This is a genomic window from Achromobacter sp. 46006, from assembly GCF_059761975.1.
Genome location: NZ_JCBANN010000015.1, coordinates 1 through 87,490 on the forward strand (window position 1 = coordinate 1; position 87,490 = coordinate 87,490).

The window sequence follows — 87,490 nt, forward strand, 5'->3', positions numbered from 1 at the left end:
TTGCTGGGCGGCGGGCGCCGCGGCGGCAGCGGCGGGCGCCGCGACCGCCGGAGCCGCTGCCGGGCTGGTGGCCGCCTGCGCCACCAGGGTGGCGCTGTGCATTGCGTTGGACATCTCAGTTCCTCATTACGAAATCGAACGGAATCTTTGCTTTGGCGGGATAGGCCACGCCATTGCGGCTATAGGGTTTCATGCGGGCCTTGCGCGCGGCGGTCAGTGCCGATTCGTCCAGCCTGGGAAAGCCCGACGACGAATCGATCGTGGCCCGCTCGACCAGCCCTTGCGTATTGATTTCCACCAGCACCACCACCCGGCCCTCTTCCCGCATGCGCCGCGAAGCCATCGGATAATTGGGCATCGGCCGCGCGCCCAGGTATTCGATCTGGGTTTCCTGCAGGATCTGGTCGGGTGGCGGCCCCTGGCGCGGCGCCTGCGTGGCCTGCGCGCCATCCGGTGCGCCGGTGGGCGGCGTGTCGACGGGCGGCTCGGGCTTGGGCTCGGGCTTGATCTCCTGCTTGGGCTGGGGCTTGGGCTTCGGCTTGGGCTTTGGTTTCGGCTTGGGCGCCGGCATCGGCGGCTTTTCGACCACCTCGGGTTCGGGTTCCGGCTCGGGCTCCGGTTCCACCGTGGGTTCCGGCTCGGGTTCGACCTCGGGCTGCGGTTCAGGTGGCGGCTCGACCACCGGCTGCGGCGCTTCGGGCGTCGGCTCGGCTTTGGCAACCTGGGGAATGGGCGCTTCGACCACACTCACCATGATGGCCTCGGGTTCCTCCAGTTCGGGACGGTTCTCGGGAGCCAGGTAGATGGCATACACCACCGCGGCGTGTAGCGCGACGACCGCCAGGCCCGCGCCTATGCGTATGCCAAGGGAAGATGGCGGTGAAGGGTTCAGACCACGTTGAAAGCTAGGCATGAATCAGCCAGGGTGCATTAACTTATCTGGCCAGCCAGGAAAACACGCGTCACGAAGGCGCGCCGGCTGACCGGTACAAGCCAGACATCATATCTTAAATGCGAATGATTCGCACGTCATATTTCGTCTGCAACAGCATAACATTCAGCCAGACGGCAAGGTCCGCGCCGGCGAGCGGCAGGTCCATCGCACACCTCCCCACGGAAGACGCGCAAACAAAAAACCCGCCACGGTAACGTGTGCGGGTTTCTGATACGGCTTGCTGATGGTGGGTGCTACAGGGGTCGAACCTGTGACCTACGCCTTGTAAGGGCGCCGCTCTACCAACTGAGCTAAGCACCCGTCTGATTGTGGTCTCGCCGCGAACGCGATGCGGAAAAACACTGCCGGGTTACTCAAAAGCAATACGCGGGCCGGAGTATACCGGACCGCGTATCCGTCGGCAAATCAAGGGGTGCCGTGCACGCCCGATCCGCCTTGCCCGTCGATTCAGTTGACGGCATCCTTCAGGGCCTTGCCCGGACGGAACTTCGGCACCTTGGCCTTCTTGATCTTGATGGTTTCACCCGTGCGCGGGTTGCGGCCGGTGCGAGCGGCGCGAGCAGACACGGCAAACGTGCCGAAGCCCACCAGGGTGACCGTACCGCCCTTCTTCAGGGTGGTCTTGACGGCGCCGATCAGGGCGTCAAGCGAACGACCGGCGGCAGCCTTGGAGATGTCGGCCTTGCTGGCAATGTGATCGATGAGTTCGGTTTTGTTCATTCAGGTGTACCCCTCACAAGGTATGGAGTCTGCCGGGAGTGCAGTTCATCATGGCTGTCATGCTGGACATCACGACTAGGCGCGTAGACCCGACAAACGACGAACAGACTAGTGGATAAACTTTTTCTTGCGCTGCAAAGCACAACTTTTAAACTGCTGCGCCGCCTAGGTTTCAAGGGTTTCAAGGCCCTCGAACCGTCAGCGACGCAGACATGTATTAGGCCTTGGCGTAGAGCGGCTGTCAAGCGAAAACCTCACGTCAAGCCGCACCAATACTAGCTTTTAGGCCTTTCCGCAATAAACATAAACGCGCATTTCGGGGTTTGCGCGACAGCGCCTTGCAAACCCTGGGGCGCGCTTCAGACATCGGCCCAGCGGCGCAGCAAATTGTGATAAATGCCTGTGAGCTGAACGATCGATGGATGCCCCTGGGCATCCTGATTCAGGCGCTGGATCGCCACGTCCATGTCGAGCAGCAGGGCGCGCTGGCTGTCCTCGCGAACCAGGCTCTGCATCCAGAAGAACGAACTGATCCTGGCACCCCGCGTGACGGGATTGACCTTGTGCAGGCTGGTGCCGGGATACAGCACCATGTGCCCGGCCGGCAGCTTCACGCTGCGCGGCCCGTAGGTGTCGTCGATGACCAACTCGCCGCCGTCGTACGAGTCGGGCTCGGAAAAGAACAGCGTGGCCGACAGGTCCGTGCGCACGCGCTCGGCGGTGCCGACGATGCCGCGCACCGCGTTGTCGACGTGATAGCCGAAGGTCTCGCCACCCTCGTAGCGATTGAACAGCGGCGGAAAGATCTTGCGTGGCAGCGCCGCCGACATGAACAGGTTGTTGCCGGACAGGCGCTGCAGGATCAGGTTGCCGAGTTCCTGCGCCAGCGGATGCTGTTCGGACAACTGGCGGTTGTGCTTGACCGCGGCGGACTGGTGGCCGGCCGTGACCTTGCCATCCACCCAGTCGGCGGCCTCGAGGCGTTGGCGCAGCGTGGCCGCCTCGTCGGTGGAGAATACTTCGGCGATCTGTATCAGCATGGCTTCCTGTCCGGGTTGTGGCCGGCGCAGCACCACGCCGGGGACCCGTGGGATTATCCCTGCAGGCTGCCGTTGAGCGCCTGATCGAAGTCAAATAGCAGATCAGTCTCATCCTCGATGCCGACCGACACCCGGATCAGGCTGTCGGCGATGCCCATCTGCTTGCGCCGCTCGGCGCCCATCTCATAATAGATGGTATGCGCCGCCGGCAGCGCCAGGCTGCGCGTGTCGCCCAGGTGAGTCGCCATCAGCACGATGCGCAGGCGGTTCAGGAAATCGAAGCAATCCACGCCTTCGGCCAGCTCAACACCCAGCAAGCCGCCAAAGCGCGAGCCGAACAGCGCCGCGGCGCGCGCATGCTGCGGATGGCTGGCCAGACCGGGGTAATGCACCTTCGCCACGCCGCGATGCTCTTGCAGGAAACGTGCCAGCGCCAGCGCATTGGAGCAATGCTTGGCCATGCGCAGGGCCAGCGTCTCGGCCCCCACGGCGATGCGGTGCGCGGGCTCGGCCGCGAGCGTGCCGCCCATGTCGCGCAGGCCTTTCTTCTTGATCTGGGTCAGCCCCCAACTGGTGGAAGGGCCCTTGCGATAGGCGTCGTAGATGTTTGAATAATCGGCCCAGTCGTACAGGCCGGTGTCGGTAACGGCGCCGCCCAGCGCATTGCCGTGCCCGCCGATGTACTTGGACAGCGAATTCATCACCAACGAGGCGCCCACCGTCGACGGCCGGAACATCCAGGGCGACGTCAGCGTGTTGTCGACCACATAGACCAACCCCTTCTCGCGGCAGATCTCGCCGATGACCGCCAGGTCGGCCACCTGGGTGCCGGGATTGGCGATGGTTTCGGTGAACACCATGCGGGTATTGGGCAGGATCGCGGCGCGCACCTGCGCCGAATCGGTCGCGTCCACGAAGGTGATCTCCACCCCCAACTCCAGCAGCGTGCCAAGCAGGCTATTGGTGTTGCCGAACACGTACTGGCTCGACACCAGGTGGTCGCCGCGGCGCAGCAGCGTGGTGAAAATGGCCGCCAGCGCGGCCATGCCGGTGGCGAAGCTCACCGTGCCCTTGCCGCCTTCCATGAGATTGACCTTGGCCTCCAGCGCCGTGGTGGTCGGCGTGCCCTGGCGCGCGTAGGTGAAGCCCGGCTTGCCCTGGAACACCGCCGCCAGCTCGCGCGCATCGGCGTAGGCGAACTCCGATGAGGGATGCATCGGCTTGTGCACCGCTCCGTGCTCGACGGATTGCTGGCGGTCGGAATGGAGGATCGTGGTGGTAAAGCCGTTCTGGTGCATGATGGACTACGCGGGAAGGAAAGGGTCTACGGAAGTACGGGTTCAGGCTTGACGCTGGCGCACGGATTCATAGAGGCAGACGGCGCTGGCCACGCTGACGTTCAGGCTCTCGACCGAGCCCAGCATGGGGATATTGACCAGTTGATCGCAGGTCTCGCGCGTCAGGCGGCGCATGCCCTCGCCTTCGGCGCCCATGACCCACGCCATGGGCTGGCGCGCATCGACCTGATGCATGCTCTGCGTGGCCTGGTCGTCGGTCCCCACCAGCCAGACACCGCGATCCTTCAGGCCGCGCATGGTGCGCGCCAGATTGGTGACCATCAGGTACGGCACGGTATCGGCAGCGCCGCACGCCACGCGCTGCACCGTGCTGTTAAGCCCCACCGCACGATCGCGCGGCGCGATCACGGCGTGCACACCGGCGGCATCGGCCGTGCGCAGGCAGGCGCCAAGGTTGTGCGGATCCGTCACGCCATCCAGGATCAACAGCAACGGCGGTCCCTCGATCACGTCGAGCACTTCGTCCACGTCCACCGCCAACTGGCGCTCCTCCGCCAGCGCCACCACGCCCTGGTGGCGGGTCCCGCGCGCCAGCCCGTCCAGGCGCTCCATCGGAACCGGGTGCAGGCGGCAACCGGCCCGCTCGACCTGCTCGATGAACGTCTGCATGCGCTTGTCGCGACGCGACGCTTCTACGTAGATTTCCTTGATCGACTCGGGCGCGTGGCGCAGCCGCGCGACAACCGCGTGAAACCCGGCAAGGACTTGGGTCGACGCCATAAATGCAAATACCTTTAGAGAAACGAACGCCCGCCCCAGAGCGGGACGGGCCACCGGACACGGCCGGCCATAGGTGCAATGTTACCCCTTATGGGGCGCGCACCGGGCCCGTGCGCGCCGGACGCGGCGCTTTCAATGACGCTCGCGGCAACGCGGCGCCGGCCCGCCCTGGCGGCCACGAGCCGCCAAGTCAGTGGCGCTTGCGTGCCGTCTTCTTGGCTGGTGCGGTGCGCGGCGCGGTCTTGGCGGGCTTGCCAGCCTTCTTGGCCTCGGCGCGCCGTTCCTTGGCGGTCTGGCCCTTGAGCGCGGCCGGCTTGGGCGCGGCCGCCTTCTTCACGCGGCGCGGACCTTCGTCCGGCCCTCGCGCGGCGGCCTTGCGCAAGGCGTCGAAGCTGGTGCCCTGCACCAGGCGAAACTCGATCCGGCGGGCTTCCAGATCGACCCGCGATACCTGCACCTGCACCTTGTCGGTCAGGCGGTAGCGCATGCCGGTGCGTTCGCCGCGCAACTCGTGCAGCGCGTCGTTGAACTGGAAGTACTCGCCGCCCAGTTCGGAGACGTGCACGAGGCCTTCCACGTGCAGCGTGTCGAGCGTGACGAAGATACCGAAGCTGGCCACGCCGGTGACGGTGCCGCTGAAGTCCTCGCCCACGCGCTCCTTGACGAACCAGCACTTGAGCCAGGCCTCGACGTCGCGCGAGGCCTCGTCGGCGCGGCGTTCGCTGGCCGACAGCACCAGGCCCAGCTTTTCCCAGATGGCGTGCTCGTGCTCGCGCTGGGTGCGGCCGATCACCACCGGCTGGTCGTCCAGGCTGGGCACGTAGCGCTGGCCGGCCAGCAACGCCTTGATGACACGGTGAGTGAGCAGGTCCGGGTAGCGCCGGATCGGCGAAGTGAAGTGGCTGTAGCCGGGATACGACAGGCCGAAGTGGCCCAGGTTGTCCGGGCTGTAGATGGCCTGTTGCATCGAGCGCAGGCACATGGTCTGCAGCAACTGGTAGTCGGGACGCCCGCGCACCGAGTCGAGGAAATCACCGTAGTCCTTGGCGGTGGGCGTTTCGCCCCCGCCCAGCGACAAGCCCATGGTGCGCAGGAATTCGCGCAACGATTGCAGGCGCTCGGGGGTCGGGCCCTCGTGGATGCGATACAGGCCAGGGTGCTTGCTGCGCGCCATGAAATCGGCCGCGCAGGTATTGGCCGCCAGCATGCACTCTTCGATCAGCTTGTGGGCATCGTTGCGCACCGCAGGCACGATCTGCTCGATGCGGCCCAATTCATTGCAGACGATCTTGGTCTCGACCGTGTCGAAATCAATGGCGCCACGTTTTTTCCGGCTTTGCGACAGCAACTGGAAAAGCTCGTACAGATTCTGCACCTGCGGCATGACGGCGCGCATGGCATGGGCCGCGGGCCCGCCGGGCTGCTGCAGCGCGGCCCAGATATTGGTGTAGGTGGTACGGGCGTGCGAGTGCATCACCGCGTTATAGAACTGATAGGCCGTCACGGTCCCGGCCTTGGCGCCCGAGGCCGGGATCACCATGTCACACACCAGCACCAGGCGATCGACGTCCGGATTCAGCGAGCACAGGCCGTTGGACAGCGACTCGGGCAGCATCGGGATGACCCGGCGCGGAAAATACACGCTGGTGCCGCGCTCGAGCGCATCGTCGTCCAGCGCATCGCCGGGCCGCACGTAATGGCTGACGTCGGCGATGGCCACCAGCAGGCGCCAGCCCGGGCGCTTGCGTTGGCCCGTGCCCAACTCCACCGCCTCGCAGTAGACGGCGTCGTCGAAATCGCGCGCATCCTCGCCATCGATGGTGATCAACGGCACATCGCGCAGGTCTACGCGGTCTTTCAGGTCGGTCCTGCGCACCACATCCGGCAGCCGGGCGGCCTGCTTGCGCGCCGCCTCGGAAAATTCGACCGGCACGTCGAACTTGCGCACCGCGATCTCGATTTCCATGCCGGGATCGTCGATCTCGCCCAGCACCTCGGCCACGCGCCCCAGCGGTTGCGTGTGGCGGGTGGGCTGCTCCATGATCTCGACCGACACCACCTGCCCGTGCTGGGCACCATTGGTATCGCTGGGCGGAATCAGGATGTCGTGCTTGATGCGCTGGTCTTCCGGCACCACGATGGACAGGCCATGCTCGTGCAGGAAGCGGCCCACCAGTTTGTTGGTGCGGCGCTCGATGACTTCGACAATGGTGCCTTCCGGCTTGCCGCGGTATTCGCCCGACGGCTTGACCAGCACGCGGTCGCCGTGCAGCACCTTGAGCATTTCGCGCGGCGACAGGAACAGGTCCGGCCCGCCGTCGTCGCGCAACAGGAAGCCGAAGCCATCACGGTGGCCCAGCACCTTGCCGGCGACGAAATCCAGCTTGGTGGCCAGCAGCAGCACACCCTTGCGGTTCGGCATCAGCTGGCCGTCGCGCTCCATCGCGCCGAGGCGGCGTTCGAATCCCACCATCGTCGCCGGACGCTCCACGCCCATGCGCTCGGCCAGCTCCACCGGAGACAACGGCGCCCCCGCGGATCGCAGCGCTTTCAGGATGGCTTCACGGGACGGGACATCGGGATCGAAGTCTGGCGGCGCTTCCGGCAACGGAGTGGATCTGTTGTTGTTCGATTCGTTATTCGATCGTTTTGCCAAAGCTAATTTTTCCGTATATAATGCGCAGCTTCTGTGGTTCGCCCAAGGCTGAACACTGAAGCAGAAATGGTCAGACGGATTGTAGAGTGATTTTGCAATTGCGCTTTGAATACATGGGAATAAAAACCTCATGCAATCGAAGTGGCAGCGTATCACAAAGTTCTGACTGCAATGTCTCAGTGCCCAGGTGGCGGAATTGGTAGACGCGCATGGTTCAGGTCCATGTGCCGCAAGGTGTGGAGGTTCGAGTCCTCTCCTGGGCACCACGGAATTTCAGCCGAGGCTGTTTGGGTTTGCGATGACATCACGTCGCAATAAAAACAGGCAGTGTTGGCAAAAAATTGAAAGCCCCGAAAATCTCGCGATTTTCGGGGCTTTTGCTTTGCGCTTTGTGCGGCGGTCCCGCCCCCCCTTCCCCGCCGCCCACACCAAGACATCCTTCAGCGCCACGGCACCTTGCGGTTCAGGTGATGGCGCGCATACAGGTCCGCCCCCATCCCCGCGATCTGGCCATCGATCAAGGCCTCGAACGGTCGCAGCAGTTCATCGAAATTGCGTGGCGCCTCCAGCGCATTGAGCGCATGCGTCACCGCCTCAATGGTGGACAGTGCGCCCGGGATGTCCGCGTGCCGCACCCGGTAACGCGTTGCCAGGCCGGGCGGCAACATCACGCGCGGCAACGCGGCCAGTTGGGGATTGATGTGCAGCAGCTTGCGCGCATGAGTCCAGGTGCCGTCCGGCACGATCAATTGCACCGGCGCGCCCGTCGCGATGTCGCACCCCGGCATCAATACCTCCGCGCCCTCGCCGGGAAACAACACACAGGGCGCATAGCCGGGTTCGGCCCACTGCTCATGCTGAAAGTATTCGCCCACCAGGCGCCGCGCCCCATCCAGCCCCAACACCGCCAGCCGCGCTGTATTCAGCGCATGGCGCGCCTCGCTCGGATGCTGCAACACCACCACGCGGGTTCGCGGGCTCAGCGCCGGGATCAGGGCGCACAGGCAATGGGATCGGGGGCGCTTGCAGCGCAGGCAGAGGGAGCGTGACATGGGGCGACACTATAGCGAAGCCGGCCGCATCGAAAAAAAAGTGAAAAAAATGCTGCATGACTTGCACACTTCCCAAAAAGTATGCATAATCTCGTTCCTCTGCTGTTGAACACGAAACGAAACGCAGCCGGTAGCAAGAAGTCGAAAGACAGAACGTAAACTGGAAAGCGACGCGGAAGGTAAAACATCAGCGCCCAGGTGGCGGAATTGGTAGACGCGCATGGTTCAGGTCCATGTGCCGCAAGGTGTGGAGGTTCGAGTCCTCTCCTGGGCACCAATTATTACATCACGAGGTACCTGTCGTGATGCGCCGATAAAAACCCCGTTCGCGAAAGCGTGCGGGGTTTTTGTTTTGCGGCGCGCCAGGGCTTTTTTTGAAACGCGCCAGCGCGTGAAGGTGACGCGCCGGGTTCTGTTTTATTGCGCCCCTTCGCTAGCCCCCCTACGCCAGCGTCCGCGTCATGACGACGTGCGCGATGCCGGCCTCCATGAACTCCTCGCCTTCGACCCGGAACCCGTGGGCCTCGTAGAAGCCCTTGGCATGGGTCTGGGCATGCAACACCAGCATGCGATGGCCGTCGCCATGCCCCTGGCCGATCAAGGCATCGAGCAGTTGGCCGCCGACACCCAGCCCGCGCGCCCGCTTGAGCACCGCCATGCGGCCGATGTGGCCATCGGGCAACAGGCGGCCGGTACCCAGCGGCGTTCCGTCGGCGGCATAGGCCACCGCATGCACCGACACCGCATCATCATCGTCCATTTCGACCTCGGGCGGCACGCTCTGCTCGCGCACGAAGACGTCGTAACGGACCGACCCGGCGTCGTCGCGCAGGCGGTCCCAGGTTCCGAGAGTGATACGTACCACTGGTTTGTCGCTAGCCATTTGTGTTTCCTTGCGCAGCAGCTTGCCGATAAGGCAGTTGCGACATTTTCGCAGGGATGGCGCATCCGCGAAACAGGCGTACCATCGCGGCTGGCCCATTCCCGCAGCAGACCTCCGAGATGCCGCAAGCCGCAACGCCCACCTGGTTGAAATTCGCGCCTGTGCTTTTCCTGCTGCTCTGGGCCAGCGGTTTCGTGGTGCTCAAGGTGGGACTGGCCTACGCCGATCCACTGACGTTCCTGGCGCTGCGCTATGCCTGCGTGGTGGCGCTGCTGGCGCCGTTCCTGCTGGCGTTGCGTCCGCCATGGCCCCGGGACGCCAACGCCTGGGTCCATCTGGCCATGGTCGGCCTGCTGCTGCAGGCCGGCTACTTCTGCTGTACCTACCTGTCACTCAAACACGGCATGTCGGCCGGTGGCTTGGCGCTGATCACCTCGCTGCAACCTATCCTGATCGGGCTGCTGGCACCAATGATCGCCCACGAACGCGTCGACGCGCGACGCTGGGCGGGGCTGGGACTGGGGGTATCCGGCGCCGCGCTGGTCATTGTCGCCAAAGCGTCGGTCGATCTGGCTTCGACGCTCGGCCTGGTGTTCGCGGCCGCGGCCCTGCTCTGCATCACCAGCGGCACGCTGTACGAAAAGCGCTTCGGCGTGCAGACCCATCCCGTTACCGCCAACACGGTGCAATACACCGTGGGCCTGGCGGTCACGGCGCCGCTGGCCTACTGGCTCGAGCCGATGCGCATCGAATGGAACGCGCCACTGCTGGGTTCGCTGGCCTACCTGGTGGTGGGCAATTCGCTGGTCGCGATAACACTGCTGCTGGCCATGCTGCGCCACGGCGAGGCATCGCGCGTGTCGGCCTTGTTTTTCCTGGTGCCACCGTCCACGGCCGTCATTGCCTTGCTGGTGCTGGACGAACCCATCCCGTCACTGGCGTGGCCCGGCATGGCGCTGGCTGCGCTGGGCATCCTGCTGGTGACGCGTTCGGCGCGCCGCCGCGGCCTGCCGCGGCAAGTAGAATGAGCGCCTTTTCGCGCCCTTCCCTGTCACCGCCATGAATGCCGTCATCACCGCCGCCCTGCCGGTTTTCGCGCTGATCCTGACCGGATGGCTGGCGGCGCGTTGGCGCATCCTGGGCGCGGGCGCCACCGACGCGCTGAACCGCTACGTGGTCTACCTGTCGCTGCCGGCACTGCTGTTCCGCGCCATGACCCAGGTCGATCTGGCGCACATGGCGCACTGGGGGTTCGCCGGCGCCTTCGCCGGCGGCATCGCCGTTACCTTCCTGCTGGCGTTCCTGCCGCGCAAGCACGGCCCGCGCGGACTGACCGATCGTGGCATCGAAGGCCTGGCAGCGGCCTACGCCAACGCCGGCTACATGGGCATTCCGCTGTGCCTGGCGTTGTTCGGCGCCGACAGCCTGGCGCCCGCGGCTTTCAGCACGCTGCTGACGGCAAGCGTCCTGTTCGGCTGCACTATCGCCCTGATCGAGTTCGACCGCCAGCAGGCCCCGGGTCTGGCCGCCACGCTGGCCAAGGTCGGCCGCGCACTGATGCGCAATCCCCTGCTGGCCGCGCCGGTGCTGGGCCTGGCATGGGCCGGCACGGGCCTGGCGCTGCCCGAGGGGGTCGATCGCTATGTCTCGCTGCTGGGCGCCTCGGCCAGCCCCTGCGCCCTGGTGACCATCGGCCTGTTTCTGGCCCAGACCGAAACCGCCAGTCCCGGGCCGGGCGTGCTGCGACTGGTGGCCGGCAAACTGTTGCTGCAGCCGGCCGTGACCGCGCTGCTGGCATTCCAGGTGTTTTCCATGCCGCCGCTGTGGGCCTGGACGGCGGTACTGATGAGCGCCCTGCCGATCGGCACGGGCCCCTTCATGCTTGCGCAGATGTATGGCCGTGATGCACGCGTCACCTCCCGCGCGATCCTGGTATCCACCGTGCTCTCGGTACTGACGGTCAGCCTGCTGGTGGCCTGGATCAGCGCCCACCCGATCGCCTGAACACCATTCCAGGCCTGCCGGAGCCCGCTGTTCGGCCCGGCGGTCGGAAGCCTCAGCCCCAGCGTCCAATTACTGAAAAACACTGTTCCAGCAAAGCCCGCTGCGACGGGCTTTTTCGCATCCGCCTCCCCGCAACGCCAGCGTTGGCGCCGCTTTCGGAATGGCAGACCAATCCTGGATGATTGCCGCATCACGCCGCGCGTTTACCGGTTTTACAGTTGGCCTGGTGTATGGTTGCTGCATCCCGCAATACGGAGATGGACATGCAATGGATCGCCGGCCGCTATACGGCCTTTATCTTGACCGTGGTGGCCGCCGTCGCGAGCACCGCGCTGGTGTTCACGCACTCGTACTGGTGGCTTTGGGCCGCCGTGCCCCTGGTGCTGCTCGGACTGCTGGGCGTCTACGACCTGATCCAGACGCGCCACGCCATCCGCCGCAACTACCCGGTGCTGGGCAATCTGCGCTTCCTGTTCGAATTCATCCGCCCCGAGATCCGCCAGTACTTCCTGGAGGACGACACACAGGCTTCGCCGTTCTCGCGGGCGCAGCGCTCGATCGTGTACCAGCGCGCCAAGCGCGAAATCGACAAGCGCCCCTTCGGCACCCAGGAAGACGTATACGGCGACCGCTATGAATGGATCAACCATTCCATGTCGCCGACCCATATCGGCGACACCGATTTCCGCGTGACCGTCGGCGGCCCGGATTGCACCCAGCCGTATTCGATGTCGGCATTCAACGTCTCGGCGATGAGCTTTGGCGCGCTGTCGGCCAACGCCATCCTGGCGCTGAACGAAGGCGCGCGCCAGGGCGACTTCGCGCACGACACCGGCGAAGGCGGCATCAGCCGCTACCATCGCCAACCGGGCGGCAGCCTGGTGTGGAACATCGGATCAGGCTACTTCGGCTGCCGTGACGAGCACGGCGCCTTTTCCGAGGAAGCATTTGCCCGGAATGCCTGTACGCCGCAGGTCAAGATGATCGAGATCAAGTTGTCGCAGGGCGCCAAGCCGGGCCACGGCGGCATCCTGCCGGCGGGCAAGGTCACCCCGGAGATCGCCGAGGCGCGCGGCGTGGCCCCGTGGCAGGACTGCAACTCACCCGCCAGCCACTCGGCCTTCGATACGCCCATCGGCCTGATGAAATTCGTGGCGCGCCTGCGCGAGCTGTCCGGCGGCAAGCCGGTTGGGTTCAAATTCTGCGTCGGCCATCCCTGGGAGTGGTTCGCCATCGTCAAGGCCATGCTCGAAACCGGCATCACGCCCGACTTCATCGTGGTGGACGGCGCCGAAGGCGGCACCGGCGCCGCGCCGGTCGAGTTCGTCGACCACGTCGGCACGCCCCTGCGCGAGGCGCTGCGCCTGGTGCACAACACCCTGATCGGCGTGAACCTGCGCGACCGCATCAAGCTGGGCGCTTCAGGCAAGATCATCACCGCATTCGACATGGCCCGCGTCATGGCGATGGGCGCCGACTGGTGTAACGCCGCGCGCGGCTTCATGTTCGCCATCGGCTGCATCCAGGCCCAGGCTTGCCACACCGGCAAGTGCCCCACCGGCGTCACCACCCAGGATCCGCTGCGCCAGCGCGCCCTGGTTGTGCCGGACAAGGCCGAACGCGTGGCCAATTTCCACAAGAACACGCTGCACGCGCTAGCCGAACTGCTGGCCGCGGCCGGCCTGACCCATCCGGGCCAACTGCGCCCCCACCACATCGCCCGCCGCATTTCCCCGAGCGAAATCCGGCTGCTGTCGGCCCTGTTCCCCGAACTGGCGCCGGGAGAACTGCTGCGGGGGGAATTCCGCCACCAGGTGTTCCGCACCGGCTGGTCGATGGCACGCGCCGACTCGTTCCAGCCGACCCACGACATCAGCACCGCGCTGGCCCAGGAACATGCCATGGCGCATCCGCCGCGGCCCGCGCCAGCCTGAGCGCCCGCGCGCCCAAGCGCTACAGCCAGCGCTCGAACAGCCGCGAAAAGAATTCCATGAAGCGGTCATCCACGCCCCGGGCCCGCCAGGCCTCGGGGCTGATCCGCACCGAGGCGGCCACATCGCGCTGGAACAGCGCCTCCATCTCGGCGCCGAAGTCCGCCCCCAGCACAACCGCGTTGACCTCGTAGTTCAACGCGAAGCTGCGCCAGTCCATGTTGCTCGATCCGACCGTGGACCAAACGCCGTCCACCACCGCCGTCTTGGCATGCAACAGCGCATCGCGCCTTTCGTAGAGCTTCACGCCGGCCTGCAACAGCCGGCTGTAGTGCGAACGGCCTGCGTGCAATACCAGCGACGAATCGCTGAAACCGGGCAACACCAGCACCACGTCCACACCGCGCCGCGCCGCGGCCGCCAAGGCATCGACGAAGGCCGGATCCGGCACGAAATAAGCCATGGTGATGTGGATCGAACGCTGCGCGCTTTCGAACGCGGACATGAGCGTGAGATAGACCGTATAGCCATCGCCGCGGTCGGGCTGGTTGGCCAGGATCCGCACCCGCGTCGGCCCCGTGGCCGGCGCGATGACCACCCCGCCGCCCCGCAAAGGTTCCTCCGCCTGGGATCGCCACCCGGCCTCGATCACGGCTTCAAGTTGCGCCACGGCCGGTCCGTCGATGCGCAGATGCGTGTCGCGCCAGGGCGCGCTGGCGGCATCGGTGCGTTCGCCATCCGCGCCACTCGGAGCCGAGCCTCCTCCGGATGGCGATGATGCATACACGGCGCTGACGTTGATGCCTCCCAGGTAGCCGACCTTGCCGTCCACCACCAGGATCTTGCGATGATTGCGCTGATTGGGCGACCAGCCGGCGCGGCCGCCGCCGACCGGACTGACCGGGTTGAAAACGGCAACCTGCACGCCGGCATCGCGCAGGCGCTGGAAGAGCGCATCCGGTGTATTGATGGTACCCACCGCATCCACCATCAAGGCCACATCGGCGCCGCGGCGCCGGGCCGCGATCAAGGCCTGGGCAAAGCGCGCGCCTTCCTCATCGTCATCGAAGATGTAGGTTTCCATGTGGACATAGCGCCGCGCCTGGGCAATCGAACGCAGCATGGCCTGATAGGTGCCAGGGCCATCGGCCAGCAGGCGCACGCGATTGCCGGCCACCAGCGGCGCGCCGCTGACCGCCTCTTCCACCGCCAGGTGGCGCGCCAGGAAATCATCCCGCGAATTGCGTGGATCCGCCGCGATAGCCTGGCCGCGGCGGTAGCTGTCGCGGGCCGAATCGGCCGACAACCCGACCTGGGCCTGGCGCGCGGCGCGCTCTTGCGCATCCGGCACACTGGCACAGGCGGCAAGCAGCGCGATGCCACCGGCCAGTACCGCGGCGCGCCATGCGAGCCGCCAGCCGGCGCCCGCCGCGCGGACCGCCGCGCGCGATAGACCCGGCGGAGCCGGCGGCGACCTCATGGCGCGCGCTCAGCGCCGGTTGGCCAACAGGCAGCAGCCCAGCAACACCCCCACCAGCGTGGCCACGCCGACCGATTTCCAGGCGTGTTCATGGACGTATTCATCGGCATAGGCCCTGGCGCGGCGAGCCCGCTCCCGTGCCAACCCTTCCCAATCGCCCGCGGACTCGCGCGCATCGGCCAATTGCTGCTTCAGGCGCGCGCGCGCCGCCTCGATTTCGGACCCCGTATACGAGGCCGTCGAGCGCAGCAGATCCTCGGTACCGGCCAGCAACTCGTGGAAGCTGTCGTTGACGCGTTCACGATGCAGGGCCATTTCAGCGCGTTGATGCTTTCGATTCATGGTCGCTCCTTTTGCTTGGGGTTGCACGGGACCTGCCGGCACGGCCCATCGCCGCTGCCGGCGCGGGCCAGACGGCGCGCCGGATTCTCGCCGAACGGCTGCCGTCCAGGCCATGACCCATTGTGGCCATTCCCGGCGTTTCGCGCCCGAGCTTTGGCAACCAGCCGTTAACCGATATTTCTGTGGCGCGGCACTTGCTGAGCAGCCCACGCCGACAGGCCCACGCCCGTGGCGACGCCCACAGGTTCGACCGACCGATTTGGTAAAAGTCCATTGCATTTCAGCGGCTTAGACTTGACACCGGAACCCCTCTGGCCGCCACAATAAGCCTTTGCAATGCGCTTCACCCGCCTCACAAAGGAACTGAACGCATGGTTTCTACCTCCGCCCTGCCTGCTGGTGCCGATCCGCATTTCCTGGCGCCCCCGCTCGCACCCCCCCGTCCCGAACAGCAAGAGCTGCGCGACGGTTTGCTGGACAATCCCGCCCATATCGACCCCAAATTCCTGTACGACGCGCTCGGCTCATCCCTATTCACCGCCATCACCCAGTTGCCCGAGTATTACCCGACCCGTTGCGAGGCCGAGATCTTCGAGCGCCACGGCCAGGATATTGCGCGGTGTGTCGGGCCGGTGCAGACCATGATCGACCTGGGCGCGGGCGACTGTGCCAAAGCCGAGCGGCTGTTCGCCAGCCTGCGGCCACGCCACTATGTGCCTATCGACATCTCCGTCGACTACCTCCAGTCAGCCGTGCGCAGATTGCGCCTGTCCTATCCGGACCTGCGCATCAGCCCGATCGGGTTGGACTTCTCCCAGGCGCTGGCATTGCCGCCGGAGATCGCTCCCGAGCAACGCCTGTTCTTCTACCCAGGTTCCAGCATCGGCAATCTGGATCCGGCGGCGGCGCTCGCCATGCTGCGTCGCATCCGGCGCCAGTGCGCCGGCGGCGGGCTGCTGGTAGGCGTTGACCGCGTCAAGCCCAGACAGGTGCTGGAGCCGGCCTACGACGACGCCCTGCACCTGACGGCCGCCTTCAATCTGAACCTGCTGCGCCACGTCAATGGCGTACTCGGCAGCGATTTCGACGTCGACGACTGGCGCCATGTGGCGCTGTTCAACAGCGACCACTCGCGCATCGAAATGCACCTGCAAGCGCGCCATGCCGTTACCGTCACCTGGCCCGGCGATGCCCGCCACTTCGCCCCGGGCGAACGCATCCACACTGAAAACTCGTACAAGTTCGCGCCCCAGGCCTTTGCCGAATTGCTGCGTCGCGCGGGCTTCGACGGCATCGAACACTGGTCGGATGCGCGCGGCTGGTTTTCGGTTTTCAGTGCCCGCGCCTGACGCGTCCGCCCGCAACCCGCCAATGGAGGATCGCCATGGAACCTGCCTGCCTGCTGACCCACCCCGCCAGCGGCCCCTACGCGGCCGGACAAGCGGGCCAGCATGATCGCTACGATGCCGTGCGCGCCACCACCACGGCGCTCGCGGCGCCGCTGAGCCCCGAGGACTGCCAGGCGCAGTCCATGCCGGACTGCAGCCCGGTCAAATGGCATCTGGCGCACACCACCTGGTTCTTCGAGACCTTTCTGCTGTCCCATTTCGCGCCACAGGTCGCAGTGTTCCATCCGCAGTACCGCATGCTGTTCAATTCGTACTACAACGCGGTCGGCGCCAAGCACCCGCGACCGCAACGCGGTCTGCTGACCCGCCCGCCACTGGCCGACGTGATGCGCTACCGCCAGCATGTGGACCAGGCCATGCATGCGCTGATCGCGCGGCTGGGCGGCAACGACCCGGCCTTCGACGCATTGCTCGAATTGGGCTTGAACCACGAGCAACAGCACCAGGAGCTGATCCTGACGGACCTCAAGCACCTGTTGTATGCCAATCCATTGCGACCCGCCTATGTGGCGTCGGGCTCGCCGGCCCTGCCGCCGGGCACGCCTGCCGGATGGACGCATTACGCCGGCGGCATAACCCGCGTCGGCCATGATGGCGGCGGCTTCGCCTTCGACAACGAAGGCCCCGCGCATGACGTGCTGCTGCGCCCTTTCCATCTGGCCAACCGCCTGGTGACGCAGCATGAGTACCTGGCGTTCATCCGCGACGGCGGCTACAAGCGGCCCGAGCTGTGGCTGTCGCTGGGCTGGGAACGCGTCTGTGCCGAAGGCTGGCGCGCTCCCTTGTACTGGGAAGGCCAGCGCGATGACTGGCGCGTCTTCACGCTGCACGGCATGCAGGAACTGGAGCTGCAGGCGCCGGTGACCCACATCAGCTATTACGAGGCGGATGCGTACGCGCGCTGGGCCCGGGTACGCCTGCCACGCGAAGCGGAATGGGAGCACGCGGCCCGGCAGTTGCCCGACACCGCCTGGTCGAGCCGGGCCAACTTGCTGGAAAATGGCCATCTCGATCCGCGCCCCGCGCCCGCCCGCCTGGGCGCCCATGGGCCCGCGCAGTTGTATGGCGATACCTGGGAATGGACCGCCAGTGCCTATGACGCCTATCCCGGCTTCAAGCCGGATGCGGGAGCCGTGGGTGAGTACAACGGCAAATTCATGTGCAATCAGTTCGTGCTGCGCGGCGGCTCCTGCGCCACCCCTCGCGGCCATCTTCGGCCCAGCTATCGCAACTTCTTCCCGCCGGAAGCCCGCTGGCAATTCTCCGGCATTCGTCTGGCCCGGGACGACTGAGGCGAAGGCATAAGAAAAAACACGGGGGCAGTTGCATTGCAAAAATGTTCCGTGCTAGAATTTCTTTCTTCGTTGCTTTTCTTACTTAGCAGGTCAGCAGACGTGGCTTGGTAGGAATGTTCCCAGGGTAATACCCGAGGATGATGCAAATCACGCAGCGACGATAGGATGGCGCATTAGCTCAGCCGGTTAGAGCGACGGAATCATAATCCGCAGGTCCCCTGTTCGAATCAGGGATGCGCCACCAGAGAATTCAAAGGCCTTCACTTCGGTGAAGGCCTTTTTCATTTTCCCGGCCTGTCGCCCCACGGCGCGGCGGTGCCAGACCGGCAGGAGCGTTGCCGTGAGCCATGCTACGGCTTGAACGGTAAATCGCGACGCCGTCCACCCCAGGTAGCACACAGGCTGGCCACGAAAGCGCCGATCAACATGGACGCGAAGCCCCATAGCGCCAGGGTCGCGGCCGCCTTGCGTGCCTGGTCGGCCGCGGCGCGCGCCTCGCGCTTGGCATCCTCGAGAGCCTGGCGGGCCTTTTGCAACGTCTGGTTGACGCGCTGCTGCGCCGCGGCCGGATCAATGCCTGCCTGGGCCGCGACCACCTTGGCGACATAGTCGCGGTCCGCCGGCGCCATCTCGCCGCGCGCCAGGCTCATCGCAACGATGCGCCCCACTTCGGCTCGCGCCGCGGCGCGGTCGCCGCCAGCCTCGGGACGATCGGAACGCAAGAGCAGGTCAGTGAAGTAATCGCCGGCATGATCCATGTCACCGGCCGCACCGGCAGCCGCGGTCGCGGTCACCGCCGCCCCGGCTCCGGCCGCCACCGAGGCCCCGGCCTTGGCCGCGCCCGACGCCAGGGTGGCCAACGCCGAGCCCAGCAGCGCCGCGCTGACAACGGCGCTCAACGCCCACACCAGGAAGCCGTGCGCGGTATCGCGAAAGTACACCTCGTCAATGTGCGCATCGACCCATTTGGTCCGCAAGCGGCCGGCGACATAGCCGCCAATCCCGTAGGCCACGACTTGCGTGAACAGCATCCAGGCAATGATCCCGATGCCTACCGCCGGAGCCGACAGCCCCTCGTCGCCCCAAGGCGAGACCGACAGCAGACCCAGGCCAGAGCCGCCCGCCAAGAGGGCCAGCGACAGCGCCGCGGCGATCACCGCGCCGGCCAGCACCGCCGCCCAGGAGACCGCGGACACGGTCGATTCGCGCACCGGAATTGCGCCATCATGGGCGCGGCTTGCCGATATTGCATTTTCCATGGTCGTTTCCTTGTTCAGGTCGCGCGGCCATTGCCGCGCGGCGTCAAACCGACTATCAATGCCAGAACAGCGCCAGCAGGATGATGATTGGGATGGGCACGCCGAGCAGCCATAGCAAAATGGAACGCATGCGGACCTCCTTGTTGGTCAGGGGATGGATCGGCCGATCAAGCCAGATCGATGGTGCCCGGCGCGCGCGGATCGGGCGCGGGCGGCGTTATATCGGGCGGGGCGGGATCGTCGGGCGCCGGATTCGGACGCGCGGGCGGATCGTCCCGGGAAGGCTTGCCCGGCAACGGCGGATCGTCGGCGGGGGCCTCATCCGGTGCACCCGGGGGACGGTGGGAAGCGTGCTGCATGGTGGATCTCCTCGTCGGCGCCAAACGCGCCTGCCCCACGAGTCAGCAAGCGCCGTGCCCAGCCCCCCCTTTCCGAAAGCCGGATGCAAAAAAGCCCTCGATCGAGGGCTGTGCAGGCGCTGGCGGGGACACTGGCGTCAGGGTCCGGGCGACCGGCGTTCGTCGCGATTGCGGCCGTCGGCGCCGAGAAATTCCACCACGGCTGCCTTGCCGGCGGCCGAGGCCTCGTCCTGGCTGGGGTAGCGGCGTTCGGAATAATTGGTGCTGCGCACATTGCCCGTGTCCGGGTCCAGCAAGGTGATGATCCAGGCGAACTCGCCCGGCAGCAATTGCCTGACCTGCAATGTGGCGCGGGTACCGGGGCGGAGTCGTTGCGGCATGATGGCGCGGCTTGGAAAATGAGTCGACACCGCCATCGTAGCCCAACGCGCAGCCCTCGCGGCGGTCCGAAAATGCTGCGACGCACACTGATTTCATGCTGCGGGGTGCGCGGCAAAAACGCCACATCGCGCGCCCGTAGCCTGGAAAACCCTAGCGCCATGCCTCCCAATACAGGCGCACAATCAGACCAAACACCTAGACCGTACCAGCGGCGCCGCAATCCCTTAATCAGGCGAGGACGGAGACATCATGACTTACGTAGCAGTGGTAATCAGCTGTTTGATGGTTGTGGGTATCGTCGCGTTGGTGGTGCAAACGATTCAAAGCGCGGGCCCCGAGCCCTGGCTGAAGATATCGGCGGCGATTGTCAGTTCCCTGTTCGCTTCCCTTTTGCTCATTCCGCTGGGCTACGCCGTGGCGCAGACCATGGTATTGGACTGAGCCAGTCGCCGCGTCGCGGCTGGCGCCCGGCCCGGCTCCGGCCCCAGGCTAACCGCCCCGGGCCGGACGACCGCGCGTTGCCGCCCAGCAGATCAGCGAACCGGCGGTCACCATGGCCACGCCTTGCCAGAAGGCCGCGCTCAGACGGGTAGACAGCCACAACGCCGCGAAAAAAGTCGACAGCACCGGCGTGAAATACGAAGCCGTGGCCAACAGCGTCAGATTGCCTTTCAGAATGCCCAGGTTCCATAACGCGTAACCGGCCGCCATGGCGCCGCCCGTCACGCACAGTTCCAGCACGGCGGCGCCGTCGAAGGCCAGCGGCGGTTCGGCGCTAAAGCCGTATTTGATCCACAGCGTCGTCGCGGTCAATATGAAGAACAGCGCAACGCCATTCTTGCCGTCCGCGTAGCGCTTGGTGACGTTGCAGTAAACAGCCCATATGATGGCGCCGCTGAATGCCAGGCCATAACTGAGCGGATTGCTCGAGACATTGGCGACCACGCCTTGCCACGAGATGCCGCCATCGCCGCCAACCACCCAGACGATGCCGCACAGTGACAGCGCAATGCCCGGCACGACCCAGGCACCGGCGCGCTGGCCGTTGATCAGTATCGCCAGGATGACGGTCAAGCACGGCCAGAGGTAATTGACTATGCCCAGTTCGATGGCCTGGCCACGGTTGGCGGCAAATCCCAGCGACAGCGACAGGCAGATTTCGTAGGCGACGAACAGAACGCTGCCGGACAGCAGATAGCGGCGCGGAAACGTGCCCACACGGGGAAGTCCCAACAGCAGTACCAGGAACAGCGAACCGACGGTGTAGATCAGGGCCGCGCCGCCGATCGGTCCGAAGCGCTCGCTGACACTACGGATCAGGCCAACGACGGTGCCCCAGAGCAGGACAGCCATCAGACCCGCGCACGTCGCCGTCTTCCGGCTGTGAACGAATTGCATTACTTTTTCCGACTGCCCGATTTACAACCGCTGCGCCGCGCCGGACAACACGCGCCGCAACGACGCAGTTTAGCGAAAACCGGAAACGGGTCTCAGCCGTCGGATGCCACCCGCCGCTTGCCCAGGCCCTTGGCCCGGTACAGGGCGACATCGGCACGCTCCAGCAACTGCAACATGGTGCCCCCGGACTGCGGGTACACGGCGATCCCGATGCTGGCAGATACCGCCACCCGGATCTTTGGATACGGCAGCGACAGGCTTTCGACCAGCGCTTCGGCAACCGCCTGGGCCCCGTCGAGATCGGTTTCCAACAACAGCACGGCGAACTCGTCGCCTCCCAGCCGCGCCGCCACGTCCGAAACGCGGATGGCGCGAGCCATGCGATCGGCCGCCTCTTTCAGCACGGTGTCGCCGGCAGCGTGGCCGTGCAGGTCATTGACGGACTTGAAGCCATCCAGGTCGATCGCGAGAATGGCGAATGACTGCCCGCTACGCTGCGCCACCGCCAACTCGCGCAGCACCAGTTCGCCGAACAGCACCCGGTTGCATAGTCCAGTGAGGGGATCGTAGTGCGCCAGATGCTGCGCGCGCGCCAGCATGCGCGAGGCCTGCAGCAACGCCGTGCCCACTTCCTCGGCTTCCTTGACGCGGGTGTCGGGCAGTTCGACGGTCCGGCCATCCCCCAGCGCCAGCGCAGGCCCCACCAGTCCCTGTACCGCCGAGGTCAGGCGATTGGCCAGCCGTAACGCCAGCCACAGGCCCAACCCGAATGCCGCCAAGGTTCCCAGCGCCAGCCAGGCGATCGAACGATACAGATCGGTCGTCACCAGCGTCATCGGCGCGCCGGCGGCGACCGTCCAACCCGTCAGGGCGGAACGGTTGAAGGCGGTATAGACCGGCGTACCCTCCTTGGTGGTGGTCTCGAGCGAACCTTCGCTTTCCGCCCGCACCGCCCGCGCCAGCGCCGGCACGGCCTTCTGGCCGACGAACCTTGCCGTATCGCGAGTGCGCGCGATGATGGTGCCGTCCTTGTCCAGTACCGCCGCCACCCAGCCATCCGGCAGGCCGCGGCGCCCCAGCACGTTGCCGATGCGCTCCGGCGACAGGCCCACATTGAGACTGTATATGACGTCCTGGCCGCGCACCACCGGCACTCCGAGCGCAAGCGTCGGGGCATGGCTGACCGCGCCGGTGAACAGGCTGCTCAACACAGGCTCGCGAGCCCGGAAAACCGTGGCCAGCTCTTGTGACACCGCCGACTGCGGCAATGCCGTGCCGTAAGGCACCAAGGTGTTGAGTACCTGATGCCCTGTCTTGTCGGTCAGCACGTAGCTGTCGACGATCTGGAACTTGATCGTTTCGCGGGCACGCTGGTGGAATCCGGCCAGGTCGCCGCCAATCAGGTCGGGAGAGGTCGCCAGCATCTGCAAACCCGCCTCGACCCCGGTCATTTCCCGGTCGAGAATGGCGGTCAGGTTGCGGGCCAGGAAAATCGTGTCGCGGAAAATCCGCTCTTTCTGGATCAGGTAGCTTTCATAGACGGCAATCGACGCCACCACCAGCGCCGGCGCGATACAGGCGAACACCAGCGCCAGCAAACCGGTCCGCATCGAATACCGGTAGCGCGGACGAACCCGCGTGGCCGCCAGGATTTCGCCGTCAGCCATGTTATTTTTCCCGCCGCGGGCGCGCCGGGCAAGACGTTTGCCGACACCACACTTTCTGACTCATGGCGCCTCTCCTGGAACTGTCAGCCGGACGCCAAGTCCAGCAGGACGGAAAACCAGAAATTATTGCAGATCCAGACCACGACCCACCTGTCGATCACCCATTCCGTGCCGGCGAGCCGGTTTGCCTTCAACGGAAAATCGCGTCCCCAATTTACCTCAAAAACAGAGCCTGGCAACCATCTCGTTGTGAACCAGTATCTGCCGCCGAACCGCCGCCGGCGTCGCATCGACCTCGGCCGCGGAATTGAAGTACACCGGCCGGGCATGATCGCAGTACTCAATCCCTGTCCGGGGGGCGAGCGGCGCGCACCCACCCAGACTTGAGGCGATCAACCACGGCATCGTCATTGCGGCGGGCCACCGTTTCCTCCACATCCCTGCTCTCCTTGCGGGCCTGTGCGGCCCGCTCCTGGAGGCGGGCCGCACTGTCCGAGCGTTCCTGCGCCCGGCCCATGGCCCGCCCCCGACAATACGCCCCGGCCACGGCCGCCAGGGCCGCCAGCACCGCCGCCATCAGGCCGAGGCCCCGCTTAATCCACTGCTGCAACATCGCTCGCCCTCCTGTCCGCTCGCCCACGGACGGCCGCGACGGCCTGTTGATACAGACCGCTCCAGCTATCGGGCCAGGGTTTGCCGGGGCGCCAGGTGCGCAGGTACAGCGCCCAGGCCGCCGCCGTCTCTCCGACTGGCGGCAACGCCCGCGGATCGGTCCACAACAGCAGTCGCGCGACACCGGCAGCCAGTACATCGTCGTATTCGAGCGCGGCGTAGACCGCATCCGGATCGCAGGCCACACTGCGCGCCTGGCACAGCAGCGCCAGGTAATCCCGGCTGGCGGCATGCAGATACACCCCCCACACGCCGCCGCGGCTGGCGCGGGTGCCCTTCTCGAACTGCCAGAAGCCACGCGCCGGCCCGCCGATCTGGCGTCGGTACACGAAGCGGCTTTCCTGCAACCCGACCGCCAACAGCATGCAGCGCGCCTCGTCGGTGCCCATGCGCGCGGGCAATAGCGCCAACGCCGGGCGCAGCGCGAATTCCATGACCTGGTCAAGCGTCATGTCCGTCCTCCTTGTCCGATTGAATCTCCACGCCGAGCGTCTTGCGCCGGATATCCACCGCCCAATCCACCAGGTCCTGGTTCTGCAACTTGGCGGTCAGGCGCAGGTAGGCGCCCAATACCCACCATGCCGGCAGTCCCGCCAGCAGCATGCAGGGGCCGAGCACATAGAACATGGCGAGCAGCCCATCCTCGCCCAGCCCGGTACGTTGCGCCATCCAGTACGCGGACGACATGATGTCGGGCATCCATGCGATCATGCCGATCGCAAGCAACGGCCCGAACAGAAAAGAACTGACCACCGTACAGGCGGTGCGCGCGACGAACTCGCGCGGTGTTCGCGGCGGCATCAGCAACATGCCGATCAACGCCGCCATCGCCGCCGGCATGCCGAAGGCCAGCGCAATTTTCAGGGCGGCAAATCCGCCCAAACCCGTTGATCCCGGTTCCATGGTTACACCGCTCCTGTCGACGGTGCGCATTGCTGCCTCCCGTGAGCATCAGCGCTCTCGACGAAAAAAATCCCGCCTGAGCGGGAATCGATGCGGCTCAATCAATCAGGCCGGTTCAACCGGCCAGTCAATCGTTGCCGGAAAGCCTGTCTGCCCGGATACTCGGTTCAATAGAACCCGATAGTTCTTCCAGGCCATCAGGGACGTCCGTTCGACCTCGGTTGCGATGTCGAGGTCAACTGCATCCTGCAACGGCGCAATGTGCTGCGCCGCGCGTGCCAACAGTGCATCGCGCCGAGCGCGTGCGCCTCGCTCTTGTTGCTCGTCGTTCGGCAAGGCCGGTTGAAAGGGCAAATTGGGATCAGGAAGAGCCTCTGCCGACCACCGCCCGTCCACGACTCTGTAGCGCTTGTCATTTTCCATGCTTTCGGGTGGCGCGATGTCAACTGCGCCGCCCGGCATCAGAAACACACCTGGCTCGAGGGGAGACATGTCGGCGATAGCCGGGCCCACATAGAAGCCATCGGAATTCAGTTGCGAAACGATCTTTTCCATGAAGAATCTCCTTAGTATTTGATGCAAGCGAGCAGTGAAACGTTGCGCGGGCGAACGGAGGCCAGCGATGCAGTAGTGCCCATAGTCACGTAGGACCATCCAGCGAGGAATGAACCAGTTCCACTAGTCATATCGAAGCCTTCGGTGTAGGCATCTCCTACTTTGAACGAAGCGCTACCGTTTTCGGTGCTGTACCGCCATTCACCGCTACCCGAAAGATACGGAAAAGATGGATTGCTGACGGAACCAATCACACGCGATGCGCGCTGACTCGTTGCCAACTGTCGTCCAACGTCTGCCCCACGTCCATCGTCCCATCCCCGCACGAACTCGCCACGCAAATCAGGCAGCACAATGTAGGCGCCGGTAATGCTGCGCGAATTCGCCGGATCGGCAGCATTGCTGCAGCGATACCCCACCTGCGCTGTGGCATTCAATGCATCGCCGCAATAGATCGCCGAGGCCATGGCAGCGTATGCACTGACCGAAGCTGCCGCGCCATTGGCCCGCATCCACCCGTACGGCACTTTCGAAAATGGGAAATAGGCGATCTGGCCCGACAATGGCGAACGGTAGCCGGTGTGAAATGCAGAAGTCCCCCAGGTCCAGACTTCACTGCACTCCGCGACGATGATGGGCCCCACGTCCTGCGTCGGCAGCGCATTGATCGAGTAGACCCTCGGAAAATTGCCCGCCACGAAAGCCGTCGTCGCGACGCGGGTGCTCTTGTCACTGGCGGCCGGCGTCGGGGCCGTCGGCGTTCCCGTCAGCGCTGGCGACTCCGCCAGCGCCGCCACGAATTTGGCCTGCAGCGCGGCCAGGTCGCCGTCGTCCAGCACGTCCTGGCCGGCCTTGTCGGCGATGTACTGGCCGATCATGGCGGCCACGAAGGACGCCTGGCGCCAGACGGTGTTGAGTTCCTTGGATTTGGCCGTGCCGGCCGCGAAGCCGCCCAGCCTGGCGGCCAGCGCCTGGTAGTCCTCGGGAGCGAGCACGTTGGCGCCGGGCACGGTGCCGAAGGGAAGAATTTGATTGATAGCCACGGAATTTTCCTTATTCAACCGGCAAAAAGCGAACCCCAGAGTCCGCTGTCGAACCCCGAGATGTAGTGGTTTTGAACGTCAAAACCGAACAGAGGCCCCTCTTGCGAGGGGATGACGTAGTAGCTGATGCGCACGCCCTCCGGCTTGAGCGGGATGTACCCGCCCGTCAGCAGTGCCAGGAACAGCGCGGACGGCGGCGTGCCGGCGACGCCGATATCCACCGACATGTCGCCGTTGTCCTGAATGAACACGTGCGTGCCGCCACCGAAGATGCGGTCCAGGATCGCCGCCGATGTCTCCAGGGTGCCGTCCCAATGATTCGCCCCGATCTTGGCGCGCAGCAGCAGGCGGTAGGTATCGTCGTCCAGCTCGGTCAGGCCGCTGTCCGGATCGAACGGGCCTTGCCACACGCCCTGGTCGAAGCCCAGGCCGTCGATGTCGTGCGAGAAGTACACGTTGGCGATCGGTGTGTTGACCCTGCGGTCCAGCCCCACCCAGCGCCCCACGGCGTCCAACTGCGCGCCGATGGCCCGGTCCAGGTCGAACGCCGCCGGCATGCCGCCATATAGCTCGCGCACGCCTGCGGCCGCGCCGCACAGCATGGCGACCGTGGCACGGAAACGGGGCTTGGCGCGATGGTAGGCAGACAGCCGCGCGATATAGTCGTCAGAGTTGGCCATGTCAGGTCACCGTGAGTGTCACGTCGTCCGGCGTTGCCGCGGCGGCTTCGTTGAAGGCCAGCGGCACGTCCGGCGCGCCGTTGCCGGCCGGGCCGCGCAGGGTCAGGCCGGATATCTTGAACATGCCATTGCCGGGCACGCTGTTGGCTGCGGAGATGGCGTCGGCCCACTCCACCGAGGCGCTGGCGCCGCCGCCGATCGCCACGCCATTGATGTAGTCCGCGATCGCCTGCCGCACTGCCAGCCCGATGGCCGTGGTGTAGCCTGGCAGCGCACGCATCTGCACCTGCACCGAGAGCGGCACGAGGGTGGGCCGGAAAAAGCGGATGCGATGCGCAATGCCGTAGATGTCCGTCACCACCACCGTGGTGGTGCCGTGCGTGCCGGTGCCGGGCGTCTTTTTGGCGGCGATCGCCTGGGCGATCCGCGCCGCGTCGCCGCCATCGACCACCAGGGCAATGCTGTGCGGCGGCAGACCATGCGCGTCGGCCGCTGCGGTATCGTTCTCGAAGGCGGCATGGCGCAACACGCCGGGCACCGATGCCACCGCGCCGATGGTGCCTTCCAGCACGCTGCGCGATGGCAGGGCCACCGACATGGCCTGTCGCACCCGCAGGGCGGCATCGCTCTCGACCGGCGCCCCCGGCGTCGCCGCGGCTGGATTCTCGACGGACTGCCAGCCCAGCGTCGGCGTGCCAATCTGGTTGATGCTGCCCGCCGCCGCGGTCACGGCGCCCAGCGTCTGGCTCAGCGCCGTGACGGTGATCTCGCCATCCGGCGGAATGGTCACGCTGGCCGGCAGCAGCCAGCGGCCGCGGTTGGCATCGGTGGCCACGCCATCGACGATGGTGACGCCACCCTGCCCCACGATGCGCAGGTCCACGGACGAGCGCGTCGCCACGCCACGGGCCAGGCCGTTGATCTTGACGTTGCTCGACAGCGCCGCATCGGCAGCGGTGGCGGGCGAGAACGCGTTGTACACATTGATTGCGGCCGTGTTGGCCTCATGGACGGCCAGGGCGAACACGGCCAGCAATTGGCCGTCCTGGCTGTCCGCCTCGAGATAGGTATCCGCGCCATAGATGCCGCGGTATTGCTGCTTGAAATACTGCAGCACCTCACCGTAGCTCGGTGCGCGTATGCCTGCGGCGTCGATGACCGGGCCCGTGGAAAGAATCGTCATAATGCCGCCTGCACAAGGGTCGTGCCGTAAATGGTTGAAATGGATGCCGTCACGCTCAAGCCGCGGGTATCCGGGTCGAGCTGGCTCGAATATTCGGCCAGGCCGGTCACGCCGGCCGTGCCCAGGATGCGCTGGCGTATGGCCCAGTCGTAGCCGGCTCTGGGCTGCTTGCCCAGCACCTCGCCGTTCCAAGGCGTGCCTTCGGTCACGTCCAGGAACCATTCACCGCGCGCCAGCATCAGCCGCGTCTTGACAGCCTGCGCCACGGTCTCGGCCGTGTCGCGGTGGAAGTCGGCCCGTGACGAGCCAAACGCATAGTCGCCAGCGGCGTCCAGTTTTCGGTAGCGCATGGGAGTCCTCAGTTGGGCGGTGTCGTCACCGCGTTGGCCCCTTGGGCGATATGGGTATGGGTGTCGTCCACCCGTTTGCCGTTGGCCAGGATCTGGCCGATCACGTTCAATACGCCGGTGATCTGGGCGGTGTTGCCCTGGCCGCCACTACCGACCAGCCCGGCCAGGTAGCTCAACAGGCCGTTCACCAGCACCTGGCCGGAAAACTCGGACACCGGCGCGACAACCTCGAAGCCGCCCGGCGCCACGACCTTGACCTTGCCGGCGGCAGGATCCAGTTCCAGAAAAGTCGAGCCATCGTCGCTGCGCAACTGTGTCGTGGTCGTGCTGACCGCGGGCAACACCCGCGGCTGCGACCGCACCCCCACGTAGACAAAGCCATCGGACAGGTCATGCATCCGCACCTCGGCCTGATCCTGCACCTGGCCCGATTGCCACCAGGCGTCGATGCAGCGCGACGCGAACACCACCAGGCATTCGTCGCCGCGGGCCACCGGGAAAGTCAGCGTGCAATTGCCGCCTGCGGGAAAATACACGGGGCAATCCACCAGCAGCGGCAGCGCCACGCTTTGCTGCCGCCCCTCTGGCGTGGTGACGCGCGCCCGGATGGCCGGTTGCGCGGTGCATGTCATCGCCACCGGGTCGAACTCGCCGATGATGGCCGGCATGGCCGTCCAGGTTTGCGCCAGCGCGCCGCGCAGCGCGGCGTCGATCGCGCTTTCCGGATCGTTCAAATTCTCTAGTCGATTCATGAATCATCCTGCTGAAATGAAGCCGGACGGCCCGCTACTTGACGACACTGGCCGGTTTGGCCGCATCGCCCTGCGTACCCGCCCGTCCCAGATCGCCCGGGAACAGCGTTGCATCGGTGGCCAGGCACAGGACGTCCGTGTACCAGTCGTTGTCGCGGGTGTGACCGCGATGCGCGACTTCCATCACGTAGTAATAGCCGTCGCTGCTGATACGGGCCGGCTCGCTGCGATCGGTCTTGGCCGCATCCTTGCTCCGGGTCCGATCCTCGAAGCCGTATTCGGCGATGCGGCTGTTGTCCAGATTGATGAGCCCGCCCACGCGAATACTGGGGTTGAGCAACATGCTGAGCTTGATGCCCTTTTCGGTCTGTTCGGGCATGCCGACCAGGCCTGTGTCGTGGGAAACGACAGGCACCGAGCCCGGCACGTAGGCGGTTTCGGGCACTACCACCACTTTGCCGTCCTGGATGCTCCACAGCGTGTTGGCGCTGCCGCAGACGTCCTGCATGTAGTTGCGTACCATGCCCGACATCACGGCCCCGCGGATCGAGGTCTTGCCGCCCAGGTCGGGGACGTAGCCCTGCCTGACGCCATAGGGATTCATCGCCGAGCACAGCAGCCGCACCTTGTCGGCGCGGCTGCTGCCCTTCCGCAACGTGGCGTTGATCACCGCGAAGTTGTAGGCCTTGTCGCCGTCCGCCGCCGTGATATCCAGCACGGTCTCGGTATCGCCCGAACCGCCCCATTTGGCCCGCACCACGTTGCCGTGGAAGATCACCCCGTAATTGCCTTCATAGCCGGCCTGCAGCACCACCCGGGTGAACTCGCGTTGCACCATGCTGGCGGTTTCGCGGCTGGCATTCATCACCTTGATGGTGGCGGTATTGGGCGATTTGGCATCGTTGCGCTTGATGGCGAAGCTGAAACTCAGCGCCGACAGATCGAGGGCCTCTTCGTCGCCGACGATCAGCGATACCTTCCTGCGCCACTGGCGCACCCCCTCGTCGTCGTCCACCGGATCGCCATACACGGCGATCGGCTCCATTGTCGTGGTCGTGGCCATGTCAGTCCGCCACCCAATAAAGCTTGGCGCCACGGCCCAAGTCGGTGAACGTCGGCGTGTCGTCGGGCGATTCCGCCCCCGTCACCCGCAATCCTCCCGCGAATCCGAGGTGCCGATATTGACCCAGCAGGTTCAGGCCGGTCACCAGCGGAATGCCGGACACCAGCGGCTGGCCGAGGTCATCGGCCACATCCAGGATCCAGCCGTCGCGATACTGCAAGGTCAACCGATAGTCGTCGCCACCCAGCGAAATCGCGAACACCTGCGGAATCGGCGACACGGGTATCTCGAAATAGTTCATGCGCATCTCCTATGTCCAATACAGCGACCCGCCGCCGAACGGCGTCGCGGGCCGGGGAGTCTTCACGCCCAGGCTCTGCGTTTCCGCGGTCTTCTCTTTCTCTTTCTGGTCCGCGTAAGGCGGCAGCGATGTGCTGCGGGTGCGCGCCACCACCACTTCGCGCAGCGTCACCGTCGCGAACACGGCGCCGAAAGCGTCCTTGCTGGTGTCGACCGAAATCTTCTCGATCAACATGTCGCTGTAGCGCCGCCGGCTGGTGACCACAGTCACCGGCTCGCGCGACTCCTGCAGGCTGAGCAACTGGGAATAGATGGCGGTCGCATAGTCGTCGGCCGCGGCCTTGCCATTGGCCACGTCCTTGGCCTCCGCCCCCACGAGCGCCTGGTACGAGGCGTTGCTCCAGGCGCACTTCAGGATCAGCGTCAGCGGCTGCTTGAAAGCATGGTCGCTGATCGCCGATTTGCCATACGGGCCCGACTCCACCGGGTGGCTGGTGATCTTGAGAACGTCCTCATGAGACTCGCTCAGGGTCGCCTCCACCACGATGTCGCCGATTTTCTTCGACAGCAGGCCAACCATGTCGGCGCCCGCGATTTTCAAGTCAGCCATAAGATCCCTGCAGGTTGCGCGTCAGGTCGGCATTGACCCGGCTCTGTTGATTGGCCACCGCCTCTCCGGTGGCGCCCGGATCGCTCGACCCATTGACGTAGATATTCGTGGTGGCATTGATGGAAACGGATGCGGGCGCGGGCGCCGCCAATACACCGCCGGCCGTCTCGCTCGTGGCGAAGCCAGAGCGGTAGTCGCGCCACGGCTCGACCCGGGCACCGTCCATGTGCTCGGGCCGGATGCCGGTGTCCGGAAGGTTGAAACCCGGCAAGGGCTGTCCTGACGGGAAGCCCGGCGTGCCCTCCAGGGATTTCAGCGTGCCATCGCCCAACGACCTGGGGTACAGCAACAGCCCCGCGCCCACGGCCGCAGGCGAACTTGCCACGCCACGGACCACGGCCTTGGCGCCATCGGCGATGCGACCGATCCACGAACCGGCTGCCTCCCACAGGGACTTGCCCCATTGCAGCGCTGTCTGCCCCGCGGCCTTGACCCCGTCGACCACCAGCGCGCCACCGCGCGCCGCCATGTTGCCCAACCAGGACCATGCCGCGCTCGCCATGCCACCGAGCTGCGTCATCGCCGCGCGGCCCAATGACGTTATCCCGCCGATGACTCCGCGCACGAAGCCGCTGGTTGCCGACCAGGCATTTCTCACATGGCCACCGACGGTGCCGGCCAGGGAACCCAGGCTGGTCCCCAGCCTGCCGATGAGCGAGCGCATGCCTCCCATCCGCGACACCAGCCCGACCAGCGCGCCGACCACGCCGCCACCGCCCAGCGCCAGGAACCCACCGACCAGCAGCAAGACCTGGGAGCTAAGCCCCCCGGTAATGCCATCCAGCCAGGTGAACAGGCTGATTACCGGTCCCAGCAGCGACATCAACGACAGGACGAAATTGCCGATCTCGCCCAGCCGCGTGCCCGCCATCTCGCCGTTATCCTTGAACCAGGCCGCAACCCCATCGAGCGTCTGCTGCAGTTTCGGCCCCATGGTCAACAGTGCCTGCGCGAACATCGCGTCGACGGAGACACTCAACTGACGCACGGTCGACATCAGTTGGTGGGCACGCTCGCCGGCGGCCTCGATCCTGCTGTTTTCCTCGGAATCGCGCTGCACGGACAGGCGCTGTCCGAATTCGGGAGCGCGCAGCGCCTCCATGACGTCGGCCTCCAGCCCCAGGCTCTTGCCCGTCTCCCGGGCCTGGGTCGGATCCATGCGCTTGAGTACGTCACTCAACTCCAGCATCAGGTCGGCGCTGTCGCGCTGGCCGCCCGCGCCATCGCTCGAGGTGATGTGCAGCTTTTCCAGCAGGGCCGCGATCGCGGGATCGTCACGCACGTTGCGGTGCAGTGCCTGGACGCCGTTGCGCATCGACTCGGCGGAAACTCCGAAGTCCTGCGCCACCGCCTCCAGCGCCCGCATGTCCTTGCCCGTGGTGCCGCCCAGCTTGGCGGCGAAATAGCCTTGCTCGAACTGGGCAATCTTGTTCTCGGCGAAGTCGACAACGCTCTTCGCCCGTCCGGCGAATACCGCCAGCGCATCGGCCAGGCTCTGCTTGCGCGAGTCGCCGATGGTCTTCTTGAGGTCGTTCAGATCTTCCTTGTCGAGTTTGAGTGGGCCCATCAGCCCCGACAGGTCGATGAGCACGGGTGTATTAGCCATTTTTCTCTGCCATGTGGCGGCGGTACGCTTCCGCCTTGTTGTCTGCCCGCACCAACAGCGCGTCGTTCAGGAGCGCGATGTCGGCCAGGTCCAGGGTGCCGTCCTTGAGGGACTCGTACTTGCAGAGCCCCTCGAGGACTGGCGCCAGCAACCAGTCCTCGCCACCGGGCAGGCTCTTCAGCCAGCCTGTGTCGCCTCGGGGCTGCCGCTCTGGCTGGTAAGCAGCCCTTGTATAAAAGGCCCGAGGCTTCCGACGATGACGCGCAGCGTCAGCGGCAACATGACCGCCAGGTCGATGTCCGGGAACATCGGCACACGCTGGCTGGCCGACCAGATGGCGGTCCAGCCATGTTCCTGCCGCCGCTGGACCGCCTGCATGCAGGCGTCCAGCACATAGTCGGCGTCCTCGTCCTTCATCGCCGCCAGGCCATCGGCCAGCGGCTGCAGGACATCGGCCATGCCGCCCGGATCCTCGGTGATCCCGCGCCCGCCCGCCGCGAGGCGGACGAACACGGGAATCAGCGTAGGAACGATCGGAGCGATGCGGCGCGACACATGGAACTGTTGCTTGGCGCTCAGTTTCCCGATGGAGTAACGGTGGCCGTTCAGATCAAGTTCCTGCGCCATGGCTTAGTAGGTTCCCAGGACCGTGTCGATCTTCGCGGCGTCGAAGGTCCACTTCACCACGTCGCCGTCCTTCTTGTAGGTAAGATCGGGCTTCTTGCTGAACGCGCACGAACGGCACGCCGTCACGTCGCCCGTGGCCGGGTTGGTGATGGTGATCAGGTTCTTGCCCCACAGGCGGCTGTCCAGCGACTGGGCGTCGTACAGGGCCTGCAGTTGGGCGTTGACCGGCGAGGTCTTCAGGTAGCTCAGTGTCACGGTGCCGCTCTTGTCGGCCCGCAACGTATGCATGATCTCGCCATCGGCCCCAACCGTCATGGCGCTTTTCTCGGCCTTGGCGGCGATGGCGATGCCTTCATCGGCCACGCCCGAGCCGGAACCCAGCGAAATCACCCCGCCCGGGCCCACGAGACTGGCGCTGATATCAGCGAACGAATAGGTAGACATCTGCTACTCCTGTTTAGCGGTTGACCGTGACCAGAACGTCGACGGTATGAATGGCGCCGGCTTCCTTGGCGGCGACCTGAAACGGGACGGCCTTGCGCGCTTCGCGGTCGGCCTGCGACTGGGTGGCAATCGCCGGCGCGTAGACGTAGTAGCCCTTGGCCAGCGTGTCGCCCTGCTTGAGGGCGCCGAAGCCGGCCGAGTTCCACACGCCCGGGGCCAGGTAGCCGTTGTTGACGGCGGCCTCGCACGCGGCCTCGATCACCGCGGCGATCAACTGGTTGCCGGCGTCGGTCTGCGGCACCTTGGTCGGGCTGGTGTACAGCAGGTTGTAGACGTCGGTCTGGACGCGGTTGCGGAACCAGATCGCGTTGTAGACCGAGTCGATGAAGATGCCGCTGGGCGTCACGCCGTACTGGATGATGGCCGTGTCGTTGTCGTAGTTGACGAACACGTTGCAGTGCTTGGCGGCCAGCGTGTCGGCCTGGCTGCTGGTCAGGGTCTCGGCGACGATGCCGGGCTCCTGCTTGTACATCAGCGTGATGGTGGTGTTGTTGGCGTTGAAGTTCACCGTCAGCATGCGGCCCAGCAGCGAGGCCACCGCGTAGGGGCTGGCGCTGGAGAACTGCACGATCGAGTACTTGTACTTCAGCGCCTTCAACTGGCTGGCGATGTCGTCCTGATTGGTCGGATCCAGCACCTGCGGCGCCTGGGTCGACACGCCGTACAGGTGGCGCTGGTCGGCTTCGATCAGCCCGGCCACGGCCAGATGCTGGGCATCGCTGATATCGGCATCGGCGAAAGCCAGGCCCAGGAACTTGTTGGCGAAGCGATCCAGGAACAACGCCACCGCGTCCACCGGCGTTTCGGCGGCAATGCCGCTGACCGGCGCCGCTGCCTGGGCGGCGGTCAGGCCGAGCATCGACGAAATGTCGGTGCCGGCGCCAGCGGCCGACGCGTAGCCCAAGGTCGAGGTGGCGCCCGCGGTGTTGGAAGTCACGACGAACTGCGCGCCGTTCCACACCACGGCAGCCGAAGCCAGGGCCGTCGAGATGATGGTGGCGACGCCGTTCAGGTTGGTGGCGCCGGAGAAGTCCAGGCCGTTGACCGTCTTGGCGGCGCCGTCGACCGACAGCGTGAAGGCGCCCGCGGTGACCGCGGTCCAGGCCGACATCTGTTTCTCGGCGGCCGACAGCACGGCGCCGCGCAGCGTGGCCGACGTGGCGCCCTTGGCCCAGCGGCCGATGTAAAGCTGCGAAGGCTGGGGCGTCTGCTGGAAGTACAGCAGGGCCGCTCGGTACTCCGGCGCGGCGGTGCCGAAATCGGCGGCGACGGCATCGATGCCGCCATAGGAGCGCATGCGCTCGCCGGTGTCGATGACCGCGGACGAGCCCAACAGCAGCGCGGTGTTCAGGCTCGCGCCCTGTGCCGCGAGCGGCGACATATTGATCGTGACATTGATCAGGCGTGATACCGGCAATCCATTAGCCATGGTAAATCCCTTACTCTGCAAGGTGGTTGATGTTGTCCGTCGGAGACAGCGACGCGGCGTGCGTCGTGACCTGTGCCGACAGAAGATTCAGGACCGGATAGCTGCGCGTGACCCGGCGCTTGAAACGCAGGGTCATGTCGAACTGCCGTATCCACTGCTGATTCACGAGCTCATGCATGGCCAGGATCGGCTCCGTGCCGCTGACCGCCATGCCTTGCGCCAGCAAGGCTTCGCGGTTCTGCGGCACGGCGACGCCATCGCGCAACAGCACCGCGTGGCGCAGCGCCTGCGGGCCGAACATCGAGCAAAGCAGCTCGATGTCTTCGTGCCGAACGTATGAATCAGTTCCTTCCCCGGCCGGGTCATGGATCATGACCGGACCGGCGTCCGCGGTTTGCGACCGGATGTCGATCAGGCACCAGGTCTCGGTTTGCGCGGGTGGTTCCACGCCGGCGGCAGGCCAGCGCGTACGAACCAGGTCTGGGGACAGGCCGGCCACGCCGGCAATGAACCCTTGGAACAGCGCCTCGAGCTCGGCATCCTCCAGGGGCGGAGAAATGGCGATCGGCGCCAGGTAGCCGCCAGTGGCCGAACTGTTCGCCATGCGTAGCTCCTTTGTGTGTTGATATGCCCGAAGGCGGTGTTGGGGGAATCCAGATGCCTGGAGGCGGATCGCCGACTTTGATGCGCTCGGGGCGCCATGCCGCGTTGCGTACAGCGTGCGGCCGAAATGCGGCGGGTTCCGGCTGTCGCCCACCGGGCTGCCGCCTCGAGCCTTTGCTGGTCACCGCGCACGGGAGACAGGCCCGCTCATGCAGGCAAAGGCGAGGCGGCAGGCCGCTGGGCCCCGCCTCTCGGGCGGCGCCAAACAAAACGCCCCACGCTCTCGAAGAGAGCGCGGGGCGTGCAAACGAAAAAGGCCCGCCTGTGGCGAGCCTGTACGGAAAGCGTCAAAGAACACGAGGGGCCATGCGCGTCAGGCGCTTCATCCGCCGTCCGGCGTATCGGCCGGGCACACGTACCCTCTCATAAAAAAGGCCCGCTGTCGGCGGGCCTGGTCTGCTTGATGCTGCGTGTTCGGTGTTGCGTGTTCGGTGTTGCGTGTTCGGTGTTGCGTGTTCGGTGTCCAAGTGCTTGTTGCGGGGTAGCGGGTCCTGCGTGCTGGTCGGCGTGGCGGGTATTCGCCTGGCCCGTCCCCGGTGCCAGGGAAGGTCGTCGGTGTGAACCGCAACGCCATGAACGAATTGTTGCGCAAGCACCATCGTCGAAGCAATCCCGGCATGTCGCACTGTGCATGCCGTACCGCTGCATGAGCGGCGGCGTGCTGGCGAACGTCTCTTCTCGGAGCCCCGCTTCTCGGAACGTACCCTCTCATGAAAAAGGCCCGCGGGGTGCGGGCCTTCGTGTTCGATGTTCTGGCGGTTCAGCGCAGCATTGCTTCGACGCCTTGGAACACAGGCGAGTCGGCGGCAGGCGCGACGGCATGCATGCATTGTCGCGCGGCATCAGGCTCGCCGGCAATCCCGCCGGGTCGCACTTCGCGCCAGACATAGCTGAGCGAATTGCGCGCATGCCGGATACGCGCCACCTGCCCACCTTCATGCAGGGCTTCGAGCACCCGCAGGATCGCCTGTCGCATCGCGTTGCGTTCCCGCCGCGTCAGGTCGCGCGCGCCGCAGGCACCGCGCACCAGTTCCGCCATGCGCCACCGGCGCCCCGGCGCCGCGGACATGAGATCCAACACCTCGGTCGCATATTTCATCGGGATGCCCCCCGGACAAGATGCTTATCCATGCTTTTTTCCTTGTTCCCAGCCTTCGGTTCGTCGTCATCCCGCAGGCCGGCCGTGGCGGATCGCTACCCCGGTAGCGATTCAGGCCCTGTTGCCGGTGGCCCGCGCCACGGCCGGCGGGACGAGCCCCCTGATACCAGCCACCGGCCAATGAAGGCTGCGGTTGACCCGACTATCTGTGAGGGCTGGAATCATGGTAGCGACTCGCTACCAAAAAATCAACAGCGATTCGCTACTGTACTTGCAGGTAGCGGGTTGCTACTATCGCTACCATGGACATCCGCTCGATACGACTGAACAACCTCAGGTACGCCGTGCACGAAGCCGGCGGCGTGGAACGCCTGGCCGAACGCGCCGGCGTCAGTCGCAAATACCTCGATCAAATACTCCAGGGCTTCCAGGGCAGGCGGGACAAGAACCCGCGCCGGGTCGGCGACGCGTTGGCCGCCAAGCTCGCCATCGGCCTGGGCCAGGCGGCCCACTGGATGGACCAGCCCCACCCCGACCTGTGGCGCACGCTTGGCCCGGACGCCATGACCGATGAACCGCCGGGACGCCTCGTTTCATTCCAGCCCGCGCGGCTGGGTAGCGCCAACGACAACGTGCTCATTGCCCAGTTCGATACCGGGGGCGCAATGGGAAATGGCCTCGAACTGCGCGACCAGCCTGGCGTGATCCAGAGCTGGAACGTCAGTCCTGAATGGCTGCAAAAGAATGTCCGGGGCTTTTCGTCCTCGAAGAACCTGTGCATCGTCACGGGCTTCGGCGACTCGATGCGGCCCATGTTCAATCCCGGCGATCCCCTGATCGTCGATCGTGGCGTGCAGGCAGTCGAATACGACGCCATCTATTTCTTTCGCGTCGGCAGCGAAGGCTTCATCAAGCGGCTGCAGCGCATTCCCACCGCATCCGGGTTGGTGGTCCGGGCCAAGTCCGAGAACACCAAGTACGATGCCTGGGACATCACCGAAGGCATGGATTTCGAGGTCTTCGGGCGGGTACTGAAGGTCTGGCGCAGCGAGGACTTCTGATCCTCATGGCCTCTTCCCTCCGCCCGTCCCCCGTCGAACGGACCATCCTTCTGTATGGCGCACTCGGCGCCCTGCTGGCGCTGGCACTGCATGAATGGCTGCAACGTCAATCCGGGTCCTGGTCCCATCCTTTCGCGCTGCTGTTCGCCATCCAGTGGGCCTGGCTGGTGCCGCTGGCCGGGGCCATGCTGGCAGGCATGCGCTCGGGCCCGCGCTGGCTGCTGGCGTTGCTGGCTTATGCCCTGTTGCTGCCGGCGCTGCACGCCTACGGCCTGACACAGCTGCTTGATTTTTCGCCCGGCCCCTACGGCCTCGGTCGAACCATCGGCAGCCGCGCCCAGGCCAGCCTGGTCACCGCCGCCAGCGGCTTCTTGCTGCTGCCGCTGATCCAGGCGCTGGATCCAGCCCGGCCCAACTGGAACTATCCCGGGGTGTTCCGCGCGGCCTGGCGCAACGCCGTCAAACTGACGCTGGCCGCGAGCCTGGCGCTCGCCGTCTGGTCGCTGTTTTGGGCAGCGGGCGCCATGTTCCGCATGATCGGCATCGCGGTCGTCAGCCACATCGTGCAATCGACCCGCTTTGTCGTCACGGTGATGCCCTTGGTATTGGCAACCTGCCTGATCGGGGTGCATCGCCGCCCGCAGTTGGCCGACACGCTACAGCGTTCGTGGCTGACGCTCACCGCCTGGCTGCTGCCACTGGTCGCGCTGGTCGGCATTGCCTTCGTGCTGGCGCTGGCCGCGCGCCTGGCATTGGACCTGCGAGCCGTGACCCTGTCCGCCGGCGCCCTGATCGCGTTCAGCGCGGTCTGGATCAAGCTGATCAACTCGGCCTGGCAGGACAGCGTAGATGCCCCGCCTTTTGGCCCGCGGCTGCGCGCGATACTGCGCTTCGCGGCCTGCGGCCTGTTGCCGCTGGCGCTGGTGGCGCTGTACGGCCTGATGGTGCGCGTACAACAGTATGGCTGGACCGCTGCGCGCCTGTGGGGCATGTATGCCGCGGCTTTGCTGACGCCCTACGCGCTGGGCTATGCCTGGGCCGCACTTGCGCCACGGCGCTTCCACGCCATCCTGGGCGGCACCAACATCGTGGCCGCGTTCGCCGCACTGGCGACGTTGGCCCTGGTTTCCACGCCGCTGCTGAGCCCGGACCGCATCGCGGCCGAGAGCCAGGTGCAGCGTCTGGTCGATGGCCTCGTGCCGCCCCATGAATTCCCGTATCTCGGCATCGTGCGCGATCACGGCCAGTATGGCAGACAGGCCGTGCGCAGGCTCGCCGATGGCGCCGCCCAGCGGCATTCCCCGAAAATCGCGCAGGCCGCGGCTCAGGCGCTGCTGGGGCGCTACTACGACTGGGGCACGCGGCAAGGCGCCGCCTTGCCGCCATCAAAGCCACCGCGCCTGAAGGCGTATCCCGCTGGCGCGCCAGTGCCGGATTCATGGTGGCGCGTCGCCGTGGACGCAAACCCATACGAGCTGGACCGTTGCATCAAGGCGGAAAAGGCCGTGGCGGATGATCCCGCCCAGGAACACGCCCGCTGCTGGCTGATCCATGCCGACATCACGCGCGCCGGCGCGGACGACCTGGTTCTCTACATACCGCCACCGGCCGAGGCCGAAAGCGGGGGCCGTGATACCTTCATCACCTATCGGGCAGACGACAACGGCGCTTGGGAAAGAATGCACGTTAGCACTCACCGCCGCACGGCAGACGACCCGCAAGAAGACATCGGTCGTGCACTGGCCGAGGGGAGGATGCGGACCGAACCAAGACTGGACCGCGACCTGATCATCGGCGAGCGCCGCCTGCCGCTGCGCTGAACCGCCAACGCTCGGGGGCGCGCCGCGCGGCCGTTGGCGTCAGCCGCTTGCCTGCCGCGCCACCCATCCGCCGTATCGATACCTGGCCTGGCGCGCCGCTCGCCCTGCGGCGTCCCCGCTAGCGCTGTTCCAGATCCGGCGTGCCCGCGAACTGGCTCTTGAGCAGCGTCAGCGCGCCCTTCTCCGCCAGCGCCTCGTTCGGAAACACATGCTTGGTGTCTTCCAGCACGGGAAAACCGAAAACGCGCACTCGGGCATGATAGCCCTCGGGCGTCTCCGCGAATTCAATGTCGAAGTTACGCTCTTCGATCCAGCCCGACTTGTGCAGTTTCCAGTCCATATCCGACGTGCTCCTCAAGAGGCAATTTAGCGGCGCGGCCGGAACGGCCCGGCGACGCCCTGGACACAGGGCACCGGCCCTTTCGAGCCGGTGCCCCCCCCCCCAACCTTACATCCATCGCGCTGACGCCGTCTTGACCGTGAACAGCCCCAGCGGCCGCCGCCTCAATCGGGCTTGGAAGACGGCGCCGGGGAGGACGGCTTGGCCGAGGTTGCCAAGGGGATGTCGCCGGGCGGCGAGAACAGATCCCAGCAGGCCATGAACAGCGCCGCGATCAGCGGACCGATGACAAAACCGTTCAGCCCGAACAACGCCATACCGCCCAGAGTCGAGATCAACACGACGTAGTCGGGCATCTTGGTGTCCTTGCCCACCAGGATCGGTCGCAACACGTTGTCGACCATGCCGATCACCAGCACGCCGAAGGCGATCAGCACCACGCCCTTGATGGTCGCGCCAGTCAGCAGGAAATAAATCGCCACGGGCGCCCAGATCAAACCCGCGCCAACCGCGGGCAGGAGCGACAGGAAACCCATAATGACGCCCCACAGCAGCGCGCCCTGGATGCCGAGAATGGAAAAAATGATACCGCCCAGGGCCCCTTGCGACGCCGCCACCGCGATATTGCCCTTGACCGTGGCGCGCACCACCGTCGTGAACTTGCGGAAAAGGTGATGCTTGTGCGTCTCGCTCAGCGGCATGGCGCGCTTGATGCGCAGCCCCAGTTGCGGACCATCGCGCAACAGGAAGAACAGCAGGTACAACATGATGCCGAAGCTGATCACGAACTGGAACGTGTCCTGGCCGATACTCAACGCCTGCGTCGCCAGGAACTGGCTGAGTTGCATCGCGCCGGCGCTGAGCTTTTCCTGCAGGCTCGGGACATCGGCCAAGTCGAATCGTGCCAGCAGATCGTGCACCGACGGCGGCAGCGCCGCCATGGCCTGCTGGAAATAGGCGCCGAAATTGATCTGCCCGGACTTGATGTTCTGATACAGGTTGGCGCCCTCGCTCACCAGCGAGCCGCTGATGACCACCACGGGCAGGATCACCAGCAACAGCACCAGCATCAGCGTGATCAGCGCCGCGAGATTGCGGCGACCGCTGACGCGCGCCACCAGGCGGCGCTGCAGCGGCGCGAACAGGATGGCCAGGATGGCGCCCCAGAACACGGCGCCGTAGAACGGCCACAGCAGCCAGCCGAATGCGATGGAAACGACCACCAGGAGGAGCAGGAAGGTCCGATAGTGCAAGCTGGAAGATTGACTCATGTTCCGTCCAAGGTGCGGCTTGCGCCGCGAGACCCGCATTGTACAAAGCGGCGCGCCGCTCCGGGCGCTGCCGCCCCTTCATCGTTGCGCCCGAAATGCCGCACCCCGGGCCACATTCAGCGCGCGCCCGCCGCCGCGCGCGACACGACGGCACGCGCCTGTTCAAGGGCTTGCGACTGCGCGTTCAGTTGTCGCAGCAACTGATTGAGCCGCTGCTGCAACGAAGGCGTGGCAACCCTGGCCTGGCCGCGCTCGAGCGTGATATCGGACGGGTTGACGGCCATGAGGTCGGCAACATCCAGCGCATCACGCGCGATCGCATCCAGGCGGGCGGCGGCGGCCATCAATTCAGCCGCCGGCGCCGTGACTGCCTCGTCATACACGCCGTCATAGATCGGGGCGAGATCCGGCGCCAGTTCCAACGCGCCGCGCGCCTCGTCGGCGCGGGCCTTGGCATCCTGCAATACGCCGGCACTGCGGGCCAGCGTATTGCGCGCCGCCGCCAGCGCCTCGCGCCGCTGCATGATGTCTTCCACCGATTGAATGCGCTCGGCCGCCAGGATCGGCCGCAGCGGCTGTGCCGCCTGGGCCATGGCCGCCTGGAAATCGGCAATCACGGCATAGGCATTGTCGTAGCGGCCCACCGCTTCTTTCTCGGCCTCGCTGAGAGCGCCGATCGGCACCAGCTCGCCCGCCGCGATACGGTGTTGCAACAGACCGATGAACGCGGCCCGCTCCTGGGGCTCACGGTTGCCGCAGGCCGCCAGCGCCAGCATCGAAGCCGCCGCCAGGCCGGCCAGGCAGATCCGCAGCAGTGCCATGCCCTTTCCCCCATGCGTAAAACGTTGCGTCAGGCCGCCAGCCCTGCTGGCAGACGGTTCCACGGCAGATTATCCCGAAGCGCCCTCGACGCGCTGCCGATGAGCGGATTTTGTTGCCATCGAATCGATATGACACAGGCGCCGGCGCCGTGCCTCAGTTCGCCAGGACCAGGCGCATGGCACAACGCCGCGCGGGGTCGAACCCGGCAGCGGCCTCGGCCTGGAGCCGGGCCCGCAGGGCCGGCGTCTGTTGCGCCACCGGCAGCTCGGCAAAGCCCTGCCGCCGGTAGAACGGCGCATTCCAGGGCAATTCGCGATCCGTGGTCAACACCACGCCATGAAAGATGCCCGCGCCACGCGCGTGCGCGACCACTGCCCGCAGCAGTTCGCGTCCCAGCCCACGGCCTTGCAGGCCCAGGGCGACCGACATTTCCGCCAGATACAGGTCATTGTCCATTGGCCGCGCCAGGGCGAACCCCGCCGGCCGGTCGTCGTCGCCGGGCGCCACCCACAACAGGCGGGCCGCCGCGGCTTGCGCCAGTTCGGCCGGCGGCAAGGGGGCGCCGGCCGCGGCCCAGGCCATGGGCGTCCCCAGGAAACGCGCGGCGGCGGAACGTTCGATATCGGGCAGGAGGGCCAGGTCGGCTGAGCGTGCAAGTCTTATCATGGGGTGTCCAGTATGCCCCAAGCGGGACGCCGACAGGCGGCACCAGACAGCCTGCTGGCGGGCCCGCCAGCCGTCCAGGGCCCGCAGCCCCTAAAATGCCGGGGTGCCGGCCCGCGGCCGCCCTCTCAACTTTCCCTGCCCTGCAACGAATGACCCAAGACGCTTCTCCCGACACCTGGGGCTTTGCCCATCCCGATTGCCGCGGCGCGGCCGCCCTGTTGTTCTTCATGAACGATCTGGCGCGCGTGGCCAATCAGTATCTGCGCCCCGGTCACCTGGGCGATGAAGCCCTGGCCGATGCGCAGAAGGCGGTCGATGCCTTGCTGCAACGCTATGTCGAGATCCAGGCCGCGCCGGAAGCCTTCGATGGCGAGCGCATCGAACTGGCACTGGAAACCGACACTGGCCCCGATGGATCGACCGCCGCGCAGGTTGCCCTGCGCATGTCGCCACGCCTGGAATCGTTGATCATCGAAGCCCAGCGCCAGGCCCGGCCGGCCACGCATTGACGCCAGGCCCCATCGGGGATGGCATGGCCGCCAACCGCCCCCTTGCGAAACCATCACTTCAGCTTTATAATTATTTGTTGGCCTATTGCTGCGCAGCAGGAACAGGCCAACGATAGATACCAAATAGAAATACCAAATACCAAATAGAAGCCAGCAGGCGACGGAGCCGGGGGAATAAAGCCGCCGGCCAGGGGAAAATAAAGTCCCCGAAAGGTGAAGTCACCGGGTGAAGCCACCGGGTAAGGACACCGAAAGGCTCGAACCCGCGTCCCCGCACGCTACACGCGGCATCCGCAAGGAACAGGCGGACACGGCAAGACACAAGCAGGGTATTCCTTTTTGGCGCCCCCCCTTTTTCCGGGTATCCCGTTTGCCTTTCACCGCCTTGGCGGAGCCAGGTTTTCGTACTGTTCTGCGACAGACAACCCCAAGAACGCAGAACGACTGCCAAAAGACGGCTGCCAACAGACTGCCAGCGCCGCTGAACACGGTAGCCGGCCGCACGGCAGACAGCCCCGCCCAGAGGCAACTCCGTTGCTGATTCGCCAGGCGCCGTTGCGCCGACGACAACGCCGCAGGCCGCCAGCAACGTTCGCCCCGATCATGCCGCCCAGTCCGGCACGCTCGGCCAGTATCCGGCGCAGCACCGATCCGCTGCAATGAACCCGCGATGGCGTTGCAGCGCCATCGCCCGCCAGGCCCGCCGCCAGCCACTGATGCCGGCGGTCCCGGCAGCCCCCCCTGGCTCAGGCCAGGGGCCGCACCCGCAGCCTGTCCGGCGCGCCCGCAAACCATGAGAATGCGCAAAGGACCGGCGGCGGATATGCGTTACGTTAGCGTCATGCATGACCTGACACGAGGCGCGACAGCGCCCTCGTCCCGGCCAGGCAGCAAGCAAGACGCGGCAATTCCCATAACAAGAACTTGAAAGAGAACACATCATGAATACTCGCTTCACCACCTCGGACCTAATCCGGCGCCCGGCCCACACCAAGCTGGACGACATGCCGATCCATATCGGCGACATCGTTTACCTGCAACCGGCGCACGGCCCGGCGATTCGCGCCACCGTGATTTTCAACGCACCGATCGATGGCACGACCACCTACACCACGGAAGTCGTGCCGTGCGGAAACGCCGCGCAGAAGGCCCCCGGCCAGCGTATCCGCTTCCGCCACGAGCACGTGCATCGCATCGAGCCGGTGCGGCGCGCCGCTCGCTGAGCCAGGGTTCCGTCCCAGCCCCCCTACCGCCACGGCCCGCGCCGTGGCGGCTTCATTTGTGCGTGATAAAGTCGCGGGCAATGCAGTCACGGCGCCTCCACCATGCAAACCAATCGCCTCGCCATCCGTATCTGGGATCTTCCCACCCGCCTGTTTCATTGGGCGCTGGTCGCCTGCATCGTTGGCGCCTTCGTCAGCGTGAAACTCGGCGGCCTGTACATGGACTGGCATGTGCGCTTCGGCTGCGCCGCGCTCGGCCTGATCATCTTCCGCGTGCTGTGGGGCTTCATCGGCCCGCGCTATGCGCGCTTCTCCCAGTTCGTGCGCGGACCGCTCGCGGTGGCCCGCTACCTCAAAGGCGCGGCCGCGCCTGCCGGGCACAATCCGCTGGGCGCGCTATCGGTGCTGGCGCTGCTGCTGGTGGTCGGCTTCCAGGCCGTCAGCGGCCTGTTCGCCACTGACGACATCATGACCCAGGGACCGTTGTTTGGCCATGTCAGCGAATCCACCGCCAACCTGCTGACCTCATGGCACAAGCTCAACGAATGGGTCATCCTCGCCCTGGTGGCCCTGCATCTGCTGGCCGTGGCCTGGTATGCCCTGGTGCGGCGCAAGCGCCTGGTACGCGCCATCATCACCGGCAACGTCGATCCGAAGGACGTACCGCCGGGCACCGCGCCGACGCAGGACGGGCTGGCGGTATGGCTGCGCGCGCTGCTCCTGGGCGCCTGTGTTACCGGACTGGTGCTGTGGATCCGCTCACTCGAGATCGCGGCCGACATGTCATTCTCGTAGGCTGGCGGCGATTGCCGCGCGCTGGCGCCAATGAAAAAGCCCCTCGGCGATCCCGAGGGGCTTTTTGCAAGTCCCGGCGCACAACTAGGCCGGTTTACTTCTTCTTGCGATAGCTGTCGTGGCAGGCCTTGCAGCTTGCGCCAACGTCGCCGAAGGCGGCGCGCAGCTTGTCGAGGTCGCCGGCATCGGCGGCGGCCGACAGCTTGACGATGTTGTCCTGGAACGCCTGCTGCTTCTGCTTGAAACCCGCCGCGTCGCTCCAGATTTCCGGACGCGCGTCGCCGCCTTCGGTACCCGCGCCAAAGGCCGTCCAGGGCAACGCCGACAGCGTCTTGAGCACTTCGACATTGGCCTTGATCTGGGCCGCGTCGTAGGGCGCCTGCCCCTTGACCACCGGCACCATGCGACCGAAGTGCGAAGCCATCAGCGTCAACGCCGACTGGCGGTACTTGACGGCATCTTCAGGCTTGGCGAACTGCGCCCGGGCCGAGGTCGCCAGCAGCGACCCGACGGTCAGACAGGCCAGCGCGGCAAGCGTGGACAACTTCTTCATTGCAATCTCCCGTAAGTACGACAAGAATGCCGCGCGCAGTCGCGCGCGGCGAGGCGACTATACCGCCCGGGCCAGATCCGCGGCCAGGCCGATGTACGAACGCGGGGTCATCGCCAGGAGGCGCGCCTTGGGCTCGTCCGGCAGGGCCAGGCCCTGGATGAATTCCCGCAGGGCTTCCTCGGTGATGCCCTTGCCGCGCGTCAGGGCCTTGAGCTGTTCGTACGGCTGCGGCAGACCGTAGCGGCGCATGACGGTCTGCACCGGCTCGGCCAGCACTTCCCAGCAGGCGTCGATATCGGCGTCGATCGCGGCGGTGTTGACTTCCAGCTTGCCCAGGCCGCGCATGCAGGCATCCCAGGCCACCAGGCAGTAGCCCAGGCCCACGCCCAGGTTGCGCAACACGGTGGAGTCGGTCAGGTCGCGCTGCCAGCGGGAGATCGGCAGCTTGTCGGACAGGTGGCGCAGCACGGCGTTGGCCAGGCCCAGGTTGCCTTCGGAATTCTCGAAGTCGATCGGGTTGACCTTGTGCGGCATGGTCGACGAACCGACCTCGCCCTCCTTCAGGCGCTGCTTGAAGTAGCCCAGGGCCACGTAGCCCCAGATGTCGCGGTCCAGGTCGAGCACGATGATGTTGGCGCGCACGATGGCGTCGAACAGCGCCGACATCCAGTCGTGCGGTTCGATCTGGATGGTGTGGCGGTTCTGGGTCAGGCCCAGGCCGGCGAGCACGCGCTGGCTGAAGGCGGGCCAGTCGATTTCGGGGTAGGCCGACAGGTGGGCGTTGTAGTTGCCGGTGGCGCCGTTGAGCTTGGCCAGCGGCTCGACCGCTTCGATCGCGGCAATGGCGCGGTTCAGGCGCGCCGCGACGTTGGCGAATTCCTTGCCCAGCGTGGTCGGGCTGGCCGGCTGGCCATGGGTGCGCGACAACATCGGCTGATCGGCCTGGGCCACCGCCATGTCGTTGAGCTTGGCGGCAATTTCACGCAGCCGCGGCAGCACCACTTCGCTGCGCGCGCGCGACAACATCAGCGCGTGCGATGTGTTGTTGATGTCTTCGGAGGTGCAGGCGAAGTGGATGAATTCGGCCGCGGCCGCAAGTTCGGCGTGATCGGCGACCTTTTCCTTGAGCCAGTACTCGACGGCCTTGACGTCGTGGTTGGTGACGCGCTCGATGTCCTTGATGCGCGCGGCATCGGCTTCGGAGAAATCGCGCACCAGTTGCTGCAGGCGGGCACGGGCTTCCTGCGAGAAGGCGGGCAACTCCGGCAGGCCGGCATCGGACAGGGCGACCAGCCAGGCCACCTCGACTTCGACGCGGTGGGCCATGAAACCGGCCTCGGAAAGCAGTCCGCGCAACGCATCGCCGCGGGAGGCATAACGGCCATCCAGTGGCGAAAGGGCATTAAGTTGGCTAAGCTGGTCGGCGATTTGCATGGTCTGGGAAAGAAAAAGCGGCGGATGGGAAAACCCGGCGATTTTATCATTCAGGGCCACGCAACATTGTGGCAAACTGGGCGGGATTCCGTCCCGCGGACGGTTTGGCCGTCATGCGGCCTGCTATACTTCGGCCGCTTTCCGACTCCGCTTGTGAATCCATGAAACTGATCGGCTCGCTTACCAGTCCATACGTGCGCAAGGTGCGTATCGTCATGGCCGAGAAAAAGCTGGATTATCGGCTTGAACTCGAAAACGTCTGGTCCGCCGACACGCAGATCCAAACGTACAACCCGCTGGGCAAGGTGCCCTGCCTGGTCATGGAAGATGGCGGCGCCCTGTTCGATTCGCGCGTCATCGTCGAATACCTGGATACCTTGTCCCCCGTCGCCCGCCTGATTCCTCAGCCGGGCCGCGACCGCGCGGCTGTCAAGTGCTGGGAAGCCATCGCCGACGGCTTGCTGGACGCCTGCGTCACCATCGTCAAGGAAAAGCAGCGCCCCGAGGCGCAGCGCAGCCCGGAATGGATCGAGCGCCAATACGGCAAGATCCACGCCAGCCTGGACGCCATGAACAAGAGCCTGGGCGAGAATGCCCACTGCATGGGTATCAACTACAGCCTGGCCGATATCGCCGTGGGCTGTGCCCTGGGCTACCTCGACCTGCGCTTCGCCGAACTGGACTGGCGCGCCGACCACGCCAACCTCGCCCGCCTGTACGACAAGCTGTCGCAGCGCCAGTCGTTCGTGGATACCATCCCCAGGACGGCCTGACCCCACATCCGCACCGATCCGGCCGCCTCGCGCGGCCGGTTTCACGTCCGGGTCGCGTCCGGCTCAGGCCCAGTATGCCTGGCCGGCCTTGAACAGCATGTAGGCCGCCAGCCCGAACAGCAGGCAGGCGAACACCCGCTTCAGGGTCTGCACCGGCAGGCGATGCGCCATGCGCGCGCCCAGCGGCGCCGTCAGCACGCTCACGCACACCAGCACAAGCAGCGCCGGCCAATAGATGTAGCCCAGCATGCCCGGCCGGGTCGCGCCTTCATTGAGCCCGGACACGACGTAACCGATGCTGTTGGCCAAGGCGATCGGAAAGCCCAGCGCGGCCGAGGTCGAAACCGCGTTGTGCAGCGCCACGTTGCACCAGACCATGAACGGCACCGACAGGAAGCCGCCACCCGCCCCCACCAGCCCCGACAGGAAGCCGATGCCGGCGCCAGCCGCGCTGGTGCCGACCACACCCGGCATCTGGCGGCTGGGCTTGGGCTTCTTGTTGCGCAGCATGTTCCAGCCGGAATAGCCCACGAACAGCGCGAAGAACAGCGACAGCCACAGGGTGCTGAGCGCCGCGAACACCGCGCCGCCCGACAGCAGGCCGCCGAGGATGATGCCCGGCGCCATCGCCCACACAATCGGCCACTTGATGGTGCCCTTCTGCTGGTGCGCGCGCACGCTGGAGATCGAGGTGAACAGGATCGAGGTCATCGAGGTGGCGATGGCGGCATGCACCACCAGGTCGGCCGGCATGCCCTTCCAGGCGAACAGCATCGTCAGGAACGGCACCAGCAACATACCCCCGCCGATGCCCAGCAGGCCCGCCGCGAAACCCGCCACCGCGCCCAGCGCCAGCAGGCAAATCACCATCGTTACATCCACATCCCTCTCCTCTCGTTGTCGGCATGCGCCGCTTTTCATGAGCCAGGCCCCGCGGACGCGACGCCCGCGGGGCCTGGCTGGAACTGCTATCGGCATTGCGGCGGCCCGTCGCGGGCCGGCGCGCCTAGACGATGATGCCGCCGCCCAGGCAGATATCGCCATCGTAAAGCACCGCCGATTGCCCGGGCGTGACCGCCCATTGCGGCTCGCCGAAGTCGAGCGCGAAGCCTTCGGTGGTCGCATCGCCCAGCCGGCAGGCCGCGTCGGCCTGCCGGTAGCGCGTCTTGGCGCCGTATTCACCAGCGGCGGGCGCATGCCCGGCGACCCAACTGACGTCCTGCGCCCGCAGCGAGCCGGACAGCAGCCAGGGATGATCATGCCCCTGCACCACGTAGAGCACGTTGCGCTCGAGATCCTTGCGCGCCACGTACCAGGCCTCGGCGGTGCCATCCTCGCGCTGGCGGCCCTTCACGCCGCCCACGCCCAGGCCCTTGCGCTGGCCCAGCGTGTAGAACGACAGGCCCTCGTGGCGCCCGACCTTCTGCCCCTCGGGCGTCAGGATCGGGCCCGGCTCGGTCGGCAGATAGCGGTTGAGGAACTCGCGGAACGGCCGCTCGCCGATGAAGCAGATGCCGGTCGAATCTTTCTTGGCCGCGTTGTGCAGGCCGATCTCATGCGCAATGCGGCGCACCTCGGTCTTGTGGATCTCGCCCAGCGGAAACAGAGTGCGCGACAGTTGCGCCTGGTTCAGGCGATGCAGGAAATAGCTCTGGTCCTTGGAAGCGTCCAGCGCCTTGAGCAGCTCGAAGCGCGAGCCGCCCCCTGCGGCCGCCACTTCCCGCACGCGGGCGTAGTGACCGGTGGCGATGTGCTCGGCGCCCAGCGCCATGGCGTGGTCGAGGAAGGCCTTGAACTTGATCTCGGCGTTGCACAGCACGTCCGGGTTGGGCGTGCGGCCGGCGGAGTATTCACGCAGGAATTCCGCGAACACTCGGTCCTTGTATTCGGCGGCAAAATTGACGTATTCGAATTCCACGCCCACCAGGTCGGCCACGCTGGCCGCGTCCAGCAGGTCCTGCCGGGTGGAGCAGTATTCGGAATCGTCGTCGTCTTCCCAGTTCTTCATGAACAGGCCGACGACCTCGTAGCCCTGCTGCTTGAGCAGCCAGGCGGTGACCGAAGAATCGACCCCGCCGGACATGCCGACGACAACGCGGCCCTTCTTGGTGGATATTTGACTCATGATCATGCCATTTTACTGCGGGCTGGCCTCTGTCTCGGGTTGCGGCTCGGCCGCCCGCGAGACCTCCATCAGCCAGGTCCGGAACGCCTGCAGCGTCGGCAGGTTGGCCTTCTGATCGGGATAGCAAAGGTAATAGCCCATGCGCGCGCGGATCGGCAACTGGATCGCCACCGCCAGCTTGCCGTCGCGTAGCTCGTCTTCGATCAGGCAGCGCGGGATCAGCGCCACGCCGAAGCCGGCGGCGGCGGCCTGCGACAGCAGCGCGTACTGGTCGAAACGCGCGCCTTCCAGGCTGCGCCGGGTATCGCAGCCGGCCTGCTCGAACCAGTCGCGCCAGCCCTCCAGGGCCGAGGTATGGTGCAGCAGGGGATAGGCCAGCAGGTCCGCCGGCGTGCTACAGCCTCCTGGGATCAGGCGCGGGCTGCAGACCGGCAGGATCTCGCGGCCGACGATGTAGTCGGCGCCGCTGCCCGGCCAGATGCCTTCGCCGAAGCGGACCGCGGCGTCCAGTTCGGGCGACGAAAAATCGTAGCCCTGGCGGTGTGGCAGGAATTCGACATGGATGTCCGGGCGCAGCCGCATGAAGGCGGTCAGGCGCGGGATCAGCCAGCGCGCGCCAAAGGTCGGCATGCAGGTCAGGTTGAGGGTGCCCCCCTGCCCCTGATGCGCGATCAGCTCGACCGTGGCCGCCTCGATCTGGCCCAGCCCGGCCTGAATCTTGGTCAGGTAGCCGCGGCCGGCCTCGGTCAGCACCAGGCCTTGCCTGATGCGCAGGAATAGTTCGACGCCAACGAACTCCTCCAGGTGTTTCACTTGCTTACTCACCGCGCCCTGCGTCACGCACAGCTCCTGCGCGGCGCGGGTGAAACTGCTGTGCCTGGCGGCCACTTCAAAGGCCTGCAGGTCGGTGAGCGAAGGACAGAACCGTCTCATGGGAGCTCGCCTCGATACCGGGTTTGCCGGGCGTGAGGTTACATAATGAAACCTCGCCGCAAAAGAGGCATGAAAAAAAGTCATAGCTTAAGGAGAAACTTTCGTTTGTGCAAACTGGGCTTGCAGGAAAGAATCTTCCTGTTTGCGTCTGCCTTTTTGCGCATCCGCGTTCCAATTCAGAGGGGAATTCATGCAACGCCGTAATGTAGTCCTGGGTCTTTGTGTCGCCGTCGCGACGCTGACCACGCCGCTGACCTCGGGCATCGCCCATGCCGACGACGCCTATCCGAGCAAGCCGATCCGCCTGATCGTGCCGTTCCCGCCGGGAGGCACCACCGACATCGTCGGCCGCCTGTTCGCCGACAAGCTGGGCAAGGAACTGGGCCAGACCGTCGTGGTGGAAAACCGCGGCGGCGCCGGTGGTTCGATCGGCAGCGCCTTTGTCGCCAGCAGCGCGCCGGACGGCTACACCCTGGGCATTGCCACCGTCAGCACGCACGGCATCAACCCGGCCATCTATCCGAATCTGCCTTTCGATGGCGAGAAGGATTTCACGCCGATCTCGAACCTGGCCGCCGTGCCGAACATCATGACCATCAACCCGAAGGTGCAGGCCAAGGACATGGCCGAGTTCATCAAGCTGGCCAAGAGCCAGCCGGGCAAGCTGACGTACGCCTCGGCCGGCAACGGCTCGGTCTCGCACATGATGGGCGAACTGTTCAAGATGGCCTCGGGCACCGATCTGATGCACGTGCCCTACCGCGGCGTGGGCCCGGCGCTGAACGATGCACTGGCCGGCCAGGTCGACGTCATGTACGACAACCTGCCCTCGACCCTGCCGCACGTGCAGTCCGGCCGCCTGATCGCCATGGCCGTCGCTGCGCCCAAGCGCGTCGCCAGCCTGCCTAACGTGCCGACTTTCGCCGAAGTCGGCCTGCCCGCCGTCAACGACGCCTCGTGGTTCGGCCTGGTCGCCCCGGCCAAGCTGCCTGCGCCGATCCTGGCCAAGCTGAACGCCGCCGTCCAGAAGGTCAGCGCCGAAGCCGACGTCAAGTCGCGCCTGGAAGCGCTGGGCGCCGAACCCGCCGCCAACACGCCGGAAGCGTTCGCCAAGCAGATCTCGGCGGAAATCGCCAAGAACAAGCGCATCGCCAAAGAAGCCAACGTGAAGATCGACTAAGCGATCTTCGGCCCCCGCCGCGCCCGCGCGGCGCGCGGGGGTCTCCGATTCACGAACGCACGACCCCTATATGCGAATTACCCAACCCCTGTCCTATCGGCTCGACCTTCCGCAGCAATATCCGAATTCGGCGCCCTCGGCCCCGCTGGTGCTGGACTCCCCGCACAGCGGCACCACCTACCCGCCCGACTTCGCGCCCGCCGTGGATTTCGGCGCCCTGCGCACCGCCGAGGACACCTGGGTTGACGATCTGTGGGGCGATGCCATCGACATGGGCGTGCCCATGGTCGCCGCGAACTTTCCGCGCGCCTACATCGATGCCAACCGCGCCCCCGATGAAATCGACGAACTGCTGCTGGACCAGGCCTGGCCCGGCGCGGTCAACGCATCGTCCAAGGTCAAGCTGGGCAAGGGCCTGATCTGGCGCATGCTGGACGACGGCACGCCGCTGTACGACCGCAAGCTGAGCGTCGAGGAAGTCACGCACCGCATCGAGGCCTGCTGGAAGCCGTATCATGCAGCGCTCGGCCAGGTGCTCGACAGCGCCCACCAGAAGTTCGGCAAGGTCTGGCACATCAATTGCCACTCCATGCCCAGCGTCGCCGGCGCCTATGCCACCGACCGCCCCGGTCTGGTCCACCCCGACTTCGTGCTGGGCGACCGCGACGGCAGCACCAGCGACCCGGCCTTCCGCGAGTTCGTCGCCGCATGGCTGCGCGAACGCGGCTACAACGTGACAGTCAACGACCCCTACAAAGGCGTCGAGCTGGTGCGCGCCTTCGGCCGCCCCGAAGAGGGCCGCCACAGCCTGCAGATCGAGATCAACCGCAAGCTCTACATGGACGAGGTCAGCCTGCGTCCATCGGCCGACTACGGCCGCCTCAAGGCCGACCTGCGCGACCTGACCGCCGCGCTGATCGACTGGACTCGCGCGCAGACGGCCTGACGCCGGACGCCTGCGCGCCAGTGCCGGCCAGCAGCCAGTTGTCAGTCTGGCCGGTATGACCGGGGCTCGAGCCCCAAGCCCCATGGTTAACCCCATGGGGCTTTTCTTTTGCTCGGCTCGCAAACTCCTCCCCGGGGCGTATATCCGTTATAACTACGGCGAACCTTCTGAGGAGAGGCGTCGATGCACATCGGGATACCAAAGGAAACCCGAGACGGGGAAACCCGTGTCGCAGCAACACCGGAGACCGTCAAGAAGTACGTGGGCGGCAAACACACCGTTGTCGTGGAGCGTGGCGCGGGCACCGCGGCGCGCTATCTGGATGAAGCCTACGAGGCCGCCGGCGCCACGCTCGGCAGCGCCCAGGAGGCCCTGGGAGCGGAGCTGGTCATGAAGGTTCGCGCGCCCTCCGCGGTCGAACTGCCGCGGATGAAAGCCGGCGCCGTGGTCATCGGCATGCTCGATCCCTTCGACGCCGAGGGCCTCGCGCAGATGGCCGCGGCCGGCCTGACCGGCTTCGCGCTGGAAGCCGCGCCCCGCATCACCCGCGCGCAGAGCCTGGACGTGCTGTCGTCGCAGGCCAACCTGGCCGGCTACAAGGCCGTGCTGCTGGCGGCCCACCACTACGGCCGCCTGATCCCCATGATGATGACCGCAGCCGGAACGCTCAAGGCCGCGCGCGCGGTGGTGCTGGGCACCGGCGTCGCCGGCCTGCAGGCCATCGCCACGGCCAAGCGCCTGGGCGCGGTGGTCGAGGCCTCCGACGTGCGGCCGGCCGCGCGCGAGCAGGTCGAATCGCTCGGCGCCAAGTTCATCGACGTGCCGTTCGAAACCGACGAGGAACGCGAGATCGCGCAGGGCGTGGGCGGTTACGCCCGCCCCATGCCGCCGGCCTGGATGGCGCGGCAGGCGGCGCTGGTGTCGGAGCGCTGCAAGCAGGCCGACATCGTCATCACCACCGCCCTGATACCGGGCCGGCCCGCGCCGACGCTGGTGTCGGCCGAAACCGTCGCGGCCATGAAGCCCGGCTCGGTGCTGGTGGACCTGGCGGTCGAGCGCGGCGGCAACTGCCCGCTGTCCGAAAAAGGCAAGGTGGTCGGAAAGCACGGCGTGACCCTGGTGGGGCTGACCAACCTGCCCGGCCTGGTCGCGACGGACGCGTCGGCGCTCTACGCCCGCAACATCCTCGACTTCCTGAAACTCATCATCAATGCGGACGGCGCGCTGGCGATCCAGCGCGACGATGAAATCGTGGCGGCCTGCCTGGTGTGCGAAGGCGGCAATGTGACGCGCGGGAGCTAACAGCATGGAAGCGATCAACCCCACCCTGATGAATCTCATCATCTTCGTGCTGGCCATCTACGTCGGCTACCACGTGGTCTGGAACGTCACCCCCGCGCTGCACACCCCGCTGATGGCGGTGACCAACGCAATCTCGGCCATCATCATCGTCGGCGCCATGCTGGCGGCGGCGCTGACCGAAGGCGGGCTGGCGCGCGGCATGGGCGTGTTCGCCGTGGCGCTGGCCGCGGTCAACGTGTTCGGCGGCTTCCTGGTCACGCGGCGCATGCTGGAGATGTTCAAGAAGAAAGACAGGAAGCCGGCCAAGGAGGAAGCGAAATGATCTCGCTGAACCTCGTCACGCTGCTCTACCTGGTTGCCTCGGTCTGCTTCATCCAGGCGCTCAAGGGCCTGTCGCATCCAACAACGTCGCGCCTGGGCAACGCCTTCGGCATGGCCGGCATGGCGATCGCGGTGCTGACCACCGGCGCGCTCATCGTCGGGCTGGCGCGCTCGGGCACCGCCACCATCGGGCTGGGCTGGGTGCTGCTGGGCCTGCTGGTTGGCGGCTCGATCGGCACGCTGATGGCCAAGCGCGTCGAAATGACCAAGATGCCCGAGCTGGTCGCCTTCATGCACAGCATGATCGGCCTGGCGGCGGTCGCCATCGCGGTCGCGGTGGTGGCCGAGCCGCACGCCTTCGGCATCGCCGCCGCCGGCACGCTGATCCCCACCGGCAACCGCTTCGAGCTGTTCATCGGCACTTTCGTCGGCGCCATCACCTTCTCGGGCTCGGTGATCGCCTTCGGCAAGCTGTCGGGCAAGTACAAGTTCCGGCTGTTCCAGGGCGCGCCGGTGGTCTTCGCCGGCCAGCACATGCTGAACCTGGCGCTGGCGCTGCTGATGCTGGCGATGGGCGTGTGGTTCATGCTGACGCAGGCCTGGACGCCGTTCATCATCATGACGCTGATCGCCTTCGTGCTTGGCGTGCTGATCATCATCCCGATCGGCGGCGCCGACATGCCGGTGGTGGTGTCGATGCTGAACAGCTATTCGGGCTGGGCGGCGGCGGGCATCGGCTTCTCGCTGAACAACCCGATGCTGATCATCGCCGGCTCGCTGGTGGGCTCGTCCGGCGCCATCCTCTCGTACATCATGTGCAAGGCGATGAACCGCTCGTTCTTCAACGTGATCCTGGGCGGCTTCGGCGGCCAGGCCGGCGAGGCCGCGGCGGCGGGCGGCGGGCAGCAGCGCAGCGTCAAATCGGGCAGCCCCGATGACGCGGCCTTCCTGATGACCAATGCCGAAAGCGTCACCATCGTGCCGGGCTACGGCCTGGCGGTGGCGCGCGCCCAGCACGCGCTCAAGGAACTGGCCGAGAAGCTCACCGAGCGCGGTGTGACGGTCAAGTACGCCATCCACCCGGTCGCCGGCCGCATGCCCGGCCACATGAACGTGCTGCTGGCCGAGGCCGAAGTACCCTACGACCAGGTCTTCGAGATGGAAGACATCAACAGCGAGTTCGGCCAGACCGACGTGGTGCTGGTGCTGGGCGCCAACGACGTGGTCAACCCCGCGGCCAAGAACGATCCCAAGTCGCCGATCGCAGGCATGCCGATCCTGGAAGCCTACAAGGCCCGCACCGTGATCGTGAACAAGCGCTCGATGGCCTCCGGCTACGCCGGCCTGGACAACGAACTGTTCTACATGGACCGCACCATGATGGTGTTTGGCGATGCCAAGAAGGTTCTGGAAGAGATGGTCAAGGCGGTGGAGTGATGGGCGTGGCCTGGCGGTGCGCATGCGCATCTGCGAGGCCGCTCCCAGCCCAGGCCGCGGCACCGCACACAGTGTCCGCGGCAACACCCACCGCGGCGGCCGCGCGATCAGGCCTGCGCCAGCTGCTCGTCCACCACTTCGATCCAGTGCCGCACCGGCGTGCTGGTGCCGCTCTGCAAGTGTCCGATGCAGCCGATATTGGCCGACAGGATCACGTCCGGCGCGGCCGGCGCGATCGCGGCCAGCTTGCGGTCGCGCAGCGCCAACGCGATGTCGGGATTCAGCACCGAATACGCGCCCGCCGAGCCGCAGCACAGGTGCTGCTCCGCAAACGGCTGCAACTCGAACCCCAACTCGACCAGCAAGCGTTCCGACAACGGCCGCAGTCCCTGCCAGTGCTGCAGGGTGCATGGCGGGTGGAACGATGCCCGCGCGCCCTTGTCCGCCAGCCGCTGGCGCAGTTGCGCCGCGTGCGGCGCCACGATTTCCGCCACGTCCTTGACCAGCGCCACGATGTCCGCGGCACGCTGCGCGTAGGCCGGGTCGTGGCGCAGATGATGGGCGTATTCCTTGACCATGGCGCCGCAGCCCGACGCATTCATGACAATGGCCTCGACCGCGCCGTCCTTCACCAGCGGCCACCAGGCATCGATGTTGGCGCGCATCTGGTCCAGGGCGGCAGCCTGCGCGTCCAGATGAAAGCTGGCGGCGCCACAGCAGCCCGCCCCCGGCGCGATGCGCGCGCCGATGCCGATGGCATCCAGCACGCGGATGGTGGCGGCATCGATCGACGGCATCATCGACGGCTGCACGCAGCCGGCCAGCATCAGCACCTGCCGCGCATGCCCCGCCACCTGCGGCAAGGCGCCGGCGGGACGACGCTCCGGCACCTTGCGCCTGAGCGCTTCCGGCAAGGCGCCGCGCACCGCCTGCCCCAGCCGCATCGCGGGCCCGAACAGCGGCGACAGCATGGCCCGGCGCAGCATTTTGCGCTTGGCCTTCTCGGCCCAGGGTCGCGGCACCCGTTCCTCGACAATCTGCCGGCCGATATCCACCAAGTGCCCATATTCCACGCCCGATGGGCAGGTGGTCTCGCAGTTGCGGCAGGTCAGGCAGCGGTCCAGGTGCTGCTGGGTCGACTGGGTCGGCTCGGCGCCTTCCAGCACCTGCTTGATCAGGTAGATGCGGCCACGCGGGCTGTCCAGTTCGTCGCCCAGCACCTGGTAGGTGGGACAGGTGGCCGTGCAGAAACCGCAGTGCACGCAGCGCCGCAGGATCGCGTCGGCCTCTTTGCCCAGATCGGTATCGCGGGCCCAGGCTGCCAGATTGGTTTGCATGATGCCTATAGCTCCAGGACCAGCCGGCCGGGATTGAACAACCCCGCCGGATCGAGTTCTTGCTTGAGGCGGCGCGTGATCAGTGCCACGCCCGGCGACAGCGGATGGAACACGCCGTCGGCCGGCGGCCGCGTGCCTGCCGTACGGAACAGCGTCGCGTGGCCGCCCAGCCGCTGCGCCAGTTCACGCAGTTCGGCTGCGTCCTGGGGACCCGACAGCCAGCGCTGGCCGCCGCCCCACTCCAGCAAGGCCCGCCCGCTGCCGAGCGCCGCCGCCGTCGGCGGCAAAGCCAGCCGCCACAAGGGCTGGCCCGGCGCGAAGAACGGATGGGTCTGTTCGCGCAAGCCGCTCCACCAAGCCTGCGCCGCCTCGGGCGACAGCGGATCGCCGCCGATCACCTGTCGCGCGCCGGCGATGGCCGGGGGCGCGCCCGACAGCCGCACATGCATCTGGCCTTCCTCGTCGGCACCGCCCACCCAGCTGGTGGCCGAGATCGGCAAGGGCTTGCCGCGCCACAGCGCGAAGCTGGCCAATGCCTGGGCCTGGGTCGCCGGCAGCATCAGCGTCAACTCCTCCATCGGCCGCGGCACCACCTTGAGCGATACCTCGAGAATGGCGCCGAAGATGCCATGCGAACCGGCCAGCAGGCGCGAGACGTCATAGCCAGCGACGTTCTTCATGACCTCGCCGCCGAACGACAACACCCGGCCGTCCGAATCCAGCAGTTGCGCCCCCAGCACGAAGTCGCGCAAGGCGCCCGCGCTCATGCGGCGCGGCCCCGACAGGCCCGCGGCCACGCAGCCGCCGACGGTGGCGGCGGGTGAAAAATGCGGCGGCTCGAAAGCCAGCATCTGGCCATGCTCGGCCAGCGCCGCTTCCAGTTCGGCCAGCGGCGTGCCGGCACGGACCGTCACCACCAGTTCCGACGGGTGATAGCTGACAATGCCGCGATACGGGGTCATGTCCAGCAGGCAATGGCCATCCTGCGGCGTCACCGGCCGATAATTGCCGTAGAACGCCTTGCTGCCGCCGCCCATGACGAACAGCGGCTTGTGACCGGCGCGCGCCGTCATGACCTGGTCGCACAATTCCGACAGGACGAAATCCATGGGGGAGACGTCCTAGAAGCGTGCGAGATCCGGGAAGCGCAATTCGCCCGCGTGTACGTGCATCTTGCCGTACTCCGCGCAGCGCGCCAGCGTAGGAATGACCTTTTCGGGGTTGAGCAGGCACGGCGGATCGAATGCCCGCTTGACCGCCAGGAACGCGTCGAGTTCTTCGCGAGAGAATTGCACGCACATTTGATTTATTTTCTCCATTCCTACACCGTGCTCTCCAGTCACGGTTCCTCCCACCTGCACGCACAGTTCGAGTATGGCCGCGCCGAATTTCTCGGCGCGCTCCACTTCGTCCGGTTTATTCGAATCGAACAGGATCAACGGATGCAGGTTGCCATCGCCCGCATGGAACACGTTGGCGCAGCGCAGGCCGAATTCGTCTTCCATTTGCTCAATGGCACCCAGCACCCGGGCGAGATGACGGCGCGGAATCGTGCCGTCCATGCAGTAGTAATCAGGCGACACGCGCCCGGCGGCGGGAAACGCATTCTTGCGTCCTGCCCAGAATTTGAGCCGCTCGGCCTCCGAGGCCGACACCTGGCAGCGGGTCGAGCCGGCCGCGCGGAAAATGGCTTCCATGCGCGCGATCTCGTGCGCCACTTCCTCGGGCGTGCCGTCCGATTCGCACAGCAGGATGGCCTGCGCGTCCATGTCGTAGCCGGCGCGCACGAAGGGTTCGACCATGTGCGTCGCGCGCCGGTCCATCATCTCCAGGCCGGCGGGAATGATGCCATCGGCGATCACCTGCGTCACCGCGTTGCCCGCGGCCTCGACACTGGCGAAGCTCGCCATCACCACCTGCGCGCAGGCCGGCTTGGGAATCAGCTTGACGGTCACTTCGGTCACCACGCCCAGCATGCCTTCCGAACCGATGAACACCGACAGCAGATCCAGCCCCGGCGCGTCGGGTGCCTCGGAGCCGAGTTCCACCACCTCGCCATCGATCGTGACCATGCGCACGCGCAGCACGTTGTGCACCGTCAACCCATACTTCAGGCAATGCACGCCGCCCGAGTTCTCGGCGACGTTGCCGCCGATCGAACAGGCGATCTGGCTAGACGGATCCGGCGCGTAGTACAGCCCATACGGCGCCGCGGCCTCCGAGATGGCCAGGTTGCGCACCCCCGGCTCGACCACCGCGGTCGCGCTGGCCAGGTCGATGTGCTTGATGCGGTTGAATTTCGACAGGCCCAGCAACACGCCCTGGCTGTGCGGCATGGCGCCGCCCGACAGGCCGGTGCCGGCGCCGCGCGCCACCAGCGGCGCATTGAAACGCTTGCAGATCCGCATGACGGCCTGCACCTGCTCTTCGGTCTCGGGCAGCGCCACCACGGCGGGCAAGGCTCGGTACAGCGACAACCCGTCGCACTCGTACGGACGGGTATCCTCTTCACGAAACAGCACGCAATGCGATGGCAGCGCGGCCGACAGGGCCGCGACGAGTTGCTGCAACGAATAAGGCGCCTGCACTTGCGCAAGGCCGGTTTCGACCAATGAATTCATGAGCGCAACAATAGCGCGACCGCAGGCTGGACGCAGGCCGGGATTTACCCGCATCCTGCGTACAGCGGCCGGCCACGACGGCGCGCACACGTAACCAGCGGTAAAGCCGCCCTGTCCCGTGTGCGCGCCGCATCGCGCCAGGATGCCACCGGCGATCGCGCGCACACGCGGCGCGCGCGCTGGCGCGCGCAAAGCAAAGGCCGGCGACTGCCGGCCTTGCTTGTCCTCGCCCTGCGGGGCTTACCAGGAAACGATCTTGCCCGGGTTGAGGATGTTGTTCGGATCGAAGGCGTGCTTGAGGCTGCGCATCAGCGCCAGCGCATCATCGCCATGCTCTTCTGCCATGAATTGCATCTTGTGCAGGCCGACGCCATGCTCGCCGGTGCAAGTGCCATCGGCGGCGATCGCCCGGCGTACCAGGTTGTGGTTGATGGCCTCGGACTCCTGCCATTCGCGCTCGCTGTCGGCATCCAGCAACATCAGCACGTGGAAATTGCCGTCGCCGACATGGCCGACGATGGTGTACGGGAAGCTGGCCTGGTCCAGTTCCTCGACGGTCTCGCGCACGCAGTCAGCCAGGCGCGAGATCGGCACGCAGACGTCGGTGGTGCTGGCGCGGCAGCCCGGGCGCAGTTGCAGGCCGGCGAAATAGGCATTGTGGCGCGCGGTCCACAGGCGGCTGCGGTCCTCGGGACGCTCGGCCCATTCGAAGTCCATGCCGCCGTGCTCGGCGGTGATGGCCTGCACGGTTTCGGCCTGTTCCTGCACGCCCGCCGGACTGCCGTGGAATTCAAACACCAGCAGCGGCGTCTCGCGCAGCGTCAGCTTGCTGTGCAGGTTGACGGCGCGCACGCTGGCCGCGTCCATGAACTCGACGCGCGCCACCGGCACGCCCATCTGGATGATCTCGATCACGCTCTGCACCGCGGCGTCGAGCGTGGGGAAGTTGCAGACCGCGGCCGACACCGCCTCGGGCTGCGGGTACAGGCGCACCGTGACTTCGGTAATGATGCCCAGCGTGCCTTCGCTGCCCACGAAGATGCGGGTCAGGTCGTAGCCGGCCGACGACTTGCGGGCACGGCCGGCGGTGCGCACGATGCGGCCGTCGGCGGTGACCACGGTCAGCGACATGACGTTCTCGCGCATGGTGCCGTAGCGCACGGCGTTGGTGCCGGAGGCGCGCGTGGCGGCCATGCCGCCCAGGCTGGCGTCGGCGCCCGGATCGATCGGGAAGAACAGGCCGGTGCTGCGGATCTCTTCGTTGAGCTGCTTGCGCAGCACGCCGGCCTGCACGGTGGCGGTCAGGTCTTCGGCGTTGACCGCCAGCACCTTGTTCATCTGCGACAGGTCCAGGCTGATGCCCCCCTGGATCGCCAGGATGTGGCCTTCCAGCGACGAACCGGCGCCGTAGGGAATCAGCGGCACACGATGCTCGTTGCACAGCTTGGCGACCTCGGCGACTTCCTCGGTGCTCTGGGCAAAGACCACGGCATCGGGCAGCATCGCCGGATATGGCGACTCGTCGCGGCCGTGGTGTTCACGCACCGCGGCGGATTCGGAGAAGCGGTCGCCAAAACGGGTGCGCAAGGCTTCGAGACAGGCGGCCGGCACCGCGCGGCGCAACGATTCAGCGTGCAAGGGAGCGTTCATGATCAGCGGATTCTCGGATTGGGTAACCCGGTTATTCTACGCCGCCCGCCTTGCTGCACCGCAAACCGCCCGGCCCGGCGGCTTGCGGCGGGCGCCGCTCATTTGCCGGAAGTCAGGGCCACCCGGCGGCGTTCGCGCACGGCATGGGCCAGCCGCTCCAGCACGGCGACCGAGGCGTCCCAGTCGATGCAGCCATCGGTGATGCTCTGGCCGTACACCAGCGGCGTGCCCGGCACCATGTCCTGGCGCCCGCCGAGCAGATGGCTTTCGACCATCACGCCGACCAGGCGAGCATCGCCGGCTTCCATCTGGCGCGCCACGTCCTCGATCACCAGCGGCTGGTTCTCGGGCTTCTTGCTGCTGTTGGCGTGGCTCGCGTCGATCATGATGCGTTGCGCCAGGCCGGCCTTGGCCATGTCCTGGCAGGCCGCGTCGACACTGGCGGCGTCGTAGTTGGGCGTCTTGCCGCCGCGCAGGATGACGTGACAGTCCTCGTTGCCGGCCGTCGAGACGATAGCCGAATGCCCGCCCTTGGTCACCGACAGGAAATGGTGCGGCTGCGAAGCCGCCTTGATCGCATCCACGGCGATCTTCACATTGCCATCGGTGCCGTTCTTGAAACCCACCGGACACGACAGGCCGGAGGCCAGTTCGCGATGCACCTGGCTCTCCGTCGTGCGCGCCCCGATCGCCCCCCAGGAAACCAGGTCCGCAATGTACTGCGGCGTAATCATGTCCAGGAATTCGCACCCCGCCGGCAGGCCCAGGCTGTTGATGTCCAGCAGCAGCTCGCGCGCCACGCGCACGCCCTTGTTGATGTCGAAGCTGCCGTCCAGGTCCGGGTCGTTGATCAGCCCCTTCCAACCGACCGTGGTGCGGGGCTTCTCGAAATACACGCGCATCACGATTTCCAGGTCCGCGCTGAGACGGTCACGCACCGGCTTCAGGCGCTTCGCGTATTCGATCGCGGCGCGGGTGTCGTGGATCGAACACGGGCCGATCACGACGATCATGCGGTCGTCCATGCCGTGCAGGATGCGATGCATCGACTGGCGGGCGGCGAACACGGTGTCGGAAGCCTCCTGGGTGCAGGCGAACTCGCGCATCACGTGCGCGGGCGGGTTCAGCTCTTTGATTTCTCGGATGCGAAGGTCGTCGGTATTGTGTGACACGGTACTGCTCCTGGGTTTCCCGCCACCGGGATCGGTCCCGGGGTTGTTCCTCAAGCTGACGGCACAAAAAAAGCCGCCAGTTCGCTGGCGGCTTTTTTGGGGGGATTCTTTCCAAACTTCAGATTGAGCGCTTCCCTTCCTCCGCCAGCGGCTTCAGAAAACCAAAAAAATAAAAGTAAAAGGCGGGGGAGGCGAATTTCATGGGAAAAGACTCTAGCACAATTTTTTCGGGCCGTCACGCCGGATTCCAACTCGGCATGGCGGCCCGGAACGGCGGGTTGCCGGCAGGCCAGTCCGTCTCTGGTCAGGCCGTCCCACCCACCGTCAGGCCTTCCATGCGGACCGTGGGCATGCCCACGCCAACCGGCACGCTCTGGCCATCCTTGCCGCAGGTGCCCACGCCGGAATCCAGCTTCAGGTCGTCGCCGATCATGCTGACGCGGGTCATGGCGTCGGGGCCGTTGCCGATCAGCGTGGCGCCCTTGACCGGATACGTGATCCTGCCGTCCTCGATCATGTAGGCCTCGGAGGCCGAGAACACGAACTTGCCGTTGGTGATGTCGACCTGCCCGCCACCGAAATTGGCCGCGTACAGGCCGCGCTTGACGGACGAGATGATTTCCTCGGGCGCCTTGTCGCCGGCCAGCATGTAGGTGTTGGTCATGCGCGGCATCGGCAGATGCGCGAACGACTCGCGGCGGCCGTTGCCGGTGGCGGCGGTCTTCATCAGGCGGGCATTCAGGGTGTCCTGCATGTAGCCGCGCAGGATGCCGTCTTCGATCAGCACGTTGCGCTGGGTGGCATTGCCCTCGTCGTCGATATTGAGCGAGCCGCGGCGATCGGGAATGGTGCCGTCGTCGACCACGGTCACGCCCTTGGAGGCGACGCGCTCGCCGATGCGGCCCGAGAAGACGCTGGAGCCCTTGCGGTTGAAATCGCCTTCCAGGCCGTGGCCCACCGCTTCATGCAGCAGGATGCCGGGCCAGCCCGAGCCCAGCACCACCGTCATTTCGCCGGCCGGCGCCGGACGCGCCTCCAGGTTGACCATGGCTTCGTGCACGGCGCGCTCGACATAGCTCTGCAGCATCTCGTCGGTGAAGTACGCCAGCCCCAGGCGGCCGCCGCCGCCGGCATGGCCCATTTCGCGCCGCCCGTTACGCTCGGCGATGACGGTCAGCGACAGGCGCACCAGCGGACGCACGTCGGCCGCCAGACGGCCGTCGCTGCCGGCCACCAGCACGACGTCGTACTCGGCGCCCAGGCCCGCCATCACCTGAATCACATGCGGGTCGCGGGCCCGCGCCATGCGTTCGATACGCTCGAGCAGCGCGACTTTCTCGGGCGCGCTCAACGTCGCCACCGGGTCGATATCGGCATACAGGCTGCGGCCAATTTCTGCCTCGACCTGCGCGGCCACCTTGACCTTGCCGGCGCCGCGGCGGGCAATGCCACGCACCGCGTGGGCCGACGACAACAGGGCCTCGGGCGACAGGGAATCGGAATAGGCAAACGCGGTTTTCTCGCCGCTGACGGCGCGCACGCCAACCCCCTGGCTGATCGAGAAACTACCGGTCTTGACGATGCCCTCTTCCAGGCTCCAGCCCTCGCTGCGGGTGTACTGGAAATACAGATCGGCGTAGTCGACCTTGTGGGTGAAGATTTCGCCGAGCGCGCGCGCCATGTCGGCCTCGGTCAGCCCCCAGGGGTCGAGCAACAGCGATTTGGCGGTGGCCAGGGAAGCAATAGCGGGATCGATGATTTTCATAGGACTCTGTTGGGGGCGCCGGCGGGGTCACGCGGCAACCATGACGCTCAAGCCTATATCGTACCGCCGACACGGGCACGGCGTCGCGCGCCATGCATATTGACTAGCAAGTTAACCAATTGGGGACTGGTCCCAAATCAGAAGCGTCATGCGCGACAAAATAAGCCCGCCCCACCGCGCATATCCATCCACCCTCGACGTCTTACTCCTTGACCCTCGGTCACAAACTTGTCATACAACTCGACAAACAAATAGCGAAAAATGGAAAACGAGGCCCACGCACCAGGCGCACATATGCGTGAATGCACGCTGTCATAACATTCTCGAAGGGTGGGAATGAAAATACGCATACCGCCGCCATACGCGCCCAATCGAGGTCGTCCGACCTCTTGGCAAAGGCTCCGATAAATCTCGCCGGCCATCCCAAAAGTGCTGAGAAGCCTTCCTGACCTACGGCTGAAATTTGTCGTCATACCCTCCATTCGCTCACTTCACGAAACAAAAACGCGCAACTCCTGATCTCGAGACAGCTATTCGTCCGCCCTGTGAACCAAAGCAAGGTTTGTTTCAATTAGTCCCAAATTTGGGAACAACCTTCCCAAAACTTGTTCATGGCACGAACCCGCATGCCTAAAGACTCTCCGGCGGTTTTGATACAAAGTAATTAGCTCCGAACTGCGGCAAGCAGGCGGTAATTTCTGTATTATGCGAGGCACAACAAATAAACATAACTTCGCCGGCGATTAAAGCAGTTCCATAATCAGGAATAACCATGGCCCGAGAAACCTACGCAGCTCTGCAAGCAAAGATCGAAAAGGAAATCAACAAGCTCCAAAAGAAGGCTGAAGTCCTCCAGACCAAGCGCCGCAAGCCGGTGATCGCTTCGATCATCACTTCCATGCGCGAATACGACATCACCCCCGAAGAGATCGCCGCCGCCTACGGCGCCGGCAAGCCTGTCCGCGCCGCGGGTGGCCGCCGCAAGGCTGGCGCCGGCGCCCGCCCCGGCAACGCCGTCAAGCGCGCCGTGGCCCCCAAGTACCGCCACCCCCAGACCGGGGAAACCTGGAGCGGTCGTGGCAAGGCGCCACGCTGGCTCGCCGCGGAAGAAGCCGCCGGCGCCACGCGCGACAGTTTTCTGATCAAGGAATAAAAAGCTATTTTTCAGTAAGAAAAAAACAAAGGCGCACCAAAATGGTGCGCCTTTTTTATTTTTGAATTGCGGCCAGTGGCCGCTGAAACTCACTGCAACGGAAATTGTATTTCTCGTTCAGCGCCATTATTTCCCGGGAAATTGTCAAATATTGCACGCACCAGGAAAGGCATCATGCGCATGAAATTGTCCTGTTCGCTGAGAATGTAGGCACTGGAACGATAGACCTCCGCCCCGCCGCGCTGGCTGTCATGGATCTGCAGGGTGAGCGTATTTCGCTGGGCCACCACCGGCACGTCAACCCATTCCGGGCCCCAATAACCGTAGTATCCGCCCCAGGGGCGCGGGCCGTAGAAGCCGCCATAACCGTAGCCGCCATTGAAATACGGGTCATAGGGCCGTCGCACCATTACCTGGGTCTGGGTCGTGCCATAGCGGAAGGAAACATCGAAACGGGCCTTGGTACCGGCGCGCGCTTCCACCAGCCCGGTGGCGCCGATACCGGCGCGGACCATATCCTGGTAGGACTGGTATTCGAGGTTATTGGCTTGCGAGGGGTCGGCCGGCACGAATTGGTAGGTCTGCCCCTCGACGCCGGTGGGCCATTGCTGGAACGAAGTGACCCGCGCCGACACCGTGGGCGTGGCGCATCCGCTCAGTACCAGCGCCCCCAGGACAGCCAAGACCGCGGCCCAACGGCCGGCATTGAACGGGGAAGAACGGAACATTTGCAACTCCTCATTGCGCGACGGCGCCCATCATACTGACCTTTGACCACATGGGCCGGCGAAAGTTTACGCCCGCCGCGGCTGGACACAGCGGCGTGTGACGGTCCAGCCACTACAATAAGACTCTCGTTCATACAGGACTGCAATCCCATGCGCACAGACACGCCCGTTACCGTATACCGCAAGGATTACCAGCCCTACCCCTACGATATTCCGCAGGTCTCCCTGGCCTTCGACCTGGCCCCTGACAGCACCGAAGTGCGTTGCGTCATGCAGGTGCGGCGCAAGCCCGACGCCAGCGCCGACGCCGCCCTGGTGCTGGACGGCGAAGAGCTGGAACTCGTCTCGGTAGGCGTGGACGGTCAGGCCTTGCCGCCCGACCGCTACCACCTGAGCGAGCACAGCCTGGCACTGTATGGCCTGCCCGCCGAGGCCAGCGTGGAAATCGTCAGCCGCTGCAAGCCGGCCGCCAACTCCACCCTGATGGGCCTGTACGTCTCGGGCGGCAATTTCTTCACCCAATGCGAAGCCGAGGGCTTTCGCCGCATTACCTGGTTCGCCGACCGTCCGGATGTCATGTCGCGCTATCGCGTGACCCTGCGCGCCGAACCGGCCTACCCGGTGCTGCTGTCCAACGGCAATCTGGTCGCCTCGCGCCAGTTGCCCGACGGCCGCAACGAAGTCGAATGGGAAGACCCGTTTCCCAAGCCCTGCTATCTGTTCGCCCTGGTGGGCGGCAACCTGACCCACCGCGAAACCACCGTCAAGACCGCCAGCGGCCGCGACGTACTGCTGCAGGTCTATAGCGACCCGGGCGCCGAAACCAAGACCGAGTGGGCGCTGGACTCCCTGGTGCGCGCGTTGCGCTGGGACGAAACCCGCTTCGGCCTGGAACTCGACCTGGACCGCTTCATGGTGGTCGCCGTCCATGACTTCAACATGGGCGCGATGGAGAACAAGGGCCTGAACATCTTCAATGCCGCCTACGTGCTGGCCGATGCCGATACCGCCACGGACGCCAATTACGAGGGCATCGAATCGGTCATCGGCCACGAGTACTTTCACAACTGGACCGGCAACCGCGTCACCTGCCGCGACTGGTTCCAGTTGAGCCTGAAGGAAGGGCTGACCGTCTTCCGCGACCAGGAATTCAGCGCCGACATGATGGCGCAAGGCATGGACGAGACCGCCGCCGCCAGCGCCCGCGCGGTCAAGCGCATTGACGACGTGGTGACACTGCGCGCGGCGCAATTCCCGGAGGACGCGGGCCCGATGGCCCACCCGATCCGCCCCGACAGCTATCAGGAAATCGGCAACTTCTATACCGCCACGGTGTACGAGAAAGGCGCCGAGGTCATCCGCATGCAGCACACGCTGCTGGGCGAGGCCGGTTTCCGCGCGGGCATGGACGAGTATTTCCGTCGCCACGACGGCCAGGCGGTGACCTGCGACGACTTCGTCGCCGCCATGGAGTCGGTCTACACGCGCCAGCACCCGGGCCGCGATCTTTCGGTGTTCCGCAACTGGTACCGCCAGGCCGGCACGCCGCGCGTGACGGTCAAGCTGAGCCACGACGCCGCCGCGCGCCGCTGCACCGTGACGCTGTCGCAGGAATGCCAGCCCGTCGGCGTCGAGAAAAAGGCTCCCGCGGGCTTCGTCAAGGCGCCGTATCACATCCCCTTCGCCATCGGCCTGCTGGATCGCAACGGCCGCGCCCTGCCCCTGCGGCTCGACGGGGCGGAGCACGACACCGCGCTACTGGAATTGACCACGCAGACCCAGCAATGGCATTTCGATGGCATCGACGAGATGCCGGTGCCGTCGCTGCTGCGTGATTTTTCCGCGCCCGTGATCGTCGATTACGACTGGACCGACGAGGAACTGGCGCTGCTGTCGGCCCACGACGGCAACCCCTTTGCGCGCTGGGAAGCCGGCCAGGAACTGGCCACCCGCCAGATCCTGGCGCTGGCCGAGGCGCGCCAGGCCGGCCGCACGCTGCACGCCGACCCGGCCTTCATCGCCGCCTGGCGCGCACTGCTGACCGACCCGGCGCTGGACTCCGCCTACCGCGCGCGCGCCCTGGCGCTGCCTTCGGAAAAGACCCTGGCCGAACGCATGCAGGCCATCGATCCGCCGGCGCTGGCGGTGGCGCGCGATTTCCTGCGCGCCGAGCTGGGCAGGCAATTGGCGGCGGAATTCCGCCAGGCCTTCGATGACAACCAGACGCCTGGCCCGTACAGCCCCGCACCCGTACCCGCCGGCAAGCGCGCAATGAAGAACCTGGCGCTCAGCCACCTGATGGCGGCCGGCGAGCACGAGGCCCAGCGCCTGGCCGAACAGCAGTACGAGCACGCCGGCAACATGACAGACAGCATGGCGGCCTTGTCGGCCCTGATCAACTATGGCCAGGGCGACTTCCCGCAGCAGGCGCTGGCCGCGTTCTACGACAAATGGAGCGACAACGCGCTGGTGGTGGACAAATGGTTCGCGCTGCAGGCGGCCGCGCGCTACACCACGGTGCAGACGGCGCGCGACCTGATGACGCACCCGGCATTCACGCTGCGCAACCCGAACCGGGCGCGGGCGCTGGTTTTCCAGTTCTGCCTGAACAACGCCCGCGGCATGCACCATCCGGACGGCTCCGGCTACGCCTTCTGGGCCGACCAGGTACTGGCGCTGGACGCGCTCAATCCGGAAATCGCCGCGCGCCTGGCGCGCGCGCTGGACAACTGGTCACGCTACGTTCCCGCCCTGCGCGGCCCCATGCAGCAGGCCCTGCAGCGGGTGCGCGGCCACGAGGGGCTGTCGCGCAACGTGCAGGAAATCGTGTCCAAGGCATTAGAATTCGCAGCATAGGGAGAACCTCTTGAAACGTAAAACACTTACTCAATACCTGGTGGAGCAGCAGCGCTCCGCGCAGGCCCTGGCCCCAGAAGTGCGGCTGCTCATCGAAGTGGTGGCGCGCGCCTGCAAGGCGATCAGCCACGCGGTCAGCAAGGGCGCGCTCGGCGGCGTCCTGGGCAGCCTCGAAAGCGAGAACGTGCAGGGCGAAGTGCAGAAGAAGCTGGACGTGCTGTCCAACGAGATCCTGCTCGAAGCCAACGAATGGGGCGGCCACCTGGCGGCCATGGCCTCGGAAGAGATGGAAACCATCCACCTGATTCCGAACCGCTACCCCAAGGGCGAATACCTGCTGCTGTTCGATCCGCTTGATGGTTCCTCGAACATTGACGTGAACGTGTCGATCGGCACCATCTTCTCGGTGCTGCACGCCCCGCACAATGTGTCTGGCGCGCCGGTCTGTGAAAGCGACTTCCTGCAACCAGGCAACAAGCAGGTGGTGGCCGGCTATGCCGTCTACGGCCCGCAGACCATGTTGGTGCTGACCATCGGCAACGGCGTGGTGGGCTTCACGCTGGACCGCGAAATGGGGTCGTGGGTGCTGACCCACGAGAACATCCGCGTGCCGGAAGACACCAAGGAATTCGCCATCAACATGTCGAACATGCGCCATTGGGCTCCCCCGGTCAAGCGCTACATCGACGATTGCCTGGCCGGTTCCACCGGCCCCCTGGGCAAGGACTACAACATGCGCTGGATCGCCTCGATGGTGGCGGACGTGCATCGCATCCTGACCCGCGGCGGCATCTTCATGTACCCCTGGGACGCGCGCGAACCTGGCAAGGCCGGCAAGCTGCGCCTGATGTACGAAGCCAATCCGATGAGCTTCCTGATCGAGCAGGCCGGCGGCGCCTCGATCAACGGCACCGAGCGCATCATGGACATCCAGCCCGACAAGCTGCACCAGCGCGTCAGCGTGATCCTGGGCTCGAAGAACGAAGTCGAACGCGTGGGCCGCTACCACGCCGAGGACGCCGGCAAGTAGGCACCCTGGCGCCAAGCAAAAGCCCCTCGCGAGAGCAAGGGGCTTTTTTCATCGGCAGCCGGCGAAAAGAGATTACTTGATCTCTTCGATGGACTTCACGTCGTCCTTGTTGATCTGGACCTTCTTGCCGTCCTTGTCGTACTCGTACATGCCGGACTTCTTGTCGTAGGTCGGCTCGTCGGGCGTCACGGTCGAGGTGCCGTCACGCTGCTGAATAACCGAGGGCGATGAGCATCCGGCCAGCACCCCTACTCCGGTCACCACCAGGGCCAACGTCATGGTCTTCAGATTCATGGGCGTGTTCTCCGAGAGTGAATGGTGGATTCACTGTATCGGATGCCTGCCCGGAAAACGTGACTGCATGTGGCCAAAATGCGTGAGAACGTAAAAAACCCCTCGCGGCACACACCGGCGAGGGGTTGCAACCCCATACAACCGCAAGCTGCCTTTACACCTTGGCGTGGGCCTCGATGAAACGGCGCACGGCGTCGGCGTCGCAGTCCATGACTTCGACGCGCTGCGGCAAGGATTCCAGGTTGGCCAGGTTGCCCGGCGGCGTGGCCGGACGGCCCAGCGCGGCCTCGATGGTTTCCGAGAACTTGGCCGGCAAGGCGGTTTCCAGCACCAGCATTGGCACGCCGGGCTCGACGTGCTCGCGCGCGACCTTGACGCCGTCGGCGGTGTGCGGATCGACCAGCACGCCGGTCTCGTCGTAAAGCGAACGGATCGTGGCCAGGCGGTCTTCGTGCGAGCTGGCGCCAGAGACGAAGCCGTACTGCGCCTCGAACTGCGGCTTGAGCGCCGACAGGTCGAAGAAACCATCGCGCGCCATGTCTGCCCACAGCGCCTTGACGCGGTCGGCATCGCGGCCGACCAGGTCGAACACGAAGCGCTCGAAGTTCGAGGCGCGCGAGATGTCCATCGACGGGCTGGAGGTGGCGTAGGTCTGTTCGGCCGGACGCGGACGGTAGACGCCGGTGCGGAAGAACTCTTCCAGCACGTTGTTCTCGTTGGTGGCCAGCACCAGCCGGCGCACCGGCAGGCCCATGCCGCGGGCAATGTGGCCCGACAGGATATTGCCGAAGTTGCCCGAGGGCACCGTGAACGAGACCTGCTGCCCCGGCTTGTCGGTGGCGCGCAGCCAGCCGTGGAAGTAGTACACCACCTGGGCGGCGATGCGCGCCCAGTTGATCGAGTTGACCGCGCCCAGGCGGTACTTGGCCTTGAAAGCCAGGTCGCCGGCCAGCGCCTTGACGATGTCCTGCGCTTGGTCGAACACGCCGCGCACGGCGATGTTGTGGATGTTCTCGTCCTGCAGCGAATACATCTGGGCGCGCTGGAACGCGCTCATGCGGCCGTGCGGCGACAGCATGAAAACGGCCACGCCGCGCTTGCCGCGCAGCGCGTATTCCGCCGCCGAACCGGTGTCGCCCGAGGTGGCGCCAACGATGTTGAGCGTGGTGCCGCGCTGGGTCAGCACGTACTCGAACACCTGGCCCAGGAACTGCATGGCCATGTCCTTGAAGGCCAGCGTCGGGCCTTCGGACAACCCCAGCAGCGACAGGCCGTTGTTGAGCGGACGCAGCGGGACGATGTCTTCGCTGTTGAAGATCTGCGAGGTGTAGGCGGCGCGGGTCAGGCGGCGCAGGTCCTCGGCCGGTATGTCGGTGGCAAAGCGCGACAGCACTTCGAACGCCAGGTCGGCGTACGGCAGGCCGCGCCACGATTCGAGCGTCTCGGCCGAAATCTGCGGCAGTTGCTCGGGCACAGCCAGGCCGCCGTCCGGCGCCAACCCTTCGAGCAGGATGTCGGAGAACGGCTGGGGCGCCATGCCCCCACGGGTTGAGATGTATTTCATATCAATGACTCCACAATGCGCTGCATCCAGCCTGGCCAGGCCGCGCGGAGCCGGCTCCGCCGGGCCGCTGCCGGCGCCCCCTTGAGGGGGAAGCGCCGCGGGCGCTTCGGGGGTGGGCCTTCCTCATGCCAAATGCTCCACGCGCAGGCGCGTGACCTTCGAACGGACGAACGGCAAGGTCTCGATGTGCTCGATGGCCTGGTTGACGTTGCCTTCCATCGCTTCGTGCGTCAGGAAGATGATATCCGCGCCGCCGATATGCGAGGGCTGCTGGATCATCGAGCCGATCGAGATCGAGCGGTCGGCGAGCAGGCGCGCGATATCGGCCAGCACGCCAGGCTGGTCGTCCACGCGCAGGCGCAGGTAGTAGGAGGTGCTGACCTGCTCGATCGGCAGGATCGGCGTGTCGGCCATGGCATCCGGCTGGAACGCCAGGTGCGGCACGCGGTTGCCCGGATCGGCCGTATGCAGGCGGGTCACGTCGACCAGATCGGCCACCACGGCCGAAGCGGTCGGTTCTTCGCCGGCGCCCTGGCCGTAGTACAGCGTCGGGCCGACGGCGTCGCCTTTGACCAGCACCGCGTTCATGGCGCCTTCGACATTGGCCAGCAGGCGCTCGGCCGGCACCAGCGCCGGATGCACGCGCAACTCGATGCCATCGGCGCGGCGCTTGGTGATGCCCAGCAGCTTGATGCGATAGCCCAGGCGCTCGGCGTGCTCGATGTCCTCGGCGGCCAGTTGCGAGATGCCTTCGATGTAGGCGCGATCGAACTGCACCGGCACGCCGAAGGCCAGCGAGGCCAACAGCGTCAGCTTGTGCGCGGCGTCGACGCCTTCCACGTCGAACGTGGGATCGGCTTCGGCGTAGCCCAGGCGCTGGGCCTCGGCCAGCACGTCGGCGAACGGCAGGCCGCGCGAGCGCATTTCGGACAAAATGAAATTGGTGGTGCCGTTGATGATGCCCGCGACCCACTGGATGCGGTTGGCGGTCAGGCCTTCGCGGATCGCCTTGATGATGGGGATGCCGCCGGCAACAGCGGCTTCGAAAGCCACCATCACGCCGCGCTCGGAGGCCGCGGCGAAGATCTCGTTGCCGTGCTTGGCCAGCAGCGCCTTGTTGGCGGTGACCACGTGCTTGCCGTTGGCGATGGCTTCCAGCACCAGCTCGCGCGCCAGGGTGTCGCCGCCGATCAGCTCGACCACGATGTCGATCTCGGGATCGCGCACCAGCGCGTGCACGTCGGTATCCACGGGCAGCGTGTCGCCGACGCGGGCGCGCGCCTTGGGCACGTCGCGCACGGCGGCGCGGGTCACTTCGATGCGGCGGCCGGCGCGACGCGCGATCTCTTCCGCGTTGCGCGACAGCACCGTCCAGGTGCCGCCACCGACCACGCCCAGGCCGAGCAAGCCCACTTTCATGGGATTCATCGCGGCGCCCTCGGCGGGCGGGCGTTGAGGGGAATTCATTTCATTTCTCCAAACACTCACGCAATAACGGCTGCATACAGTCCACGGGCGCCCTCCCCGAGCGGGATGCCGCGGATCCGGCTCCGCCGGTCCGCCAGCATGCCCCCCTGGGGGGAAGCGCCGCAGGCGCTTCGGGGGTGGACCTACAGCAAGCCGTCCTTGCGGAACATATCCTTGATGCCGCGCACCGCCTGGCGGGTACGCTGCTCGTTTTCGATAAGAGCGAAGCGCACGTATTCGTCGCCATACTCGCCGAAGCCGATCCCGGGGGACACGGCCACTTTCGCATCCGACAGGACGCGCTTGGCAAACTCCAAAGAGCCCATCGCCCGGTAGGGTTCGGGGATCTGCGCCCAGATGTACATGGACGCCTTGGGAATTTCCACATTCCAACCTGCTTCGTGCAGACCGCGCGCGAGCACGTCGCGGCGGCTTTGGTACTGCGCCACGATCTCGCTCACGCAATCCTGCGGGCCGTCCAGGGCGGCAATCGAGGCCACCTGGATCGGCGTGAACGTGCCGTAGTCGTGATAGCTCTTGATGCGCGCCAGCGCGCCGACCAGCTCGCGGTTGCCGACCATGTAGCCGATGCGCCAGCCCGCCATGTTGTAGCTCTTGCTCATGGTGAAGAACTCGACCGCGACATCGCGCGCGCCGGGCACCTGCATGATCGAGGGCGCGACATAGCCGTCGAAAGTGATGTCGGCGTAGGCCAGGTCGTGCACCACCAGGATGTCGTGCTCCTTGGCCAGGGCCACCACACGCTCGAAGAACGACAGGTCGACGCACTGGGCGGTCGGGTTGCTGGGGAAACCCAGCACCATCATCTTGGGCTTGGGGATCGACTCGCGCACGGCGCGCTCGAGTTCCTCGAAGAAGTCCACGCCCGGCGTCATGCGCACGGAACGGATGTTGGCGCCGGCGATGACCGCGCCATAGATATGGATCGGGTAGCTGGGGTTGGGCACCAGCACGGTGTCGCCGCGGTCCAGGGTGGCCAGCATCAGGTGCGCCAGGCCTTCCTTGGAGCCGATGGTGACGATGGCTTCGGAATCCGGGTCGAACTCGACCGCGTAGCGGCGCTGGTACCAGTCGCAGATGGCCTTGCGCAGGCGCGGAATGCCCTTGGACACCGAATAGCCATGGGTGGTCGGGCGGATGGTGGCCTCGACCATCTTGTCGACGATGTGCTTGGGCGTCGGGCCGTCGGGATTGCCCATGGACATGTCGATGATGTCTTCGCCGCGCCGACGGGCTGCCATCTTGAGCTCGCCGGTAATGTTGAAAACGTACGGGGGCAAACGCTCAATGCGAGAGAACTTCCTCATGATGGGAATCCTTAGGGGCGAAGGGGCAAAAATCCAGGGCGCGACAGCGCGAAGGGGAAACGGGCTCAAAAGCCGCGCCGGCACGGGTTTGCGGCGCAGCAAAACCCTGTAATCTAGCGCAAGGACGCCTGGGCGGCAAATGGAACGAAAATGGGGCCTGCCTGGGGACGGATTGGGCGGCCGGGACGCCGCCCGCATGCGGCGCCATGCCGTGGGGGCGACCGCATGCCGCAGGGCGGCGCGTGAACGCAACGCGTCAGCCGTGGGGTATTCCCTTTGCAACATCTGGCCATCCCGATGCGCTATTATCGGAACCATAAAGCCGGAGTATTTATTGAAGCTGCATACCGATCCTGCGACGGCCGCCCTGAACACCGTCACCGCTTACGGTGATGGCTATATCGAGGTCAACCAGGTACGTTTTTCCTCCTCGGTCGCTTTTGGCCCCGAAGGCGAAGTTACCCCTTGGCCCGTTCAGTCGCCGGCCGACATCACCCCCACCCTCTTGCGCCAGGCGGCCGGATTGTCCGAACCCGTGCGCGACCCGCTGGCTTTCCTGGACGAACCTGAAGCCACCCCCAGCCGCCCGGCCAATGCGCCCGAAGTGCTGCTGGTGGGCACGGGCGGCCGGCAGCAGTTCCTGCGTCCCGACGTGCTGCGTCCCCTGTTGGCGGCGGGCATCGGCGTGGAAATCATGGACACCCACGCCGCCTCGCGTACCTACAACATCCTGATGGCAGAGGGCCGGCGCGTGGTCGTCGCCCTCATCCCCCCCAACGGAGAACCCCAGACATGATGATGCCCATCATCGGCAAGCCCGCCCCGCTGTTCACCGCTGAAAGCACGATCGGGCCGATCAGCCTGGAGCAGTGCCAGGGCCGCGCCGTGATCCTGTACTTCTACCCCAAGGACAACACCCCTGGCTGCACCACCGAAAGCCAGGACTTCCGCGACCTGCATGCCGACTTCCTCTCGGCCAGCGCCGTGGTGGTCGGGATCTCGCGCGACTCTCTGAAGTCGCACGAGAACTTCAAGGCCAAGTACGAGCTTCCTTTCCCCCTCATCTCCGACGCCGACGAAACCGTGTGCAACCTGTACGGCGTCATCAAGCAGAAGAACATGTACGGCAAGCAGGTGCGCGGCATCGAGCGCAGCACCTTTCTGATCGATGCGTATGGCGTGCTGGTGCAGGAGTGGCGCGGGGTGAAGGTGCCCGGCCACGCCAAGGAAGTCCTGCAGGCCGCCAAGAGCATCGGTTAAGCCGTGCACAGGAATACCCGTCAGGTGCCATAGCCGGCCCACACTGGAGAGTGACGCATATGCCGCTTCCGAAGTTGCCCACCCGCCCCGCAGCCATCCTGACCTTCCCCTCGGGCGATAGCGCCCGGGCGCAGGCCCGCACCACCAAGGCCGCCGCTGCGCGGTCGAACACCCAGGCCGCCCTGGCCGAAGACGACGAGGACGAGCTGCAGGTGCAGCCCGAGCTCGACGGCATCGCCCATCCCGCCCGCAAGGCGCAGATCCCGGCCCGCCAGGTGCCGCCGCCGGCACCCGCCGCTCCGGCGCCACGCGCCCAGGCACGCCAGCCCAAGGCCGCCACGGCCCCGGCCAAGCGCGCCAAGCCACGCGCCCAGAACGAGCCGCGCAAGCTGTTCGTGCTGGATACCAACGTGCTGCTGCACGACCCCAGTTCGCTGTTCCGCTTCGAAGAGCACGACATCTTCCTGCCGATGATGACGCTCGAAGAACTGGATCACCAGAAAAAGGGCATGTCGGAAGTGGCGCGCAACGCCCGCCAGGTCAGCCGCTCGCTCGACTCCCTGGTGCAGGACGCAACCCAACTGGACGAAGGGCTGGAACTGGCCAAGCTGGGCAACAAGGACGCCACCGGGCGCCTGATGTTCCAGACCACCGCCATCCACAGCACCCTGCCCTCGGACCTGCCCATGGGCAAGGCCGACAACCAGATCCTGGGCGTGGTGCGGGCCCTGCAGGAAAAATACCCGCAGCGCGAAGTCGTGCTGGTGTCCAAGGACATCAACATGCGCCTGAAGGCGCGCGCGCTGGGCATGGCCGCGGAAGACTACTTCAACGACCACGTCCTGGAAGACTCGGACCTGATGTACTCGGGCGTGATGCAACTGCCCGAGGATTTCTGGAACAAGCACGGCAAGGACGTCGAATCCTGGCAACAGGGCGGCACCACCTTCTATCGCATCCACGGCCCGCTGTGTTCGCAGTTCGTGGTCAATCAGTTCGTCTACTTCGAAGGGCAGATGCCCCTGTACGCCCAGGTGCGCGAGGTCAGCGGCAAGATGGCGGTGCTGGCGACGCTGCGCGATTACACCCATGGCAAGAACAACGTCTGGGGCATCACCGCGCGCAACCGCGAGCAGAACTTCGCCATGAACCTGCTGATGAACCCGGAATGCGACTTCGTGTCGCTGCTGGGCCAGGCGGGCACGGGCAAGACGCTGCTGGCGCTGGCCGCCGGCATCACCCAGGTGCTGGAGACCAAGCGCTACACCGAGATCATCATGACCCGCGTCACGGTGCCCGTCGGTGAAGACATTGGCTTCCTGCCCGGCACCGAGGAAGAGAAGATGCTGCCCTGGATGGGGGCGCTGGAAGACAACCTCGACGTGCTGAACATGGGCGAAGGCGAAGGCAACGGCGATTGGGGGCGTGCCGCCACCATGGACCTGATCCGCTCGCGCATCAAGGTCAAGTCGCTGAACTTCATGCGCGGCCGCACCTTCCTGAACAAATACCTGATCATCGACGAGGCCCAGAACCTGACGCCCAAGCAGATGAAGACGCTGGTGACGCGCGCCGGTCCCGGTACCAAGGTGATCTGCCTGGGCAACATCGCCCAGATCGACACCCCCTACCTGACCGAGGGCAGCTCGGGCCTGACCTATGTGGTCGACCGCTTCAAGGGTTGGCCGCATTCGGGCCACGTGACCCTGCAACGCGGAGAACGCTCACGCCTGGCCGACTACGCGGGGGATGTGTTGTGAGGCCCCCACGCAGCGCCCCCCGCGTCGGCTAGCAGCCTTGCCGGGGGGCGCGGTTTCCCCATGGCGCGAGCCGGCGCGGAAAGCGCCAAAGAAAAAGCCCCTTGAGCGATCAAGGGGCTTTTTGTCACCTGGGCCGGACGATTACTTGTCGGCGGCATTGGTGATGGCGTTGCCGGCCCGCGACATGTCCTTGCCCATGCCCGCCACGGTATTGCAACCGGCGAGCACGAAGCCGAACACGACGAAGGCGGTCAGCACGATCTTGCTGCGCATGCTGGCGCTCCTGAAGTGAAGAAACGGTTCCGGGACGTACTTTAAACGATCTGGACGCGAAGTTCGCCCAGGCCTTCCACGCCACCCGTGATGACGTCGCCCTGCACCACCGCGCCCACGCCCTCCGGCGTGCCCGTGAAGATGATGTCGCCGGGCTGCAGCTCGAACAGCCCCGACAGGTACGCAATGCTTTCGGGGATGTTCCAGATCATCTGGGAAATGTCGCTGGCCTGCTTGCGCTGGCCGTTCACGTCGAGCCAGATGACGCCCTTGTCGAGCGTGCCGACCACGCTGCGCGGGTGGATCGGCCCCATGGGCGCCGACAGGTCGAAGGCCTTGCCCACTTCCCAGGGACGGCCCTGCTTCTTCATTTCGCCTTGCAGGTCGCGGCGGGTCATGTCCAGGCCCAGGGCATAGCCCCACACGCAGTCGTTGGCCTGCTCCACCGGAATGTCGCGGCCGCCCTTGCCCAGCACCACCACCAGCTCCATTTCGTAGTGCAGGTTGGAGGTCTTGGGCGGGTACGGCATCTTGCCGGTCTCGCCGTCGGCCACGCTCAGCACGGCATCGGCTGGCTTGCAGAAGAAGAACGGATCTTCACGGCCGGTGAAGCCCATTTCCTTGGCATGCTCGGCATAGTTGCGGCCGACACAGTAGACGCGGCGCACCGGGAACAATGCGGCGCTGCCGGCAACGGGAACCGCGGTTTGCGGCTGGGGAGGCAATACGTAGTCCATGGTCTATCAACCTATGACGGGTGGAACGGTCCGGTGGCAAAAAATCATTCGCGAGTGTAGCCCTTTCCGGAACAGGGAATATTCAGGGGTTTGTAGGGATTTCCCCGTCGTACACCACGATGCGCTCGATGAAGCCGGCCATGTAGGCCTTCATTTCCTGGTGCGCGGAGGACACCTGGTAGCGCTCGTGCGCCGCGGCATCGCGGAAACCCGCCACCACGGCATGGGTCAGGCCATCCGAACGGCTGGCCGCATTGGGCCGGAAAGCATAGAGCGCCACCCCGTCGCACTCCGCCAGGATGCGGGCGCAGTATCCCTGCACCCGGTCATGGAAGCGCGCATCGGCTGCGCCGGACAGTTGCAACATCACCACATGCAGGAACATCATGACTCCTTTTTCGCGCCAGCCAAGGCCAGCCAGGCGCGCGACACCAGCCCCATGATGCCGTCGCGGAACAACAATACGCAGAGGATGAAGATGGCGCCCTGCACGATCAGCACCCAGGACCCGAGCGGCGCCAGGTAATTCTGCAGCGACACGAAGGTGAAGGCACCGGCCAGCGGCCCGAACACGGTGCCAATCCCGCCCAGCAGCGCCATCAGCACCACCTCGCCATTGGCATGCCAGTGCACGTCGGTCAGCGAAGCGACGCCGAACACCAGCACCTTCAGGCCGCCGGCCAGGCCCGCCACCGAGGCCGATAGCGTGAAGGCCAGCAGCTTGTAGCGCGAGGTCGAATACCCCAGCGAACGGGCGCGCTGTTCGTTGTCGCGCACCGAACGGATCACCTCGCCGAATGGCGAATTCAGCACCCGCAGCACGAAGGCATAGCCGAGCGCGAACACCGCCAGCGTGAAGTAGTACATCGGCATCACGCTGTCCAGGTCGAACAGGCCGAACAGCTTGCCGCGCGGCACGCTCTGCAGGCCGTCCTCGCCCCCGGTGAAGCCGGCCTGCACCGCGATGAAGTACACCAGTTGCGACAGCGCCAGCGTGATCATGGCGAAGTAGATGCCCTGGCGCCGGATCGCGATGGCGCCGAACGCCAGCCCCAGCAAGCCGCCGGTCAGCACCCCGGCCAGCAGGCCCAGTTCCGGCGTCGCGCCCAGCAGCTTCATGACGATGCCGGTGGCGTAGGCCGCCGCGCCGAAGAAGGCCGCATGGCCGAACGACAACAGGCCGACATAGCCCACCAGCAGGTTGAAGGCCGCGGCGAACAGCGCGAAGCACAGCACCTTCATCAGGAACGTGGGGTAGACGAACCAGGGCGCGGCCAGCGCCACCACGGCCAGGCCCGCCATGCACACGCGCATGGCGCGGCGGCCGAGTTGCACTGGCTCGCGCGTGGCTTCGGCCGCCAGCACGTTCTGCACCTGCAGCGGCTTGCCGAACAGGCCGGCCGGCTTGCACAGCAGCACCAGCACCATGATGAGGAAGATCGCCAGGTTGGCGGCCTCCGGATAGAACACCTTGGTCAGCCCTTCGATGATGCCCAGCCCGAAGCCGCTGACGATGGCGCCCATGATCGAGCCCATGCCGCCGATCACCACTACCGCGAACACCACTACCACCAGATTCGAGCCCATCATCGGGCTGACCTGGTAGATGGGCGCGGCGATCACGCCCGCCACCGACGCCAGCGCCACGCCCAGCGCGTAGGTCAGCGTGATCAGCAGCGGCACGTTGATGCCGAACGAGCGCACGATGGTGGGATTCTCGGTCGCGGCACGCAGCATGGCGCCGACGCGGGTCTTCTCGATCAGCACCCATACCGCCAGGCACAGCACCAGCGACACCACCACCGCCCAGCCGCGATACCAGGGCAGGAACATGAAGCCCAGGTTGACGCCGCCCGTCAGCGCCTTGGGGATGGTGTACGGCAAGCCCGACACGCCATACGCCTGGCGCAGCCCGCCCTCGATCAGCAGGGCGATGCCGAAGGTCAGCAGCAGCCCATACAGATGGTCCATGCGGTAGGTGCGCGAGATCAGCGCACGCTCGACCACGATGGCGAACGCGGCCATGATGAGCGGCACCAGCACCAGCGCGGCCCAATAGTTCACGCCCAGATAGTTGAGCAGCATCCAGGCCAGGAACGCGCCCGCCGTGTACTGCGCGCCATGGGCGAAGTTGATGATGTTCAACAGGCCGAAGATCACCGCCAGCCCGATCGAGAGCAAGGCGTAGAACGAACCGTTGATCAGGCCGAGCAGGAGCTGGCCGAACAGTGCCGAGGACGGCACGCCGAAAATTTCGAACACAGGATTCTCCCCTTCAGACACCCAGGCGGCGCGCGATCCGCTCTGGATCGATGCGCGCCTCCTGCGCCGACAACTGATCGACCACGCGGCCATGCTCCATCACGTAGTGGCGATCGGCCACCTTGGTGGCGAAGCGGAAATTCTGCTCGACCAGCACGATGGTGAAGCCGCGCGCCTTGAGCGTGCGGATGGCCTGCCCGATCTGCTGCACGATCACTGGCGCCAGGCCCTCGGTGGGCTCGTCCAGCAGGATCAACTGGGCGCCGGTGCGCAGGATGCGGGCGATCGCCAGCATCTGCTGCTCGCCGCCCGACAGATTGCCGCCGGAGCTGCCGCTACGCTCTTTCAGATTGGGAAACAGGGCGTAGATCTCGTCCAGCGACATGCCGCCTTCGGCCAGGCGCGGCGGCAGCAGCAGGTTTTCGGTCACATCCAGGCTGCGGAACACCGCCCGTTCTTCCGGGCAATACACCACGCCCAGCCGCGGGATGCGGTGTGGCGCCATGCCCACGGTTTCCTGGCCGTTCAGCCGGATCGACCCGCGCCGCTTCTCCAGAATGCCCATGACGGCGCGCAGCGTGGTGGTCTTGCCGGCGCCGTTGCGCCCCAGGATGGTAACCAGTTCGCCGCGCCGCACTTCGATGTCCACGCCATGCAGCACATGCGACTCGCCATACCAGGCGTTGAGGTTCTTGATCGAGAGCATCAGTCGTCCCCCTCGTCCGCGCCCATGTAGGCGGTGATGACGCGCTCGTCGCGCGACACCGTGGCATAGTCGCCCTGGGCCAGCACCGCGCCGCGCGCCAGTACCGTGATGGAATCGGACAGGTCCGCCACCACCGACAGATTGTGTTCCACCATCAGGATGCTGCGATTGGCCGAAACCCGGCGGATCAACGCCGCGATGCGGGCCACGTCTTCCTGGCCCAGGCCGGCCATGGGCTCGTCCAGCAGCATCACATCGGGCTCCAGGGCCAGCGTCATCGCGATTTCCAGCGCCCGTTTGCGGCCATAGGGCAACAAGGCCGCCGTGGTGTCGGCCAGGCCCGCCAGGCCGACCGCCTCCAGCAGGGCCAGGCCCTGGTCGTTGAGCCGATCGACGCTGCGGCGGCTGCGCCAGAAACGCATGCCGTCGCCGTGCTGGCGCATCAGCGCCACGCGCATGTTCTGCAACACGGTCAGTCCCAGGAACACTGCCGATATCTGGAACGAGCGCACGATGCCCAGGCGCGCGATCTGCTCCGGCGCCAGCGCGGTGATGTCGCGGCCGCGATAGTGGATCACGCCCTGGTCGGGCGCCAGGAATTTGGTCAGCAGGTTGAAGCAGGTGGTCTTGCCGGCGCCGTTGGGACCGATCAAGGCATGGATGGAACCTTCCCGCAGGGCCAGGGACACGCCGTCGACGGCATTGAAGCCGCCAAACCGCTTGACCAGCCCCTGGGCGGACAGAACCGCTTGGGTGCTCATGGCCATCCTCCTACATGCGGGCCAGCAGGCCGCCGTCAATGGCCAGCACATGGCCGTTGACGAACGAGGCGCCAGGCGAGGCCAGGTAGACCACGGCCGGCGCGATATCCTCCGGCGTGGCCCAGCGCCCCGCCGGCACCGCGGTCGACAGGAAAGACTGGAACTGCGGATTGTCCTGCAGCCCCTGGGTGAAATCGGTGCGCACAAAGCCCGGCGCCAGCGCATTGCAGGTGATGCCGCTGGCGCCGTACTCGACCGCCAACGCCCGCGTGAACGCCGCGATCGCGCCCTTGGCGGTGGCGTAGGCGGCAATGTTCGGCATGGTGGCCTGGCCCGCGACCGATGACATCAGCACGATGCGGCCGAAGCCGCGCGCCGCCATCGCCGGCAGCACCGCGCGGGCGCAATGGAAGGCGCCGTTGACGTGCACGTTCTGCAGCGCCTGCCATTCGGAGGGCGTCATGTCGACCACCGGCTTGCGGTTCTGATTGCCGGCGTTGCTGACCAGCACGTCGATGGCGACGCCATCGGCTTCCAGTCGCGCCACGGCGCGTTCCACGGCGGCGCCGTCGGCCACGTCGAACACGGCGCTGCGCGCGGCGATGCCGGCCGCGGCCAGCCGTTCGCAGGCGGCATCGCAGGAAGCCTGCGACAGGTCGTTGATCACCACGCCGGCGCCGGCCTGGCCCAGCCCGGCCGCGATGGCGAAGCCCAACCCGCGCGCGCCCCCCGTTACCAGCGCAGTGCGCCCGGCCAGCCCGAAGGTCTGGCCCAGATAGTCCTGATTCACAGCTTGTCTCCTTGTTTTATCGGCGCCTGATCTCTAGCGGCATGCGCACCGGGATGACTCCCTTGACGCGTGCTCCCCCTGGGTCAGGCCCGTGTCGCTCCGCTTCCCTTGCTGGAAAACGTGATTGACATAAATCTCAATATACGCGACTATTTTTAAACACTCAATAACAAGATTTTTAGTTTTTCTTCCATAACGAGTTCTGGCTAGGAGACATCATGGCCCTCGAAACCCCTGGCTGCCCAGCGGCCAACGCGCTGCCGCCGCTGGCGTCGCGCTTCCTGAAAGTGGACGAATTGCCCTGGAAACCCACCCAGGTGGCAGGCATCGACATGAAGGTGCTGATGCAGGACAAGGAATCCGGCCTGCTGACCGCCCTGTTCCGCTGGCAGCCCGGCACCGAGCTGCCGCTGCATGAACATGTCGAAGTCGAGCAGACTTATGTGCTGGAAGGCTCGATCGTCGACGCCGAGGGCGAAGTGCGCGCCGGCGATTACGTCTGGCGCCCGCGCGGCAACCGCCACGTGGCGCGCGCGCCCCACGGCGCGCTGGTACTGAGCTTCTTCCTGAAACCCAATCTGTTCATCGACGCCTACGCCGGCCAGACGCTGGAATAGGCATCACCCCGGCAAGACCCGCGCGACCGTCCGGCACAGGGCGGCGCGCCCAGACATAAGCCCCCGAGGAGACAAACCATGAAGACCCGTTTCAAGCATTGCCTGGCCGCCTGCGCGCTGGGCACGGTAGCGCTGTCGGCCCAGGCCCAGGTATCGGACGACGTCGTCAAGATCGGAGTGCTGGGCGACCAGTCCGGCATGATGGCCGACCTGTCCGGCAAGTTCGGCGTCGAAGCCGTGAAGATGGCCGTCGAGGATTTCGGCGGCAAGGTGTTGGGCAAGCCGATCGAGGTGATGTCGGCCGACCACCAGAACAAGGTGGACATCGGCGTGTCGATCGCCCGCCGCTGGTACGAGAATGATCAGGTCGACTTGATTTTGGACGTGCCCAACTCCGCCATCGCCCTGGCGGTGCAGGACCTGACCCGGCAAATGAAACGCGTAGTGATCTTCACCAGCGCCGGTTCGGCCGACCTGACCGGCAAGGCCTGCTCGCCCAACGGCATGCACTGGACCTACGACACCTATGCCTACGCCACCGGCGTGGCCAACGGCGTGATGGAAGACGGCGGCAAGAGTTGGTACTTCATCACCTCCGATTACGCCTTCGGCCATTCGCTCGAACGCGACGCCATGGCGGTGGTCAAGGCCAACGGCGGCCAGGTGCTTGGCAGTGTCCGCCATCCCATCGCCAGCGCCGATTTCTCGTCGTTCCTGCTGCAGGCGCAGGCCTCCAAGGCCCAGGTGATCGGCCTGGCCAACGGCAGCGGCGACACCATCAACAGCATCAAGCAGGCCTTCGAGTTCGGCATCATGGGCAGCAAGCAGCGTGTCGCCGCCCTGTTCATGAGCATCGTCGACGTGCGCAGCGTCGGGCTGGAATACGCCCAGGGACTGAACTTGGTGGAACCGTTCTACTGGGACCAGGACGACAAGGCGCGGCAATGGTCCGAACGCTTTTTCAAGCGCACCGGCCGCATGCCATCGATGGTGCAGGCCAGCAACTACAGCGCCACCATGCACTACCTGAACGCGGTCAAGGCGGCCGGCACCGATGCCTCCGAGGCCGTGATCAAGAAGATGCATGACACCCCCATCAACGACTTCATGACCGAGAACGGCCTCATCCGCGAGGATGGCCGCGTGATGCGCGACCTGTACCTGTTCCAGGTGAAGAAGCCGTCCGAATCCAAGCGCGACTGGGACTACTACAAGCTGGTGCGCAAGATTCCCGCGGCGCAGGCGTTCCGGCCGCTGGACCAGGGCGGCTGCGCGCTGGTGAAGCCATGAGCGGCGGCGCGCCCGGGTTGCTGGCCGGCAAGCGCGCCGTGGTCACGGGGGGCGCCAACCCCCGTGGCATCGGCGCGGCCGTGGTGGCGCAATGCCTGGCGCAAGGCGCCAGCGTCGCCGTGCTGGACCGCGACTACGCCGAAACCGGCGGCGCCGCGCTCGCCGATGGCCGCATCAACCTGCATTGCGACATCGCCAGCGCCGCGTCCTGCGAACAGGCCGTCGCACTGGCGGCGCGAGCGCTGGGCGGCATCGACGTGCTGGTGAACAACGCCGGCATCGTTGCCGCCACCCGCATCTGGGAGCTGCCCGAAGACGAGTTCCGCCGCATGATCGACGTCAACCTGACAGGCACCTACAACGTCACCCGCGCCGCCCTGCCGCGCCTGCTGGAAAGCGACCGCGGCCCAGCCATCGTCAACTTGGGGTCGACCGCGGCGCTGCGCGGCGGAGGCCTGCTGGGCGGTTCGCACTATGCCGCCTCCAAGGGCGGAGTGATCAGCTTCACCAAGGCGCTGGCGCGGGAGCTGGGTCCACGCGGGGTCCGTGCCAACTGCGTGGCGCCCGGCATCATCGAGACTGACATGACGCTGGGAAAATTCGGCGAAAATTGGGAACAAGAACTCAAACAGGGCATTCCATTGCAACGCTTCGGCACACCCGCCGATGTGGCGCGGGCCATTCTGTTCCTGGCCTCGGACTTGTCCTCCTACTCAACCGGCATCGTGGTCGACGTCAACGGCGGCTTCCACATTCACTAGGCGCGTCAGCAGCAATGAGCACTCCCGATCGCATGTTGTCCATTCTCGATCTCTTCCGCGACGACACCACCGCCGCGTTCCAGGAGGACGTCATGGCGCATCTGGAGTGCTCGCGCGCCACCGCCTACCGCTATCTCAAGTCGCTGACCGAGAGCGGCCTGCTGGCGCCGACCGCCGGCGGCGCCTATGTGCTCGGTTCGCGCATCATCGAGCTGGACCGGCACCTGCGCCGCCACGATCCGCTGATGCGGGCGGCGCGCGAGGTCATGCGCGCAACCGGCGACGAGCTCAACGCCAATCTGATGCTGTGCAGCTACTACGGCGACAAGGTCATGTGCGTGGACCGCTACTGGACCGACCATTCCATCGAATCCAGCTACGCGCGCGGCCGGCCCTTCCCGATGTTCCGCGGCGCCACCGCCAAGCCTATCCTGGCCAACCTGCCGCCGTACCAGTTGCGCAACCTGATGCTGTGGCACGCCGCCGAGATCCGCGAGGCCGGGCTGGGCGAGGATTGGGATGCCTTCCGCGCCAACCTCAAGCAATTGCGCGCGGCCGGCGTCTGCGTCTCGCACGGCGAGGTCGATCCGGGATTGATGGGGATCGGCTCGGCGATCTTCACGCCGGACCAGAAGGTGGTGGGCAGCCTGGTGTTCATCGCCGCCGAGGCCCGCACGCCGGCCAAGCGGCTGGCGCTGCTGCAAGAACGCATCCAGGCCGCGGCGGCCCAGGTCACGCAGAACCTGCAGGGCCTGCAAGACAACGGCGCGGCGGCGATCGGCATCATGC

At 65.8% G+C, this 87,490-nt stretch carries 89 protein-coding genes and 4 tRNA genes; 31 read left to right on the top strand and 62 right to left on the bottom strand.

Translation table 11 applies throughout. From position 1 onward, the window contains the following. Positions 1-115: 115 nt before the first annotated feature. The 7 genes from AC6LKG_RS10260 to rnr form a co-directional block, all read right to left on the bottom strand. On the bottom strand, positions 116-913 hold the full coding sequence (locus AC6LKG_RS10260) for an energy transducer TonB (RefSeq protein ID WP_498164217.1): 798 nt from the start codon (positions 911-913) through the stop codon (positions 116-118). A 266-nt stretch (positions 914-1,179) separates the two neighbouring features. Further along, positions 1,180-1,255: transfer RNA gene (locus AC6LKG_RS10265), tRNA-Val, on the bottom strand. Between the two features lie 147 nt (positions 1,256-1,402). Further along, a complete protein-coding gene (locus AC6LKG_RS10270; RefSeq protein ID WP_003812968.1) occupies positions 1,403-1,675 on the bottom strand; it encodes an HU family DNA-binding protein in 273 nt (90 codons plus the stop codon). Positions 1,676-2,034: 359 nt separating this feature from the next. Continuing rightward, positions 2,035-2,715, bottom strand: coding sequence for a Fe2+-dependent dioxygenase (locus tag AC6LKG_RS10275; protein WP_498164218.1), 681 nt, complete (start codon positions 2,713-2,715; stop codon positions 2,035-2,037). A 53-nt stretch (positions 2,716-2,768) separates the two neighbouring features. Continuing rightward, positions 2,769-4,013, bottom strand: coding sequence for a cystathionine gamma-synthase family protein (locus AC6LKG_RS10280; protein WP_498164219.1), 1,245 nt, complete (start codon positions 4,011-4,013; stop codon positions 2,769-2,771). 42 nt (positions 4,014-4,055) lie between these two features. Next, positions 4,056-4,793, bottom strand: coding sequence for a 23S rRNA (guanosine(2251)-2'-O)-methyltransferase RlmB (gene rlmB, locus AC6LKG_RS10285; RefSeq protein ID WP_498164220.1), 738 nt, complete (start codon positions 4,791-4,793; stop codon positions 4,056-4,058). 190 nt (positions 4,794-4,983) lie between these two features. Then, positions 4,984-7,449 carry a ribonuclease R gene (gene rnr, locus AC6LKG_RS10290; protein WP_498164221.1) on the bottom strand — a complete coding sequence of 822 codons (2,466 nt, stop codon included), beginning with the start codon at positions 7,447-7,449 and terminating at the stop codon, positions 4,984-4,986. 181 nt (positions 7,450-7,630) lie between these two features. On the opposite strand from rnr, the gene AC6LKG_RS10295 reads away from it, so the two are divergent. Then, a tRNA-Leu gene (locus tag AC6LKG_RS10295) sits at positions 7,631-7,715 on the top strand. A gap of 174 nt (positions 7,716-7,889) precedes the next feature. On the opposite strand, the gene AC6LKG_RS10300 is transcribed toward AC6LKG_RS10295, so the two are convergent. After that, entirely contained in the window at positions 7,890-8,501 is a 612-nt protein-coding gene (locus AC6LKG_RS10300; protein WP_498164222.1) for a tRNA-uridine aminocarboxypropyltransferase, read from the bottom strand. 192 nt (positions 8,502-8,693) lie between these two features. On the opposite strand from AC6LKG_RS10300, the gene AC6LKG_RS10305 reads away from it, so the two are divergent. Then, a tRNA-Leu gene (locus tag AC6LKG_RS10305) sits at positions 8,694-8,778 on the top strand. Between the two features lie 165 nt (positions 8,779-8,943). On the opposite strand, the gene AC6LKG_RS10310 is transcribed toward AC6LKG_RS10305, so the two are convergent. After that, positions 8,944-9,384, bottom strand: coding sequence for a GNAT family N-acetyltransferase (locus AC6LKG_RS10310; RefSeq protein ID WP_498164223.1), 441 nt, complete (start codon positions 9,382-9,384; stop codon positions 8,944-8,946). 119 nt (positions 9,385-9,503) lie between these two features. Here AC6LKG_RS10310 and AC6LKG_RS10315 point away from each other — a divergent pair, with 119 nt between their 5' ends. The 3 genes from AC6LKG_RS10315 (at position 9,504) to AC6LKG_RS10325 (ending at position 13,322) form a co-directional block, all read left to right on the top strand. After that, the gene (locus AC6LKG_RS10315) at positions 9,504-10,412 is read left to right on the top strand and encodes a DMT family transporter (protein WP_498164224.1); all 909 of its coding nucleotides are present in this window, start codon (positions 9,504-9,506) and stop codon (positions 10,410-10,412) included. A 31-nt stretch (positions 10,413-10,443) separates the two neighbouring features. Further along, entirely contained in the window at positions 10,444-11,388 is a 945-nt protein-coding gene (locus tag AC6LKG_RS10320) for an AEC family transporter (protein ID WP_498164225.1), read from the top strand. A 263-nt stretch (positions 11,389-11,651) separates the two neighbouring features. Continuing rightward, on the top strand, positions 11,652-13,322 hold the full coding sequence (locus AC6LKG_RS10325; RefSeq protein WP_498164226.1) for an FMN-binding glutamate synthase family protein: 1,671 nt from the start codon (positions 11,652-11,654) through the stop codon (positions 13,320-13,322). Positions 13,323-13,341: 19 nt separating this feature from the next. Here the strand turns inward: AC6LKG_RS10325 and AC6LKG_RS10330 are convergent, their stop codons facing one another. Then, positions 13,342-14,799 (bottom strand): phospholipase D-like domain-containing protein, encoded by a 1,458-nt coding sequence (locus AC6LKG_RS10330; RefSeq protein ID WP_498164227.1) that lies wholly within the window; start codon positions 14,797-14,799, stop codon positions 13,342-13,344. A gap of 9 nt (positions 14,800-14,808) precedes the next feature. Continuing rightward, a complete protein-coding gene (locus AC6LKG_RS10335; protein ID WP_498164228.1) occupies positions 14,809-15,141 on the bottom strand; it encodes an ElaB/YgaM/YqjD family protein in 333 nt (110 codons plus the stop codon). Positions 15,142-15,512: 371 nt separating this feature from the next. Between AC6LKG_RS10335 and egtD the strand changes: the two genes are divergently transcribed. The 3 genes from egtD to AC6LKG_RS10350 all read left to right on the top strand — a co-directional run bounded on the left by egtD (position 15,513) and on the right by AC6LKG_RS10350 (position 18,089). After that, positions 15,513-16,490, top strand: coding sequence for an L-histidine N(alpha)-methyltransferase (egtD, locus tag AC6LKG_RS10340; protein ID WP_498164229.1), 978 nt, complete (start codon positions 15,513-15,515; stop codon positions 16,488-16,490). A gap of 35 nt (positions 16,491-16,525) precedes the next feature. Next, complete coding sequence (egtB, locus tag AC6LKG_RS10345) at positions 16,526-17,842, top strand: ergothioneine biosynthesis protein EgtB (RefSeq protein WP_498164230.1); 1,317 nt, start codon at positions 16,526-16,528, stop codon at positions 17,840-17,842. Positions 17,843-18,012: 170 nt separating this feature from the next. After that, positions 18,013-18,089, top strand: a tRNA-Met gene (locus AC6LKG_RS10350). 106 nt (positions 18,090-18,195) lie between these two features. Here the strand turns inward: AC6LKG_RS10350 and AC6LKG_RS10355 are convergent. From AC6LKG_RS10355 to AC6LKG_RS10365, 3 genes are all read right to left on the bottom strand, one after another. After that, positions 18,196-19,104 carry a hypothetical protein gene (locus AC6LKG_RS10355; RefSeq protein ID WP_498164231.1) on the bottom strand — a complete coding sequence of 303 codons (909 nt, stop codon included), beginning with the start codon at positions 19,102-19,104 and terminating at the stop codon, positions 18,196-18,198. A gap of 167 nt (positions 19,105-19,271) precedes the next feature. After that, positions 19,272-19,463 carry a hypothetical protein gene (locus AC6LKG_RS10360; RefSeq protein WP_498164232.1) on the bottom strand — a complete coding sequence of 64 codons (192 nt, stop codon included), beginning with the start codon at positions 19,461-19,463 and terminating at the stop codon, positions 19,272-19,274. Positions 19,464-19,600: 137 nt separating this feature from the next. Continuing rightward, positions 19,601-19,843 carry a hypothetical protein gene (locus AC6LKG_RS10365; protein WP_498164233.1) on the bottom strand — a complete coding sequence of 81 codons (243 nt, stop codon included), beginning with the start codon at positions 19,841-19,843 and terminating at the stop codon, positions 19,601-19,603. Between the two features lie 250 nt (positions 19,844-20,093). Between AC6LKG_RS10365 and AC6LKG_RS10370 the strand changes: the two genes are divergently transcribed. Further along, positions 20,094-20,285: a hypothetical protein gene (locus AC6LKG_RS10370; RefSeq protein WP_175135849.1), complete on the top strand. Its 192-nt coding sequence runs from the start codon at positions 20,094-20,096 to the stop codon at positions 20,283-20,285. Positions 20,286-20,333: 48 nt separating this feature from the next. Here the strand turns inward: AC6LKG_RS10370 and yddG are convergent, their stop codons facing one another. Continuing rightward, on the bottom strand, positions 20,334-21,242 hold the full coding sequence (gene yddG / locus AC6LKG_RS10375) for an aromatic amino acid DMT transporter YddG (protein ID WP_498164234.1): 909 nt from the start codon (positions 21,240-21,242) through the stop codon (positions 20,334-20,336). A gap of 92 nt (positions 21,243-21,334) precedes the next feature. Then, complete coding sequence (locus AC6LKG_RS10380; protein WP_498164235.1) at positions 21,335-22,909, bottom strand: diguanylate cyclase; 1,575 nt, start codon at positions 22,907-22,909, stop codon at positions 21,335-21,337. Between the two features lie 126 nt (positions 22,910-23,035). Here AC6LKG_RS10380 and AC6LKG_RS10385 point away from each other — a divergent pair, with 126 nt between their 5' ends. Then, on the top strand, positions 23,036-23,296 hold the full coding sequence (locus AC6LKG_RS10385) for a hypothetical protein (RefSeq protein WP_498164236.1): 261 nt from the start codon (positions 23,036-23,038) through the stop codon (positions 23,294-23,296). 206 nt (positions 23,297-23,502) lie between these two features. Here the strand turns inward: AC6LKG_RS10385 and AC6LKG_RS10390 are convergent, their stop codons facing one another. The 18 genes from AC6LKG_RS10390 to AC6LKG_RS10475 form a co-directional block, all read right to left on the bottom strand. Continuing rightward, complete coding sequence (locus AC6LKG_RS10390) at positions 23,503-24,033, bottom strand: hypothetical protein (RefSeq protein WP_498164237.1); 531 nt, start codon at positions 24,031-24,033, stop codon at positions 23,503-23,505. Then, entirely contained in the window at positions 24,023-24,514 is a 492-nt protein-coding gene (locus tag AC6LKG_RS10395) for a hypothetical protein (RefSeq protein WP_498164238.1), read from the bottom strand. The genes AC6LKG_RS10390 and AC6LKG_RS10395 overlap by 11 nt, the downstream gene beginning before the upstream one ends. A gap of 75 nt (positions 24,515-24,589) precedes the next feature. Further along, entirely contained in the window at positions 24,590-25,039 is a 450-nt protein-coding gene (locus tag AC6LKG_RS10400; protein ID WP_498164239.1) for a tail fiber assembly protein, read from the bottom strand. A gap of 11 nt (positions 25,040-25,050) precedes the next feature. Then, on the bottom strand, positions 25,051-26,082 hold the full coding sequence (locus AC6LKG_RS10405; RefSeq protein ID WP_498164240.1) for a tail fiber protein: 1,032 nt from the start codon (positions 26,080-26,082) through the stop codon (positions 25,051-25,053). A 14-nt stretch (positions 26,083-26,096) separates the two neighbouring features. Continuing rightward, positions 26,097-26,762, bottom strand: a complete 666-nt coding sequence (locus AC6LKG_RS10410; RefSeq protein ID WP_498164241.1) for a DUF2612 domain-containing protein — start codon at positions 26,760-26,762, stop codon at positions 26,097-26,099. A 1-nt stretch (position 26,763) separates the two neighbouring features. Continuing rightward, on the bottom strand, positions 26,764-27,945 hold the full coding sequence (locus tag AC6LKG_RS10415) for a baseplate J/gp47 family protein (protein ID WP_498164242.1): 1,182 nt from the start codon (positions 27,943-27,945) through the stop codon (positions 26,764-26,766). Then, positions 27,942-28,295: a contractile injection system sheath initiator gene (locus AC6LKG_RS10420; RefSeq protein ID WP_498164243.1), complete on the bottom strand. Its 354-nt coding sequence runs from the start codon at positions 28,293-28,295 to the stop codon at positions 27,942-27,944. The genes AC6LKG_RS10415 and AC6LKG_RS10420 overlap by 4 nt, the downstream gene beginning before the upstream one ends. An 8-nt stretch (positions 28,296-28,303) precedes the next feature. Next, entirely contained in the window at positions 28,304-29,047 is a 744-nt protein-coding gene (locus tag AC6LKG_RS10425; RefSeq protein WP_498164244.1) for a Gp138 family membrane-puncturing spike protein, read from the bottom strand. Between the two features lie 34 nt (positions 29,048-29,081). Then, on the bottom strand, positions 29,082-30,110 hold the full coding sequence (locus tag AC6LKG_RS10430; protein ID WP_498164245.1) for a phage protein: 1,029 nt from the start codon (positions 30,108-30,110) through the stop codon (positions 29,082-29,084). Between the two features lies 1 nt (position 30,111). Continuing rightward, a complete protein-coding gene (locus AC6LKG_RS10435) occupies positions 30,112-30,411 on the bottom strand; it encodes a phage baseplate plug family protein (RefSeq protein WP_498164246.1) in 300 nt (99 codons plus the stop codon). 9 nt (positions 30,412-30,420) lie between these two features. After that, the gene (locus AC6LKG_RS10440; RefSeq protein ID WP_498164247.1) at positions 30,421-31,020 is read right to left on the bottom strand and encodes a phage baseplate protein; all 600 of its coding nucleotides are present in this window, start codon (positions 31,018-31,020) and stop codon (positions 30,421-30,423) included. Then, complete coding sequence (locus tag AC6LKG_RS10445) at positions 31,013-32,686, bottom strand: phage tail protein (protein WP_498164248.1); 1,674 nt, start codon at positions 32,684-32,686, stop codon at positions 31,013-31,015. The genes AC6LKG_RS10440 and AC6LKG_RS10445 overlap by 8 nt, the downstream gene beginning before the upstream one ends. Further along, entirely contained in the window at positions 32,679-32,837 is a 159-nt protein-coding gene (locus AC6LKG_RS10450) for a DUF6889 family protein (protein WP_498164249.1), read from the bottom strand. Before AC6LKG_RS10450 ends, AC6LKG_RS10445 begins: the two co-directional genes overlap by 8 nt. Before the next feature lie 26 nt (positions 32,838-32,863). Further along, entirely contained in the window at positions 32,864-33,313 is a 450-nt protein-coding gene (locus AC6LKG_RS10455; protein ID WP_498164250.1) for a phage tail assembly chaperone, read from the bottom strand. Positions 33,314-33,316: 3 nt separating this feature from the next. Next, positions 33,317-33,757: a tail tube family protein gene (locus AC6LKG_RS10460; RefSeq protein ID WP_498164251.1), complete on the bottom strand. Its 441-nt coding sequence runs from the start codon at positions 33,755-33,757 to the stop codon at positions 33,317-33,319. Between the two features lie 13 nt (positions 33,758-33,770). Further along, positions 33,771-35,246, bottom strand: a complete 1,476-nt coding sequence (locus AC6LKG_RS10465) for a DUF3383 domain-containing protein (protein ID WP_498164252.1) — start codon at positions 35,244-35,246, stop codon at positions 33,771-33,773. Positions 35,247-35,256: 10 nt separating this feature from the next. After that, a complete protein-coding gene (locus AC6LKG_RS10470; protein ID WP_498164253.1) occupies positions 35,257-35,850 on the bottom strand; it encodes a phage neck terminator protein in 594 nt (197 codons plus the stop codon). Positions 35,851-36,669: 819 nt separating this feature from the next. Further along, positions 36,670-37,008 carry a hypothetical protein gene (locus tag AC6LKG_RS10475; protein ID WP_498164254.1) on the bottom strand — a complete coding sequence of 113 codons (339 nt, stop codon included), beginning with the start codon at positions 37,006-37,008 and terminating at the stop codon, positions 36,670-36,672. Positions 37,009-37,310: 302 nt separating this feature from the next. On the opposite strand from AC6LKG_RS10475, the gene AC6LKG_RS10480 reads away from it, so the two are divergent. Both AC6LKG_RS10480 and AC6LKG_RS10485 read left to right on the top strand, forming a co-directional pair. After that, positions 37,311-38,069 (top strand): S24 family peptidase, encoded by a 759-nt coding sequence (locus AC6LKG_RS10480; RefSeq protein ID WP_498164255.1) that lies wholly within the window; start codon positions 37,311-37,313, stop codon positions 38,067-38,069. Positions 38,070-38,074: 5 nt separating this feature from the next. Continuing rightward, on the top strand, positions 38,075-39,889 hold the full coding sequence (locus tag AC6LKG_RS10485; RefSeq protein ID WP_498164256.1) for a DUF4153 domain-containing protein: 1,815 nt from the start codon (positions 38,075-38,077) through the stop codon (positions 39,887-39,889). A 118-nt stretch (positions 39,890-40,007) separates the two neighbouring features. On the opposite strand, the gene AC6LKG_RS10490 is transcribed toward AC6LKG_RS10485, so the two are convergent. From AC6LKG_RS10490 to AC6LKG_RS10505, 4 genes are all read right to left on the bottom strand, one after another. Continuing rightward, positions 40,008-40,229 (bottom strand): hypothetical protein, encoded by a 222-nt coding sequence (locus tag AC6LKG_RS10490; protein WP_498164257.1) that lies wholly within the window; start codon positions 40,227-40,229, stop codon positions 40,008-40,010. Positions 40,230-40,393: 164 nt separating this feature from the next. After that, positions 40,394-41,500 carry an AI-2E family transporter gene (locus AC6LKG_RS10495; protein ID WP_498164258.1) on the bottom strand — a complete coding sequence of 369 codons (1,107 nt, stop codon included), beginning with the start codon at positions 41,498-41,500 and terminating at the stop codon, positions 40,394-40,396. A gap of 116 nt (positions 41,501-41,616) precedes the next feature. Beyond that, positions 41,617-42,321 carry a DUF3053 family protein gene (locus tag AC6LKG_RS10500; protein WP_498164259.1) on the bottom strand — a complete coding sequence of 235 codons (705 nt, stop codon included), beginning with the start codon at positions 42,319-42,321 and terminating at the stop codon, positions 41,617-41,619. Between the two features lie 154 nt (positions 42,322-42,475). Continuing rightward, positions 42,476-42,988 carry a GNAT family N-acetyltransferase gene (locus AC6LKG_RS10505; RefSeq protein ID WP_498164260.1) on the bottom strand — a complete coding sequence of 171 codons (513 nt, stop codon included), beginning with the start codon at positions 42,986-42,988 and terminating at the stop codon, positions 42,476-42,478. 149 nt (positions 42,989-43,137) lie between these two features. Here AC6LKG_RS10505 and AC6LKG_RS10510 point away from each other — a divergent pair, with 149 nt between their 5' ends. From AC6LKG_RS10510 to AC6LKG_RS10520, 3 genes are all read left to right on the top strand, one after another. Further along, the gene (locus AC6LKG_RS10510) at positions 43,138-43,497 is read left to right on the top strand and encodes a hypothetical protein (protein WP_498164261.1); all 360 of its coding nucleotides are present in this window, start codon (positions 43,138-43,140) and stop codon (positions 43,495-43,497) included. Between the two features lie 941 nt (positions 43,498-44,438). Further along, positions 44,439-44,720, top strand: a complete 282-nt coding sequence (locus AC6LKG_RS10515) for a hypothetical protein (RefSeq protein ID WP_498164262.1) — start codon at positions 44,439-44,441, stop codon at positions 44,718-44,720. A gap of 102 nt (positions 44,721-44,822) precedes the next feature. Next, positions 44,823-45,515: a cytochrome b/b6 domain-containing protein gene (locus AC6LKG_RS10520; protein WP_498164263.1), complete on the top strand. Its 693-nt coding sequence runs from the start codon at positions 44,823-44,825 to the stop codon at positions 45,513-45,515. Between the two features lie 94 nt (positions 45,516-45,609). On the opposite strand, the gene AC6LKG_RS10525 is transcribed toward AC6LKG_RS10520, so the two are convergent. Then, positions 45,610-46,068 carry a c-type cytochrome gene (locus AC6LKG_RS10525; protein ID WP_498164264.1) on the bottom strand — a complete coding sequence of 153 codons (459 nt, stop codon included), beginning with the start codon at positions 46,066-46,068 and terminating at the stop codon, positions 45,610-45,612. Positions 46,069-46,125: 57 nt separating this feature from the next. Next, the gene (gene purB, locus AC6LKG_RS10530; protein ID WP_498164265.1) at positions 46,126-47,502 is read right to left on the bottom strand and encodes an adenylosuccinate lyase; all 1,377 of its coding nucleotides are present in this window, start codon (positions 47,500-47,502) and stop codon (positions 46,126-46,128) included. 161 nt (positions 47,503-47,663) lie between these two features. Between purB and AC6LKG_RS10535 the strand changes: the two genes are divergently transcribed. Next, a complete protein-coding gene (locus tag AC6LKG_RS10535; protein WP_498164266.1) occupies positions 47,664-48,275 on the top strand; it encodes a glutathione S-transferase in 612 nt (203 codons plus the stop codon). A 63-nt stretch (positions 48,276-48,338) separates the two neighbouring features. Here AC6LKG_RS10535 and AC6LKG_RS10540 read toward each other — a convergent pair whose 3' ends face one another. The 3 genes from AC6LKG_RS10540 to gcvA all read right to left on the bottom strand — a co-directional run bounded on the left by AC6LKG_RS10540 (position 48,339) and on the right by gcvA (position 51,333). Continuing rightward, positions 48,339-49,157 carry a sulfite exporter TauE/SafE family protein gene (locus AC6LKG_RS10540; RefSeq protein ID WP_498164267.1) on the bottom strand — a complete coding sequence of 273 codons (819 nt, stop codon included), beginning with the start codon at positions 49,155-49,157 and terminating at the stop codon, positions 48,339-48,341. Positions 49,158-49,281: 124 nt separating this feature from the next. Then, on the bottom strand, positions 49,282-50,400 hold the full coding sequence (gene mnmA, locus AC6LKG_RS10545; RefSeq protein WP_498164268.1) for a tRNA 2-thiouridine(34) synthase MnmA: 1,119 nt from the start codon (positions 50,398-50,400) through the stop codon (positions 49,282-49,284). Between the two features lie 12 nt (positions 50,401-50,412). Then, positions 50,413-51,333, bottom strand: a complete 921-nt coding sequence (gcvA, locus tag AC6LKG_RS10550) for a transcriptional regulator GcvA (protein ID WP_498164269.1) — start codon at positions 51,331-51,333, stop codon at positions 50,413-50,415. A 190-nt stretch (positions 51,334-51,523) separates the two neighbouring features. On the opposite strand from gcvA, the gene AC6LKG_RS10555 reads away from it, so the two are divergent. The 5 genes from AC6LKG_RS10555 to AC6LKG_RS10575 all read left to right on the top strand — a co-directional run bounded on the left by AC6LKG_RS10555 (position 51,524) and on the right by AC6LKG_RS10575 (position 56,519). Then, entirely contained in the window at positions 51,524-52,513 is a 990-nt protein-coding gene (locus AC6LKG_RS10555; RefSeq protein ID WP_498164270.1) for a Bug family tripartite tricarboxylate transporter substrate binding protein, read from the top strand. A gap of 70 nt (positions 52,514-52,583) precedes the next feature. Beyond that, positions 52,584-53,459, top strand: coding sequence for an N-formylglutamate amidohydrolase (locus AC6LKG_RS10560; protein ID WP_498164271.1), 876 nt, complete (start codon positions 52,584-52,586; stop codon positions 53,457-53,459). A gap of 183 nt (positions 53,460-53,642) precedes the next feature. Then, positions 53,643-54,761 (top strand): Re/Si-specific NAD(P)(+) transhydrogenase subunit alpha, encoded by a 1,119-nt coding sequence (locus AC6LKG_RS10565; protein ID WP_498164272.1) that lies wholly within the window; start codon positions 53,643-53,645, stop codon positions 54,759-54,761. Positions 54,762-54,765: 4 nt separating this feature from the next. After that, positions 54,766-55,083 carry an NAD(P) transhydrogenase subunit alpha part 2 gene (locus tag AC6LKG_RS10570; protein WP_006388447.1) on the top strand — a complete coding sequence of 106 codons (318 nt, stop codon included), beginning with the start codon at positions 54,766-54,768 and terminating at the stop codon, positions 55,081-55,083. Continuing rightward, on the top strand, positions 55,080-56,519 hold the full coding sequence (locus AC6LKG_RS10575; RefSeq protein ID WP_498164273.1) for an NAD(P)(+) transhydrogenase (Re/Si-specific) subunit beta: 1,440 nt from the start codon (positions 55,080-55,082) through the stop codon (positions 56,517-56,519). The genes AC6LKG_RS10570 and AC6LKG_RS10575 overlap by 4 nt, the downstream gene beginning before the upstream one ends. 107 nt (positions 56,520-56,626) lie before the next feature. Here the strand turns inward: AC6LKG_RS10575 and glcF are convergent, their stop codons facing one another. The 7 genes from glcF to tldD form a co-directional block, all read right to left on the bottom strand. Further along, the gene (glcF, locus tag AC6LKG_RS10580; protein WP_498164274.1) at positions 56,627-57,856 is read right to left on the bottom strand and encodes a glycolate oxidase subunit GlcF; all 1,230 of its coding nucleotides are present in this window, start codon (positions 57,854-57,856) and stop codon (positions 56,627-56,629) included. A 5-nt stretch (positions 57,857-57,861) separates the two neighbouring features. Next, positions 57,862-58,965, bottom strand: coding sequence for a glycolate oxidase subunit GlcE (gene glcE, locus AC6LKG_RS10585; protein WP_498164275.1), 1,104 nt, complete (start codon positions 58,963-58,965; stop codon positions 57,862-57,864). Positions 58,966-58,977: 12 nt separating this feature from the next. Further along, complete coding sequence (locus AC6LKG_RS10590) at positions 58,978-60,477, bottom strand: FAD-linked oxidase C-terminal domain-containing protein (RefSeq protein ID WP_498164276.1); 1,500 nt, start codon at positions 60,475-60,477, stop codon at positions 58,978-58,980. A gap of 240 nt (positions 60,478-60,717) precedes the next feature. After that, positions 60,718-62,127 (bottom strand): FAD-binding oxidoreductase, encoded by a 1,410-nt coding sequence (locus AC6LKG_RS10595; protein WP_498164277.1) that lies wholly within the window; start codon positions 62,125-62,127, stop codon positions 60,718-60,720. A 98-nt stretch (positions 62,128-62,225) separates the two neighbouring features. Then, complete coding sequence (gene aroG, locus AC6LKG_RS10600) at positions 62,226-63,299, bottom strand: 3-deoxy-7-phosphoheptulonate synthase AroG (RefSeq protein ID WP_498164278.1); 1,074 nt, start codon at positions 63,297-63,299, stop codon at positions 62,226-62,228. A gap of 50 nt (positions 63,300-63,349) precedes the next feature. Beyond that, positions 63,350-63,538, bottom strand: coding sequence for a hypothetical protein (locus tag AC6LKG_RS10605; protein WP_498164279.1), 189 nt, complete (start codon positions 63,536-63,538; stop codon positions 63,350-63,352). 65 nt (positions 63,539-63,603) lie between these two features. Beyond that, positions 63,604-65,064, bottom strand: coding sequence for a metalloprotease TldD (gene tldD, locus AC6LKG_RS10610; RefSeq protein ID WP_498164280.1), 1,461 nt, complete (start codon positions 65,062-65,064; stop codon positions 63,604-63,606). Between the two features lie 772 nt (positions 65,065-65,836). On the opposite strand from tldD, the gene AC6LKG_RS10615 reads away from it, so the two are divergent. After that, positions 65,837-66,217: an H-NS histone family protein gene (locus tag AC6LKG_RS10615; RefSeq protein WP_498164281.1), complete on the top strand. Its 381-nt coding sequence runs from the start codon at positions 65,837-65,839 to the stop codon at positions 66,215-66,217. An 89-nt stretch (positions 66,218-66,306) separates the two neighbouring features. Here AC6LKG_RS10615 and AC6LKG_RS10620 read toward each other — a convergent pair whose 3' ends face one another. Then, a complete protein-coding gene (locus AC6LKG_RS10620) occupies positions 66,307-66,945 on the bottom strand; it encodes a DUF4136 domain-containing protein (protein WP_498164282.1) in 639 nt (212 codons plus the stop codon). 150 nt (positions 66,946-67,095) lie between these two features. On the opposite strand from AC6LKG_RS10620, the gene pepN reads away from it, so the two are divergent. Together pepN and AC6LKG_RS10630 are read left to right on the top strand one after the other, a co-directional pair. Then, the gene (pepN, locus tag AC6LKG_RS10625) at positions 67,096-69,801 is read left to right on the top strand and encodes an aminopeptidase N (protein WP_498164283.1); all 2,706 of its coding nucleotides are present in this window, start codon (positions 67,096-67,098) and stop codon (positions 69,799-69,801) included. A 10-nt stretch (positions 69,802-69,811) separates the two neighbouring features. After that, positions 69,812-70,831, top strand: a complete 1,020-nt coding sequence (locus AC6LKG_RS10630; protein WP_498164284.1) for a class 1 fructose-bisphosphatase — start codon at positions 69,812-69,814, stop codon at positions 70,829-70,831. 72 nt (positions 70,832-70,903) lie between these two features. Here the strand turns inward: AC6LKG_RS10630 and AC6LKG_RS10635 are convergent, their stop codons facing one another. From AC6LKG_RS10635 to alaC, 4 genes are all read right to left on the bottom strand, one after another. After that, positions 70,904-71,125, bottom strand: a complete 222-nt coding sequence (locus AC6LKG_RS10635; protein ID WP_498164285.1) for a YgdI/YgdR family lipoprotein — start codon at positions 71,123-71,125, stop codon at positions 70,904-70,906. 154 nt (positions 71,126-71,279) lie between these two features. After that, positions 71,280-72,689: a threonine synthase gene (thrC, locus tag AC6LKG_RS10640; RefSeq protein ID WP_498164286.1), complete on the bottom strand. Its 1,410-nt coding sequence runs from the start codon at positions 72,687-72,689 to the stop codon at positions 71,280-71,282. Positions 72,690-72,812: 123 nt separating this feature from the next. Then, positions 72,813-74,117 carry a homoserine dehydrogenase gene (locus tag AC6LKG_RS10645; protein ID WP_498164297.1) on the bottom strand — a complete coding sequence of 435 codons (1,305 nt, stop codon included), beginning with the start codon at positions 74,115-74,117 and terminating at the stop codon, positions 72,813-72,815. 182 nt (positions 74,118-74,299) lie between these two features. Continuing rightward, a complete protein-coding gene (gene alaC / locus AC6LKG_RS10650) occupies positions 74,300-75,484 on the bottom strand; it encodes an alanine transaminase (protein WP_175132544.1) in 1,185 nt (394 codons plus the stop codon). Positions 75,485-75,818: 334 nt separating this feature from the next. Here alaC and AC6LKG_RS10655 point away from each other — a divergent pair, with 334 nt between their 5' ends. The 3 genes from AC6LKG_RS10655 to AC6LKG_RS10665 are packed head-to-tail and all read left to right on the top strand — an operon-like array spanning position 75,819 to position 78,504. Beyond that, positions 75,819-76,280, top strand: coding sequence for an Mth938-like domain-containing protein (locus AC6LKG_RS10655; protein ID WP_498164287.1), 462 nt, complete (start codon positions 75,819-75,821; stop codon positions 76,278-76,280). Next, positions 76,280-76,744, top strand: coding sequence for a peroxiredoxin (locus tag AC6LKG_RS10660; RefSeq protein ID WP_006388430.1), 465 nt, complete (start codon positions 76,280-76,282; stop codon positions 76,742-76,744). The genes AC6LKG_RS10655 and AC6LKG_RS10660 overlap by 1 nt, the downstream gene beginning before the upstream one ends. Positions 76,745-76,803: 59 nt before the next feature. Next, positions 76,804-78,504 carry a PhoH family protein gene (locus AC6LKG_RS10665; protein WP_498164288.1) on the top strand — a complete coding sequence of 567 codons (1,701 nt, stop codon included), beginning with the start codon at positions 76,804-76,806 and terminating at the stop codon, positions 78,502-78,504. Positions 78,505-78,645: 141 nt separating this feature from the next. Here the strand turns inward: AC6LKG_RS10665 and AC6LKG_RS10670 are convergent, their stop codons facing one another. From AC6LKG_RS10670 to AC6LKG_RS10700, 7 genes are all read right to left on the bottom strand, one after another. Further along, positions 78,646-78,777 (bottom strand): entericidin A/B family lipoprotein, encoded by a 132-nt coding sequence (locus tag AC6LKG_RS10670; protein WP_006388428.1) that lies wholly within the window; start codon positions 78,775-78,777, stop codon positions 78,646-78,648. Between the two features lie 41 nt (positions 78,778-78,818). Next, on the bottom strand, positions 78,819-79,514 hold the full coding sequence (locus tag AC6LKG_RS10675) for a fumarylacetoacetate hydrolase family protein (RefSeq protein WP_498164289.1): 696 nt from the start codon (positions 79,512-79,514) through the stop codon (positions 78,819-78,821). A gap of 82 nt (positions 79,515-79,596) precedes the next feature. Continuing rightward, positions 79,597-79,899, bottom strand: a complete 303-nt coding sequence (locus AC6LKG_RS10680) for a Dabb family protein (protein ID WP_498164298.1) — start codon at positions 79,897-79,899, stop codon at positions 79,597-79,599. Further along, the gene (locus tag AC6LKG_RS10685; RefSeq protein ID WP_498164290.1) at positions 79,899-81,776 is read right to left on the bottom strand and encodes an ABC transporter permease; all 1,878 of its coding nucleotides are present in this window, start codon (positions 81,774-81,776) and stop codon (positions 79,899-79,901) included. The genes AC6LKG_RS10680 and AC6LKG_RS10685 overlap by 1 nt, the downstream gene beginning before the upstream one ends. 13 nt (positions 81,777-81,789) lie before the next feature. Continuing rightward, the gene (locus AC6LKG_RS10690) at positions 81,790-82,482 is read right to left on the bottom strand and encodes an ABC transporter ATP-binding protein (RefSeq protein WP_498164291.1); all 693 of its coding nucleotides are present in this window, start codon (positions 82,480-82,482) and stop codon (positions 81,790-81,792) included. Next, entirely contained in the window at positions 82,482-83,243 is a 762-nt protein-coding gene (locus AC6LKG_RS10695) for an ABC transporter ATP-binding protein (protein WP_498164292.1), read from the bottom strand. The genes AC6LKG_RS10690 and AC6LKG_RS10695 overlap by 1 nt, the downstream gene beginning before the upstream one ends. Positions 83,244-83,253: 10 nt before the next feature. Next, positions 83,254-84,033 carry an SDR family NAD(P)-dependent oxidoreductase gene (locus tag AC6LKG_RS10700; protein WP_498164293.1) on the bottom strand — a complete coding sequence of 260 codons (780 nt, stop codon included), beginning with the start codon at positions 84,031-84,033 and terminating at the stop codon, positions 83,254-83,256. Between the two features lie 218 nt (positions 84,034-84,251). Between AC6LKG_RS10700 and AC6LKG_RS10705 the strand changes: the two genes are divergently transcribed. From AC6LKG_RS10705 to AC6LKG_RS10720, 4 genes are all read left to right on the top strand, one after another. Then, entirely contained in the window at positions 84,252-84,650 is a 399-nt protein-coding gene (locus AC6LKG_RS10705) for a cupin domain-containing protein (RefSeq protein WP_006388421.1), read from the top strand. 78 nt (positions 84,651-84,728) lie between these two features. Continuing rightward, positions 84,729-85,940, top strand: coding sequence for an ABC transporter substrate-binding protein (locus tag AC6LKG_RS10710; protein WP_498164294.1), 1,212 nt, complete (start codon positions 84,729-84,731; stop codon positions 85,938-85,940). Further along, positions 85,937-86,701 carry an SDR family NAD(P)-dependent oxidoreductase gene (locus AC6LKG_RS10715; protein WP_498164295.1) on the top strand — a complete coding sequence of 255 codons (765 nt, stop codon included), beginning with the start codon at positions 85,937-85,939 and terminating at the stop codon, positions 86,699-86,701. The genes AC6LKG_RS10710 and AC6LKG_RS10715 overlap by 4 nt, the downstream gene beginning before the upstream one ends. Before the next feature lie 14 nt (positions 86,702-86,715). After that, a partial coding sequence (locus tag AC6LKG_RS10720; protein ID WP_498164296.1) for an IclR family transcriptional regulator occupies positions 86,716-87,490 on the top strand: 775 nt, incomplete at its 3' end.

Bases quoted from the DNA above. Each gene is read 5' to 3' on its own strand.
- AC6LKG_RS10260 (WP_498164217.1), bottom strand. From the start codon at position 913: ATGCCTAGCTTTCAACGTGGTCTGAACCCTTCACCGCCATCTTCCCTT.
- AC6LKG_RS10270 (WP_003812968.1), bottom strand. From the start codon at position 1,675: ATGAACAAAACCGAACTCATCGATCACATTGCCAGCAAGGCCGACATC.
- AC6LKG_RS10275 (WP_498164218.1), bottom strand. From the start codon at position 2,715: ATGCTGATACAGATCGCCGAAGTATTCTCCACCGACGAGGCGGCCACG.
- AC6LKG_RS10280 (WP_498164219.1), bottom strand. From the start codon at position 4,013: ATGCACCAGAACGGCTTTACCACCACGATCCTCCATTCCGACCGCCAG.
- rlmB (WP_498164220.1), bottom strand. From the start codon at position 4,793: ATGGCGTCGACCCAAGTCCTTGCCGGGTTTCACGCGGTTGTCGCGCGG.
- AC6LKG_RS10300 (WP_498164222.1), bottom strand. From the start codon at position 8,501: ATGTCACGCTCCCTCTGCCTGCGCTGCAAGCGCCCCCGATCCCATTGC.
- AC6LKG_RS10310 (WP_498164223.1), bottom strand. From the start codon at position 9,384: ATGGCTAGCGACAAACCAGTGGTACGTATCACTCTCGGAACCTGGGAC.
- AC6LKG_RS10315 (WP_498164224.1), top strand. From the start codon at position 9,504: ATGCCGCAAGCCGCAACGCCCACCTGGTTGAAATTCGCGCCTGTGCTT.
- AC6LKG_RS10320 (WP_498164225.1), top strand. From the start codon at position 10,444: ATGAATGCCGTCATCACCGCCGCCCTGCCGGTTTTCGCGCTGATCCTG.
- AC6LKG_RS10325 (WP_498164226.1), top strand. From the start codon at position 11,652: ATGCAATGGATCGCCGGCCGCTATACGGCCTTTATCTTGACCGTGGTG.
- AC6LKG_RS10330 (WP_498164227.1), bottom strand. From the start codon at position 14,799: ATGAGGTCGCCGCCGGCTCCGCCGGGTCTATCGCGCGCGGCGGTCCGC.
- AC6LKG_RS10335 (WP_498164228.1), bottom strand. From the start codon at position 15,141: ATGAATCGAAAGCATCAACGCGCTGAAATGGCCCTGCATCGTGAACGC.
- egtD (WP_498164229.1), top strand. From the start codon at position 15,513: ATGGTTTCTACCTCCGCCCTGCCTGCTGGTGCCGATCCGCATTTCCTG.
- egtB (WP_498164230.1), top strand. From the start codon at position 16,526: ATGGAACCTGCCTGCCTGCTGACCCACCCCGCCAGCGGCCCCTACGCG.
- AC6LKG_RS10355 (WP_498164231.1), bottom strand. From the start codon at position 19,104: ATGGAAAATGCAATATCGGCAAGCCGCGCCCATGATGGCGCAATTCCG.
- AC6LKG_RS10360 (WP_498164232.1), bottom strand. From the start codon at position 19,463: ATGCAGCACGCTTCCCACCGTCCCCCGGGTGCACCGGATGAGGCCCCC.
- AC6LKG_RS10365 (WP_498164233.1), bottom strand. From the start codon at position 19,843: ATGCCGCAACGACTCCGCCCCGGTACCCGCGCCACATTGCAGGTCAGG.
- AC6LKG_RS10370 (WP_175135849.1), top strand. From the start codon at position 20,094: ATGACTTACGTAGCAGTGGTAATCAGCTGTTTGATGGTTGTGGGTATC.
- yddG (WP_498164234.1), bottom strand. From the start codon at position 21,242: ATGCAATTCGTTCACAGCCGGAAGACGGCGACGTGCGCGGGTCTGATG.
- AC6LKG_RS10380 (WP_498164235.1), bottom strand. From the start codon at position 22,909: ATGGCTGACGGCGAAATCCTGGCGGCCACGCGGGTTCGTCCGCGCTAC.
- AC6LKG_RS10390 (WP_498164237.1), bottom strand. From the start codon at position 24,033: ATGACGCTTGACCAGGTCATGGAATTCGCGCTGCGCCCGGCGTTGGCG.
- AC6LKG_RS10395 (WP_498164238.1), bottom strand. From the start codon at position 24,514: ATGCGCACCGTCGACAGGAGCGGTGTAACCATGGAACCGGGATCAACG.
- AC6LKG_RS10400 (WP_498164239.1), bottom strand. From the start codon at position 25,039: ATGGAAAAGATCGTTTCGCAACTGAATTCCGATGGCTTCTATGTGGGC.
- AC6LKG_RS10410 (WP_498164241.1), bottom strand. From the start codon at position 26,762: ATGGCCAACTCTGACGACTATATCGCGCGGCTGTCTGCCTACCATCGC.
- AC6LKG_RS10415 (WP_498164242.1), bottom strand. From the start codon at position 27,945: ATGACGATTCTTTCCACGGGCCCGGTCATCGACGCCGCAGGCATACGC.
- AC6LKG_RS10420 (WP_498164243.1), bottom strand. From the start codon at position 28,295: ATGCGCTACCGAAAACTGGACGCCGCTGGCGACTATGCGTTTGGCTCG.
- AC6LKG_RS10425 (WP_498164244.1), bottom strand. From the start codon at position 29,047: ATGAATCGACTAGAGAATTTGAACGATCCGGAAAGCGCGATCGACGCC.
- AC6LKG_RS10430 (WP_498164245.1), bottom strand. From the start codon at position 30,110: ATGGCCACGACCACGACAATGGAGCCGATCGCCGTGTATGGCGATCCG.
- AC6LKG_RS10435 (WP_498164246.1), bottom strand. From the start codon at position 30,411: ATGAACTATTTCGAGATACCCGTGTCGCCGATTCCGCAGGTGTTCGCG.
- AC6LKG_RS10440 (WP_498164247.1), bottom strand. From the start codon at position 31,020: ATGGCTGACTTGAAAATCGCGGGCGCCGACATGGTTGGCCTGCTGTCG.
- AC6LKG_RS10445 (WP_498164248.1), bottom strand. From the start codon at position 32,686: ATGGCTAATACACCCGTGCTCATCGACCTGTCGGGGCTGATGGGCCCA.
- AC6LKG_RS10455 (WP_498164250.1), bottom strand. From the start codon at position 33,313: ATGGCGCAGGAACTTGATCTGAACGGCCACCGTTACTCCATCGGGAAA.
- AC6LKG_RS10460 (WP_498164251.1), bottom strand. From the start codon at position 33,757: ATGTCTACCTATTCGTTCGCTGATATCAGCGCCAGTCTCGTGGGCCCG.
- AC6LKG_RS10465 (WP_498164252.1), bottom strand. From the start codon at position 35,246: ATGGCTAATGGATTGCCGGTATCACGCCTGATCAATGTCACGATCAAT.
- AC6LKG_RS10470 (WP_498164253.1), bottom strand. From the start codon at position 35,850: ATGGCGAACAGTTCGGCCACTGGCGGCTACCTGGCGCCGATCGCCATT.
- AC6LKG_RS10475 (WP_498164254.1), bottom strand. From the start codon at position 37,008: ATGAAATATGCGACCGAGGTGTTGGATCTCATGTCCGCGGCGCCGGGG.
- AC6LKG_RS10480 (WP_498164255.1), top strand. From the start codon at position 37,311: ATGGACATCCGCTCGATACGACTGAACAACCTCAGGTACGCCGTGCAC.
- AC6LKG_RS10485 (WP_498164256.1), top strand. From the start codon at position 38,075: ATGGCCTCTTCCCTCCGCCCGTCCCCCGTCGAACGGACCATCCTTCTG.
- AC6LKG_RS10490 (WP_498164257.1), bottom strand. From the start codon at position 40,229: ATGGACTGGAAACTGCACAAGTCGGGCTGGATCGAAGAGCGTAACTTC.
- AC6LKG_RS10495 (WP_498164258.1), bottom strand. From the start codon at position 41,500: ATGAGTCAATCTTCCAGCTTGCACTATCGGACCTTCCTGCTCCTCCTG.
- AC6LKG_RS10500 (WP_498164259.1), bottom strand. From the start codon at position 42,321: ATGGCACTGCTGCGGATCTGCCTGGCCGGCCTGGCGGCGGCTTCGATG.
- AC6LKG_RS10505 (WP_498164260.1), bottom strand. From the start codon at position 42,988: ATGATAAGACTTGCACGCTCAGCCGACCTGGCCCTCCTGCCCGATATC.
- AC6LKG_RS10510 (WP_498164261.1), top strand. From the start codon at position 43,138: ATGACCCAAGACGCTTCTCCCGACACCTGGGGCTTTGCCCATCCCGAT.
- AC6LKG_RS10515 (WP_498164262.1), top strand. From the start codon at position 44,439: ATGAATACTCGCTTCACCACCTCGGACCTAATCCGGCGCCCGGCCCAC.
- AC6LKG_RS10520 (WP_498164263.1), top strand. From the start codon at position 44,823: ATGCAAACCAATCGCCTCGCCATCCGTATCTGGGATCTTCCCACCCGC.
- AC6LKG_RS10525 (WP_498164264.1), bottom strand. From the start codon at position 46,068: ATGAAGAAGTTGTCCACGCTTGCCGCGCTGGCCTGTCTGACCGTCGGG.
- purB (WP_498164265.1), bottom strand. From the start codon at position 47,502: ATGCAAATCGCCGACCAGCTTAGCCAACTTAATGCCCTTTCGCCACTG.
- AC6LKG_RS10535 (WP_498164266.1), top strand. From the start codon at position 47,664: ATGAAACTGATCGGCTCGCTTACCAGTCCATACGTGCGCAAGGTGCGT.
- mnmA (WP_498164268.1), bottom strand. From the start codon at position 50,400: ATGAGTCAAATATCCACCAAGAAGGGCCGCGTTGTCGTCGGCATGTCC.
- gcvA (WP_498164269.1), bottom strand. From the start codon at position 51,333: ATGAGACGGTTCTGTCCTTCGCTCACCGACCTGCAGGCCTTTGAAGTG.
- AC6LKG_RS10555 (WP_498164270.1), top strand. From the start codon at position 51,524: ATGCAACGCCGTAATGTAGTCCTGGGTCTTTGTGTCGCCGTCGCGACG.
- AC6LKG_RS10560 (WP_498164271.1), top strand. From the start codon at position 52,584: ATGCGAATTACCCAACCCCTGTCCTATCGGCTCGACCTTCCGCAGCAA.
- AC6LKG_RS10565 (WP_498164272.1), top strand. From the start codon at position 53,643: ATGCACATCGGGATACCAAAGGAAACCCGAGACGGGGAAACCCGTGTC.
- AC6LKG_RS10570 (WP_006388447.1), top strand. From the start codon at position 54,766: ATGGAAGCGATCAACCCCACCCTGATGAATCTCATCATCTTCGTGCTG.
- AC6LKG_RS10575 (WP_498164273.1), top strand. From the start codon at position 55,080: ATGATCTCGCTGAACCTCGTCACGCTGCTCTACCTGGTTGCCTCGGTC.
- glcF (WP_498164274.1), bottom strand. From the start codon at position 57,856: ATGCAAACCAATCTGGCAGCCTGGGCCCGCGATACCGATCTGGGCAAA.
- glcE (WP_498164275.1), bottom strand. From the start codon at position 58,965: ATGGATTTCGTCCTGTCGGAATTGTGCGACCAGGTCATGACGGCGCGC.
- AC6LKG_RS10590 (WP_498164276.1), bottom strand. From the start codon at position 60,477: ATGAATTCATTGGTCGAAACCGGCCTTGCGCAAGTGCAGGCGCCTTAT.
- AC6LKG_RS10595 (WP_498164277.1), bottom strand. From the start codon at position 62,127: ATGAACGCTCCCTTGCACGCTGAATCGTTGCGCCGCGCGGTGCCGGCC.
- tldD (WP_498164280.1), bottom strand. From the start codon at position 65,064: ATGAAAATCATCGATCCCGCTATTGCTTCCCTGGCCACCGCCAAATCG.
- AC6LKG_RS10615 (WP_498164281.1), top strand. From the start codon at position 65,837: ATGGCCCGAGAAACCTACGCAGCTCTGCAAGCAAAGATCGAAAAGGAA.
- AC6LKG_RS10620 (WP_498164282.1), bottom strand. From the start codon at position 66,945: ATGTTCCGTTCTTCCCCGTTCAATGCCGGCCGTTGGGCCGCGGTCTTG.
- pepN (WP_498164283.1), top strand. From the start codon at position 67,096: ATGCGCACAGACACGCCCGTTACCGTATACCGCAAGGATTACCAGCCC.
- AC6LKG_RS10635 (WP_498164285.1), bottom strand. From the start codon at position 71,125: ATGAATCTGAAGACCATGACGTTGGCCCTGGTGGTGACCGGAGTAGGG.
- thrC (WP_498164286.1), bottom strand. From the start codon at position 72,689: ATGAAATACATCTCAACCCGTGGGGGCATGGCGCCCCAGCCGTTCTCC.
- AC6LKG_RS10645 (WP_498164297.1), bottom strand. From the start codon at position 74,117: ATGAATCCCATGAAAGTGGGCTTGCTCGGCCTGGGCGTGGTCGGTGGC.
- alaC (WP_175132544.1), bottom strand. From the start codon at position 75,484: ATGAGGAAGTTCTCTCGCATTGAGCGTTTGCCCCCGTACGTTTTCAAC.
- AC6LKG_RS10660 (WP_006388430.1), top strand. From the start codon at position 76,280: ATGATGCCCATCATCGGCAAGCCCGCCCCGCTGTTCACCGCTGAAAGC.
- AC6LKG_RS10665 (WP_498164288.1), top strand. From the start codon at position 76,804: ATGCCGCTTCCGAAGTTGCCCACCCGCCCCGCAGCCATCCTGACCTTC.
- AC6LKG_RS10670 (WP_006388428.1), bottom strand. From the start codon at position 78,777: ATGCGCAGCAAGATCGTGCTGACCGCCTTCGTCGTGTTCGGCTTCGTG.
- AC6LKG_RS10675 (WP_498164289.1), bottom strand. From the start codon at position 79,514: ATGGACTACGTATTGCCTCCCCAGCCGCAAACCGCGGTTCCCGTTGCC.
- AC6LKG_RS10680 (WP_498164298.1), bottom strand. From the start codon at position 79,899: ATGTTCCTGCATGTGGTGATGTTGCAACTGTCCGGCGCAGCCGATGCG.
- AC6LKG_RS10690 (WP_498164291.1), bottom strand. From the start codon at position 82,482: ATGCTCTCGATCAAGAACCTCAACGCCTGGTATGGCGAGTCGCATGTG.
- AC6LKG_RS10695 (WP_498164292.1), bottom strand. From the start codon at position 83,243: ATGAGCACCCAAGCGGTTCTGTCCGCCCAGGGGCTGGTCAAGCGGTTT.
- AC6LKG_RS10705 (WP_006388421.1), top strand. From the start codon at position 84,252: ATGGCCCTCGAAACCCCTGGCTGCCCAGCGGCCAACGCGCTGCCGCCG.
- AC6LKG_RS10710 (WP_498164294.1), top strand. From the start codon at position 84,729: ATGAAGACCCGTTTCAAGCATTGCCTGGCCGCCTGCGCGCTGGGCACG.
- AC6LKG_RS10715 (WP_498164295.1), top strand. From the start codon at position 85,937: ATGAGCGGCGGCGCGCCCGGGTTGCTGGCCGGCAAGCGCGCCGTGGTC.